This is a genomic window from Pigmentiphaga litoralis (genome assembly GCF_014651835.1).
In the GTDB taxonomy this organism is placed as follows: domain Bacteria; phylum Pseudomonadota; class Gammaproteobacteria; order Burkholderiales; family Burkholderiaceae_B; genus Pigmentiphaga; species Pigmentiphaga litoralis.
Genome location: NZ_BMXQ01000001.1, coordinates 461,373 through 576,445, shown reverse-complemented (window position 1 = coordinate 576,445; position 115,073 = coordinate 461,373). Strand labels below are relative to the sequence as shown.

The 115,073-nt window shown below is 63.4% G+C and carries 102 protein-coding genes and 1 pseudogene (2 of these 103 cut by a window edge); 35 read left to right on the top strand and 68 right to left on the bottom strand.

What is annotated here, in order from left to right:
* Positions 1-54 carry the final stretch of a LysR family transcriptional regulator gene (locus IE116_RS02405; protein WP_189609429.1) on the top strand. It extends 936 nt beyond the left edge of the window, so the window shows 54 of its 990 coding nt (coding positions 937-990); its start codon lies off the left edge, out of view; it ends in the stop codon at positions 52-54.
* Between the two features lie 43 nt (positions 55-97).
* Here IE116_RS02405 and IE116_RS02400 read toward each other — a convergent pair whose 3' ends face one another.
* Together IE116_RS02400 and IE116_RS02395 are read right to left on the bottom strand one after the other, a co-directional pair.
* Positions 98-1,351: a type II toxin-antitoxin system HipA family toxin gene (locus IE116_RS02400; protein WP_229827967.1), complete on the bottom strand. Its 1,254-nt coding sequence runs from the start codon at positions 1,349-1,351 to the stop codon at positions 98-100.
* A complete protein-coding gene (locus IE116_RS02395) occupies positions 1,338-1,658 on the bottom strand; it encodes a helix-turn-helix domain-containing protein (protein ID WP_189614763.1) in 321 nt (106 codons plus the stop codon). The genes IE116_RS02400 and IE116_RS02395 overlap by 14 nt, the downstream gene beginning before the upstream one ends.
* A 215-nt stretch (positions 1,659-1,873) precedes the next feature.
* Here IE116_RS02395 and IE116_RS02390 point away from each other — a divergent pair, with 215 nt between their 5' ends.
* Positions 1,874-2,287, top strand: a complete 414-nt coding sequence (locus IE116_RS02390; RefSeq protein ID WP_189609427.1) for a barstar family protein — start codon at positions 1,874-1,876, stop codon at positions 2,285-2,287.
* 152 nt (positions 2,288-2,439) lie between these two features.
* On the opposite strand, the gene IE116_RS02385 is transcribed toward IE116_RS02390, so the two are convergent.
* Complete coding sequence (locus tag IE116_RS02385) at positions 2,440-3,684, bottom strand: SGNH/GDSL hydrolase family protein (protein WP_189614400.1); 1,245 nt, start codon at positions 3,682-3,684, stop codon at positions 2,440-2,442.
* A 192-nt stretch (positions 3,685-3,876) separates the two neighbouring features.
* Here IE116_RS02385 and IE116_RS02380 point away from each other — a divergent pair, with 192 nt between their 5' ends.
* Positions 3,877-4,842 (top strand): LysR family transcriptional regulator, encoded by a 966-nt coding sequence (locus IE116_RS02380; protein WP_189609425.1) that lies wholly within the window; start codon positions 3,877-3,879, stop codon positions 4,840-4,842.
* Here IE116_RS02380 and IE116_RS02375 read toward each other — a convergent pair.
* Entirely contained in the window at positions 4,791-5,315 is a 525-nt protein-coding gene (locus IE116_RS02375; RefSeq protein ID WP_189609423.1) for a helix-turn-helix transcriptional regulator, read from the bottom strand. The genes IE116_RS02380 and IE116_RS02375 overlap by 52 nt on opposite strands.
* 4 nt (positions 5,316-5,319) lie before the next feature.
* The gene (locus tag IE116_RS25800) at positions 5,320-5,595 is read right to left on the bottom strand and encodes a hypothetical protein (RefSeq protein WP_229827966.1); all 276 of its coding nucleotides are present in this window, start codon (positions 5,593-5,595) and stop codon (positions 5,320-5,322) included.
* 242 nt (positions 5,596-5,837) lie between these two features.
* On the opposite strand from IE116_RS25800, the gene IE116_RS02370 reads away from it, so the two are divergent.
* Complete coding sequence (locus IE116_RS02370) at positions 5,838-6,506, top strand: ankyrin repeat domain-containing protein (protein ID WP_189614399.1); 669 nt, start codon at positions 5,838-5,840, stop codon at positions 6,504-6,506.
* Positions 6,507-6,524: 18 nt separating this feature from the next.
* Here the strand turns inward: IE116_RS02370 and IE116_RS02365 are convergent, their stop codons facing one another.
* Positions 6,525-7,445, bottom strand: a complete 921-nt coding sequence (locus IE116_RS02365; protein ID WP_189609421.1) for a LysR family transcriptional regulator — start codon at positions 7,443-7,445, stop codon at positions 6,525-6,527.
* Between the two features lie 174 nt (positions 7,446-7,619).
* Between IE116_RS02365 and IE116_RS02360 the strand changes: the two genes are divergently transcribed.
* The 3 genes from IE116_RS02360 (at position 7,620) to IE116_RS02350 (ending at position 10,901) form a co-directional block, all read left to right on the top strand.
* Positions 7,620-8,600, top strand: coding sequence for a Bug family tripartite tricarboxylate transporter substrate binding protein (locus IE116_RS02360; RefSeq protein ID WP_189609419.1), 981 nt, complete (start codon positions 7,620-7,622; stop codon positions 8,598-8,600).
* A 52-nt stretch (positions 8,601-8,652) separates the two neighbouring features.
* The gene (locus tag IE116_RS02355; protein ID WP_189609417.1) at positions 8,653-9,870 is read left to right on the top strand and encodes an FAD-dependent oxidoreductase; all 1,218 of its coding nucleotides are present in this window, start codon (positions 8,653-8,655) and stop codon (positions 9,868-9,870) included.
* 125 nt (positions 9,871-9,995) lie between these two features.
* Complete coding sequence (locus IE116_RS02350; RefSeq protein ID WP_189609416.1) at positions 9,996-10,901, top strand: LysR family transcriptional regulator; 906 nt, start codon at positions 9,996-9,998, stop codon at positions 10,899-10,901.
* A 15-nt stretch (positions 10,902-10,916) separates the two neighbouring features.
* Here IE116_RS02350 and IE116_RS02345 read toward each other — a convergent pair whose 3' ends face one another.
* The 4 genes from IE116_RS02345 to IE116_RS02330 form a co-directional block, all read right to left on the bottom strand.
* The gene (locus tag IE116_RS02345; protein WP_189609413.1) at positions 10,917-11,585 is read right to left on the bottom strand and encodes a glutathione S-transferase family protein; all 669 of its coding nucleotides are present in this window, start codon (positions 11,583-11,585) and stop codon (positions 10,917-10,919) included.
* A gap of 274 nt (positions 11,586-11,859) precedes the next feature.
* Complete coding sequence (locus IE116_RS02340) at positions 11,860-12,765, bottom strand: SDR family NAD(P)-dependent oxidoreductase (RefSeq protein WP_229827965.1); 906 nt, start codon at positions 12,763-12,765, stop codon at positions 11,860-11,862.
* A 156-nt stretch (positions 12,766-12,921) separates the two neighbouring features.
* Positions 12,922-13,956: an aldo/keto reductase gene (locus IE116_RS02335; RefSeq protein ID WP_189609411.1), complete on the bottom strand. Its 1,035-nt coding sequence runs from the start codon at positions 13,954-13,956 to the stop codon at positions 12,922-12,924.
* Positions 13,957-14,068: 112 nt separating this feature from the next.
* Positions 14,069-15,175 (bottom strand): Gfo/Idh/MocA family protein, encoded by a 1,107-nt coding sequence (locus IE116_RS02330; protein WP_189609409.1) that lies wholly within the window; start codon positions 15,173-15,175, stop codon positions 14,069-14,071.
* A 160-nt stretch (positions 15,176-15,335) separates the two neighbouring features.
* Here IE116_RS02330 and IE116_RS02325 point away from each other — a divergent pair, with 160 nt between their 5' ends.
* From IE116_RS02325 to IE116_RS02300, 6 genes are all read left to right on the top strand, one after another.
* Positions 15,336-16,421, top strand: coding sequence for a LysR family transcriptional regulator (locus IE116_RS02325; RefSeq protein ID WP_229827964.1), 1,086 nt, complete (start codon positions 15,336-15,338; stop codon positions 16,419-16,421).
* Entirely contained in the window at positions 16,349-16,606 is a 258-nt protein-coding gene (locus IE116_RS25795; RefSeq protein ID WP_308428252.1) for an NAD(P)H-dependent oxidoreductase, read from the top strand. The genes IE116_RS02325 and IE116_RS25795 overlap by 73 nt, the downstream gene beginning before the upstream one ends.
* 106 nt (positions 16,607-16,712) lie before the next feature.
* Positions 16,713-16,937: a hypothetical protein gene (locus IE116_RS25790; RefSeq protein WP_229827962.1), complete on the top strand. Its 225-nt coding sequence runs from the start codon at positions 16,713-16,715 to the stop codon at positions 16,935-16,937.
* A gap of 1,284 nt (positions 16,938-18,221) precedes the next feature.
* The gene (locus IE116_RS02310; RefSeq protein ID WP_189609407.1) at positions 18,222-18,767 is read left to right on the top strand and encodes a nucleoside/nucleotide kinase family protein; all 546 of its coding nucleotides are present in this window, start codon (positions 18,222-18,224) and stop codon (positions 18,765-18,767) included.
* Positions 18,767-20,455, top strand: coding sequence for an adenylosuccinate synthetase (locus tag IE116_RS02305; RefSeq protein WP_189609405.1), 1,689 nt, complete (start codon positions 18,767-18,769; stop codon positions 20,453-20,455). Before IE116_RS02310 ends, IE116_RS02305 begins: the two co-directional genes overlap by 1 nt.
* Complete coding sequence (locus IE116_RS02300; protein ID WP_189609403.1) at positions 20,445-21,095, top strand: DUF7002 family protein; 651 nt, start codon at positions 20,445-20,447, stop codon at positions 21,093-21,095. The genes IE116_RS02305 and IE116_RS02300 overlap by 11 nt, the downstream gene beginning before the upstream one ends.
* A 266-nt stretch (positions 21,096-21,361) precedes the next feature.
* Here the strand turns inward: IE116_RS02300 and guaA are convergent, their stop codons facing one another.
* The 3 genes from guaA to IE116_RS02285 are packed head-to-tail and all read right to left on the bottom strand — an operon-like array spanning position 21,362 to position 25,373.
* Positions 21,362-22,948 (bottom strand): glutamine-hydrolyzing GMP synthase, encoded by a 1,587-nt coding sequence (guaA, locus tag IE116_RS02295; RefSeq protein WP_189609401.1) that lies wholly within the window; start codon positions 22,946-22,948, stop codon positions 21,362-21,364.
* Positions 22,949-22,950: 2 nt separating this feature from the next.
* The gene (gene guaB / locus IE116_RS02290) at positions 22,951-24,411 is read right to left on the bottom strand and encodes an IMP dehydrogenase (RefSeq protein ID WP_179588004.1); all 1,461 of its coding nucleotides are present in this window, start codon (positions 24,409-24,411) and stop codon (positions 22,951-22,953) included.
* Positions 24,412-24,440: 29 nt separating this feature from the next.
* Positions 24,441-25,373, bottom strand: a complete 933-nt coding sequence (locus tag IE116_RS02285) for a LysR substrate-binding domain-containing protein (protein ID WP_189609399.1) — start codon at positions 25,371-25,373, stop codon at positions 24,441-24,443.
* Between the two features lie 156 nt (positions 25,374-25,529).
* Between IE116_RS02285 and IE116_RS02280 the strand changes: the two genes are divergently transcribed.
* A complete protein-coding gene (locus IE116_RS02280) occupies positions 25,530-26,138 on the top strand; it encodes an FMN-dependent NADH-azoreductase (RefSeq protein ID WP_189609397.1) in 609 nt (202 codons plus the stop codon).
* A gap of 99 nt (positions 26,139-26,237) precedes the next feature.
* Here IE116_RS02280 and IE116_RS02275 read toward each other — a convergent pair whose 3' ends face one another.
* The 3 genes from IE116_RS02275 to IE116_RS02265 form a co-directional block, all read right to left on the bottom strand.
* Positions 26,238-27,185: a Bug family tripartite tricarboxylate transporter substrate binding protein gene (locus IE116_RS02275; protein WP_229827961.1), complete on the bottom strand. Its 948-nt coding sequence runs from the start codon at positions 27,183-27,185 to the stop codon at positions 26,238-26,240.
* A gap of 65 nt (positions 27,186-27,250) precedes the next feature.
* Positions 27,251-28,612 (bottom strand): carboxylesterase family protein, encoded by a 1,362-nt coding sequence (locus IE116_RS02270; protein ID WP_229827960.1) that lies wholly within the window; start codon positions 28,610-28,612, stop codon positions 27,251-27,253.
* A gap of 76 nt (positions 28,613-28,688) precedes the next feature.
* Complete coding sequence (locus IE116_RS02265) at positions 28,689-29,612, bottom strand: LysR family transcriptional regulator (RefSeq protein ID WP_189609394.1); 924 nt, start codon at positions 29,610-29,612, stop codon at positions 28,689-28,691.
* Between the two features lie 509 nt (positions 29,613-30,121).
* Here IE116_RS02265 and glf point away from each other — a divergent pair.
* Together glf and IE116_RS02255 are read left to right on the top strand one after the other, a co-directional pair.
* The gene (glf, locus tag IE116_RS26105) at positions 30,122-32,566 is read left to right on the top strand and encodes a UDP-galactopyranose mutase (RefSeq protein ID WP_189609392.1); all 2,445 of its coding nucleotides are present in this window, start codon (positions 30,122-30,124) and stop codon (positions 32,564-32,566) included.
* Positions 32,563-33,729, top strand: coding sequence for a glycoside hydrolase family 1 protein (locus IE116_RS02255; RefSeq protein WP_229827959.1), 1,167 nt, complete (start codon positions 32,563-32,565; stop codon positions 33,727-33,729). Before glf ends, IE116_RS02255 begins: the two co-directional genes overlap by 4 nt.
* A 13-nt stretch (positions 33,730-33,742) precedes the next feature.
* Here IE116_RS02255 and IE116_RS02250 read toward each other — a convergent pair whose 3' ends face one another.
* Both IE116_RS02250 and IE116_RS02245 read right to left on the bottom strand, forming a co-directional pair.
* Entirely contained in the window at positions 33,743-34,132 is a 390-nt protein-coding gene (locus tag IE116_RS02250) for an RnfH family protein (protein ID WP_189609390.1), read from the bottom strand.
* Positions 34,122-34,556: a type II toxin-antitoxin system RatA family toxin gene (locus tag IE116_RS02245; protein ID WP_189609388.1), complete on the bottom strand. Its 435-nt coding sequence runs from the start codon at positions 34,554-34,556 to the stop codon at positions 34,122-34,124. Before IE116_RS02245 ends, IE116_RS02250 begins: the two co-directional genes overlap by 11 nt.
* Positions 34,557-34,612: 56 nt before the next feature.
* On the opposite strand from IE116_RS02245, the gene smpB reads away from it, so the two are divergent.
* Positions 34,613-35,071, top strand: coding sequence for an SsrA-binding protein SmpB (gene smpB / locus IE116_RS02240; RefSeq protein WP_189609386.1), 459 nt, complete (start codon positions 34,613-34,615; stop codon positions 35,069-35,071).
* Positions 35,072-35,230: 159 nt separating this feature from the next.
* Here the strand turns inward: smpB and IE116_RS02235 are convergent, their stop codons facing one another.
* The 3 genes from IE116_RS02235 to ppsA all read right to left on the bottom strand — a co-directional run bounded on the left by IE116_RS02235 (position 35,231) and on the right by ppsA (position 39,164).
* Entirely contained in the window at positions 35,231-36,169 is a 939-nt protein-coding gene (locus tag IE116_RS02235) for an SPFH domain-containing protein (RefSeq protein ID WP_179588014.1), read from the bottom strand.
* Positions 36,170-36,181: 12 nt separating this feature from the next.
* Positions 36,182-36,616 (bottom strand): NfeD family protein, encoded by a 435-nt coding sequence (locus tag IE116_RS02230; RefSeq protein WP_189609384.1) that lies wholly within the window; start codon positions 36,614-36,616, stop codon positions 36,182-36,184.
* A 187-nt stretch (positions 36,617-36,803) separates the two neighbouring features.
* Positions 36,804-39,164 (bottom strand): phosphoenolpyruvate synthase, encoded by a 2,361-nt coding sequence (gene ppsA / locus IE116_RS02225; RefSeq protein WP_189609382.1) that lies wholly within the window; start codon positions 39,162-39,164, stop codon positions 36,804-36,806.
* A gap of 287 nt (positions 39,165-39,451) precedes the next feature.
* On the opposite strand from ppsA, the gene ppsR reads away from it, so the two are divergent.
* Complete coding sequence (gene ppsR, locus IE116_RS02220) at positions 39,452-40,300, top strand: posphoenolpyruvate synthetase regulatory kinase/phosphorylase PpsR (RefSeq protein ID WP_189609381.1); 849 nt, start codon at positions 39,452-39,454, stop codon at positions 40,298-40,300.
* Here the strand turns inward: ppsR and IE116_RS02215 are convergent.
* The 16 genes and pseudogenes from IE116_RS02215 to rpsB form a co-directional block, all read right to left on the bottom strand.
* Positions 40,294-41,094, bottom strand: a complete 801-nt coding sequence (locus IE116_RS02215; RefSeq protein ID WP_189609379.1) for a TrmH family RNA methyltransferase — start codon at positions 41,092-41,094, stop codon at positions 40,294-40,296. The two genes, ppsR and IE116_RS02215, sit on opposite strands and share 7 nt — an antisense overlap.
* A gap of 437 nt (positions 41,095-41,531) precedes the next feature.
* Positions 41,532-42,110: pseudogene (gene rnhB / locus IE116_RS25775) on the bottom strand (ribonuclease HII); the annotation flags it as partial.
* Positions 42,111-42,177: 67 nt separating this feature from the next.
* On the bottom strand, positions 42,178-43,335 hold the full coding sequence (lpxB, locus tag IE116_RS02205; protein ID WP_229827958.1) for a lipid-A-disaccharide synthase: 1,158 nt from the start codon (positions 43,333-43,335) through the stop codon (positions 42,178-42,180).
* A gap of 11 nt (positions 43,336-43,346) precedes the next feature.
* A complete protein-coding gene (gene lpxA / locus IE116_RS02200; protein WP_189609375.1) occupies positions 43,347-44,141 on the bottom strand; it encodes an acyl-ACP--UDP-N-acetylglucosamine O-acyltransferase in 795 nt (264 codons plus the stop codon).
* Between the two features lie 12 nt (positions 44,142-44,153).
* Positions 44,154-44,600, bottom strand: coding sequence for a 3-hydroxyacyl-ACP dehydratase FabZ (gene fabZ / locus IE116_RS02195; RefSeq protein WP_179588021.1), 447 nt, complete (start codon positions 44,598-44,600; stop codon positions 44,154-44,156).
* Positions 44,601-44,650: 50 nt separating this feature from the next.
* Positions 44,651-45,835, bottom strand: a complete 1,185-nt coding sequence (lpxD, locus tag IE116_RS02190; RefSeq protein ID WP_189609373.1) for a UDP-3-O-(3-hydroxymyristoyl)glucosamine N-acyltransferase — start codon at positions 45,833-45,835, stop codon at positions 44,651-44,653.
* Positions 45,836-45,870: 35 nt separating this feature from the next.
* Complete coding sequence (locus IE116_RS02185) at positions 45,871-46,470, bottom strand: OmpH/Skp family outer membrane protein (protein WP_189609371.1); 600 nt, start codon at positions 46,468-46,470, stop codon at positions 45,871-45,873.
* 146 nt (positions 46,471-46,616) lie between these two features.
* On the bottom strand, positions 46,617-48,911 hold the full coding sequence (gene bamA / locus IE116_RS02180; RefSeq protein ID WP_373302927.1) for an outer membrane protein assembly factor BamA: 2,295 nt from the start codon (positions 48,909-48,911) through the stop codon (positions 46,617-46,619).
* A gap of 128 nt (positions 48,912-49,039) precedes the next feature.
* Positions 49,040-50,377 (bottom strand): RIP metalloprotease RseP, encoded by a 1,338-nt coding sequence (gene rseP / locus IE116_RS02175; protein WP_189609369.1) that lies wholly within the window; start codon positions 50,375-50,377, stop codon positions 49,040-49,042.
* Between the two features lie 32 nt (positions 50,378-50,409).
* Positions 50,410-51,627: a 1-deoxy-D-xylulose-5-phosphate reductoisomerase gene (gene ispC, locus IE116_RS02170; RefSeq protein ID WP_189609368.1), complete on the bottom strand. Its 1,218-nt coding sequence runs from the start codon at positions 51,625-51,627 to the stop codon at positions 50,410-50,412.
* Entirely contained in the window at positions 51,624-52,472 is an 849-nt protein-coding gene (locus IE116_RS02165) for a phosphatidate cytidylyltransferase (protein WP_189609366.1), read from the bottom strand. Before IE116_RS02165 ends, ispC begins: the two co-directional genes overlap by 4 nt.
* Positions 52,473-52,478: 6 nt before the next feature.
* The gene (gene uppS / locus IE116_RS02160) at positions 52,479-53,270 is read right to left on the bottom strand and encodes a polyprenyl diphosphate synthase (protein ID WP_189609364.1); all 792 of its coding nucleotides are present in this window, start codon (positions 53,268-53,270) and stop codon (positions 52,479-52,481) included.
* A gap of 32 nt (positions 53,271-53,302) precedes the next feature.
* On the bottom strand, positions 53,303-53,863 hold the full coding sequence (gene frr / locus IE116_RS02155; RefSeq protein ID WP_179588028.1) for a ribosome recycling factor: 561 nt from the start codon (positions 53,861-53,863) through the stop codon (positions 53,303-53,305).
* A 28-nt stretch (positions 53,864-53,891) separates the two neighbouring features.
* Positions 53,892-54,638, bottom strand: coding sequence for a UMP kinase (gene pyrH / locus IE116_RS02150; protein ID WP_189609362.1), 747 nt, complete (start codon positions 54,636-54,638; stop codon positions 53,892-53,894).
* Between the two features lie 122 nt (positions 54,639-54,760).
* The gene (gene tsf / locus IE116_RS02145) at positions 54,761-55,642 is read right to left on the bottom strand and encodes a translation elongation factor Ts (protein WP_189609361.1); all 882 of its coding nucleotides are present in this window, start codon (positions 55,640-55,642) and stop codon (positions 54,761-54,763) included.
* A 181-nt stretch (positions 55,643-55,823) separates the two neighbouring features.
* Positions 55,824-56,576, bottom strand: coding sequence for a 30S ribosomal protein S2 (gene rpsB / locus IE116_RS02140; protein ID WP_189609359.1), 753 nt, complete (start codon positions 56,574-56,576; stop codon positions 55,824-55,826).
* Between the two features lie 325 nt (positions 56,577-56,901).
* On the opposite strand from rpsB, the gene map reads away from it, so the two are divergent.
* The 4 genes from map to gstA all read left to right on the top strand — a co-directional run bounded on the left by map (position 56,902) and on the right by gstA (position 63,833).
* Positions 56,902-57,753 (top strand): type I methionyl aminopeptidase, encoded by an 852-nt coding sequence (map, locus tag IE116_RS02135; protein ID WP_189609357.1) that lies wholly within the window; start codon positions 56,902-56,904, stop codon positions 57,751-57,753.
* A 42-nt stretch (positions 57,754-57,795) separates the two neighbouring features.
* Complete coding sequence (locus IE116_RS02130) at positions 57,796-60,399, top strand: [protein-PII] uridylyltransferase (protein WP_189609355.1); 2,604 nt, start codon at positions 57,796-57,798, stop codon at positions 60,397-60,399.
* A 178-nt stretch (positions 60,400-60,577) separates the two neighbouring features.
* Entirely contained in the window at positions 60,578-63,106 is a 2,529-nt protein-coding gene (locus IE116_RS02125; RefSeq protein WP_229827957.1) for a glycogen/starch/alpha-glucan phosphorylase, read from the top strand.
* 118 nt (positions 63,107-63,224) lie between these two features.
* Entirely contained in the window at positions 63,225-63,833 is a 609-nt protein-coding gene (gene gstA, locus IE116_RS02120) for a glutathione transferase GstA (RefSeq protein ID WP_189609354.1), read from the top strand.
* 111 nt (positions 63,834-63,944) lie between these two features.
* Here the strand turns inward: gstA and IE116_RS02115 are convergent, their stop codons facing one another.
* From IE116_RS02115 to smc, 5 genes are all read right to left on the bottom strand, one after another.
* On the bottom strand, positions 63,945-64,202 hold the full coding sequence (locus IE116_RS02115; RefSeq protein ID WP_189609352.1) for a DUF2789 domain-containing protein: 258 nt from the start codon (positions 64,200-64,202) through the stop codon (positions 63,945-63,947).
* A 176-nt stretch (positions 64,203-64,378) separates the two neighbouring features.
* On the bottom strand, positions 64,379-65,125 hold the full coding sequence (locus IE116_RS02110) for an S-methyl-5'-thioinosine phosphorylase (protein ID WP_189609350.1): 747 nt from the start codon (positions 65,123-65,125) through the stop codon (positions 64,379-64,381).
* 12 nt (positions 65,126-65,137) lie between these two features.
* Positions 65,138-67,276 carry an NAD-dependent DNA ligase LigA gene (gene ligA / locus IE116_RS02105; RefSeq protein WP_189609348.1) on the bottom strand — a complete coding sequence of 713 codons (2,139 nt, stop codon included), beginning with the start codon at positions 67,274-67,276 and terminating at the stop codon, positions 65,138-65,140.
* Between the two features lie 17 nt (positions 67,277-67,293).
* Positions 67,294-68,382, bottom strand: coding sequence for a cell division protein ZipA C-terminal FtsZ-binding domain-containing protein (locus IE116_RS02100; RefSeq protein ID WP_189609346.1), 1,089 nt, complete (start codon positions 68,380-68,382; stop codon positions 67,294-67,296).
* 54 nt (positions 68,383-68,436) lie between these two features.
* Positions 68,437-71,964: a chromosome segregation protein SMC gene (gene smc, locus IE116_RS02095; protein WP_189609344.1), complete on the bottom strand. Its 3,528-nt coding sequence runs from the start codon at positions 71,962-71,964 to the stop codon at positions 68,437-68,439.
* A gap of 236 nt (positions 71,965-72,200) precedes the next feature.
* Between smc and queF the strand changes: the two genes are divergently transcribed.
* Positions 72,201-72,620 (top strand): preQ(1) synthase, encoded by a 420-nt coding sequence (gene queF, locus IE116_RS02090; RefSeq protein ID WP_179588040.1) that lies wholly within the window; start codon positions 72,201-72,203, stop codon positions 72,618-72,620.
* 184 nt (positions 72,621-72,804) lie between these two features.
* On the top strand, positions 72,805-74,130 hold the full coding sequence (lplT, locus tag IE116_RS02085; protein WP_189609340.1) for a lysophospholipid transporter LplT: 1,326 nt from the start codon (positions 72,805-72,807) through the stop codon (positions 74,128-74,130).
* Positions 74,131-74,211: 81 nt separating this feature from the next.
* Here the strand turns inward: lplT and IE116_RS02080 are convergent, their stop codons facing one another.
* From IE116_RS02080 to IE116_RS02070, 4 genes are all read right to left on the bottom strand, one after another.
* Positions 74,212-75,102 carry a uracil-DNA glycosylase gene (locus IE116_RS02080; RefSeq protein ID WP_189609338.1) on the bottom strand — a complete coding sequence of 297 codons (891 nt, stop codon included), beginning with the start codon at positions 75,100-75,102 and terminating at the stop codon, positions 74,212-74,214.
* Positions 75,099-75,578 (bottom strand): ribosomal protein S18-alanine N-acetyltransferase, encoded by a 480-nt coding sequence (gene rimI, locus IE116_RS26100; RefSeq protein ID WP_308428251.1) that lies wholly within the window; start codon positions 75,576-75,578, stop codon positions 75,099-75,101. The genes IE116_RS02080 and rimI overlap by 4 nt, the downstream gene beginning before the upstream one ends.
* 44 nt (positions 75,579-75,622) lie before the next feature.
* The gene (gene tsaB / locus IE116_RS26095) at positions 75,623-76,450 is read right to left on the bottom strand and encodes a tRNA (adenosine(37)-N6)-threonylcarbamoyltransferase complex dimerization subunit type 1 TsaB (RefSeq protein WP_308428199.1); all 828 of its coding nucleotides are present in this window, start codon (positions 76,448-76,450) and stop codon (positions 75,623-75,625) included.
* Between the two features lie 65 nt (positions 76,451-76,515).
* Positions 76,516-76,935: a hypothetical protein gene (locus IE116_RS02070; RefSeq protein ID WP_189609336.1), complete on the bottom strand. Its 420-nt coding sequence runs from the start codon at positions 76,933-76,935 to the stop codon at positions 76,516-76,518.
* 121 nt (positions 76,936-77,056) lie between these two features.
* Here IE116_RS02070 and ompR point away from each other — a divergent pair, with 121 nt between their 5' ends.
* The 4 genes from ompR to IE116_RS02050 all read left to right on the top strand — a co-directional run bounded on the left by ompR (position 77,057) and on the right by IE116_RS02050 (position 80,531).
* The gene (gene ompR, locus IE116_RS02065) at positions 77,057-77,785 is read left to right on the top strand and encodes an osmolarity response regulator transcription factor OmpR (protein WP_179588044.1); all 729 of its coding nucleotides are present in this window, start codon (positions 77,057-77,059) and stop codon (positions 77,783-77,785) included.
* Between the two features lie 16 nt (positions 77,786-77,801).
* Positions 77,802-79,163, top strand: coding sequence for a sensor histidine kinase family protein (locus IE116_RS02060; RefSeq protein WP_189609334.1), 1,362 nt, complete (start codon positions 77,802-77,804; stop codon positions 79,161-79,163).
* A 174-nt stretch (positions 79,164-79,337) separates the two neighbouring features.
* Positions 79,338-79,886, top strand: a complete 549-nt coding sequence (locus IE116_RS02055; protein ID WP_189609332.1) for a peroxiredoxin — start codon at positions 79,338-79,340, stop codon at positions 79,884-79,886.
* Positions 79,887-80,012: 126 nt separating this feature from the next.
* On the top strand, positions 80,013-80,531 hold the full coding sequence (locus tag IE116_RS02050) for a carboxymuconolactone decarboxylase family protein (RefSeq protein ID WP_189609330.1): 519 nt from the start codon (positions 80,013-80,015) through the stop codon (positions 80,529-80,531).
* A 58-nt stretch (positions 80,532-80,589) separates the two neighbouring features.
* Here IE116_RS02050 and ispF read toward each other — a convergent pair whose 3' ends face one another.
* Positions 80,590-81,138 carry a 2-C-methyl-D-erythritol 2,4-cyclodiphosphate synthase gene (gene ispF, locus IE116_RS02045; protein WP_189609328.1) on the bottom strand — a complete coding sequence of 183 codons (549 nt, stop codon included), beginning with the start codon at positions 81,136-81,138 and terminating at the stop codon, positions 80,590-80,592.
* Positions 81,125-81,913, bottom strand: a complete 789-nt coding sequence (locus IE116_RS02040) for an IspD/TarI family cytidylyltransferase (RefSeq protein WP_189609326.1) — start codon at positions 81,911-81,913, stop codon at positions 81,125-81,127. Before IE116_RS02040 ends, ispF begins: the two co-directional genes overlap by 14 nt.
* Before the next feature lie 72 nt (positions 81,914-81,985).
* Here IE116_RS02040 and mfd point away from each other — a divergent pair, with 72 nt between their 5' ends.
* Together mfd and serB are read left to right on the top strand one after the other, a co-directional pair.
* Positions 81,986-85,477 (top strand): transcription-repair coupling factor, encoded by a 3,492-nt coding sequence (mfd, locus tag IE116_RS02035; protein ID WP_189609325.1) that lies wholly within the window; start codon positions 81,986-81,988, stop codon positions 85,475-85,477.
* Positions 85,478-85,533: 56 nt separating this feature from the next.
* Positions 85,534-86,400, top strand: a complete 867-nt coding sequence (serB, locus tag IE116_RS02030; RefSeq protein ID WP_189609323.1) for a phosphoserine phosphatase SerB — start codon at positions 85,534-85,536, stop codon at positions 86,398-86,400.
* A gap of 9 nt (positions 86,401-86,409) precedes the next feature.
* On the opposite strand, the gene IE116_RS02025 is transcribed toward serB, so the two are convergent.
* From IE116_RS02025 to phaC, 7 genes are all read right to left on the bottom strand, one after another.
* Positions 86,410-87,144 (bottom strand): antibiotic biosynthesis monooxygenase, encoded by a 735-nt coding sequence (locus IE116_RS02025; protein WP_189609321.1) that lies wholly within the window; start codon positions 87,142-87,144, stop codon positions 86,410-86,412.
* A 3-nt stretch (positions 87,145-87,147) separates the two neighbouring features.
* Complete coding sequence (locus tag IE116_RS02020) at positions 87,148-88,116, bottom strand: Bug family tripartite tricarboxylate transporter substrate binding protein (protein WP_189609319.1); 969 nt, start codon at positions 88,114-88,116, stop codon at positions 87,148-87,150.
* A 317-nt stretch (positions 88,117-88,433) separates the two neighbouring features.
* Entirely contained in the window at positions 88,434-89,807 is a 1,374-nt protein-coding gene (rimO, locus tag IE116_RS02015) for a 30S ribosomal protein S12 methylthiotransferase RimO (protein WP_189614392.1), read from the bottom strand.
* 268 nt (positions 89,808-90,075) lie between these two features.
* Positions 90,076-91,050 carry a tRNA dihydrouridine synthase gene (locus IE116_RS02010; RefSeq protein ID WP_189609317.1) on the bottom strand — a complete coding sequence of 325 codons (975 nt, stop codon included), beginning with the start codon at positions 91,048-91,050 and terminating at the stop codon, positions 90,076-90,078.
* Between the two features lie 290 nt (positions 91,051-91,340).
* Positions 91,341-91,913, bottom strand: coding sequence for a polyhydroxyalkanoate synthesis repressor PhaR (gene phaR, locus IE116_RS02005; protein ID WP_179588057.1), 573 nt, complete (start codon positions 91,911-91,913; stop codon positions 91,341-91,343).
* A gap of 111 nt (positions 91,914-92,024) precedes the next feature.
* Positions 92,025-92,762, bottom strand: a complete 738-nt coding sequence (gene phbB / locus IE116_RS02000; protein ID WP_189609316.1) for an acetoacetyl-CoA reductase — start codon at positions 92,760-92,762, stop codon at positions 92,025-92,027.
* Positions 92,763-92,825: 63 nt separating this feature from the next.
* A complete protein-coding gene (gene phaC, locus IE116_RS01995) occupies positions 92,826-94,457 on the bottom strand; it encodes a class I poly(R)-hydroxyalkanoic acid synthase (protein ID WP_268249241.1) in 1,632 nt (543 codons plus the stop codon).
* A gap of 311 nt (positions 94,458-94,768) precedes the next feature.
* Between phaC and IE116_RS01990 the strand changes: the two genes are divergently transcribed.
* Positions 94,769-95,026, top strand: coding sequence for a hypothetical protein (locus IE116_RS01990; protein WP_189609313.1), 258 nt, complete (start codon positions 94,769-94,771; stop codon positions 95,024-95,026).
* Here IE116_RS01990 and pgeF read toward each other — a convergent pair.
* Together pgeF and IE116_RS01980 are read right to left on the bottom strand one after the other, a co-directional pair.
* A complete protein-coding gene (gene pgeF / locus IE116_RS01985; RefSeq protein WP_189609311.1) occupies positions 95,023-95,823 on the bottom strand; it encodes a peptidoglycan editing factor PgeF in 801 nt (266 codons plus the stop codon). The genes IE116_RS01990 and pgeF overlap by 4 nt on opposite strands.
* Before the next feature lie 64 nt (positions 95,824-95,887).
* Positions 95,888-96,940, bottom strand: coding sequence for an RluA family pseudouridine synthase (locus IE116_RS01980; RefSeq protein ID WP_189609308.1), 1,053 nt, complete (start codon positions 96,938-96,940; stop codon positions 95,888-95,890).
* A 140-nt stretch (positions 96,941-97,080) separates the two neighbouring features.
* Between IE116_RS01980 and IE116_RS01975 the strand changes: the two genes are divergently transcribed.
* On the top strand, positions 97,081-97,884 hold the full coding sequence (locus tag IE116_RS01975) for an outer membrane protein assembly factor BamD (protein ID WP_373303032.1): 804 nt from the start codon (positions 97,081-97,083) through the stop codon (positions 97,882-97,884).
* A gap of 135 nt (positions 97,885-98,019) precedes the next feature.
* On the opposite strand, the gene yoaA is transcribed toward IE116_RS01975, so the two are convergent.
* From yoaA to IE116_RS01960, 3 genes are read right to left on the bottom strand one after another with little or no spacing between them, the layout of a single operon-like run.
* A complete protein-coding gene (gene yoaA, locus IE116_RS01970) occupies positions 98,020-100,146 on the bottom strand; it encodes a DNA repair helicase YoaA (protein ID WP_189609306.1) in 2,127 nt (708 codons plus the stop codon).
* Complete coding sequence (locus IE116_RS01965) at positions 100,143-100,346, bottom strand: YdcH family protein (RefSeq protein WP_179588064.1); 204 nt, start codon at positions 100,344-100,346, stop codon at positions 100,143-100,145. The genes yoaA and IE116_RS01965 overlap by 4 nt, the downstream gene beginning before the upstream one ends.
* Entirely contained in the window at positions 100,343-101,350 is a 1,008-nt protein-coding gene (locus IE116_RS01960) for a hypothetical protein (protein WP_189609304.1), read from the bottom strand. Before IE116_RS01960 ends, IE116_RS01965 begins: the two co-directional genes overlap by 4 nt.
* A gap of 56 nt (positions 101,351-101,406) precedes the next feature.
* On the opposite strand from IE116_RS01960, the gene IE116_RS01955 reads away from it, so the two are divergent.
* The 3 genes from IE116_RS01955 (at position 101,407) to IE116_RS01945 (ending at position 105,707) form a co-directional block, all read left to right on the top strand.
* Positions 101,407-103,782, top strand: a complete 2,376-nt coding sequence (locus tag IE116_RS01955) for a Tex family protein (protein WP_189609303.1) — start codon at positions 101,407-101,409, stop codon at positions 103,780-103,782.
* A gap of 190 nt (positions 103,783-103,972) precedes the next feature.
* Entirely contained in the window at positions 103,973-104,974 is a 1,002-nt protein-coding gene (locus tag IE116_RS01950; RefSeq protein ID WP_229827956.1) for a Bug family tripartite tricarboxylate transporter substrate binding protein, read from the top strand.
* Positions 104,975-105,053: 79 nt separating this feature from the next.
* Positions 105,054-105,707: a flavin reductase family protein gene (locus tag IE116_RS01945; protein ID WP_189609301.1), complete on the top strand. Its 654-nt coding sequence runs from the start codon at positions 105,054-105,056 to the stop codon at positions 105,705-105,707.
* Between the two features lie 68 nt (positions 105,708-105,775).
* Here the strand turns inward: IE116_RS01945 and IE116_RS01940 are convergent, their stop codons facing one another.
* The 8 genes from IE116_RS01940 to IE116_RS01905 form a co-directional block, all read right to left on the bottom strand.
* On the bottom strand, positions 105,776-106,480 hold the full coding sequence (locus IE116_RS01940; protein WP_189609299.1) for a DUF3053 family protein: 705 nt from the start codon (positions 106,478-106,480) through the stop codon (positions 105,776-105,778).
* Between the two features lie 150 nt (positions 106,481-106,630).
* On the bottom strand, positions 106,631-107,722 hold the full coding sequence (gene zapE / locus IE116_RS01935; protein ID WP_189609298.1) for a cell division protein ZapE: 1,092 nt from the start codon (positions 107,720-107,722) through the stop codon (positions 106,631-106,633).
* Between the two features lie 234 nt (positions 107,723-107,956).
* Positions 107,957-108,976, bottom strand: coding sequence for an aromatic ring-hydroxylating dioxygenase subunit alpha (locus IE116_RS01930; protein ID WP_189609296.1), 1,020 nt, complete (start codon positions 108,974-108,976; stop codon positions 107,957-107,959).
* Between the two features lie 533 nt (positions 108,977-109,509).
* The gene (locus tag IE116_RS01925; protein ID WP_229827955.1) at positions 109,510-109,866 is read right to left on the bottom strand and encodes a copper-binding protein; all 357 of its coding nucleotides are present in this window, start codon (positions 109,864-109,866) and stop codon (positions 109,510-109,512) included.
* A gap of 169 nt (positions 109,867-110,035) precedes the next feature.
* The gene (locus tag IE116_RS01920; protein ID WP_308428198.1) at positions 110,036-110,647 is read right to left on the bottom strand and encodes a cupredoxin domain-containing protein; all 612 of its coding nucleotides are present in this window, start codon (positions 110,645-110,647) and stop codon (positions 110,036-110,038) included.
* Positions 110,607-112,010 carry a multicopper oxidase family protein gene (locus IE116_RS01915; RefSeq protein WP_189609295.1) on the bottom strand — a complete coding sequence of 468 codons (1,404 nt, stop codon included), beginning with the start codon at positions 112,008-112,010 and terminating at the stop codon, positions 110,607-110,609. The genes IE116_RS01920 and IE116_RS01915 overlap by 41 nt, the downstream gene beginning before the upstream one ends.
* A 54-nt stretch (positions 112,011-112,064) precedes the next feature.
* The gene (locus tag IE116_RS01910) at positions 112,065-113,468 is read right to left on the bottom strand and encodes a TolC family protein (RefSeq protein ID WP_229827954.1); all 1,404 of its coding nucleotides are present in this window, start codon (positions 113,466-113,468) and stop codon (positions 112,065-112,067) included.
* A gap of 1,263 nt (positions 113,469-114,731) precedes the next feature.
* Positions 114,732-115,073: the final stretch of a putative bifunctional diguanylate cyclase/phosphodiesterase gene (locus tag IE116_RS01905; protein WP_189609291.1), read on the bottom strand. The gene runs 1,842 nt beyond the window's last position; only the last 342 of its 2,184 coding nucleotides appear in the window; the start codon falls outside the window, past its right edge; it ends in the stop codon at positions 114,732-114,734.

Genomic DNA, 115,073 nt, shown 5'->3' with positions numbered 1-115,073 from the left:
GCGATCAGCGTGGCGCACAATATCGAGGGGACGACCTTTCCGGGCGGCATGTAAGTAGCGAAGCAGACTTCAAGAACCTGCCTGAAACGGACCCGGCCTATGGATATTTTGTGGTCCGTGCGGCCAGCTGCCTCATGCCATTGGCCAAACGATCACGCAGCAGCGTACTCAGTTCTGCGGGCAACTCTGCTTGCACGGTAGGGAAAGCTGATGCAATGGTATCGAGCAACGCGTCCAGATGAAGTTCAGCCTCGTTCTGGTCTTTGAATCCGAACAGCTCGGCATCTGCCAGTACAGCCTCGCGCGTGATATCGAAACGGCCGGCGGACACCTGCATGGCAAGCGCCTTCGGTTCCATTTCGGGATTGGGAACCACATCGAACGCAGGGGATAGACGCCAGCGTTTCTCCTGGATGTCATAGATCGCCGCGTGGTTCCGAGGATGATCATCGTCATTGCCGACGATTGCATTGAATACCATACGATCGAACAACTCGATCTGATCGCGTAGCGGCGCACCGATTCGTTGCAATATCTGCGCAAGCAGCGGATAGCTCCATCCCGCCCGCAGACCACCGGGATACTCAGCACTCAGCAACGACGCCGCGCTGATCGCCATCTTTCGTCTGTCCGCTTTCCTGTCGAAGCGAAGGACTCGGACCACGCTTGGCGCGCCTCCAACCTGGTGATGCACGGATTGGGCGAAGTTCAGACCCGACGCTGTTCCCCACTTCAGGGTGAAATGTTCCAGCCTTGGAATGTCGGCCACGTCGCTTTGCATGATCGGCTTGACCAGCCAGTAGTCTTCACCATCCCGCAACGTGCCCTTGGGGCGTGCGCCGCCCATACTCGGCGTCGACATCAGCATTTTTCGAAGGCGCGCATCCACGGGCGGCCGCCGTTCGGACATCGCCTGCAATTCTTCGACCAAGCCATCCAGCTGCTGAAGTTTGGGACTCCTGAGCGCGTCAATGGACGGCTTGCGAGCTGCCCCGGTGGCCAGCGCCCCCCAGCGGTCACCGTTTCGTGCAATCCTCAGGTAGTCGCTGTCGTGCGCGTTGTCGGGCAGCTGATATTCCCGCTGCAGCAGCTGGCGTCCCCATGTGTCCGGGCAGGTATCGCGCAGCACATCGTGCAGGCCGCGATACCGCTGGGCCAGATGTTCAATCCCGCCAATGAGCGGGAGGTTCACGGGGTCGACAGACCATGGCAGGCGGGCATCGATGTAGCTGGGCGCATACATGAACATGCCAGGCTCATCGTCGCGTTGACGAGCATATCTGCCGACCGTCACCCACTCGCCGGTATCAGGACGCTGCAGGTACACAAAGAGGGGCTTAGAAATAGTCATCAGCGGTCTGAGACCTGCGGGCGCGTGCTTGCGGATTTGCCGACCAATAGATCGGGTCCAACGAGGGAACCGCGGTGTCGAGTATGCCCAATATCCACAGCGCGGTGAGATAGGTTGCGGCGCCCGTTCCGGGATCGCCATGTTCCATGCGGCGCAAGGTGGCGTCAGAGATGCCCAGGCGGGCGCACAAGTCCGCGGCGGGGATATGTTGGGACACACGCTGCGCGCGGATGCACCGCCCCCAGATCTCGAGGCGCTGCGCAATCAGTGGGGGCACCGCGCTTACCGTCCGCAGTTTTTTCGGCATGGCATGTTGTTATAGAAGTTGTTTTAACTGTTATAAACCGAAATCTATGATTTTATCCCAAGCAGATAGCACGCATGAATTTTATCATAGATGGCGGTTTAACCAGATTAATACGTGTTCTATAGAGGGCCATGTGCTGCCTTGGGCAGGTAGCTGCCCCGGCGTCCAGCAAGTGGTCAGCATGCCACCAGTAGAAAGCACGCAGACGGAATGAAGTGACAACCCTTACGTTAATCATTGATGGCAGAAACATTCACGACATCACCTCGTTCTACGACGAGATCAATCGCGTCTTCATGGCGGGCGAATCTTGGACGTTGGGCGCAAGCCTGGATGCGCTGGATGACCTGTTTCATGGCGGATACGGTGCCGCGCGCGGGTGTGACGCGATCACGCTGATTTGGCTTCATTTGGAACGAAGCCGCGTTGCGTTAGGCGTCGAGGCCACGCGCGGGCACTATCGAAACAAGTTGGGCAAGCCTGGCTTCGATCAGGCGCGCGTGCAGGCGCAACTTGACGAACTGGATGCCGGTTCAGGCCCCACGTATTTCGACATCGTGATGGAGATCATTGCGGCGCATCCATCGATCAGCCTGAATAGCAGGCGGTTCCGGCATTCGTCAGGTTGAAGCGCGCACATCCCGAAGACGGCGGGCGACAGGCAAGCCTGTCATGCTGGTCGCCCTGACTCGGCCAGCGACTGCCAATCGGCAGCTGCGGTTGCCTGCGCTGGCGTGGTTCGCGACCACCTGCAGAGCCGTCAAGTTGCCTTTCCGGCTGGCTACTTTCCAGTCCCTGCATTGCCTGTCGAGATCACCCGCACGTGATCAGCGCCTGGTATGAGGGCATCCAGATCCACAGCGTCCGCCATCGCCCGATTGCCTTCATCGCCCGGATGAAGCCGGTCGCCGGAATCGAACTTTGCCGCCAGTCGTGCCGGATGCGAAGGATCACGAAGCGCCGCATCGAGATCAACCACCGCATCGAACGCGCCGCTGTGGCGTATCCAGGCATTCAGCACCTGCCGCAGCGTGTCCTTTTCAACGCTGTAGTAGTCGTCCAGCGGCGTGTTGGGCAAAGCACCTTCAAACGGGGTCAGCGTTGCGCCGATAACGCGAACGCCGCGCCCGTGTGCCTGTTCGATCAGTTGGCGAAAGCCCGCGGTCAGGTCGTCCAGCGACGGCCGTTTGGCATCGCGTGCGAAGGCTGTGCCGGGCCACGCGATATCGTTGATGCCAAGCAGCACGATCACGCTCTGCACGCCTGGCTGACTCAGCACATCGCGATCAAACCGCGCCAGGGCATTAACGCCCATGCCGTCCGATACCAGTCGGGCGCCGGAAATTCCGGCGTTGAGTACGGCGACACCCCGGGGCGCCAGCCTTGCGGCCAGAAAGTCCGGCCAGCGGCTGTCCTTGTCCAGGCTGGCGGTCGCGCCGTCGGTAATGGAGTCGCCCAGCACCGCCACGGCCCGTGCCAGGGTGTCGGTTTCGACCTGGATGCCTGAGAGCAACGGGCGCGCCGTCGTCGTTGCCTGTCCTGTCTTGCCAAGCACGGGTGCCCGCGTCTGGTCACCAGGAACCATCCAGCCAGTCTGGCGGCCATCCCAATGAAAACTCTGGACCGCCGTTGCGGTTGGCAGATGGAAACTGACGGCCACCTGGGATAACGCCGGAATGGGCAGCGCGACGGGGTCGCTGAGCGACGATGCGCCCGGCAAGATCACGGCCGCTTCCCGCCCGCCAAACATGACGGCACGAATGCTGTCAGCAGCCACAGCCCCTTCCCCGACTGGCAGCCCGAGGGTGGCCTTGCTAAGCACGATCGGCTTTGCGCCATAGGTGTTGGACAGCACGATGCGCACGCGTGCGCCGCCGACGCTTACTCGCGCGACCTGACGTACGGTCCGGTCGTTGATGACAGCAGGGATGTTGGTCGGGAACATGAACTCCGGTCCACATACCGGTTGAGGACTTGCCTGCCACGTAGCAACCCAGGCCGGCGCAGCGGACGCATTCGCCCCCATCACTGCAGCACTTGTTGCGAGCGCGGCGGCGAATGCGGCAGAGGTCCATGTTTGAAAGCCGAGGTGCACGTCACATCCTTGATGATGAATTCAAAGCCAATCGATGAAAGAATTATGAATTCACCGATCAAGCCGCACTAGCGGGTGAGGCGGAACATCATTTGTGCGTTGAACTCATGAAGGGAGGGCGACATGGCGCGTCTGGACATCAACCGCTCTGGCGAGATGGAAGTCTTTGTGCGCGCGATCGAGCTGGGCGGCTTTTCTGCTGCGGCTCGCGCCTGCGGCATGACGCCGTCGGCGGTCAGCAAGCTGGTCGCGCGTCTGGAGCAGCGCTTGGGCACCCGCCTTGTCAACCGGTCCACCCGGCAACTTCAACTGACGCCCGAAGGCTGCGTGTTCTATGAGCGCAGCGTACGTATCCTGGCCGACATGCACGAGGCGGAACGCTGCGCCAGCACCGATGCGACGCCCCGCGGAAAGCTGCGGGTGAACGCCAATGTTCCGTTCGGACACCACTTCCTGCTGCCGTTGCTACCTGCGTTCCTGACGCGCTATCCCGACATGACGCTGGATATCGTATTAACCGACGAAGTGGTCGACATTCTTGAAGCGCGCACCGACGTGGCCGTGCGTGCCGGCCCGCTGAAAAATTCCAACCTGCTGGCACGAAAGCTCGGCGCCACGCGGATGATCATCGTCGCCGCGCCGAGCTACCTGGAACAACGCGGCACGCCAGCCACCCCGGAAGCGCTCACGACCCACAACCGACTCGGCGCGAACTATGCACGCGTGCCTTCGGGCTGGCCTCTGGTGCATGACGGATCAAGGCGCGTCGTGCCCGTGTCAGGCAATGTCCAGGCAAGCGACGGCGAAGCCTTGCATCGACTGGCAGTCGCCGGACTCGGCCTGGCGCGCCTGGCCGCTTTCCAGGTACGCGACGATATCGCCGCCGGCCGGCTGGTGCCCGTGCTTGAAGATTGCAATCCGGGTGACGTGGAAGAAATCCATGCGGTGTATGTGGGCCAAGGCGGTCACGTGCCCTTGCGCGTGCGGGCGTTTCTGGACTTTCTGGTCGAGACGGTGAGGGTCGACGTCAACATTCGTCATGCAACGAGGGCCTTAAGAACTTTCGATGCTCCCTTCGGTACCCGCTGACCTTCCTTGATGACGTTGACATGCAAAGACGCCCGAGCGACGTCGAGCATGCCATCAGGTAAGTCGTACCCTCCCCTCGCCTGCAACCAGGTCAGCACGTCCGCCAAGTGCCAAAGAGCCGTGCTGCCCTCATGAACCGGTGCTGGGAAACTCGACGGGTAGGCCAGCATCAGCTTACGCATGTTCTGCCTCGACACGCCCACGATCTCGGCAACATCCGTCAGCCCGACCAGGTCTGGCGTAACTTCGATCAGCTTGGCCGAAGGCAGCGCGGATCGTACAGTCTCAAGCGCACTCAACACGGCAGTATTCGCATCGACTGCGTCGCGTGCAAATTCCAGCGCCAGGCGGCCAGGCTGACCAATCCCTATGAGCGCGTCATCGCATCCTGCCTCGCCCAGCCGTTCGACCAATTCGGCAAGATCGCCGTCGGCATCGGCAAGTTGATACCTCAAGGTAAAGACGTATTCCATGGCGCTAATCCTTACTGTCGTTGCCCGTGCCCTGCAACCAACGTTGCATCGAGCAGTTGTCCACGACGCGACGCAATGCGCGAGCGTGGTTGCCTGGGCTCTTAGGCGTGGACCAAACGGACGTTATGCAGAATTCGCCGCAGCGGCACGTCTCGTCGTTGTAGGGGCAATAGACACGCCCCCATGCATGGCTGCCGCCGAATTCGACGCGCCAGCCGTTCCGCTCAGCATGCCTGAGTGCTTCCTCGACCTCTTTTTTGGGGTGCGAAGGCCGTGCCATGTCGCGGTTCACCGGGTAGATTAATTGAAAGGTTGTCAGCTGACAACTAGAAGCGTCCCTGTCTTGACGAAGCCGCAGCACGTGAAGCCTACCCGCGATTAACTGCCCTCGGCTGCGCGTTCGTGCTTTTGCTTGGACGAAAAAGTCCTTAGGGGATGCGTGATTTACCATAGGGCAAATTAAAGGCTGGACCTTCGGCGGGCTGCCGCAACGCGCCACCGCCCCCTGTTAGGACGTTGCACATGTACAGACGAGTTTTTCTTGCTACCGCTTTGGGTCTTTTCAGCATGCAAGGCATTCACCTAGCACGGGCATCCACCGGCCCGCTAGCGTTACACGACGCTGCCAAGCGCAATGACACAGCCGGTATCGCCAGCTCACTGGCAGCGGGAACACCCATCGACCAACGCGACGACAACGGGCGAACCGCCCTTCTGGTGGCGACGCACGCCAACGCTGTCGACGCCGCCCGGGCACTCGTCCAGGCCGGTGCCGACGTGAACGCCAAAGACCGTATCCAGGACAGTCCCTATCTCTACGCCGGCGCGCGCGGCCATCTGGACATCCTGCGCCTGACCCTGGCGCACGGCGCCGATCTGAAAAGCACCAATCGTTATGGCGGCACGGCGTTGATTCCCGCGGCCGAACGCGGCCACGTCGAGACCGTCAGGACGTTGATCGATGCCGGCGTGGCGATCGACCATGTCAACAACCTTGGATGGACGGCGCTGCTTGAAGCAGTGATCCTGGGCAAAGGCGGGCCGAGTCATCAACAGATCGTCGGGCTACTGATCGATGCCGGCGCGAACGTCAACCTGGCCGACCGGGATGGGATCACTGCGCTTCAGCACGCACGGGCTGCTGGATATCGGGACATCGAGAAACGACTCGTCGCTGCAGGCGCGCGGTGACCGGCTGCCAGAGACGAGCTAGCTTCGACGATCAAACCGCGACGTCAGGTCGCATGCCGCAAGACTTTCGATCATGAACTGCGTGAACGCCCGGATCTTTGCGGGCTGCAGCAGCTTGCTCTGATAAGCCAGATTGATGGTCAGCATCGGCAGATCCCAATCTTCAAACAAGGCGACCAACCTGCCCTCGCGGATGTCGTTGTCGACGATGTACTGGGGCTGGATCAACACGCCCGCACCGTTGATGGCGGCAGTGCGTATCACCTGCCCGTCGTTGCTTTCGAAGGCACCTTCGACCGGCAAGCGCCGCTGTTCGGCTCCGCGCCGCAAGTGCAGTTCGGACGTGGTTGTCGCCAAGGTGTAGAGCAGCAAGCGATGACGCGCCAGGTCTTCCACCGACGACGGGGTGCCGCGCTCGGCCAGGTAGGACGGCGCGGCCGCGATGACAAGGCGGGTGTCCGCGAGACGCCTGACCGTGATGCCTGAGTCGGGCTCGAACTGTCTTGTGCGAATCGCGACATCGGTACCGGCTTCGATGAAGCTTTGGTACTTGTTCTCAACCAGCAGCTTGATCTTCACTTTGGGATAGCGCGTTGAGAACTCGGCAAGGCGTGGCGCAACGTGATTGACGGCGAACGACACGGACGTGGTCACGCGCAGCTCGCCCATGGGCTCCACCGATGCATCGCTGATCGCCGCATCGCCTTCTTCCAGCGCACTGACGGCGGCTTCGCAATAGCGCAGATAGGTCGTGCCCGCCTCGGTCAGCCACAGCCTGCGTGTGGTGCGCTCGATCAGGCGGACGCCCACTCGCCGCTCGAGGTCGTTCAGGTATCGGCTGGCCGCCGCATTGGATAGTCCCAGGTCATCGGCCGCTTTGCTGATGCTGCCCAAGCGCGCGATGCCCACGTACAGCCGCGTCTGCGTCCAACGATCCATGATTTCGATTCTGCCACTAGGTGGAAAAAAGATTCAACTTCTGGGGGCTTTTTCGGCTCATTCTGCCCGTCTAGACTGCAATCGTCAAAGAAACGAGACCTCTCGGTGGCTCAGGTGAACGCCACCGGGACCGGACAGCGACAGCTGCACCGACAACAATTCAAGGACCGCGTCATGAAAACTGCCGATCTTCGCTTCGCCGTGGCTGGCCTTATCGCACTCTGCGGCTTCGGCGCGGGCATTCCGTCCGCGGGTGCGGCCGCCTACCCCGAACGCCCTATCAAGATCATCGTGCCCTTCACGCCAGGCGGACCGGTCGACCTGGTCGCGCGCCGCATGGGCGATTCGCTGACCAAACAACTCGGTCAACCCGCCGTGGTCGAAAATCGCCCCGGTGCCAACGGCATCGTCGGTGCCACGGCCTGCAAGTCTGCCGCGCCCGACGGCTACACCGTCTGCATGTTCCTGAGCGACACCGTCGTCATCAACCCGTCGATCTACAAAACCATCAGCTACACCGCCAAACAATTCGCCCCCATCAGCGAAATCGTGAAGGTGGACTCGGCCGTTGTCGTGTCGGCCTTGCTGCCGGTCAATTCCTTGCAAGACCTGGTCGAGTACGAAAAGAAGCACAAGGGCAAACTGAACTGGGGCCACTTCGGGACAGGCAGCTCATCGCACCTGTACATGACGCAGGTCAACAAGGCGACCGGTACGCAGTTCGTTGACGTCCCCTATCAAGGCGGCAGTCCGACCGTCACTGCGCTGGTGTCGGGTCAGATCGATGTGTCGTTGTTGTCGTATGGGCTGGTCGCGCAATACATCGAGACCGGCAAGCTCAAGGCAATCGCCGTACTGGGCGACAAGCCGTCCCCCAACTTCAAGGGCGTCCCGCTGCTCAAGGACCAGGGCCTGACCTTCGCGCGCAGCGCCTGGGTCGGCGCATTTGCCCCCGCAGGCACGCCCGAGGCCATTACGCGCCGCCTTAACACCGCCATTCAGACCGCATTGGGCGATGAAGCAGTGCGCAAGACACTGCTCGTTCAAGGCCTGCTGCCGGTCGGTGGCAGCCCTGAAGCCCTGGCAAATGTAGTAAACGCCGAATCCAACGACTGGGCATCCATTGCCCAGGCCGCGCGCGTCAGCCTTGACTGACCGTTGCGGTCCGCCCGGAAATCCACAGCAACTATCTGAAGACCTGAAAGACATGAGCACATCCGAAGTCATCGTTGTGGGCTGCGGCCCGGTCGGCCTTATTACCGCATTGGGCCTGGGCCGCGCGGGCGTGCAAGTCACCCTGGTCGAAGCCGAGGCCGGCCCATCGAAAGCACCACGGGCGCTGGTGTATCACTGGGCGGTCATGAAAGGCATGAATGAGCTTGGCCTGTTGGGCACCGTGGTTTCAGCGGGTCTGGTCAAGCACGACTACAGCATGCGCGTGCATCGCACCGGAGAAACCGTGCGGTGGTCCATCCGTGAGCTGGAAGGTCTGGTCGAATACCCCTTCAACGTGCACCTGGGACAGGACGTGCTGACGCAGATCGTGCTTGAGCAGATACGGCGGTTGCCGAATGTGCAGATACGGTGGAACACACGGGTCGAACGCATCGTTCGCAATGACAACGATGTTGCTGTTGCTGTGTCCGGGCCTGACGGCGAAGAGATACTTGGCGCAGACTGGCTGGTCGCCGCAGACGGCGCACGCAGCCCGGTGCGCAATGCGCTGGGTCTGTCATTCGACGGCATGACGTGGCCAAAGGAAATGGTGGCGACGAATATTGAGGCGGATCTTGATGCGCTGGGTTTCGATAAGGCGACGTTCATGATCGATGAGACGTACGGCGCCATCATCGTAAAAATCGATACGGGAAAGAAGTGGCGCGTGACCTACTGCGAGCCGGCGGGGCTGGATCCGGCGGGGATCGTCGATCGAATGCCGGCGATGTTTGCGCAGATACTGCCTGGGCTGGACGGCAGGTATGAGTTGCTGCAGCACTCGCCCTATCGCATGCACCAGCGCGTGGCGGGGTCGTTTCGTGTGAATCGGGTGCTGCTTGCGGGGGATGCAGCGCACATTACGAATCCGGTTGGCGGCCTGGGGCTGACCGCTGGATTGTTTGATGCGTTCGTTCTGTACGAGGCGTTGGTCGCGGTCATCAGGAAGGACAAGCCGGAGAGCATGCTTGATGAATATGCCAGGGGGCGTAAGGCAAACTTCGAGACATACACGTCCCCGCGTGCGACCTTGAATAACCAGTTGCTGTTCTACACGGGACCGGAACGGCTTGAGCAAGAGATGGCGCAGGTTCGCCGCTTGGGCAGTGAACGGCAAGCGGTGCTTGATCGGACATTGTTTGTGGGAGCGTTGGAAACACCGTCGCTCGTTACCGGCAGACAACTCAACGAGGTCGTGAGTCACGCCTAGCAGGCGGCCGTAAGGGACCCAGCGAAGCGATAACACCTATTCGAAGAACGAATAAAGGACATCAAAGGGACACCCAAAGGCTATGCTCAGGCCTTCACCTTCATTGATGCCGGTGTCGACTCGCGATGGACCTCATAAGCACCATGCGTTCGTTCGTGCGCGTGTTCGAGACGCGCTCGTTCAGCGCAGCCGCCAAAGACTTGAGCCGGAGCCAGCCCTCCGTGTCGAAGGCCGTGGCGCAGCTTGAACAGGAACTGAATGTGCAGTTGTTCCTTCGCTCGACCCGGGGTCTCACCCCAACCGAAGCCGGGCAAAAGTTCTACGAGCATGCGATGCGCACGCTGGACGAGGCGGAGCTTGCCGTCCAAGCAGTCCAAGGCGCACACGCGCCTCTGACGGGCAAACTGCGTGTGAGCGGCACCATCACCTTCATGCGGCAACACGTCATCCCGAAGCTGCCGATCTTGATGGCGCAGCACCCAGGCCTCTGCCTTGACCTTCTCCTGGACGATGGAAACATCGGTCTGATTGAAGAAGGCGTTGAAGTCGCCCTGCGAATGGGAAAGCTGGCCAGCTCCAATCTGACGGCTCGCAAGATTGGCCAATGTCGCCGCATCGTTGTCGCGACCCCCGGCTACCTGCAGACAAACGGAACACCCAGCGACCCAACCGATCTCATCGAGCATGTTGCGATCGTCCTATCTCGTGGCGAGGGCGGCGATCAGATTACCTTTACCAAAGACGGCCTTTCGACCGAGGTGGTGCTTCGGCCCAGGCTGCGCATCAGTGCGTTGGAGGGGGTTCGAGCTGCGGTGCTGACCGGTCTCGGCGTGGCGGTAGCCAGCGAGTGGATCTTCAAGGACGAGCTTGAACGCGGCCAGGTCGTTGAAGTCCTGACCGACTGGAGCCTGCCAATCCTCGACCTGTGGTCCGTGCTGCCGGGCGGCGCGCGCTACCCGAGCCCCAAGGCACGGGCCTTCATCGCGTTCGTTGAGGAGCAACTTGCGGCAACGCCGTACGGCGTCCGCTAAAGGTGCTCGCCCGCGTCAGAACGTCATGCCAATGCTTTCCAGAAACGAATCCATTCGATGGTCCAGATCCCGCTTCGTCTCCGCCCATGCCGGGACCGTTTCCAACAGGCGTTGTTGCCACGCCCACAGGTTCGGGAATTCATCAAAGGGCGCTTTGGTCCGGTCAACCTGCGAAAACGGCGCCGCGATATCGATGTCCGCCAAGGTCAGACCATCGCCGACGATGAAATTTCGCTGTGCCAGGTGGCCATCAAGTACCGAAGCGGCTGCGCGAATGTTTTTCAGCAGGAGGTTGACGATTGCCGCGTCCTCGCCTTGCCCCCCTACGCGGCCGCCTACCCGCTCGTTGAACAACAGCGTTGCGTAGACCCGCCACTGCTCGCCCGACCAGAACATCCACTGCAAAACTTCGTAGCGTTCCTTAGCGCTCCTGCCTAGCAAAGGCGAGCTGGCCTTTTCTGCAAGGTATATGTTGATCGCGGACGCCTCCCAGACGATGGTGTCGCCGTCCTGCAGGACCGGTGTCAACCCATGAGGATTGAGCTTCAGGAAATCTGGCGTGTGGCTTTCCCCCTTGAAGAGATCGATATTCTTGTGCTGGATAGCGACGCCCATGATCTTGGCGGCGGCGCGGACGCGGCGAAAACTACCCGACCCCAGGTCGCCATAAATGTTGATGGTCATCGTGGCACCCGCAAGCGGTTGGGCGGGGTGGCGCTGCTGCGGGCGCCGGTGTAAACGGCTGGCTTGCCGGTAAGTCTGAACATGTGTGTACCTTTCGATGAGGACGGCGAGCAACTGCTCGGGATTCCAGACGAAAGATATGCCTTGGGTCTCTTCGACAGAAGAGCCCGCCAGGACATGACAATTATTCGAACAAGGAATAGCCCTGGGCGTGGTGCTGAAGTCAGACGCAGCCGCTGCACAAAGGAACAACACGCTCGTTGTGACCACAGGATCAGGCGTTGAATCCCGCGTCCACTGTGACAACGGAGCCGGTCATGAACTGCGCGGCAGGGCTTGCCAGGAATGTCACCGCAGCGGCGATGTCGCTGGGAGCGCCATAGCGGCCCAGTGCCGTCAGGCGCCGATTCGGTTCCGCCCACTCCCCATCAGCGGGATTCTGATCGGTGTCGATCGGGCCGGGCTGGATCAGGTTCACGGTGATGTTTCGGGGTCCCAGTTCACGGGCAAGTCCCCGGTTAAATGCAAGCAAGGCCGACTTGGACATCGAATACACCGTCAACCCTGGATAAGGCACACGCTCCCCCAGGCAAGAGCCGATGGTGATGATGCGACTGCCGCTGCGCAGGTGCGGAATCGCTGCCTGCGCGGCCAGTACGGCAGCACGGGCATTGACGTGCAGCACATCGTCGATGACGGCCAGTTCCATCTCGGCCAAGGGGCCGGAACGCGAAATGCCTACGTTATTGACCAGGATGTCCAGGCCGCCGAGTCCTTGCACCGCTTCCGCGACCGAGCGCCGCACGGCTGCAGGATCGCCGCTGTCGGCCTGGATCGCCAGGCCGCGCCTGCCCGTCTGCTCGATGCCCCGGACGACTGCGGCCGCCTTGTCCGTTGACCGCAGGTAGGTGATGGCGACGTCTGCGCCGCGCTCTGCGAGGGCCCGCGCGATGCCCGCGCCGATGCCACGCGAGGCGCCGGTGACCAGGGCGCGTTTTCCACGCAGGTCGTCGGCCTGCACGCCGCGCTCCCGGGATTGAGGCGACGATGCTGTTGCGGAGAAGGCCGGACCTGCCCATGCGGCGACGCCGGCCGTCACTGCGCCGAGCATGACGCTGCGCCTGGCGGCCTCGTGTTCGTTGTCGTGGTTGTCCTGGTTGTCGAGGTTGTCGCGATGCATCGTGCGCTCCAGAAGTGGTGGGCCTGATTGGCCGGGATGGATGATGAAATCGCTCTAGCGCGAGCAGCGGGTCGGGGGGAACACCGCGATCGCCGCGGTGTTGACGGCGGCAGTGACGGCCCTTCCTGGGAAGCCTTGCGTTGCCCTCGGTCTCTTCTAGCTCGGGACGTGGCTGGCACGGTCCAACAGCCAGCCGGGATATTCCACGGGCAGCCGGCTGACGGCGTGCAGCGCCGACATATCGGTGTCATCCAGGACGATCTCGGTCGCCACGACGTTTTCCTTCAACTGCTCGACCCGCCGGGCGCCGATAAGCACGGTCGACACGACGGACTGCTTGAGCAACCAGGCAATTGCAACCTGCGCCGGACGCCGCCCGTGCTTGTCTGCGACCGACCGCAGCACGCCGATCAGCGGTTCGCCGCGGATGCGATCGATAGGCGGAAAGTCCAGGTCGGTCTGCCTGCCGCGCTCGCCATTGCCCGTACCAGCGCCATTACAGCCGCCGGTGTATTTGCCGGTCAGATATCCGCCCGCGAGCGGGCTCCACACCATGAGGCCGACGCGTTCGGAGGCAAGCAGTGGGACGATCTCGCGTTCGATATCGCGCCCGACAAGGGTGTAGTACGCCTGGAGCGACGTGATCGGCGCAAGATTGCGTGCATGGGCAATGCCGATCGCTTTCATGATCTGCCAGGCAGCCCAGTTCGACATCCCGATGTAACGGACATCGCCCGCACGCACCAGGGTGTCGAAGGCTTCGAGTGACTCTTCGATCGGCGTAGCCGGGTCAAAGCCATGGAGCTGATACAGGTCAATATGGTCCACGCCCAGGCGCTTGATGCTGGCCCGGCACTCGGCCAGGATGTGCCGCCGCGATGCCCCCTGCCGGTTCGGACCGTGACCCATCGCACCGAAGACCTTGGTGGCGATGACGACGTCATCACGCGTCACGCCAAGGTTCTTCAGCGAGCGACCCAGTATTTCTTCGCTGCGCCCATCGGCGTAGATGTTGGCCGTATCAAAAAGGTTGATCCCCGCATCGAGCGCGGCGCTGATCAAGGCGTCCGCTTCGCCCTGCCCCAGCCTGCCGACCTGGCCCCAAAGTCCTTCAGTGCCACCAAACGTCATGGCGCCGAAGGACAACTCTGAAACGAACAGGCCGCTGTTTCCAAATTTGCGCAGTCGCATGGCGCATCTCCTCAGGTTTGCTTTCAAGTCGAGTCGTGCGCCCGGGCAGATGGACCGCCAGGGCCTCCAGCAAGTCGGCGCGGCGCCACGATGCGCTCGGCGCCGCGTTCGATCAATCCAGATGTCTCTGCCGCTCGCCGGTCAGAGCCGCTCGCTCCACCGCCGCAACGAGGCGACTGTTGTGGACGGCGTGCTCGAAGCCGGGCGTGGCGTAGGTGCCCGACACGATGTCGCGCGCCAACGAGGCATAGACCTCGCCAACGTTGATGGCGGCGCCGGCCCAGAACGCCGAAAAGTCGGACACCCCGACACCGGACGCCACCGGCACGTCGGGCGCGTCGAACGCGACGCTTGCCGACAGCGTCAGGTCACCCACCTGCACGCCGGCAAGATGGTTGCCGGTGATCTTCAGCCAGCCCTTGGAACCCCGGACCTCCAACGTAAAGTCCGCGTCTTCTGCGGGCACGTTGGCCAGCACCTGCACGGACACAGGCGCACCGCTGGCGGTCTTGGCAATGAGGTCCACGTGATCCGGAATGTCTCGCACCGACGTTGCGCCGGTATCGACAATGTCGATCTCAGGCCAGAGCAGCTCGGTGCGGGCGTCCACCTCGACAATGTTGCCGAGCACGGCCTCAATGACGTCAAGGACATGTCCTGTCGTGATCGTGAGGAAGCTCGCACCCGACGCCGCCTTGTTGAAATAGTCGTAGCTGCTTGGCGATTGCGGCCCATAACCGAAGGTCGTCGCATTCACGCGCGCCGACAACAGGCGACCGAGCTTTCCATCCGCCACCAGTTCCGCCGCGCGGCGGACAGCCGGGCTGTGGCGGCCTTGCAAGCCAATGGCGGTGTGCAACGACCCGACCGCGGCCGCCATCTGCTCGGTCTCGGCAACGGTCGCCCCCAGGGGGGACTCGCAATAGACGGCCTTGCCGGCCTGGAGCGCAGCAAGCACAAGGTCCTTGTGCGCGGGCACCTTCACGGCGATCGTGACAATGTCGATGGTCTCATCGCCGATCAGCGCATAGGGATCCGCATACCAGCGATCCGCGCCGAACGCCTCAGCTGCAGCCTTCGCGCTCGTTTCCCGGCGGGTCGCCACCGCGGCAAGAAGCAGCCCGAATTGCGACCGGATGGCGGGGACATGGGAGGCGCCCGCCCAGCTTGATTTCGTATCCGCGCCAATAATGCCCACGCGCAATTGCCTGACCGACATGCTCAATGCTCCAGATGGATGTAAGTCGAGAAGGAGTCGGACCGCGCCAACGCACGCACCGGCTGTTCCTCCAACGAAGCACCAATAGTGCGGTTGGAATTGCAAATCTGTAAGGTGGCAGTCCGAACATGACTGGTAAGCCACGGTTTACAATCCGGCCATGGATCCCTCTCTGCTCCCCTCACTCGCGTGGTTCGCCCACGTGGCACGCCATGGCAGCTTCACGCGCGCTGCCGACGAAATGGGGGTGTCGCGGGCAGCCCTGTCACAGAATCTCAAGTCCCTGGAACGTCAACTGGGCATGCGGCTGCTCTATCGCACCACCCGCCACATGTCCTTGACAGAGGCAGGCCAGAAGTTGTTCGACACGCTCAGGCCCGCGCTCGCCAACATCGACCATGCAGTCCAGACCCTGGGTGACACGCGCGATACGCCTTCGGGCATGGTCCGGATCAACACATCGCGTCTGGCAGCACGGGCCCTGATCGAACCGCATCTGGCCGAATTCCATGATCGTTACCCCAAGGTCACACTCGAGCTGATCATGGCGGACTCGCTGTCGAACATCATTGCGGACGGCGCCGATGCAGGCGTTCGCCTGGGGCAAGGCCTGGCAGAACACGTCGTCGCCGTCCCCATCAGCCCGCAACTTTCCATGGCCGTGGTGGCCTCGCCCGCCTATCTGAAAGCCAACGGGGTGCCCAAGGTCCCCGGCGATCTGGTCAAGCACCGCTGCATCAACTATCGGTTTTCAGGCACGGGCGCCCTTCACGACTGGGATTTCACGGAACCCGGCAGGCATGGTCGGCACTTCACCCAGGCCGTGACGGGCGGACTGACGACCAACGACGATCAGAGCATGACGCGGGCAGCGCTACAGGGGCTGGGGTTCATGCAGATCGTCGACCTCTCGGTCCAAGATCACCTGTCTGAAGGACGCCTGGTGCGAGTGCTTCGCGATTGGACGTATAAGCACGCGGCCTTCTACCTGTACACGCCCTCTCGCGAACACATGCCATCAAAGGTGCGTGCACTGATCGACTTTTTGATTGAGAAGCGCGAGGCGATTTCGCTTGGGTACATGCTGCGGCTGCGGCTGGAGGGACGAACCAGGACGGTAGGCGCGAGGCCGAGCGCCTGCTCTCGGCCGATCGCATCGTGCTGTAGTTCTCCATTCAGTGGTACTCCACGCCGCCGCTCCCGAAGGAATGGCAGGACGCCATACTCACGCGCATGTTCTACATAAACTATGAAGATGAGGCCCGTTTGCTCGAAGGCACGCCGTTGATCATTAAGACGACTGCGGGCAACTTGCTGGATTCTTATCGCGCTGGCGGGCGCAACATGTTTCCGATGAGTGAACTTGTCGCGCCGCTGCGCGACAGCGCATCGCTGCGGGCTGGGCTACGCCATGCCCTTCGGCGTGTATGAAGCGAACAAGCTGGAGCCCGTAGCACTTGAGATCGCCGCGACCGACTGCGCTGCCAGACTCGAGCATTGGATCGCGAGCACGTCCGCCCCCGACGCAGCGTGAACGATGGAAAAGATCTATGACACGTCCGTCGATACGGGCTTCAGCACGCCGCGCTGGTTCACGGTCTCGCCCAGAATCCTGGCCGGCGGCATCTTGAGCCAGTTCCTGAGCGGCGGACTCGCGCTGTTTCACGACCGCGACCTGTGGGGTCTACATGCGGCGCTTGGCGGCACGCTACCTCTTTCAGTAATTGCCCTTCTTGCCGGACGCTTGTCGTTTCCCGGCTAAGAGGCTTGAGCGGGTGGGCGAGCCGGACATCCCTCCTCTACTTCGCCCAGATCGCGCTGGCAGCCTCCGCGCTACCGCTGCCGCCGTCGCTTCACCTCTTCAACGGCGCCCTGCTTTTGACAACGTGCCTGGTCCTACTCCCCAAGGTCGATCGCCGGCGCGACCCTTCATGTCCTATGGAGACAGTCCTATAAGCCTTGACAACGAGGCACGCTTCGCCTGACGACCGGCCATACCACCGGCACAGTTGCAAAGCTCTACCCTGGCCATCGACAGTCGCTACGACGGCGATACGGCCGCTCGCCGCGACGGCGACGACGTTCCAACCCAGTATCCGACCCTAACTGCAGAGAGGCGTTGACCGCCGGCTGGCGGGTCGCCGCAGGTGGTGTACAGGGTTGTCCGCAACGTATTCGGTCTGTCATTCGATGGCTTGCGGTGACCCAAGAAGATGGCTGCAACCAACATCAAGGCTGAGCTGGATCCCATACGGTTGACGCTACCTTCATGACGGAGCAGACCTACGGCGCCATTATCGTGAAGACGTGCACCGGAAAGAGGTGGCGCGTGCCATACCGCGAGGCAACGGAATTGGATGCTGTACGGATCGGTGCTTGGTTGCTGGCGATGTTGCGAAGACACTGCCGGGCTAGACGGCAAGTATCCGATGTTGCAGGCTTCAGCATGTCGACTGCACCCGCGGGAGGAGTCGCTCAACTTAAACCGGCCGCTGCTTGCGGCGGATACCGCGCACATTACGATCCAACTAGCGCTCAGGCTGAAGGCTAGATTGTTCGATGCGTTTGTAATGTGTAAAGCGTTGGATGCGGCGATCAGAGGGAGACGCCTGAGCGCACTATTGACGACTACGCCAGAGCGCGGAAGGCAAATCCGAAACATACCCGTCGCCGCGTGCGACGTTGAATAACCAATAGCCGTCCCGCGCCGCCGGGACAGCTCCAGGAGGGCGTAGCTTAGGTCGCGGCTTAAGCAGCGATCGGCAATCGATGGCCACGCGGACGTCATTTTTAGGAGAGCTGAACAGGCCGCCATAGGTAAGTTAACGCAGCGAACAGTTCATGCATCCTCGGCCCCAGAACTTGCTCAACCTTCAGGTTGTGTACCCTGACCCGCATTGCAGCTAAGAGACCGTTCTGCGTTAAGTCTACAACCACTCCCAATCGAAGCGAAACTGGTTCGAGCCAATCAACAATAATAAACATAAGTGCCGAACGTTAATCTGCTAATCTCACAAAAAGGATTAATCCTTGTGGGAGGACTGGAATGCCGCTTCAGCGAATGTTGATACTTAGTGGCGCCATTGCATCAGGCAAGACGGCCGTGGCGCAAGTGCTGTCAACTGAGTTCGGCTTTTGCCGATTAAGCACCAGGAGCTATTTAATCGAGTTTGAGGGCGGAGCCGATATTCTTAAAGGGCGCACGAGCCTGCAGGATTTAGGTGACCGGCTAGACCACGAGACCGACTTCCGTTGGGTCGTTGACTGCGTGGCTGATCCTGCGGTTGATGCCAATCCGCAGATCGCGGGGTGGATGCTTGATGCTGCGCGAAAACCACAGCAGGTGCAGCACTTCCGGGAACGCTTTGGCAACGCGGTTCGACATGTACATCTTCGAGCGCGTGAAGATATTTTGCACGCTCGCTACAGCCTCCGTGCTGAAAGCTGCGAGACCAGCTACCGAAACGTCCAAGATCATCCGAACGAAATCGCTGCCAGAGGACTAGAGTTGCTAGCGGACGCCGTATTTGATACTAGCCGCCTGAATTCGAAGGCCATCGGTTTTAGTGTTTCTTCCCTCTGGGAGTCGTAATGTTCAGCCGTCCGATCGTCGTAATTAGTGGCAAAACCGGCTCAGGAAAATCTGACCTTGCAACTTTGCTTGAAAGCCAGTACAGCTTTAGAGTAATTAGGACAAAAGCCGTTCTAGCTGCCCGGTTGGGAAGGAACGCAAATCGCCAAGCATTGTATGAAAAGGGGCTTGAACTCGACAGGGCTACAGGCTACACCTGGCTAGTGGCTGAGGTCGTTGAACTTATTCGTAATATCCCAGCGCATGTTGGAGTAGTGGTCGATCACATCAGTGGTATAGAGCAACTGGAGATTTTTCGGACCACCTTCGGTTCAAGCATCACCCATGTGCACTTATGGGCAACTGACAAAACGCTCCGCGATCGCCTCAGCGGCGAGATGGGGCACATCGTCGACTCTCAGGAGTATGCAACCATCGACCATTTGCGCGACAGTAGCGTGGTCGACAAGCTGAAACATGACGCGGACGTCAGGATAAACACCGATCGATCTGATGCTAAAGATACCCTAGTACGCGTCGCGGCACGACTTCATTTGTTCACTCCTCCAGAAGTGCGTCTTGTTGACGTGATTATAGGCGGTCAATACGGGTCTGAAGGCAAGGGTAACGTGGTTGGCTACCTTGCCCGGGAATACGATGTGATGGTTCGGGTAGGGGGACCCAATGCTGGCCATACTGTGGCGAGCGCTGCAGGCAACTATACTTACCATCACCTTCCTTCGGGGTCACGAGATAACGACTCGCGAATCCTTCTAGGTCCGGGCATGACGATCTGGCTGGAGGGATTACTTCAAGAAATCAAAGATTGCGCTGTTCCGCCAGAGCGTCTATTCATCGACCCGCAGGCGATGATTATCGAACAGGCTGACCGTGATGCCGAGGCTGCGGTGGTCGCTAATATTGGGTCGACTGGATCAGGATCAGGCGCCGCCGCCGCCCGGAGGATCACTGATCGCGAACTCTCGGGCGTCCGCCTGGCGCGAGACGTGCCGGACTTGAGCCCGTACGTCGGGCAGGAAGGGAACTGGAGAGGGAGTACGTCCGACCGACTGGAAGAGGCCTACCGCTGCGGGCATTCGATTCTGCTCGAAGGTACACAAGGGAGCGGATTGAGCATTTTCCATGGCAAATATCCGCATGTAACGTCGCGCGACACGAACGTTGCCGGGTGCCTCGCTGAAGCCGGCATCAGCCCAAGTCGAGTACGAAAAATCCTGATGGTGATCAGACCAATGCCTATCCGTGTTGGTAATCCCGATGGCTCTATGCAGAAAACGTCGGGTCCGCTCAAGCACGAGACTACGTTCGACGCTATAGCCGAGCAGGCGGGACTCGACCCCGAATCATTGCACAAGGCTGAAAAGACCTCGACGACGAAGCGCAAGCGACGGGTCGGATGGTTTGAGTGGGACCAGTTCCGAAAAGCTTGCGCTTTAAATGCTCCAACCGACGTCGTCCTCGCTTTCGCTGACTATGTCCAAGGAGACAACAGTAAAGCTCGCCGCTTCGAGCAATTGGGAGCAGACACCATTCGCTTTGTCGAAGAAATCGAACGCGTCGCCCAAGCCCCAGTCTCCTTAATAAACACTCGTTTCCCGCGCGAACACAACGGGCAGGGAGACCTGCGAACGATCATCGATCGCCGCAATTGGACGGCGCTCCGCACCAAGGAACGTCATGGCTCCTGAACGGCTAGCGCGCTTGCATCCACATCTGTTTCACATGGCCGAGGCGGACACTTGGCAGTCGATCCGAACTCGCGGGCTACTCTCAACCTCAGCAGTTCTGACTAGATTCAATATTGTTGGAGCCGATCGATCGAACATCGAAGACCAGCATCGACCGGCCAAGATCAGGTTGGAAGGGATCGGCGAAGAACCAATAGTGATTCGTGATCAGATTCCAATGCCGCCGAAACGTCTGGCCGAAGCGCTCGGTGACGAAACATGCTCGGAAGCTTGGTACGCGCTAATAAACGCTAAAGTTTTTTTCTGGGCTGATGAATCACGACTTCACCGACTGCTCAACGCGAGGCAGTACCGACACCTCGAACATGATGTGTTAACTGTCGACACTGCTCGCTTAGTAGCACGTTACGGCGATGCAATTTGGCTTTGCCACATGAACTCCGGCAACACTTTTCCGTTTCCAACGCGGCGAGACAAGCATATATTCAAGCGCATCGGTGATTACCCGGTCAACAAAAGCGGAAATCCCGTTAAGCCTATCGTTGAAGTAACAGTGGACAATGCAGTTTTGGACATCAACGAGTTCGTCGTCAACGTGCGGCGCATGCGCGGACTGGACGTGCTCATGACGCTTCTTTGATATGAATATCAATTTTTTCTGCGTCGAAATACAGTACCGAAGTTGCTCTGTGATGTCGCGTCGGCAGGGGTTTGAGCAAAGGCTGCAGCGCACGTGCTGTCTCCTCACGCACAGAGGCGAACGAAAGATCACGACTGCGACATGACCGCTCATACCCGTTCTTTAGCTGCACTACAAGAACAATGGCTGCCGAACGCCGCCACTAACCTTCGAAAATTAGGCTATAGATCGCTTGTAAACAATTTTGTAGTTTGACAAGATGCACTCTACTCCCACTCAATCGTAGCCGGCGGTTTACTACTCACATCATAAGTAACCCGGTTAATCCCCCGGACCTCATTAATGATCCGCCCAGACACCTTCTTCAACAACGCATAAGGCAGTTCCGCCCAATCCGCCGTCATAAAGTCGGACGTCTGCACCGCGCGCAACGCCACTACATAATCATAAGTCCGCCCATCCCCCATGACCCCCACGCTCTTCACCGGCAAGAACACCGTGAAGGCCTGTGAAGTGAGGTCATACCAGGACGTGCCCTGATCATCCTTGAAGTTGCGCAGCTCTTCGATAAAGATCGCATCGGCCCGCCGCAGCAAGTCCGCATATTCCTTCTTCACCTCACCCAAAATCCGCACACCCAACCCAGGACCAGGGAACGGATGGCGATACACCATTCCAGGCGGCAAGCCTAACGCCACGCCCAGCTTGCGAACCTCATCCTTGAACAACTCACGCAGCGGTTCAAGCAGCTTCAAGTTCAACGTCTCAGGCAAACCACCCACATTATGGTGCGACTTGATCGTCTGCGCCTTGCCCTTCTTGCCGCCGGACTCAATCACATCCGGGTAGATCGTGCCTTGCGCCAGCCACCGCGCGTTCTTCAGCTTCCCAGCCTCACGCTGGAACACTTCCACAAATTCACGCCCGATGATCTTGCGTTTGGCTTCCGGATCGCTGACGCCTTCCAGCTTGCTCATGAACTCATTCGTCGCGTCGACGTGGATGATGTTCAGGCCCATGTTGTCGGCAAAGGTCTGCATGACCTGTTTGCCTTCGTCCAACCTAAGCAAACCATGATCCACAAACACGCAGGTCAGTTGCGGACCGATGGCTTTGTGGATCAGGGCGGCGGCAACCGATGAATCCACGCCGCCGGACAGACCCAAAATCACTTCGTCATCCCCTACTTGCTGGCGAATGGCTTCGACGGCTTCGGACACATAGTCGGGCATGTTCCAGTCATCACCGCACCCGCAGATGTCGTGCACGAAACGCTCGAGCATGACCTGGCCGCGAACGGTGTGGGTGACTTCGGGGTGGAACTGGACGGCGTAGTAGCCGCGCTCCACATCTGCCATGCCTGCGATGGGGCAGGATGGCGTGGAGGCCATGAGCTTGAAGCCCGGCGGGAGCGCGGTGACCTGGTCACCGTGGCTCATCCAGACTTTGAGCATGCCGTGGCCTTCGTTGTTCGTGAAGTCCTCGATGCCGGTGAACAGGGGCGTGTGGCCGTGGGCGCGGACTTCGGCGTAGCCGAATTCGCGATGGTCGGCAAAGGTGACCTTGCCGCCGAGCTGCATCGCCATGGTCTGCATGCCGTAGCAAATGCCCAGCACTGGCACGCCTGCATCGAACACGGCTTGCGGGGCGCGCATGGACGTTTCTTCGTAGGCGGAGGCATGGCTGCCGGAAAGGATCACGCCTTTCAGGCCGCGGGCCATTTCTTCGCGGATGAAGTCGTCGGACACGTCGTGCGGGTGGATTTCGCAGTACACCTGCGCTTCGCGCACGCGTCGTGCGATCAGCTGGGTGACCTGTGAGCCGAAGTCGAGGATCAGGATACGATCGTGCACGCTTATTCCATCCGGTAGTTGGGGGCTTCTTTGGTGATCGTCACGTCGTGGACGTGCGACTCACGAATACCCGCCGAGGTGATTTCGACAAACTCTGCCTTGGTGCGCATGTCGTCGATCGACGCGCAGCCGCAGTAGCCCATCGAGGCGCGAATGCCGCCAACCATCTGGAAGATGATGGCGAGCACGCTGCCCTTGTAAGGAACGCGACCTTCGATGCCTTCGGGCACGAGCTTGTCGGCGTTGTTGGCCGGGTCCTGGAAGTAGCGATCGGCGGAACCGTCGGTCATGGCGCCCAGGCTGCCCATGCCGCGATACGACTTGTACGAACGGCCCTGGTACAGCACGACTTCGCCGGGGGCTTCGTCCGTGCCGGCGAACATGCCGCCCATCATGACCGTGTAGGCGCCTGCTGCCAGGGCCTTGGAGATGTCGCCCGAATAGCGCACGCCACCGTCTGCGATCAGCGGCACGCCAGTGCCTTCAAGGGCTTCGGCCACGTTAGAGATCGCGGTGATCTGGGGCACGCCCACGCCGGCCACGATGCGGGTGGTGCAGATGGAGCCGGGGCCGATACCGACCTTGACGCCGTCGGCGCCGGCTTCGACCAGCGCCAGTGCCGCCGCGCCGGTGGCGACGTTGCCGCCGATCACTTCGACTTGCGGGTAGTGTTTCTTGACCCAGCGAACGCGTTCGATCACGTCGTGCGAGTGGCCGTGGGCGGTGTCGACGACCAGCACGTCCACGCCTGCAGCAACGAGTTTTTCAACGCGTTCTTCGGTGCCTGCACCGACGCCAACAGCGGCGCCGACGCGCAGCTTGCCGTGGGCGTCCTTACATGCGTTGGGGTGTTCGGTGGTCTTGATGATGTCCTTGACGGTCATCAGGCCGCGCAGTTCAAACGTCTCGTTGACGACCAGCACGCGTTCGAGGCGATGCTTGTGCATGAGGGCCTGCGCTTCTTCGGGCGTGGCGCCTTCCTTGACGGTGATCAGGCGTTCGCGCGGCGTCATGATGGTGCGCACGGGTTCGTCAAGGCGGTCTTCGAACCGCAGGTCGCGGTTGGTGACGATGCCGACGACCTGGCGGCCTTCAACGACCGGCAGGCCGGAGATGCCGTGCTGGCGCTGCAGCGCGATGACGTCGCGCACTTTCATGTGCGGCGCGATGGTGATCGGGTCGGAAACGACGCCCGATTCATAGCGCTTGACCAAGGCCACTTCCCGCGCTTGCTGGTCGGCGGTCAGGTTCTTGTGAATGATACCGATGCCGCCTTCCTGGGCCATCGCGATTGCCAAACGGGATTCCGTGACCGTGTCCATGGCGGCGGACAGGAGCGGAATGTTCAGCGAGATCTTGCGGGTGAGACGGGTGCGCAGACTTGCGTCACGTGGCAACACCGCAGAATAAGCGGGCACGAGCAGCACGTCGTCGAATGTGTAGGCTTTTTGTACGAGACGCATCTGGCAACCCCTGGACTGGAATAAACCTCCTATTGTAGTTCAGGACTTACCCTGATTGCGCGCTCCCACGGCACTTTGGGAAGTTCGGCCGCCAGAAAGTCGACAAAGGTCCGGACGGCGGGCAGGAGCCCCCTTCGGGACGTGAAGACGATGTGCAGCACAGTCTGGTCGGTGTACCACCCGGGCAACACGGAAACGAGACGGCCGGAAGCGACGGCCTCGGCGCTCAGGTTTTCCGGCAGCAGGGCCACGCCCAGCCCGGCGACCGCCGCGCCCAGCAGCAACGGAAAGTCGCTGCACCCCACGCGCGGCTCATGCTGCACGGTGTACGCAGCATCGTCCGGGCCAAAGAGCGGCCATTGGTCGTGTGGGGATACTTCTTCCATGCTGAGGGTCGGCACGCCGGCCAGGTCTTTCGGGTGATGGATGGGCGGATAGGACGCGACCAGGGCCGGCGCTGCCACAAGCCCGGCGCGGTTTTCGCCGACGACCTTGGTGACCAGGTTGGGATCGAGGTCGACACGGCGCCGGGCCCGCAAGGCCACGTCGATTCGTTCTTCAACGAGATCGACCCGCCGGTTTGAGGCGACAACTTGCACCCGCACGTTCCTGTACTGCAAAAGGAACTTGGGAAGGATGCAGCTCAGTTGCGGGGCAAGGCCAGGCGGACAGGCCAGCCGGACCAGGCCGTGAGGATCGCCGCGCATGCGCTGGGTGGCCTCTTCGGCGGCTTCGGCCTGGGCAATCATCTGCTGACAGTGGCCCTGAAATTCCTGGCCAATATCTGTGACGACCAGTCTGCGGGTGGAACGCTCCAGCAGGCGCACGCCCAGTTGCTGCTCCAGGCGCGCGATGCGGCGGCTAAGGTTGGACTTCGGGACGTTCAAGGCGCGCCCGGCTGCTGCAAAGCCGCCATGGCGGACGACGGCGGCAAAGTAATAGAGGTCGTTCAGATCGAGCATGGATATTCCAGGACGGTCGGCAGCAACACCTGGATTGTTCCATAAATAGAACGATGCGTTCGTTTTCTCCTGACTTATCGCCTGACCGTCCCACACCTATTATGAATGCCATGCGGGACGGATCCCGTCACCCACCTAATGAAAAGCGAGTCCACCATGAAGATCCTTCACATTGATTCCAGCATCCTGGGCGACGGTTCGGTCACCCGCCAACTGAGCGCCGAACTGGTTGCACAACTGCAAAGCGCCAACCCTTCGTCGGAAGTCGTGTATCGCGACGTCGCCGCGCAACCCCTGAGCCACCTGTCGGGCCCGGAGTTCATGGTCCGCGTGGGCGCCCCTGCCGAACTGACGCCTGCAATCCAGAGCGACATCGCGATCGCCACGACCGTGCTTGAAGAATTCCTGGCTGCCGATACCGTCGTGATCGGCTCGCCCATGTACAACTTCTCGGTGTCGAGCCAGCTCAAGTCGTGGATGGACCGTGTTGCCGTCGCCGGCAAGACCTTCCGCTACACCGCAACCGGCCCGGAAGGCCTGGCAGGCGGCAAGCGCGTGATCATCGCCGTGTCGCGCGGTGGTTTCTACGGCCCGGGCACCCCGGCTGAGTCGTTCGACTTCCAGGAACGCTACCTGACGGCGTTCTTCGGCTTCCTGGGCATCAACAACGTCGAGTTCATCCGCGCCGAAGGGATTGCGATGGGCGCCGATGCGCGTGCCAAGGCCATCACTGGTGCACAAGACGCGATCAAGCAGGCCGCGTAATAACCGGTGAACCGGCGCTATCCCGACGGATAGCCGCATGAAAAGAAAAAGGCGCGATGCAAACCCCTGCATCGCGCCTTTTTTCACCTGCGCCCTGCCCTACAGCTTGATCCCGAGTTCCTTGACCAACGGCCCCATGTCGCGCAGGTCGTTCTTGATCGTCTCTGCCAGTTCTGCCGGCGTGCTGCCCACGGGCGTCATGCCGTAGATCTGCATCTGCGCTTTCATTGCCGGATCCTTCAAGAGCTCAGCCACCGTCTTCTGGATGCGGTCGACGACATCCGCGGGCGTGCCAGCCGGCGCCATCAATGCGAACCAGGGTTGGGACGAATAGCCCTTCAAGCCGGACTCGTCCAGCGTGGGGGTGTCGGGCAATCCGGCAAACCGGGTCGGGCTGGTGATGGCAATGGCACGCAGCCGGCCAGCGTCGATCATGCCTTTGGCACTGGATGGCGCATCCAGCGCGATGTCGAGCTGCCCGCCAATCAGATCCCCCAGGGTCTTGCCCGATGACGGCGACGGCGCATAGACAGCCTTGACGCCAGCGGCACGCGCCGTCTGTTCCCAGACCAGATGGAAGGCCGTGCCGATCGAGAATGACCCGATCGTCAGGTCGCGTTGTTTGCTGGCGGCAACGAAGTCCTGCCAGGTCTTGATCGGGCTGTCTTTGGGCACGACAAAGATGAAGGGCGTGCGCGCCACCAGCGAAACCGGTTGCAGATCTTTCTGCACGTCAAAGGGGGGATTGTCGACGGCAAACGGCACGACCGTCAGCGATGATGCGACCACCATGCCAAGCGTGTAGCCATCGGGCGCCGACTTGACCAGTGCGTTGCCGAGGATGATGCCGGATGCGCCCGGGCGGTTTTCAACGACGACGGATTGATTCCAGGTCTGCGACAACCGCGTCGCCAGAACGCGCAGGAAGACATCCACCGGACCGCCCGCGGGGTTGGCCACCATGATGCGCACGGGACGGTCCGGATACGCGGCGACGGCGGGAAGCGAGGCGAACAGGACAGCAAGCAAAAGCAATTTCTTGAGCACGGCAATTCCTTGTGATCGACGATGGAAGACAGAAGACGAAGACTCGAGCGCGGGTCGGCCGCGCGTTACGTGAACGTCTGCAGCGCCGGCGCCTGCGCCCACCCGGGCGAGTCGCCACGAATGAAGCGCAGCCACGCCGGCAGCATCTGCGCGACCAGCCGATCGGCATCGGCCGCCGTCATGCCTTCCAGCATCGGTGCGCCCGCATAGGCATCGACGTTGCCGAACATGAAGGGCAATTCGATACAGTGGCACGCCCCAAAACGCTCGGACGGCCCGAACGCAAATTGGTAGCGCCACGCGTTGCGGCCTGCCGCGCGCGCGGCCTGGGCCCAGGCCGCGGCGGGCGCGGCAAAGATGCGGTCGCCATAGGCGCGGCTGTCGGCATCGCGTCCCAAGCCGGGAAACGCGGCCATTTCATCTTCGGTCGATCCGATCAGCAGGTCCACCTTGCCGGGCGCCGCCGCCAGATCGGCATCGATGGCTAAGGGCAGGACTGTGCCGTCGAGCACTGCGCAGAACAGGCTGCGGCCGGAGCCCTCTTGCGCCAGTGCGGCCATGACGCCGGAATCCCGTTGCGCGTCCAGCAAGGCCTGCACCGGCAGCGCGCGGGCCTCGTCCAGCGACGTCACACCCAAGGCCTTCAGGAACGCCAGCCCCAGGGTGTCGGCCTGCGCGCGGGTGCGATAGCCGCGGCCCATGGATCCGCTCTGGATGATGGCGCGGTGGAACCGGGGTTGGCGTGTCAGCAGGCTGGCAATGTTGGATCCACCCGCCGATTGCCCCATGACGGTGATGCGCGCCGGGTCGCCGCCGAACGCGGTAATGTGGTCGGCCACCCAATCAATGGCGGCTTCACAATCGAGCAGGCCGACGTTGGCAGGTTCACCCGGTACGCACAGCCAGCCCAGCGCGGCCAGCCGATAGTTGATATTGACAACGACCACGTCACCTTCTGATACCAGCCGGCTGCCGTCATACCAGTCGATCGCTCCGCCACCGCTTTGCCAGGCGCCGCCGTGCAGCCAGATCACCACCGGCCGGCGCGCCGTGTCAGGCGCCGGGGTCCAGATCGTCAGGTGCAGACAGTCTTCGGATTGGACGGCGTCGAAGTCGCCCATCGCGTCGGCAAGGCGCGACGGCAGTTGGGGGGCGACCGGGCCAGGACGGGTGGCGTCCACGTTGCCCTGCAGCGCGCGTGGCACGGGCGGCAAGAAGCGTCGCGCGCCGACAGGCGGCTCGGCATAGGGGATGGCGCTGAAGCGGCAGGCCGCGGCCTGCTTCACACCGCGCACCGTGGCGGTTCCGAAAGTTGCGATGACGCTGTCCTGCACCTTGAATTCCCCTTTGACGATAGTCAGCGCTGGCCAGGCCCACACGATGTCCCATGCGCGCTTCGCATGCCCATCCCGGTGTCCGACGTTCAAAGCGCGGTCATGCCTATCGTAAAGAACATCGTCACATCGTTGTCATGCCGGATTCAATCGGGGCAATGCGCCGCAGTCATGCCTGAGCCTGTTTGATGATGCCGGCCAGGATGCTGACGAACGCGCGCGTCTGCCGTGTGCTGGGCCGGTCGCGCCGCCACAGGGCCGCAAGGGGCGAGCGTTTCAGCTTGAGATCCAGGGGGAGGATATGCAGCAGGCCGCGACGCGCCTGCTCGTGCGCGACACTGCCGGGCAGCATCAACAGGTAAGGCCCGGCGGCCAGCATGTCGCGGCCAAATTCCAGTGACAGCGCACCCACGATATCCGGCGCCGGCACATTGGCGTCGCGCAAGCGGTCCATGACTTCGCCGCGGATGCGGCTCGACGGCAGCGCGGTGATCCAGGGGTAGACCGCACACGCATGCAAGGTTGGCGCGTTGTTGTCTGCCAGGGGATGTTGCAGCGCACAGGTCAGCACGACCGGATCGTTGATGAGCGGCACGATCCGGTAGGTATCGCGATTCAACGTCGCCGGTGTGCGGCTGATCAGGACGTCCAGTGCACCGGAATCGAGCACATCGACCAGGCGTTCATGCGTCCCGATCTCGACCGACACCTCCACCTTCGGGTGGGCCTGGCGAAACGCCGCCACGCCATCCGCCAGTGGCCATCCGCTGAACAGCGAGAAGCAGCCGATGGAGATGCTGCCGAGTTCACCGCGGGCAATGGCAGCCAGGTCGGTCTCGGCTTTGCGCAAGTCGCCCAGAAGCACGTTGGCATGGCGGCAGATCGCCACGCCGAGCGCAGTCGCTCGCATGCCCTTGGCCGAGCGTTCGAACAGCCGGCCGCCCACGGCCTCTTCAATCTCGGCCATGGCACGCGACAGTCCGGACTGCGTCATGTGAAGGTACCGGGCCGCCTTGGACAGGTTGCCGTGCTCAGCCACGAGCAGCACGATCTCCAGATGACGGATGCGCAGCTTGCCTTGGAAGGGTGTCATCACGGCGCCAGGGGGTCAGTGTGCACAAATTATAGGCGGCCGCCCTGTCCTGTTCAGTAAGTCAGAAATGACGCGGACAGGCGAAAAGGGGAATTGCTGCTCGACCATGTGTGTGCTGATTGCTGCGCTGCGAAGGCCAAAAATCGCCTGTATCTGGTTACCACGCCATAAAAACGAACGGTTTCAATCGAAACTGGGGCGCTTCAAAGCCGGCAACCGTTGAGCACCACGATTCGATCGCGTCCGACCTTTGCCGGGCGTCGTATGACAAAACGATGTCCGGGCGACCGGATCAGTCGCCCCGCAAGGCCTTACCGAAAACGCCAAAACCCTGAAGCTTGCGACATTTCACGGTCCGCGACCGTCTTTCAGGAACACCAATTGCGTGAACGGTGCGTCGGCATGCCTTCCACCTGTCCACGGGACCCTCTCCCTCGGTCGGACGCATGCCACGCGTCCCAATTCCTTTTCTCATAGAGGTCCCTATGAATCCGGCAGGCCTTGACGGTATGCAGTCCCGCGGCGACGGCGCACGCGCCACCAACATCATCCCTTTCGTGTCCGACGATGGGTGGCTGACACGTGAACGGCCTGCTCTGATCTGTTTTTCCCACCTTCGTTGGGACTTCGTGTACCAACGCCCGCAGCATCTGCTGTCGCGGTTCGCGAAGTCTCAGGCTGTCTTTTATTTCGAAGAACCGATCCCGACTGACGGTTCCGAAGCGTTCCTGGAACGCCGCATGACCAAGGACGGCGTGTGCGTCCTGGTGCCGCGCCTGCCGGCCGTGGGCGACCACGCGACTGCGGAAGCGCAGCAGCGCCGCCTGCTCGACGCCTTCATGGCCGAGCAGAACTTTGCGCAGTTCATGCTCTGGTACTACACACCGATGAGCCTGGCGTTCAGCTCGCATCTGCAGCCGTCGCTGCTGGTCTATGACTGCATGGACGAACTGTCGGCTTTCCGTGGCGCGCCCCCGCAACTGGTCGAGCGCGAACGTGAACTGATGTCCCGTGCCGACGTGGTCTTTACCGGCGGCTACAGCCTGTACGAAGCCAAGCGCCGCGTGCACGTCAATGCCCACGCCTTCCCGAGCAGCGTCGACGTCGGCCATTTCCGCGCCGCGCGCGCCGATCAGGACGAGCCGCAGGATCAGCGCAACATCGCGCATCCGCGCCTGGGTTTCTACGGCGTGCTGGATGAACGGTTCGACATCGACCTGGTGGGTCAACTCGCCAGCCAGCGGCCGGACTGGCAGATCGTGCTGGTGGGCCCGATCGTCAAGATCGACCCGGCCACCCTGCCCCGTGCCGCAAACATCCATTACCTGGGCTCGAAAAGCTACGAGCAACTGCCTGGCTACCTGGGCGGATGCGACGTCGCGCTGATGCCGTTTGCGATGAACGAATCGACGCGCTTCATCAGCCCGACCAAGACGCCCGAGTACCTGGCCGGCGGCAAGCCGGTCGTGTCGACCCCGATCATGGACGTGATGCGGACCTACGGTCATACGGACCTGGTGCATATCGCGTCCAATGCGAAGGAATTCGAGACCGAGATCGAAGCCGCCCTGAAAGACGCCAAGGACACTGGTACCGTCCGCGCCAAGGCCGATGCGATTCTTGGCGAGATGTCCTGGGACAAAACCTGGGAAGGCATGCGTGACGCCATCAACCGCGCGCAGCGCGCCCGGGCGCTTGACGCGTCCAAGGACTCTGCTGCGGCAGCCGTGACGCGGCTGGACCCCGGCAAGGCATCGCGTGCCGGCAAGGGTTCGTCTGCGCCGCGGTATGACTACCTGATCGTTGGCGCCGGCTTTGCGGGTGCCGTATTGGCCGAGCGTCTGGCGGCGGGCTCGAACAAGCGTGTGCTGGTCGTGGACAAGCGTCCCCACATCGCGGGCAACGCGTACGACCACTACAACGAAGATGGCCTGCTCGTACACAAGTACGGTCCGCACATCTTCCACACCAATTCGGAGAAGGTGGCCGACTACCTGTCACGCTTTACTCAATGGCGTCCGTATGAGCACCGTGTGCTCGCCCGCGTCGACGAGCAGCTGGTGCCAATGCCGATCAACTTGACCACCTTGTCGCGCCTGTATGGCCGCGAGTTCACGGCGGACGACGCGCAGGCCTTCCTGGCGGCACGTGCCGAAAAGGTTGCGGACATCAAGACGTCGGAAGACGTGGTGGTCTCGCAGATCGGCCGCGAGCTGTACGAAAAATTCTTCCAGGGATATACCCGCAAGCAGTGGGGCCTGGACCCGAGCGAGCTCGACAAGTCGGTGGCGGCACGGGTGCCGACGCGCACATCGACGGATGATCGCTACTTTACGGACAGCTTCCAGAACATGCCGCTGCATGGCTACACGCGGATGTTCGAGAACATGCTGAATCATCCGAACATCAGCGTGATGACCAGCACCGACTTCCAGGATCTGGAGGGCGAAGTGCAGTACGACAAGCTGATCTATACCGGCCCGATCGATGAGTTCTTCAAGCATCGGTTTGGCAAGCTGCCTTACCGGTCGCTGCGCTTTGAACACACCACGCTGCCCGTCGAGAATTTCCAATCGGTTGGCACCGTCAACTATCCGGCCGAAGCGACGCCGTACACCCGCATTACCGAGTACAAGCACCTGACCGGTCAGCAGCACGCCAAGACCAGCCTGACGTATGAATTCCCGATGGCCGAAGGCGATCCTTACTATCCGGTGCCGCGTCCCGAGAACCAGGAACTGTATCGCCGGTATCAGGCCCTGGCCGACGCCACGCCGAACGTGATCTTCGTGGGTCGCCTGGCGTGCTATCGCTACTACAACATGGACCAGGTGGTGGCGCAGGCGCTCAGCGCCTACCAGCACATTCAGCAGGAGGAAGCTGCCCGCAACGCCGCCCTGCAGGATGCGCCGGCTGCGGTGAACGACGACGAAGCCGTGTACGCACGCCCATGAGTGCGCTGTTTCGGAGTTTCATGCAGGGGGGCTTCGAATGTTCGACCCACCGGCGGCCCGATGGCGCGAGCCACGATCTGCTGGTGGATACCGGACATGCCCTGCACCCGGGTGCCGACTACACCGCGCTGGCGCGGTATCGCATCCGCACGGTGCGGGACGGCCTGCGTTGGCATCTGATCGAGACCGCTCCGGGGCAGTATGACTGGAGCAGTTTCCTGCCGATGCTGCGGGCGTCGCAAGACCATGGAATGCAGGTGATCTGGGACCTGTGCCACTATGGCTATCCGGCCGATGTGGATCCCTTCAGTCCCGCCTTTCCGGATCGTTTCGCCCGATTTGCCGCCGCGGCGGCGGCTATCGTGCGGGACGAGTCGGACGATGTGCCGTGGTATTGCCCGGTCAACGAGATTTCGTACTGGTCGTGGGCCGGCGGTGACATGGCGCACTTCGGCCCGATGGGGCTGGGCCGGGGCGCCGAACTCAAGCGCCAACTGGTGCGGGCAACCTGCGCCGGCATTGCGGCGATCCGGCAGGTGGACCCGCGTGCGCGCTTCATGCTGGCCGACCCGGTGATCAATGTCGCGCCGAATACGCCCGACGAATTCGACGCGGCCGAGCATGCGACCCAGGGCCAGTACGAGGCTTGGGACATGATCGCCGGTGCGCGCAGCCACGGTCTGGGTGGCCGCCGCGACAACCTGGATGTGATCGGGGTGAACTTCTATTCGCACAACCAATGGCGACTGGAAGGCCCGCGGATCGAACGCGGCGAGCCGGACTATCGGCCCTTTCGCGAGTTGCTGATGCAGGTGCACAACAGGTATCAGCGGCCCATCCTGATTGCCGAGACAGGTGCCGAAGGGGACTTGCGGGTGCCGTGGCTGCGTTATGTGTGCGACGAAGTCGCCGCGGCCCGCAGCATGGGCGCCGACATCCAGGGGATCTGCCTGTATCCCGTCACGGATTACCCCGGCTGGTTCGATGGACGGCACTGCCCGACCGGCATGATCGGCTATCCAGACGCGGAACAGGAACGCCCCGTGTATTTGCCGTTGGCAAGCGAGATGCTCGAGCAGCAGGCGCGCTTTACGCTGACCCCTGCGCGATATGACGTTGGCCAGCGCATCACCGGCAACGTGCAGGAGCCGATCCAGGCCTAGCTAGCCACTGGGGCTAGCCGCCGCGCTCCTGCCGCAGCCGCCGTGCACGATGATCCGCACGGCGGCGGCGCGAATCCTTGGGATCGAACCGCAACGCGCGATAGATCTCGATGCGGTCGTGCGGCTGCAGCAGCGTCGTCAGCGGCACCGCCTTGCCGTAGATGCCCACCCCAAGCACCGCCGGATCCACATTCGGATAGGCCCCGCGAAAGCCGCTGGCGTCGATCGCGGTGGCGACCGTCGATCCATCTGGCAGCTGCACATCGCGCTGCCAGATCGTGCTTACGTCCGCGAAACAGACCTGCACGGCGATCTGGCCAGGCGGCGCGTCGCGCAACACCCGGGGCGTTGCGGCCCCGCCGTCTGCCCCTCCCCCAGGCAAGTGCGGGCTGTCAGCCGCCATAGATCTCGTCGGCGCGCTTGGTAAAGGCGTCGATGAAGCTCGAGGCGATGCGGTTGAAGACCGGGCCGATGATTGCTTCGACCGTGCGGCTGGAGAAGGAATATTCCAGCGTGAAGATCACCTTGCAGGCGTCTTCGGCCAGCTTCTGGAACTCCCATTTGCCGTTCAGGTCCGAAAAAGGCCCGTCCACGAGCGCGAGTGAGATACTCCGTGGATAATCATGGGTATTGCGCGTCGTGAAGCGCTGGCGCAAGCCGGCGAACTGGATCACGACCGACGCGTCTTCACCCTGGTCGGTACGGTTGCGGACTTCGGAGCCACCACACCAGGGAAGGAATTTTTGATAGTCCTCTACCTTGGCGACCAGATCGAACATCTGCTCCGCACTGTAGGGGACCAACACCGAGCGTTGCACTTTATGCATGCGTGGGTCAACCAATATGGCAATTGCTAGAATTCACTATTTTACCGGCCTGACGAATGAGCATCATTGAGAACCGCAAGGCATTCCACGATTACTTCATCGACGAGCGTTTCGAGGCCGGTCTGGTGCTCGAAGGCTGGGAGGTCAAGTCCATCCGCGCTGGCCGCGTACAGCTCAAGGAAGGCTACGTGATCGTGCGCGATGGCGAGATGTACCTGCTGGGCATGCACGTCAGCCCGCTGGCCACCGCGTCCACCCACATCCACCCCGACGCGACCCGCACCCGCAAGCTGCTGCTGAAGGCCGACGAGATCAGCAAACTGATCGGCAAGGTCGAACAGCGCGGCTTTACGATGGTCCCGCTCAATCTGCATTACAAGGGCCCGTTGATCAAGCTGGAGTTCGGCCTGGCGCGCGGCAAGAAGCAGTTCGACAAGCGGGACACCGAACGTGAACGCGACTGGCTGCGTGAAAAGGCGCAGATCATGAAGCACGACACGCGCAGCAAAGATTGACGACCGCAGGATTGACGACCGCAAGATTGACGACAGCGCAATGACGGCGGGCTGATCACTGCGCAGTATGCGGGGCGCGCGTGACGATCACGCGACGCCCTCTGCAGTGACGCGGTCCGTGCACCGTCACGCCGCATGCCCTGCCCCGGCGCGGAGGACTTACCGCGCCTTGTCCAGCGTTGGCGTGCTGGCCTTGACCACGGTCATGGCCGATGCAATCAGGCCGCTGATGTCACCCAGGTTGGCAGGAACGATCAGCGTGTTGTTCTTTTGCGCCAGGTTGCTGAACGCATCGACATAACGCTCGGCCACCTTCAGGTTCACGGCTTCCATGCCGCCTGGCATGCGCACGGCCTCGCCCACCTGCGTAATGGCCTTGGCCGTGGCTTCGGCAATGGCCAGCACGGCAGCCGCCTCACCCTGCGCCTGGTTGATCTGGGCCTGCTTTTCACCTTCCGACCGGGCAATCGACGCTTCGCGCTCACCGGTGGCGATGTTGATCTGTTCCTGGCGACGGCCTTCGGATGCCGCGATCAGCGCCCGCTTTTCTCGTTCTGCCGTGATCTGGGCCTGCATGGCGCGCAGAATTTCGTTGGGCGGCGTCAGGTCCTTGATCTCGTAGCGCAGCACCTTCACGCCCCAGTTCAACGCGGCTTCGTCCAGCGCATTCACGATGCTGCTGTTGATCTGCTCGCGTTCCTCGAACGTCTTGTCCAGTTCCAGCTTGCCGATCACTGACCGCAGCGTAGTCTGCGACAGCTGCGTAATGGCGACGATGTAGTTGGACGACCCGTACGACGCGCGCATCGCGTCGGTCACCTGAAAGTACAGGATGCCGTCCACCTGCAGCTGCGTGTTGTCGCGCGTGATACATACCTGGCTCGGGACATCCAGCGGGATTTCCTTGAGCGAATGCTTGTAGGCCACCCGTTCGATGAACGGAATCACGAAGCCCGCGCCCGGCGACAGCACGCGGTCAAACTTGCCCAGGCGTTCAACAACCCAGGCATGTTGCTGGGGCACGATCGCGATCGCCTTGATGACGATCAGGATGGCCAGGAACAGCAGGACGAGCAGAACAATGGTGGATGGACTCATGGGGTCTCCTGATTAAGCAGCGGGTGACACGACCAGCGTGTTGCCGCGCGTGTGGGTGATGACATAACGTCCGGGTGCTGCGGTAGCGGCCGCGCCTGGGGCCAGTTCCGCTTCCCAGTGGGTGCCGCGGTACCAGACGCGCGCGGTGTGGGGCGTGGTCCAGACGTCGATCGTGACGGTCTGGCCGATGTCCATGTTGACGTCGGCATTGCCCGAGGCGTCGATCTCGCGTTTCTTGAGCACCCCCGTCTTGCGCAGCAACAGGGTGGCGACCAGCACTGCAATGGCGCACACCGCGATCTGCACGGGCACGGAAACGCCTACATACGCCAGGCCGCCAGCAACGGCGAAGCCGGCCGCGACGATCAGCAGGTAGAACGTGCCGGTCATGACTTCGCCGATCAGGGCCAGGGCCATCAGGCCGAACCAGATCCAGGCCAATTGCATGCGGTCTCCTTGTGGTCAGGCGGCAGGGGGAACCCAGGTTGCGCCGCGTTCTCCCCATTATGACCGATGAAGGATGACATCCTCTCCAGAAACGACAAAGGGAGCGCCGTGCACGCACGGAACTCCCTTCGTTTGATGCCTGCCCGGTGGCCAGAATGCGGTGACCGGGCAAGACTTCAGGCCAGCATCAAGCCAACTTCTTCCACGTATCCACGACGGTGTCGGGGTTGAGCGAGATGGACAGGATGCCCTGCTCTTTCAGCCACACGGCAAAGTCGGGATGGTCGGACGGGCCTTGACCGCAGATGCCCACGTACTTGCCTGCCTTCAGGCATGCCGAGATGGCGATCTTGAGCAGAGCCTGCACGGCCGGGTCGCGTTCGTCGAAGTCGGCGGCCAGCAGTTCCAGACCCGAATCGCGGTCCAGGCCCAGCGTCAGCTGCGTCAGGTCGTTCGAACCGATCGAGAAGCCATCGAAGTACTCGAGGAATTGCTCGGCCAGCACGGCGTTCGACGGGACTTCGCACATCATGATGACGCGCAGGCCGTTTTCGCCGCGCTTCAGGCCGTTGTCGGCCAGCAGACCGATGACTTTTTCGGCTTGCTTCAGGGTACGCACGAACGGGATCATGATCTCGACGTTGGTCAAGCCCATGTCTTCACGGACACGCTTGAGCGCTTCGCATTCCATGCGGAAGCACTCGGCGAATTCTTCCGAGATGTAGCGCGACGCGCCGCGGAAGCCCAGCATCGGGTTCTCTTCCTCGGGCTCGTAGCGCGAACCGCCGATCAGCTTGCGGTACTCGTTCGACTTGAAGTCGGACATGCGAACGATCACGGTCTTGGGGTGGAAGGCGGCGGCGATGGTCGCAATGCCTTCGGCCAGCTTGTCCACGAAGAACGCACGCGGGCTGGCGTAGCCGCGCGCCACCGATTCCACGGCCTTCTTCAGCTCGCCGTCGATATTCGGATAGTCGAGGATGGCTTTCGGGTGGATACCGATGTTGTTGTTGATGATGAACTCGAGGCGAGCCAGGCCCACGCCCGCATTCGGGATCTGCGCAAAGTCGAATGCCAGTTGCGGGTTGCCCACGTTCATCATGATCTTGATGTCGATCGGGGGCATGTCGCCGCGGCGCACTTCCTCGACTTCGGTCTCGATCAGGCCGTCATAGATGCGGCCTTCGTCGCCTTCGGCGCACGACACGGTCACCAGGGCGCCGTCTTTCAGGATATGCGTGGCGTCACCGCAGCCCACGACAGCCGGGATGCCCAGCTCGCGCGCGATGATGGCCGCGTGGCAGGTACGGCCGCCGCGGTTGGTCACGATCGCGGAAGCACGCTTCATGACCGGTTCCCAGTTCGGGTCGGTCATGTCGGTCACCAGCACGTCGCCGGGCTGGACTTTGTCCATGTCGGAAATGTCGGCCACCAGGCGCACCGGGCCCGAACCGATCTTCTGGCCGATTGCGCGGCCGGTAGCCAGCACGTTGCCCGACGCCTTCAGGCGGTAGCGCAACTGCACTTCGTTGCCCGACTGCTGCGACTTCACGGTTTCAGGGCGGGCTTGCAGGATGTAGATCTTGCCGTCCACGCCATCACGGCCCCACTCGATGTCCATCGGGCGGCCATAGTGCTTTTCGATGATCACGGCGTACTTCGACAGCTCGATGACGTCGTCGTCGGTCAGCGAGAAGCGGTTGCGCAGTTCCGGCGCGACGTCGACCGTGCGCACGGCGCGGCCTTCGGTACGGGCAGGATCGAATTCCATCTTGATCAGCTTGGAGCCGATGCGGCGGCTGACGATCGGATACTTGCCCGATTCCAGCGAACCCTTGAAGACGTAGAACTCGTCCGGGTTCACGGCGCCCTGCACCACGGTTTCGCCCAGGCCATACGACGATGTCACGAAGACGACGTCACGGAAGCCCGATTCGGTGTCCAGCGTGAAGACAACGCCGGCTGCGCCCGAATCCGAACGCACCATGCGCTGGATACCGGCCGACAGAGCGACTTCGGCGTGGGCATAGCCCTTGTGGACGCGATACGAGATGGCGCGGTCGTTGTACAGCGAGGCGAAGACGTGGCGGATCTTGTCCAGCACGTCATCGATGCCGACGACGTTCAGGTAGGTTTCCTGCTGACCGGCGAACGATGCGTCGGGCAGATCTTCTGCCGTGGCGGACGAACGGACGGCAAACGAGCCCTTGCCGTCAGCGTCGAGCTTGGCAAATTCGGTGCGGATGGCTTGTTCGAAGGCATCCGACAGCGGTGCTTCGATGATCCACTGACGGATCTCGGCGCCGGTGTCGGCAAGCGCACGCACGTCTTCCGGATTCAGGCTGGAAAGACGATCGCTGATGCGCTTGTCGAGGCCGGAATCCTTCAGGAAGGCGCGAAACGCGTCGGCAGTGGTGGCAAAGCCGCCAGGAACACGAACGCCGGCGTCGGTGAGCTGGCTGATCATTTCGCCGAGCGACGCGTTCTTTCCTCCAACTGAGTCAACATCCGTCATGCGGAGCTGCTCGAATGGCACTACATAAGACATGAAAGTCCCCTATTACAATGGCAAGAAAGCATGTTTGGCGAGCACACGACCTGGGCAGAACCGCGAGAAACCCGCGTTTGCCCTAGGCAATGTCGTGTGCTGGCCAAACCCGCCTGACAGCGCCGCGCTCTACACTACGCGGACGGGCCCTGATCGATGCCACGGGACGGATGGCTATGACCCCCGGGATTCTACCCCGTGCGCCGCGTGGTCTGCACTCCGCCTGTTAACGGTCAATTGTTACCTTTTTCTCACGTATTGCGGTCGTTTCGATCTGCGAGGTCATCATGTCTCTCCACCCTGCGTCAACGCAGCCCTACATCCGCACCGTGTATGTGGTGTCCGACGGCACGGGCATCACCGCCGAGACCTTCGCGCACTCTGTTCTTGCGCAATTCGAGGGGCTGCGCTTCAAGCACATCCGCCTGCCTTTCATCGATTCGGTCGACAAGGCGGCGGACGTGGCGGCGCGTATCGACCAGACCTTCGAAGCGGACGGCAAGCGCCCGATCGTGTTCAGTACCCTGGTCAATTCCGAGATCAACACGCGGGTGCGCCAGGCCAACGGCATGTTCCTCGAACTGTTCTCCACCTTCGTGGAGCCGATCGAAGCCGAGCTGGGCTTCAAGTCCAGCCATTCGATCGGCCGGTCGCACAACGTGGCCAATACCGAGCAATACCAGAATCGCATCGAAGCCATCAATTTCAGCCTGGCGCACGATGACGGGCAATACGCCAAAGGCATCGAGAATGCGGATGTCATTCTTGTGGGGGTGTCGCGCTGTGGCAAGACGCCAACCAGCCTGTACCTGGCCATGCAATACGGCATCAAGGCGGCCAATGTGCCGCTGATTCCCGACGACTTCGAGCGCGACAGCTTGCCGTCCAACATCCTGCCCTACAAAAGCAAGCTGTTCGGCCTGACGATCCAGCCAGAACGCCTGTCCGAAGTGCGGCATGAACGCCGTCCGGACAGCCGCTACGCGTCGCTGGAAAATTGCCGGTATGAAGTGTCGGAAGCCGAAAAGCTGATGCGGCGGGAAGGCATTCGCTGGTTGTCGACGACAACCAAGTCGATCGAAGAAATTTCGACGACGGTGCTGCAGAAGATCGGACTGGAAGGCCGGTTTTATTGATTCGCCAGTCGCTGGCGGCGCTGCTCGAACAGGCACACCGCCGCGGCGGCCGCCACATTCAGTGATTCGGCTGCGGCTTCTTGCGGGATGTGGACGCGCACCTGTGCCCCCTGTTGGAGCGCCAGGCGCACGCCCTGCCCCTCATGGCCAAACACCCAGGCGGCCTGCGGGGGCAAGGCGGGGCCGTACAGGCTTTGCGCATCGTCCAGGGTAGTGGCGACCAGGGGCACGTCCAGACGGGCCACCAGGGCCTCCAGATCGACCTGCTCGTGGATCGTCAGCGAGAAGTGCGCGCCCTGCCCTGACCGCAATACCTTGGGTGACCAGGCAAAGGCGGTTTCTTCCGACAAGAACGCGTGGCGCACCCCGGCGGCCGCGCATGACCGCAGGATCGACCCGACATTGCCAGGGTCCTGGATGCGATCCAGCCATACACACGATTGGGTAATGCGTTCCGGCAGCACCGGCGACGGCGTGTCGACCACGAACACCACGCCCTGCCCCGCTTGCACGGTCTCCAGGTCCTGCATCAGCTTGCCTTCCAGCCACACCTGGCGGTCGGCCGGCACCTGATCGTGCAGGGCCAGCATTTCCGGATGGCAGTCTTCAGGCCGGTCCAGGCGATGCGCATCGAACACCGCATGGCGCGGCGCGCCGATCACGGCCAGGTAGGTCTGGCACAGATGCAAGCCTTCCAGCACCGACAACCCTGCATGCTTGCGTGCCTGGGACGTGGAGGACAGCTTGCGCAGTTCCTTGAACAGCGGATTGTCGCGCGACGCGATACGTTTCATCAGGACGCGACCGCCTTCCGGGAACTGCGCGGCTTGGGTGGCTTGGGGGATTTGGCGGCGGGCGTCGCGTCGACAGAAGCGACCGCTGGATCCGGCACTGCGGGCCAGGCAGACGGCGCGGCGTCTTTGGCGGCGGAAGCTTTGCCGACCGAGGTTTTGCGAGATCGGCTGGTGGCGGCCGGTGCATCAGCCCAGGCCGAGACACCGCTATCAGCTTGTGCCGAGGCCAACTTGCCGGCATGGGCTTTCTTGTCGTTGGCCGTTACCGCACGCGCGGCCGCCTTGCCTGACGATGCCGTGCCCGCGGCGGCTTTCGACCCAACGACCTTCGCTGCCGCTTTCTTCACCCCCGTCTTTGCCACGCCTGCGCCGAAAGCGTCGTGTTCCACAGACGCCAATGTCGCCAGGTCCGGCATGGGCTTGCCTTCCAATGCCATCCGCACCGGCGCAAAGCTGCGGCGGTGAGCTGCGCACGGCCCATGCTTATACAGGCTTTCCACGTGGAAGGGCGTGCCGTAGCCCTTGTGGCGATCGAAGCCGTAATGCGGGTATTCGGCGTGCAAGCGCACCAGTTCTGCATCGCGCGCCGTCTTGGCCAGGATCGACGCGGCCGAGATGGCCGGAATGCTGGCATCGCCGCCGATCACGGTCTGCACGCGGCAATTGAGCCGGGGCGCCCGGTTACCGTCGATCTGTGCCAGATGCGGAATGATGGTCAGACCTTCGACCGCGCGGCGCATGGCCAGCATGGTCGCGTTCAGTATGTTGAGCGAGTCGATCTCTTCGACGGACGCGCTGGCGATGAACCAGGCCAGCGCCAGGCTGCGCACTTCGATCGCCAACGCATCGCGGTCCGCTTCTTTCAATATCTTGGAGTCGGCCAGTCCGCAGATCGGCCGATTGCGATCCAGCACCACGGCCGCGGCGTACACCGGGCCCGCCAGCGGGCCGCGCCCGGCCTCGTCGACACCGGCAATGGTCAGCGTCAGCAGCGTTGCTTCATCCAGCTCGCCGATGTGCCCCTGCTGTCCGGACACGCCACCCAGCAGGTCCCAGCCGAATTCGTTCTGCACCCAGCCGCGTTCAGTCTGCATGGTTCGCCAGCTCCAGGATGACCTTGGCCGCCAGCGCAGAGGTGTCGCGGACAAGTTCGTCGTGCAGTTCGGTAAAGCGGGTCTCGATCCGGCGCGCGTGGGCGTCGTCGGTCAATGCCGTCCACACCGCGTCTGCCAGCGCGCGCGGGGTGGCGGCGTCCTGCAGCAGTTCGGGCACGATGGCCTCGTTGCACAGGATGTTGGGCAGGCCCACCCACGGCAGATAGGCCTTGCGCCGCATGATCCACCACGACACCTTGGGCAAGGCGTACGAGATCACCATGGGCCGCTTGAACAACGCGGCTTCGAGCGTGGCGGTGCCGCTGGCGACCAGCACCGTATCGCAGGCGGCCAGCACGTCGTGCGATCCGCCGATCAGGCAATGCAGATGCCGCAGCCCGCCGACCGCGGCCGCGCAGGCTTCGAACTGCGCCTGCCGCTCGGCGTTCGCCATGGGCGCCCAAATGCGCAGCGACGGATCTTTCTGCTGCAGCAGCTTGGCCGCCTGCAAGAAACGCGGCGCCAAGTGACGCACTTCGCCGGCGCGGCTGCCGGGCATCAGCGCGAGCACACGGTGCTCGGGCGCGATGCGCAGCCGCCGCCGCGCGAGCGCGCGATCCGGCACGCGCGGGATCACGCCCGCCAGCGGATGCCCGACATAGGTCACGGGCACCCCGGCGTCCTGGTAGATCTTTTGTTCGAACGGAAACACGACCAGCATGTGCGAAACCGACTCGCGGATCGTGTGGATACGTTCCCCGCGCCATGCCCACAACGACGGGCCTATGAAATGCACCGTGGGGATGCCGCCGCGCTTGAGCGCGCCTTCCAATGCAAAATTGAAGTCGGGTGCATCGACGCCGACGAACACCGACGGGCGTTCCGCCAGCCAGCGCTCGCGCAGGGTGCGGCGGATGTTGAGCAGTTCGGGCAGGTGGCGAAGGACGTCGGCGTAACCATTGACGGCGAGCTTCTGCATGGGATACCAGGCATCGAAACCCTGCGCGAGCATTTTGGGCCCGCCGATCCCCTGCAGCGGTAGCGTCGGCGCCCGCTGCTTGAGCTCGCGCACCAGCATGGCCGCAAGCAGGTCTCCCGATGGCTCTCCCGCCACCATGCCGATGGAAGGATGTGCCGAACCCGACATCACAGACTCCGTCAGCGAACGATACCGCGGCTAGCGGTGTCGAGAAAATCGAGCAGGGTCTGCAAGGACGCCTGCATGTCGGGCGATTCCACCTGACGTGCACGCATGGCTTCCTTGGCTTCTTCAAGCGTCAGACCCTGGCGATACAAGGACTTGTACGTCGCGCGCAGCCCGGCGATCTGCTCGGGCGTGAAGCCGCGGCGCTTCAGTCCTTCCGAATTGATGCCGACCGGACGCGCCGGACTGCCGGCGCAGGTCACGAAAGGCGGCAGGTCTTGCAGCAGCGTGGTGTGCACGCCGGTCATGGCGTGCGCGCCGATCTTGACGAACTGGTGCACGCCCGTCATGCCGCCCAGGGTGACGTAGTCACCGATGTGCACATGGCCGGCCAGCTGCGTGCCGTTGGCGATCGTCGTGCGGTTGCCCAGGTGGCAATCGTGCGCCACGTGCACGTAGGCCATGATCCAGTTGTCGTCACCGATGGTGGTGATCCCGCCGTCCTGGATGGTGCCCAGGTTGATCGTGCAGCACTCGCGGATGGTGTTGCGGTCGCCGATCCGCAGTTCGGTCGGCTCGCCCGCGTACTTCTTGTCCTGCGGCGCGGCGCCGATCGATCCCGAAGGAAAGAACCGGTTGTCGCGGCCGATCGTGGTGTGCCCGTCGATGACGCAGTGGGGTCCCACTTCGGTGCCGGCGCCGATACGCACGTTCGGCCCGATGATGCTGAACGCACCGATGGTCACGCTGTCATCGAGTTGAGCGGCGGGATCGACGATGGCGCTGGGATGGATCCGGGTCGTTGTCATCTGGGTCCGAGGTCAGGAATCAATGGTGCGCACGGTGCACATGAGCTCGGCTTCGGCGGCCACCTGGCCGTCCACGAGCGCCTTGCCCTTGTATTTGACGATGCCGCGCGACACGCGTTCCACTTTCAGTTCCATGCGCAGCTGGTCGCCCGGCACCACCGGCCGCTTGAAGCGGGCCGCGTCGATGCCGACGAAGTAGTACACGGTTTTTTCGTCGGGCTTCTTGCCGGCGGCCGTGAACGACGTGATCGCCGCGGCCTGGGCCATGGCTTCCAGGATCAGCACGCCCGGCATGACCGGATGATGCGGGAAATGGCCGGTAAAAAACGGCTCGTTGAAGCTGACGTTCTTGATCGCGATGATCGACTCGCCAGGGACGCATTCCAGCACCCTGTCCACGAGTAGCATCGGGTACCGGTGAGGCAGATGCTCCAGGATACCCTTGATGTCCATTTCCATACGTATTCCAAATGTGTGTTCGGTCCGCGCGGCCGCCCCGCGCGTCCTGTCTAGGTGTCGGCAGCTTTCGCCGACAACTTCTCGAGGGCCTTCAGGCGTCGCTGCAAGCGTCCAAGATGGCGCATGGCTACCGCGTTCCGCTCCCACTCCGAGTGTTCGACCGCCGGCATGATACCGGTATAACGGCCGCCGGCGGCGAGATTGGAAAAGACGACGGTCGACGCGGTCAGGAATACATCGTCCCCGATGTCGATGTGGCCGCCTATCATCGCCGCGCCGCCAATGGCGACCCGTTGGCCGATGGTAGTGGATCCGGCAATGCCGGTACATGCCGCGATCGCCGTATGGTCGCCGATCCGCACGTTATGGGCGACCATGATCTGGTCGTCCAGCTTGACGCCGTTGCCGATGACCGTGTCGTCGAGCACGCCCCGGTCGATGGTCGTGTTCGCGCCGATCTCGACGTCGTCACCGATCATCACGCCACCGAAGTGTTCGATCTTGGAGTATGCGCCCTTGACCGTATGCGAGTCCGGCGCAAAGCCGAAACCATCGGCGCCAATGACTGCGCCGGAATGGATGAGCGCGCGCGCGCCGATGCGAATGCGATCGTAAAGGGTGACGCGGGGATGCAGCAGGCTGTGTTCGCCGATCGCGCAGTCCTTGCCGATGATGCAGCCGGCGCCAATACGGGCGCCCTGCCCGATGGTCACGCCCGCTTCGATCACGGCCAGGGGGCCGATGGTCACGCCATCGCCGATCACGGCGTCGGGCGAAATGACAGCGGACGGATGAATACCCGCGATGTCATTCGCACGCGAGCGTCGGGCGAACCACTGTCCGACGCGAGCATACAGCAGGTAGGGTTCGGTACAGACGACCAGCGCCCGCGGGCCATCAGTACGGCCGGACGCTGCCAGCGATGCCTTGTGCGCATCCGCCATGGCGGGCGACAGGATCACCGCACCGGCGTGCGTGCTGTCGAGCTGGGACTGGTACCGGGGATTGGAAAGAAAGGCGATTTCCGTGGGGCCTGCGGCGCCCAGGGTGCCAATGCCGGCCACCCTGAGGTCGGCCAGCGACGCGGAACGGGCCGAAGCACCCGCCGCGTCGGGGGTCGAAGCCGCCGCGCCCCCGGTCAGGTCTTCAAGGTGCCACGTCAACCCGGAGGTATCGGTGGCTTCCAGCAACTCGGCCAACGCAGGCGCGTCGGCGGGGGCGAGCAGAATAGGCATGCGCTAGACAACCAACTCGAAGCGGCCAGGGCCGCTTACTTGCCGCCGTTCAATGCGCTCAGCACCTTGTCGGTGATGTCCACCCGCGGGCTGACGACGACTGCTTCCTGAAGGATCAGGTCGTAGTTTTCCTGCTCGGCGATCTGCTTGATCACGCGATTGGCGCGTTCGAGCACTTGCGACAGCTCTTCATTGCGGCGCTGGTTCAGGTCTTCCTGGAACTCGCGGCGCTTGCGCTGGAAGTCCTTGTCGAGATCGCTCAGTTCGCGTTGGCGGCGGTTGCGGTCCGATTCCGACAACACGGCGCTGTCCTTGTCGAGCTGCTCGGACATCGTGCGCAGACGCGCGGCGATGTCTTGCAGGTCGGTGTCGCGCTTCTTGAAGTCGGCTTCCATCTTGGACAGCGCAGCCTTGGCAGGCGCGGCGTCGCGGAAGATCCGTTCAGTGTTCACGAAACCGATCTTGACCGGACCGGTGTTGGCCGAAGCGGCGGCACGCGGTGCCGACGCTTGTTGGGCATGAGCCGCGCCGGCGGCGGCGCCGGATAGCACCAACACTGCCAGCAGACGGCCCGCACCTTTGACAGCAGATGAGGCGGTCACACTGCTAGCAGACGTCGAAAACTTGCGGATCATTTAACTCTCGCTCGGAAATGAATTGGATATTTTGCCACTACTGGCCCATTCTCGCGCAAAGCGTGGCAGGCCAAAGTAAACGGTTGTACCAAAAACGCGCGACCGCAGGCAAATCGCACGGATTTGCCTGCCATGCCATGGCGTTATCAGAAGCCCGTCCCGATCTGGAACTGGAACATCTGCGTACGGTCCTGCGGCTTCGGGTTGATCGCCTTGCCGATGGAAATCTTCAGCGGGCCGATCGGGGACTGCCAGCTCAGACCCAGACCGGTCGAGTAACGCAGTTCACCCAGATTGATGTTCTGTTCGTCGGAATACACATTACCCGCGTCGATGAATGTGAACCAGCGCAGCGTCCGGTCCTGCTGCGTGCCAGGGAACGGCAGCTGCAATTCGGCGCTGGCAATCACGCGCTTCGCGCCACCCAGGCTGTCGCCGTAGCGCGGATCGCGCGCACCGAGCGAACCGCCCTCGTAGCCTCGAACCGAACCGATACCACCGCCATACAGGTTCTTCAGCAACGGGTACGGTTTACCGCCAAAGCCCTTGCCGTAGTCGACCTGGCCGTTCAAGGCCAGCGTGAAGTCACGCGTGATCGGCCAGAAGTACTGGTGTTGGTAGCTTGCCTTGTAATAGCGCAGGTCGCCGAACAGCGAGCTTTCAGCTGCGGCGCGCTGGTACGTGCCACGCGTCGGCGCCAGGGCGCTGTCGCGGCGGTCGTTGCTCCAGCCCACCGAGAAGATCACGGCATTGCTTCGTGGACCGAAGGCGCTGACGTAGTCCAGGTAGCGCTGCGGGCTGTTGTCGTACGTGGTGATGTCGTTGGCTTCGAACGTGGAGCCAAAGAACACACGCTGCGTTTCCGTGAACGGCACGCCGAACGTGATACCCGCGCCCATGGTCTGGATACGGTAGTCACCGCGGTTGATCGCCAGCGGACGCAGCGTGCGGTAGTACAGGCTGGTCGACCGGCTGATACCGTCTTGCGTGAAGTACGGGTTGGTCTGACTGATCGCGATCGTGCGGTAGGTCTTGCCGGTGTTCAGTTCGATCCCGGCGGTCGTGCCGCTACCGAAGATGTTGTCCTGGCTCACGCCCGCCGACAGCACCACCTTGTCGGTACTGGAGAAACCTGCACCCAGGTTGATCATGCCGGTAGGCTTTTCCTGCACCGTCACGTTCACGTCGACCTGGTCGGGCGTGCCCGGCACCGGCGGCGTTTCGATATTGATGTTCTGGAAATAGCCCAGGCGGTCGACGCGGTCGCGCGACAGCTGGATCTTGGTGGCGTCGTACCAGGCGCTTTCGAACTGGCGCATTTCGCGGCGGATCACGACGTCACGGGTGCGGGTATTGCCGCCGATATTCACGCGGCGTACGTACACGCGGCGGTTCGGATCCACGAAGAAAGTCAGGTCGGCGCGCTTGTTGTCGCGGTCCACCACCGGGTTGGCGTTCACGTTGCTGAAGGCATAACCCAGCTTGCCCAGATAATCGGTAATGGCCTTGCTCGACGCATTGACCTTTTCCGCCGAGAAGGTTTCTTCCGGTTTGACGGTAATCAGTTTGCGAAGGTCGTCGTCCAGGCCGAGCAGTTCACCCGACAGTTTGACGTCGCTGACCGTATATTTTTCGCCCTCGGTAATCGACAGGGTGATGAAAATATCCTTGCGATCCGGAGAAATGGTGACCTGCGGCGAATCGACGTTGAATTCCAGATAGCCGCGGTTCATGTAATACGAACGCAGGGCTTCGATATCGCCCTGCAGTTTCTGGCGCGAATACTGGTCGGCCTTGGTGTACCAGGTCAACCAGCCCGGCGTGGAGAGCTGCAGCATTTTCAGCAGCTCTTTTTCCGGAATCGCCTTGGCGCCGATGATCTTGATCCCGGCAATGTGGGCCACGTCGCCTTCGAACACGTCGAAGGTGATGCCAACACGATTGCGCTCGAGCGGCGTGATCGTCGGAACGATTTCCACCGAATACTTGCCGCGAGCCAGATACTGACGCTTCAGTTCCTGCTCCGCGCGTTCAAGCAGCGCGCGGTCGAAAATGCGGGCTTCGGCAAAGCCGACCTCGGCCAGCGACTTGCGCACGTTGACCGCTTCGAATTCGCGCATGCCATTGAAGTCGATCGAGGCGATGGCCGGACGTTCGTCCACCACGACGACCACGACGTCGTTTTCGACTTCGATCTTCACGTCACGGAAGAACCCGGTGCCGAACAGCGCCCGGATGGCCTGGGTTGCCTGGTCCTGCGAGAACGTGTCGCCGACCTTGACGGGCAGGTAGCCGAACACCGTCCCCGCCTCGGTCCGCTGGATACCTTCCACGCGGATGTCGCGGACGACAAAGGTATCGAAAGCGTTGGCGAGAGGGGCCACGGACATGGCCAGCAAAAAGGTAAGCAGACGCGGCAAGCGCCGGGCGCGGTGAGTCATTCGTAATCCCGGGTTTCTGATGGATAACAGATAGGAAATGCACATGGCGTAAGACGGCAGCCGGAACGTCGGAACAGACCGACGCCGCGCTGGGCACCGAGGGTGCTAAGGACTACGCTCATTCAATCCTATGTCAGTAGGCGCGAAAAATCGTTGAACAGGGCGACCGCCATGAGCACCATCAGGATGCTCAATCCGGCACGTTGCCCGATTTCCATCCAGCGCTCTGGAGGGGGGCTGCCCTTCACGATCTCGACGAGATAATACAGCAGGTGTCCACCGTCCAGCATGGGGATGGGCAACAGATTCAGTACGCCCAGGCTTACGCTGACCAGGGCAAGGAACGCAATATACGCTTCCAGGCCGATCCGCGCCGTCTGGCCGGCATAGTCGGCGATGGTAACCGGTCCGCTCAGGTTGCGTAAGGACACGTTGCCGGTGAGCATCTTGCCGAGCATGCGCAGCGAAAACCACGAGACTTCCGCCGTCTTCTGTGCGCCCATCACCAGGCTGTCGATCGGGCCGTAGCGCATGGTGATCAATTCGACATCGCCACCGATCTGCGCGCCGACGCGGCCCACGGGCACGGAGGCGCCGGCCGGCGTTTCGGCGCGCGGCATGACGTTGACCGTCATGGGCACGCCGTCGCGCACGATGGCGATCGGCAGCGTACGCCCTGGATATTGCTGGATGGTCTGAATGAATTCGGTCGCCGACGGATCACGCTTGTCGGCTACCCCCACCACGCGGTCACCTGCAAGCAGGCCGGCGTCAGCGGCAGCGCTGCCGTCGACCACGGCGCGGATGATCGGACGCGGGCTGGCCAGCGCGAGTCCTTCGCGGCCCAGCACGTCGCCTTCCATGTCATCGAGCGCGACACGACCGAAATCGAGCATGCGCACGGCCTCGGCGCCGCTGGCGGTCTTGACGGTGATCTCGGCGGCTTCCTTGTCGGTCAGGCGCTTGAGCAGCACCCAGCGCGCATCGCCCCACGACGCGACGAGCGAGCCGTCGATGGCCGTGATGCGATCGCCGGCCGAAATGCCCGCGGCCGCGGCGGCGGAATTGGCGGGCGGCGCGCCCAGGATCGGCGCCGGTTCCTTGATGCCGATCATGTTCAGCGATGCGTACAGCAGCGCCGCCAGCACCAGGTTGAAGATGGGCCCGGCCGCGACGATGGCGATGCGGTTGCTGACCGGCTTGGCGTTGAAGGCCTCATGGCGCTGCGAGGCAGGCACATCGCCTTCGCGCTCGTCCAGCATCTTGACGTAGCCGCCCAGCGGAATGGCCGACAGCGCCCATTCGGTGCCACGGCGATCGGTACGGCGGAACAGCACCTTGCCGAAGCCGACCGAAAAACGCAGGATGCGGACGCCGCAGGCGCGGGCGACCAGGTAGTGACCCATTTCGTGGATCACGACAAGAATGCCGAGGGCTAGCGCGAACGCCGCCAAGGTGAGCAGCATGGGAATTCCCGAAAGAGGTGGTACAGCGGGTGCTACGAATGGACAGGACGCAACCTGACAAGTTCGTCTTGCGTCCAGCGGCGCACATCGGCGTCGAAGGCCAGCAGACCCTCCAGCGTGGCGAAGTCGACGTTCGATGCCGCGGCGGCCCGCCCATTAAGCACCGTCTCGATCACGTTGGCAATGTCCGTATAGGCCAATTGGTCGCACAGGAAAGCGTCGACGGCGACCTCGTTCGCGGCGTTGAGCGCAATACAGGCGGCCTGGCCTGCCGCCAGCGCTTCGAACGCCAGGCGAAGGCAGGGAAACCGCGGCAGATCGGGCTCTTCGAAGTCTAACCGGCCAATGCGCGCCAGGTCGAGCGACCCGACGCCAGCGTTGATCCGGTCGGGAAATGCCAATCCATAGGCGATCGGTGTGCGCATGTCGGGATTCCCCAGCTGCGCCAATACCGAGCCGTCTTCGTATTCGACCATCGAGTGGATCATGCTCTGGGGGTGCACCAGCACCTTGATGCGTTCCGGCGGCATGGCGAACAGCCAGTGCGCCTCGATCACTTCCAGGCCCTTGTTCAGCATGGTGGCCGAATCCACCGAAATCTTGCGGCCCATCGACCAGTTCGGATGCGCACACGCCTGGGCCGGCGTAACGTCACGCAGTTCCTGCAGCGTGCGGCTGCGGAACGGCCCGCCCGATGCGGTCAGGATCAGCTTGCGGACCGACTTGGCGGGCGCGGTCGGCGCACCCGCCTGGCCATGGTGCGGCAGGCACTGGAAGATTGCATTATGTTCGCTGTCGATGGGGAGCAGTTCCGCCCCATTCTCGCGGATCGCGTCCATGAACAGGCCCCCGGCAACCACCAGGGCTTCCTTGTTGGCCAGCAGCACGCGTTTACCGGCGCGCGCGGCGGCCAGGGCCCCGGGCAGGCCCGCGGCGCCGACAATGGCGGCCATGACGGTATCGCTGCCCGGATCCGCGGCAATGGCGGCCAGCGCAGCGTCGCCGACATGCACATCGGGGGCCGGGCCCGCGTCTGCCCATGCCGTCAGGAAACGTTCACGCGCCGCCGCATCGGGTACGACGACCACGGCCGGACGAAAGGCCTTTGCCTGTTCCGCAAGCTTGTCCATCCGCTGATAGGCGGTCAGGGCGTGCACACGATACAGGTCAGGGTGGCGGGCAATGACGTCGAGAGTACTGACGCCGATCGACCCGGTCGCCCCCAGTACGGTAACGGAACGGCAGGTCATGAGAGCAGCAGGGCCAGCGGCAGGACCGGGATCAACGCGTCGATGCGGTCGAAGACGCCGCCGTGGCCAGGCAGCAGATTGCTGGAATCCTTGTACCCTGCCCTGCGCTTGAGCAGCGATTCGAACAGGTCGCCGGCGATCGACATGCAGGCCAACAGCAAGGCAATCACCATGGCGCCCGCCAGGGTCCAGCGTGCCGCCAGGGCCGCGCCGAAGGTGGACGGAAAGAAGGTGCAGACCACGACGAACACGATCACGCCAACAATGCCGCCCAGTGCGCCTTCAATGGTCTTCCCCGGGCTGATGTGGGGCGCAAGCTTGCGTTTGCCCAGCGACTTGCCGGTAAAGTAGGCCGCAATGTCAGCCACCCAGACGACGGCCAGCAAGGTCAGCAGGAACGTGACGCCGCGGGCATGCGCGGCCATCAGCGCGCCCCAGGCCGCGACCAGCGCAAACGGCGCAAACACCGTCAGCATCAGGTTGCGCGCGGGCGCCTTGGCGTCGGCGCGAAACAGCGACGGCACGATCACCAGCAGCCAGATCAGCGACAGGACGCTCCACAGCGTCAGCCAGCCCGTCGCGGGCGCCGTCCAGGCCACCGAGGCGGTTGCCTGCCAGCCGATCAGCACCACGCCCATGACGACAGCGGCAATGACTTCGGGGCCCAACCCCGTCTTGCCATTTGCCGCCTGCGGGCGGCCCAGCGTCAGGCGCCACCATTCCCACAGCGCCGCCGACACGAACAGAGCCATCAGGACCTGGAACGGCAGCGGACTGGGCACGGCCAGCGCCGCCGCAAGAATGATCAGGAGCACTACGGCGGTGATAACGCGTTGTCCGAGCATGCGACCTCAGTGATCGGCGGGCTGCCGCGCGGCGGCCTGCACTTCAGGTTGTTGGATCTGGGCGCTGGTTCGGCCAAAACGCCGTTCCCGTCCCTGATAGGACTGGCACGCCAGATCGAGCTGGGCGGCATCGAAGTCCGGCCAGAAGCAGTCGGTGAAATACAGCTCGGTATAAGCGAGCTGCCAGATCAGGAAGTTGGAGATGCGCTTTTCGCCGCCGGTCCGGATGAACAGGTCAGGCTCGGGCGCATAGGCCATCGCCAGGTAGGACGACAGCATGGATTCGTCGATCAGATCGGGCTTGGCGGCGAGTTCGGGCCGGTCGGCCAGCAGACGGCGCGTGGCCTGAAGGATGTCCCAGCGGCCGCCATAGTTCGCGGCGACCGACAGGGTCAGCACATCGTTATTGGCGGTGCGCGCTTCGACGTCGCGCACCAGTTCCTGCAGGCGCGGCTCGAAAGCGCTGATGTCACCCACCACGCGCAAGCGGATGCCATTGCGATGGAGCTTGGTGACTTCACGTTCGAGCGCGTGCATGAACAGGCGCATCAGCAACGAGACCTCGTCGGGGGGACGACGCCAGTTCTCGGAGCTGAAGGCAAACAGCGTGAGGTATTTGATACCCCGGTCGACGCAGGCCTCGACAATGGTCCTGACGGCGTCCACGCCCTTCTTGTGGCCCGCGAAACGGGGCAGGAAGCGGCGGGTTGCCCAGCGTCCGTTTCCGTCCATGATGATCGCAACGTGCCGCGGCACGTTGTCCGTCGCGGGGATGCCGAGGGTCGAACTCAGGACCATGACCGATAAACCTTAGAAATGAAATCGACCCCTCAAACCGTCATGATGTCGGTTTCTTTCTGCTGCACGAGCTTGTCGATGTCGGCGACATAACGGTCGGTCAGCTTCTGGATCTCGTCCTGTGCACGGCGCTCTTCGTCTTCGGAGATCGCCTTGTCCTTGACCAGCTTCTTCAGTTGCTCGTTCGCGTCACGACGCAGGTTGCGCACGGCAACCTTGGCATCTTCGCCCTCGCCCTTCGCAACCTTGGACAGCTCGCGGCGACGTTCTTCGGTCAGCGCAGGCGTCGGAACGCGGATCGTGTCGCCCATGCCTTGGGGATTCAGGCCGAGGTCGGAGTCGCGAATCGCTTTCTCGATGACCGGGCCCATCTTCTTTTCCCAGGGCTGGACGTTGATCGTGCGGGCGTCGAACAGGGACACGCTGGCCACCTGGCTCAGCGGAACCAGCGAGCCATAGTAATCGACCTGGACGTGGTCCAGGATGCCGGCGTGGGCGCGGCCCGTACGAATCTTTGCCAGATCGAGCTTCAGGTTCTCGACGGACTTGCCCATTTTCGTGTCGGCGTTTTTCTTGACGTCGGATGCACTCATGAGGGTCTCCTAATAGTGATGCGGTCGATCAGACGTGAACCAGCGTGCCTTCGTCATCGCCCAACAGGACGCGCTTCAGGGCACCGGGTTTGTTGATCGAAAATACCTTGATCGGCAGCTTCTGGTCGCGGCACAGCGCAAAGGCGGTGGCGTCCATGACTTCCAGGCGCTTGGTGATGGCCTCGTCGAACGTGATTCGGCTGTAGCGCGTCGCGTTCGGATCCTTCTTGGGATCCGCCGAGTAGATGCCATCGACCTTCGTGGCTTTCAATACGACTTCGGCACCGATCTCGGCGCCGCGCAGGGCGGCGGCCGTATCGGTGGTGAAGAAGGGGTTGCCGGTACCGGCAGCGAAGATGACGACCTTGCCTTCTTCGAGGTAACGCAGGGCTTTCGGGCGGATGTAGGGCTCGACGACCTGTTCGATGTTCAGCGCGGATTGCACACGCGCATCGACACCGCGACGCTTGAGCGCGTCCTGCAGGGCCAGCGAGTTCATGATGGTGGCCATCATGCCCATGTAGTCCGCCGTGGCGCGGTCCATGCCCTGGGCGCCGGGAGCGACGCCGCGAAAGATGTTCCCGCCGCCGATCACCAGTGCGAGTTCCACTCCCATGGCGCAGACTTCGACGATTTCTTCAACCATGCGATTGATGGTGGCGCGATTGATACCGAACGCGTCGTCACCCATCAGCGCTTCGCCGGAAAGCTTGAGCAGCACTCGTTTGTAGGTGCCTGGCTTGGAATTGCCCGATGCGTTGTTCTCTACCGTCATACCTGCTCCCAATGCGTGTCCGGTCAAACTGAATTCGTGTCACGGGACGCTGCCGTGGGGCGCGTCCCGTGGTGGTACCACCTTCCCCGCCCGCGGGGGTGAGCCCGCGGGTGCCAGGGAGATCAGCCCTTGGAGGCTGCGACCTGCGCGGCCACTTCGGCTGCGAAGTCGTTGGCTTTCTTTTCGATGCCTTCGCCGACCACGTACAGCACGAATTGCTGGATGCTCGAGCCCTTCGACTTCAGCACCTGCTCGACGGTCTGCTTGTCGTCCTTGACGAACGGCTGCGACAACAGCGTAACCTCTTTCAGGTACTTCTGGATCGAGCCCTCGACCATCTTGGTGACGATCTCGGCAGGCTTGCCCGATTCCGCAGCCTTGGCTTCGGCAACCGAACGCTCGCGCTGGATGTCGTCAGCCGACACGCCAGTGGTGTCCAGCGCCTTCGGCTTGGTCGCGGCGATGTGCATGGCCAGGTCCTTGCCCAGGGCTTCGTCGCCCGAGAACTCGACCAGCACGCCGATACGGCCACCGTGCACGTACTGGGCAACCTTGTTGTCGGTTGCAATGCGGGTAAAGCGGCGAACGGTGATGTTTTCACCGATCTTGCCGATCAGGCCGGTACGAACGGTGTCGACGGTGCTGTCGCGGAACGCCAGGGCGCCCAGGGCGTCGACGTCGGCCGGGTTGGACTTGGCGATCAGTTCAGCCACTTCCTTGGTGAACGCGACGAAGTCGTCGTTCTTGGCAACGAAGTCGGTTTCGCTGTTGACTTCGACCACGGCGGCCAGCTTGGCGTCGTCGGACACCCAGAGGCCGATCAGGCCTTCTGCGGTCACGCGGGCAGCGGCTTTCGATGCCTTGCTGCCCAGCTTGACGCGCAGGACTTCTTCCGCTTTGGCCAGATCGCCGTCAGCCTCGGTGAGTGCTTTCTTGCACTCCATCATTGGGGCGTCGGTTTTCTCGCGCAGTTCCTTGACCATTGCTGCAGTGATTGCGGCCATGATGACTCCTTACGGCATCCCGAGGGTAAACCCTCGGGATAAATGGGTTGGACTAAAAAGAAGGGGCGCGAGGCCCCTTGCAGACAAGAGGGGCTTCACGCCCCTTCCAGACGACTACCCGGGAATCGGCAGGATTCCACGAGGCAATGAAGCCGTGCGTCAGCTTGATACGTCAGCCGGATTACGCTTCCTGTTCGACTTCGACGAATTCGTCGTCGCTGTCTTCACCGGCGGCTTCCACGACGCCTTGCACAGCCTGTTCACGGCCTTCGATGATCGCGTCGGCGATACCGCGGGCGTACAGGGCGATGGCCTTCGACGAGTCGTCGTTGCCCGGGATGATGTGGGCCACGCCGTCAGGCGAGTGGTTGGTATCGACCACGGCGACGACCGGGATGTTCAGGGTCTTGGCTTCGGTGATCGTGATCTTGTGGTAGCCGACGTCGATGATGAAGATGGCGTCAGGCAGGCCGTTCATGTCCTTGATACCGCCGATGGACTTGTTCAGCTTGTCCATTTCGCGTTCGAACATCAGCGCTTCTTTCTTGGTCATGCGCTCGGTTGCGCCTTCGGCTTGAAGGGCTTCCATGTCTTTCAGGCGCTTGATCGAGGTCTTGACCGTCTTGAAGTTGGTCAGCATGCCGCCGAGCCAACGGCTGTCGACGAAAGGCATGCCGGCGCGCTGGGCTTCCTGGGCGATGATTTCGCGGGCAGCGCGCTTGGTGCTGACGAACAGCACGGTGCCGCGGCGAGCCGACAGCTGACGCACGTACTTGACGGCGTCGTTATACATGGCCAACGTCTTTTCGAGGTTGACGATGTGGATCTTGTTGCGGTGACCGAAGATGTACGGTGCCATCTTGGGGTTCCAGAAGCGGGTCTGGTGACCGAAGTGGACACCTGCTTCCAGCATTTCGCGCATTGTTACAGCCATGATTTACTCCGAGGGTTGGGTCTTGCGCCGCACGTGTATCGCCCGGATATGCAAAGGGGAAAGCTTGAGACCTTCCTTGCAACGGAACGACACCCTGGTTCGTGAAGCACGCGATTTACTGCTGTGGGTATTGCGCCAGGTACTGGTATTGCGCCAGGTACTGCGCTTGTGTATTGCCTTGTCTTCCACACGCCTGGCTCAGCCAGATCGCAGGAAGCCTATAATTCTACTATTTTCCGGGCCGTCTGCTCAAGTCGCAGATGGATGAGTTGGCACGCAGTGCGACGCCTGGACCGCAATCCATTACATTTTGGTACGAAAACCCATGTATATCCCGATCAAGGACGCCGACCAAATCGAGAAGATGCGCGCGGCATGCCGCGATGGCGCAGCGGTGCTCGACTATATCGCCCCCTTCGTCAAGCCCGGCGTGACGACCGGTGAGCTGGACCGCCTGTGTCATGACTTCATCGTGAATGAACTGGGGGACATCCCGGCGCCGCTCAACTACGCCCCGCCCGGCTACACGCCTTTTCCAAAGTCGATCTGCACGTCGGTCAACCACCAGATCTGCCACGGCATTCCGGGCGACAAGGTGCTCAAGAACGGCGACGTGCTCAATATTGACGTGACGGTCATCAAAGACGGGTGGCACGGCGACACGAGCCGCATGTTCTATGTGGGCGAACCGTCGATCCTGGCGCGCCGCCTGTCGGAAGTCACCTACGAATGCATGTGGCTGGGCATCGAGCAGGTCCGCGCGGGCGCCTTCCTGGGCGATATCGGCGCGGCGATCCAGGCGCATGCCGACAAGTTCGGCTATAGCGTGGTCCGCGAATTCTGTGGTCACGGCGTGGGCGCTTCGTTCCACGAAGATCCGCAGGTGCTGCATTACGGCAAGGCCGGCACGGGCGTGCAACTTGAAGCGGGCATGATCTTCACGGTGGAACCCATGATCAACGCCGGGCGCCGTGAAATCCGCGAAATGCCGGATGGCTGGACCATCGTGACGCGCGACCGCAGCCTGTCGGCGCAGTGGGAGCACACCGTCCTGGTGACCGAAACGGGATATGAAATCCTGACGGTGTCGCCCGGCATGCCCGCGCCGCCGGCGTTCGTGACGAACAAGGCGTCGACGCAGGCTGCAGCTGCGGCCACCACCCGGGCCGCCGCCTGAACACGGGCACGCCCTGCCCCCTTGCCCACGGATGCCGACTTCATGCCCCTAGCCGATCACCGCTCCCCTGCCTTGTCCGACGTGCAGGCGCTGCGCAACACGCTGCGCGCCGAACGCGAGCAGGCCATCGCCACGTTCCGCACCAATCTGCGGGCGGACGGGCTGCTGACCGATCTGCGGCGTATCGTGGATCGCACCCTGCTGGCCTTGATCGGCATGTATCCCCTGCCGGAAGGCGCGGCGCTGGCGGCCGTGGGCGGCTACGGGCGCGGTGAACTCTACCCGTATTCGGACGTCGACATCCTGATCCTGCTCAAGCAGGCGCCGACCGAAGAAGACGAGTCGCGCGTCAGCAATCTGGTGACGGCCCTGTGGGACCTGGGACTGGAGCCAGGGCACAGCGCCCGTACCATCGACGAATGCATCAGCGAGGCGGCCAAGGACATTACGGTCGAGACGGCCCTGCTCGAAGCGCGTTTCCTGGCAGGCAGCCGCCCGCTGATGCGCGCGTTCGACACGGCGACGCGGGGCTCGCTCGACAAACGTGCCTTTTTCAATGCCAAGCAGTTGGAGATGCAGCAGCGGCATACCAAGTACCACTTCACGCCGTACGCGCTGGAACCGAACTGCAAGGAGTCGCCCGGCGGCCTGCGCGACCTGCAGGTCATTCTGTGGATGGCGCGCGCGGCGGGCTTTGGCAAGAACTGGAACGAAGTGGCGCGCGCCGGTCTGCTGACGGCCGACGAGGCGCGCCACCTGCGCCGCGCCGAGCAGGCCTTCAAACGGCTGCGCATCGAGCTGCACCTGCTGACCAAACGCCGGGAAGACCGGGTGGTGTTCGACGTGCAGACGGCCCTTGCGGCGGTGTACGGCATTCCGACCACCGGGCCGCGCCGCGCCAGCGAAGTGCTGATGCAGCGTTATTACTGGGCCGCCAAGCTGGTGACGCAGCTCAATACCATCCTGGTGCAGAACATCGAGGACCGGCTGTTTCCGCGCCCCGGCGAAGAAGCGCTGAGCATCGACGATGACTTCTGCAATGTGCACGATCGCCTGTCCACGCACCGTGAAGACGCGTTCGAGCGCAATCCGACGCTGATCCTGCGTGCGTTCCTGATGATGCAGCAGCATCCCGAACTGAAGAGCATGTCGGCCTCGACGCTGCGGGCGCTGTGGCACGCTCGCCGGCTGATCGATGCGCAGTTCCGCAGCAATCCCGTCAACAAACACCTGTTCCTGACGATCCTGCAGCAACCGCGCGGCATCGTGCACGAGCTGCGGCGCATGAATGACCTGAGCATCCTGCCGCGTTTCGTGTTGCCCTTCCGGCGCATCGTGGGGCAGATGCAGCACGACCTGTTTCACGCCTACACGGTGGATCAGCACATCCTGATGGTGGTGCGCAATCTGCGGCGCTTTACCATGCCGGAACATGCACACGAATATCCGCTGTGCAGCCAGCTGATCGCCAACTTCGACCGCCATTGGCTGCTGTACCTGGCCGCCTTGTTCCATGACATTGCCAAGGGCCGGGGCGGTGACCACTCGGTGCTGGGCGCGGCCGAGATGCGGCGTTTTTCGCGCGACTACGGCATGGACAAGGCCGATGCGGAACTGGTCGAGTTCCTGGTCAAGCATCACCTGACCTTTTCGTCGGTGGCGCAGAAGCAGGACCTGTCCGACCCTGACGTGATTCGCCAGATGGCGGCCGTGGTGGGCGACAAGCGTCACCTGACTGCCTTGTACCTGCTGACGGTGGCCGATATTCGTGGCACCAGCCCCAAGGTATGGAACGCGTGGAAGGGCAAACTGCTGGAAGACCTGTACCTGATGACACGTCAGGCGCTGGGCGGCGATGCGCCCGACCCCACCGCCATCCTGGAAAACCGCAAGCAGGAAGCCGTGCGCATCTTGCGCCTGTACGGGCTGAGCGACGATGCGCAGGCGGCGTTCTGGAAGGAACTGGACGTGGCGTACTTCCTTCGCCATGAAGCGCCCGATATCGCGTGGCAGACGCGGCACCTGTACAAGCACGTGCGCACCTTGGTGCCCATCGTGCGGGCACGGGTGGCGCCCGTCGGCGAAGGCCTGCAGATCGTGGTCTACCTGAAAGACCGGCCCGATCTGTTCGCACGTATCGTCGGCTATTTCGATGAACGCAGGCTGAGCATTCAGGACGCGCGCATCCACACGACCCGTCATGGCTGGGCGCTGGACAGTTTCATCGTGTCGGCCGAAGGAACGCCAAGCGAGCAGCGCTCATTATTGAGTCTGGTCGAACATGAACTGAAGGAACTGCTGGAGACGACGTCGCCCCCGACCGCGCGCACGCCACTCAGTCCGTCGTCGGCCACGGGGTCGCGGCAGTCCCGCCAGTCGCGCATGTTCCCGATTACGCCGCAGGTCGAACTGCGGCCCGATGATCGCGGCCAGGCATGGATCCTGGGCGTGACGGCCGCCGACCGCAGCGGGCTTCTGCACGCCATGGCCCGCACGTTTGCGCGGCATGGCGTGAACCTGAAAACCGCAAAAGTCATGACGCTGGGCGAGCGCGTGGAAGATACGTTCCTGATCGAAGGTGCGTCGTTGAGCAATGCGCGCACGCAGATCCAGTTCGAACAGGAACTGCTCGAAGTGCTGGCGTAGTCGACTATAACTCCGTGCGGGACCTGCATTCAGGACCCGCATTCGGGACTCGATTCGAGACCCGAGCGCGGCGCCGGAATGCGGCCTTGTTGATGAGCGTTACAGACAGGGTGGGCCGTTTGGTGGTGTAGTTAAGCCTATCGGACGACTCCGCCATGCCTTCCTGGGAGAACCTGCCTTGCTCGAGCGCCGTATCAACCCCCCGCCTGTCATTTTCGAAGACGACCGCACGTCCGTCACGACGGAGGGCCTGAAACGGGCCTTCTACGATCACCTGTTCTACACCCAGGGCAAATTTCCGGAAATTGCCGGCCTGGGCGATTACTACCAGGCTCTGGCCCACGCCGTGCGCGATCGCACGCTGCAGCGCTGGATCAGCAGCGTGGCTGACCACACCGCCACCGCGCCAAAAACCGTTGCCTATCTGTCTGCCGAGTTCCTGATGGGACCGCACATGGGCAACAACCTGATCAACCTGGGCATCTATGACACCGTGAAGAAAGCGGTGCAGGAAATCGGGTTGGACCTGAACGAATTGCTGCGCCAGGAAGAAGAACCCGGCCTGGGCAATGGTGGCCTGGGCCGCCTCGCGGCGTGCTTCATCGACTCGCTTGCCACGGCCGAGATCCCGGCCTTTGGCTACGGCATCCGCTACGAATACGGCATCTTCTACCAGACCATCATGGATGGCTGGCAGGTCGAAAACACCGACAAGTGGCTGCGTCACGGCAACCCGTGGGAAATCCAGCGCGCCGAGTGGGCGGTCGAAGTCAAGCTGGGCGGCCATACCGAGCAGTACCAGGACGACCTGGGCCGCTTGCACGTGCGGTGGGCGCCTGAAAAGACCGTGGCCGGCGTGCCCTTCGACTCGCCCATCGTGGGCTACAAGGTCACGACCACCAACACGCTGCGCCTGTGGCGCGCGGAAGCGACCGAGGCCTTCGACTTTTCGCAGTTCAACCGCGGCGACTACCTGGGCGCGGTCAACAAGAAGGTGACGTCGGAAAACCTGACGAAGGCGCTCTACCCCAACGATGAAACCGTGCAGGGCAAGGAACTGCGGCTGGAGCAGCAATACTTTTTCGTGTCCTGCTCGTTGCAGGACATGGTGCGCATACACAAGGCGCGCGGCATGGAGCCGGACACGTTCGACCAGAAGTTTGCGATCCAGCTGAACGACACCCACCCCGCTATTGCCGTGGCCGAACTGATGCGGCTGCTGGTCGATGACCACCTGATGCCGTGGGACCAGGCGTGGGGCATCACGACCCGCACGTTCTCGTACACCAACCACACGCTGTTGCCGGAAGCGCTGGAGCGCTGGCCGCTCGATCTGTTCAAGCGCATCCTGCCGCGCCACCTGGAAATCATCTACGAAATCAACGCGCGCTTCCTCAACGACGTGCGCATCAAGTTCCTGGGCGACGATTCGCGTCTGGCGCGCCTGTCCTTGATCGACGAAAGCGGCGAGCGCTATGTGCGCATGGCCCACCTGGCGTGCGTCGGCAGCCACACCATCAACGGCGTGGCCGAACTGCATTCGGAATTGCTGAAGCAGGATGTGCTGAAAGACTTCTACGAGATGTGGCCCGAGAAGTTCACCAACGTGACCAACGGCGTGACACCGCGCCGCTGGATGGTGCTGAGCAATCCGCGCCTGACAAAGCTGGTCAGCGAAACCATAGGCGAAGGCTGGATTACCGACCTGCCGCAACTGTCGAAGCTGGAACCGCATGCCGAAGACAGCGCCTTCCGCGACAGCTGGCGCGCGATCAAACGGGCCAACAAGGTGGATCTGGCGGCGCTGATCCTGCGCCGCACAGGTGTCACCGTCAGCCCCGATTCCATGTTCGACGTGCTGGTCAAACGCATCCATGAATACAAACGCCAGCACCTGGCCGTGCTGCACATCATCACGCTGTACCACCGACTGAAGTCGGGCCGGTCTGCCTACACGCTGCCGCGCACCTTCATTTTTGGCGGCAAGGCGGCGCCGGGCTACACCATGGCCAAGCTGATGATCAAGCTGATCAACGCGGTGGGCGACGTGGTGAACAACGACCGCGACGTGCATGATCTGCTCAAGGTCGTGTTCCTGCCGAACTTCAATGTGACCTACGGCCAGTGCGTGTATCCGGGCGCTGACCTGTCGGAGCAGATCTCGCTGGCGGGCAAGGAAGCGTCAGGCACCGGCAACATGAAGTTCGCCATGAACGGCGCATTGACGATCGGCACGATGGACGGCGCGAACATCGAGATCCGCGACCAGGTCAAACCCGAGAATTTCTTTTTGTTCGGGCACACGGCGAGCGAAGTCCACGACATCAAGGCGAGCGGCTACCGGCCCCGCGACATTTATGAAGTGAACGCCGAATTGCGGGCGGTGATCGACCTGATCCAGACGGGCTTTTTCTCGCGTGGCGACACCGAGGTGTTCAAGCCTATCGTCGACAACCTGCTCGATCACGACCCCTACCTGCTGCTGGCCGATTACCAGTCCTACATCGATTGCCAGGACGTGGTCAGCGACACCTATCGCGATGGCGATACGTGGGCGCGCATGTCTATCCTGAACAGCGCGCGGTCGGGCAAGTTCTCGTCGGACCGCAGCATTGCCGAATACGCCAAGAACATCTGGAAGGTCGAAGCGGTGCCCATCACGCTCAAGCCCGAAAAAGAACTGTATATGCGCAACGGAATTAGATAGCCCCCCCTAGGCGCTGCGCGCCTCCCCCAGGGGCGACACTGGCGGACTGGCTGAGCCAGATCCGCTGTGTCCCATACCGGGAGTCCATCATCACACCACTTGAATAAAAGAGACGACTATGAAGCTTTACTACAGCCCGGGCGCATGCTCGCTCGCCCCGCACATCGCCCTTCGCGAAGCCGGCATCGACTTTTCGTGGGAAAAAGTCGACCTCAAGGAAAAGAAGACCGAGACGGGCGCCAACTTCCGTGACGTGAACCCCAAGGGCTATGTGCCGGCGCTGGAAGTCCAGCCGGGCAAGGTCATGACCGAAGTGGCCGTCGTGATGCAGTACCTCGCCGACGAAGCCGCGGACAAGAAACTGGCCCCGGCGGCGGGCAGCGCCGAGCGCTACGAATTCCTGACCTGGCTGAACTTTGTGGCGACGGAGATCCACAAGGGTTTTTCGCCGCTGTTCAAGCCGACCGTCCCTGACGAGGTCAAGGAAACCTTCAAGGGCTTCCTGGCGCTGCGCCTGGATTACGTGAACAGCGAACTGGGCAAGCGCGACTATCTGCTGGCCAGCGGCTTTTCGCTTGCCGACGTCTACCTGTTCGTGACGACCGGCTGGGCCGCCAAGACCGGGGTGGACCTGAACAAGTGGCCCGCGATCGTGGCCTTCCGTGAACGCGTGGCGCAGCGCCCGGCCGTGCAGGCCGCGCTGTCGGCGGAAGGTTTGAACGGGTAAGGGTCTGATTGCCAGCCGGCCTGGCTGGCGAAATGAAAAACGGGGCGGGTGTCCGGCGCAGCATTTGCGTCCGGGCACCCGCCCCGTTCTGTATTCTGAGCTGCCGGTGTCTTAGACGCCGGTTTCCTGCTTGATCCCGTCCTGCTTGAGCGCCTCGTTCAACTGGTCGACGATCAGCGCCCACGGCGCGTCGGCTTTCAGTTGTTCGTGCAGGAACTGGCGCTGGCTGTCGCTCCAGAACGGCGCGGCATAGATGTCGGTGCCGTTCGGCAGTTGGTGCGTCTTGATGAACTCGGCGATCGCGTCGTTTTCCGCATCGAGGCCCAGCTGCAAAAAGAGATTGGTCATTGAAATTTCTGAATCGTCCATCGTGACTCCCGGTAGGTGTGGCGGTACCTGTCGAGTGTAGAGGGACGTGCAGGGCAAATCGGACAGCGCTTGTAACGGCAGAGCCGTTTGCGCATGCCCTGTTACGCAATTGATGGGTTCGGCCTCAGCGGCGGCGCGGACGCCGATGCGGACGCCCATGCCGAGCCCGCTCTGACTCAGTCCTTCAGGTTGACCAGGCTGCCCAGGATCGCGTGGATGCCCTGCATGGTCTTTTCAACCGTGTTGCGGATCTCGTCGAGCGAGATGGTGCCCGTGCTCGCGCCCTTCCCTGCGGCGTCATTGGTCACCAGGCACAGCGCGCCATAATCCAGCTCCAGTTCGCGTGCCAGGGCGGCTTCGGGCATGCCGGTCATGCCGACCACGTCGCAGCCGTCGCGGGCCATGCGCCGGATCTCGGCGGCGGTTTCGAGCCGGGGGCCCTGGGTACAGCCGTAGGTGCCGCCGTCGCGCACCTCCATGCCGGCCGCTTCTGCTGCCGTCAGCAGATCCGCGCGCATGTCGGCGCCATAAGGCAGCGTCATGTCGGCATGCGCCACGGCCTGGTCGCCGCCTTCAAAGAAGGTGTGCAGGCGATCATGCGTGTAGTCGATGATCTGGTCGGGCACCACGATGCGGCCGGGCGTGTAGCCGTCGCCAATACCGCCCACGGTCGCCACCGACACGATGCGGCGCACGCCGATTTCATGCAGCGCCCACAGGTTGGCGCGGTAGTTGATGCGGTGCGGAGCCAGTGTGTGCCCGTAGCCGTGGCGAGCCAGAAAGACGATTTCTTCGCTGTCGCCGATGCGGCCGTAGGTCAATGCACCTGAAGGCTCGCCGTAGGGCGTGCGCACCACCTGGCGGCGCGTGACCGTCAGTCCGGTGAGTTGATAAAGGCCGGTGCCGCCAATGATTGCCTGCATGAGGATCCCTTCTTATTTCTGATGGCCCGCCAGCAAGGCGCGCAGGCCATCTTCGTCGATCACCGTGATGCCGAGATCCTGCGCCTTGACCAGCTTGCTGCCAGCGTCTTCGCCGGCAACGACGTAATGCGTTTTTTTCGATACCGACCCGGTCACCTTGCCGCCCGCGGCCATGATCATCTCGGCGGCCTCGTCGCGCGACAGTGTCGGCAGCGTGCCGGTCAGCACGAAGATCTTGTCCGCCAAGGTGCCCGCCATGCGGTCCACGACCGTCTCGGTGCCCGGCTCGACGCCATTGCGCCGCAAGGCATCGATCACCTCACGGTTGTGCTCTTCGGCAAAGAAGCGGGCCAGCGATTCGGCCACCACCGGGCCAACATCGTTGACCGCCAGAAAGTCGGCTTCGGAAGCCTTGATGACGGCGTCCAGCGTGCCGAAGTGGCGCGCCAGGTCCCGCGCCGTGGACTCGCCCACGTGACGAATGCCAAGCGCGAACAGGAAGCGGCCGAGCGGCGGACTGCGAGTGGCCGCAATGGCGTTGACCAGGTTGGTGGCCGACTTTTCCCCAAGGCGATCCATGCCTGACAGTTCTTCCACCGTCAGGGTGTACAGGTCGGCCAGCGTGTGCACGCGGCCACTTTCCACCAGTTGATCGACCAGTTTGTCGCCCAGGCCATCGATGTCGAGCGCGCGGCGGCTGGCCGCATGGGCCACCGCCTGCTTGCGCTGCGCGGCGCAGAAAAGCCCGCCCGTGCAACGCGAAATCGTCTCGCCTTCCAGTCGTTCGATGGCAGACCCGCACACAGGGCAGGATGCGGGCATCACGAACTGCAGCGCGGTGGATGGACGCTTTTCCAGGATCGGCATGACCACTTCGGGAATCACGTCGCCGGCACGGCGCACGACCACGGTGTCGCCGATGCGCACGTCCTTGCGGGCGATTTCGTCTTCGTTGTGCAGCGTCGCGTTGGTGACGGTCACGCCGCCCACAAACACCGGCTTCAGTCGTGCGACGGGCGTAATGGCGCCCGTGCGTCCCACCTGCACTTCGATGTCCTGCAGTTCCGTCGTGGCTTCTTCGGCAGGAAACTTGTGGGCGATGGCAAAACGCGGCGCGCGGGACACGAAGCCCAGCGTACGTTGCGCGGCCAGCGCATCGACTTTGTAGACCACGCCATCGATGTCGTACGGCAGGTTCGGCCGCTGGGTTTGCGCGGCGTGATAGAAGCGCAGCAGCCCTTCCGCGCCCTCGACCTGCGCCCGGTATTGCCCGACGGGCAGGCCCAGGTCCCGCAGCCAGTCGAGCATTGCCGTGTGGGTCTCGTGCGGCGGCGTGGCGGAGGTGGCCACGGCGGGGGTAGGTGCCCCTGCCACCGAACTGGCCTGGGCGCCCGATCCGGCCGGCGACTTGCCGACGATCTCGCCCCAGCCATAGGCAAAGAAGCGCAGCGGCCGCTTGGCCGTGATGCGCGAGTCGAGCTGCCGCAGGCTGCCGGCGGCCGCATTGCGCGGATTGATGAAGACCTTATCGCCGGCCGCGCGCTGCGCGTCGTTGATCTTGTCGAAGTCGGCGCGAAACAGCAGGACCTCACCGCGCACTTCCAGCACCGCCGGCGCCTTGCCGTGCGCGGTGCTGGCACGCAGCTTGGTCGGAATCGCGCGCACGGTGCGGATGTTGGCGGTCACGTCTTCGCCAGTCTGCCCGTCCCCCCGCGTGACGGCCTGGGCCAACACGCCGTCCTCGTAGCGCAGGCTGATCGCCAGGCCATCGAATTTCAGTTCACAGGCGTAGGTCACCGGCGTATCGCCGGCCTTGAGCGTGTCCCGCACCCGCTTGTCGAACGCCGCGATGTCGTCGTCTTCGAACGCGTTGTTCAAGGACAGCATCGGCACGGCATGTCGCACGTTGCCAAAGGCCGACAGCGGCGCGCCGCCGACCCGTTGCGTGGGCGACTCGGCGGTGACCAGCAAGGGAAACTCGGTTTCGAGCGCGACCAGTTCGCCGAACAGCTTGTCGTACTCGGCATCGGTGACGATCGGCGCATCCAGCACGTAGTAGCGGTGGTTGTGTTCGGCAAGCTCTTCGCGCAGCGCGGAGATACGCTCGGCGGCGATGTTCTCGCGATCCAGCTTTGACGTCAGGTCAGTCATGCACGTGCCAATCCGGCTTAGCCAAACACCCGCTGCGCGCGGGCAGATCCGGCCGTCAGGCCCGCATCGTCCAGCCGCACATACAAGGCCTGCAGTTGCTTGTCGATCGCCTGCTCGGCGCCATCGGCCAGCGGACGGCCATTGTCGTCCACGACATCGGCTTCAAGACGCGCGGCCAGCGTGCGCGCGGTGGCCGCCATGCGGGCAAAACCGTGTTCGTCGGCCGGCGCGCGCGGCACGTCCAGCAGCAGATTCAATTGGCCGATGGTGGCCGGACCGGCCGATCCCAGCGATACGCCATCGGTGCGGCCCAGGGTGAAACGGATGATGCCGTCATGATCGACCCACGGCAGACGGCCATCCTGGATACCCGAAAACCCGGCTTCGCGCGCCGCGGTCAGGATGTCGCTCGACGCCCAGCGGCGGCTGCGGGCGACCAGCGTGATGCCGACCTGGGCATCCAGCGCGGCACATGCTCCGTCCAGTTGGCCGGCGCGTGCCAGCACGGCCTGGGTATCGGTCGCTTCGACGGTGCCGTCGAAACGGTCGGCCAGCACCCGCGACCGCGACAGGGCTTCGGCCCATTCACCAGCCGTCAGGGCGCCGCTGCGATTGGCCAGCAGCACGGCAACCTGCACCGAGGCATAGCGCTCATTGGGGCGAATGGAACTGCGATGCACGCCGTCGGCCGTGTGGGCGAACACACGCAGCGGCTTCTGGCCGGCGTGGCGGATGCCCTGGGTGAACGCACTCAGTTCGTCGCCCGACACCGGCTCCATGAACACCACGTCGATGACGGTCTCGCAGGCTTCATCGGCTTCTTCCGTGTCGTGCGCCGGGATGTCGGCCAGGGCGCCTGACTCCATTGAGGTGACCGGCTCGACCGCTGCCGGGGCCATGCCCAGGCCCGGTTCGCGGCGCACCAGTTCGGGCGACGTGCCGGGAACCGGCGGATCGCTCGGCGTCAACAGCGGGTCTTTTCCGTTGTCGGGAAAGCGTGCCTGCATCTGCTTGCGCGCGCGGTGGTCCTGGAACCAGTTCAGGCCAAGCACGATGACGATCGCCAGCACGCCAAGGGCAATCAACCCGGATTGAAGATCATTCATGTTTTGCGGTTCCCGAAAAGGGGGCGGGGATGGGAGTGAAGGGGCATGGCGGCGTCAGGCCTCGACGGCAAGCTGCAGGGCGGACTCGAGGTCGACCGCGACAATGCGCGACACGCCCTGTTCCTGCATGGTGACGCCCACCAATTGATGCGCCATTTCCATGGCGATCTTGTTGTGCGAGATGAAAAGGAATTGCGTCTGCTTGCTCATGCTGCGCACGAGGTTGGCGTACCGCTCGGTGTTCGCGTCGTCCAGCGGCGCGTCGACCTCGTCCAGCAGACAGAACGGCGCCGGGTTCAACTTGAACAGCGCGAACACCAGCGCGGTGGCGGTCAGGGTCTTTTCGCCCCCTGACAGCAGATGAATGGTGCTATTGCGTTTGCCCGGCGGTTGCGCCATGACCTGCACGCCCGCATCCAGGATTTCGTCGCCGGTCATGACCAGCTTGGCCTCGCCGCCGCCGAACAGGGACGGGAACAGCTCGCCAAAGTTGCGGTTCACGATATCGAAGGTTTCCTGCAGCAGTTGCCGGGTTTCCTTGTCGATCTTGCGGATGGCGTCTTCCAGCGTGTCGATGGCCGACTGCAGATCGGCCTGCTGCGCGTCCAGGTATTGCTTGCGCTCGCGCGAGGCTTTCAATTCGTCCAGCGCCGCCAGGTTGACCGCGCCCAGCAGGCCGATTTCGCGGTTCAGGCGCTGCACTTCCGAATTGAGCCAGTTGGCGCGCTGCCATTCCTTGGGCAGTTCGTCCAGTTCGGCGCCCAAGGCCACCAGGTCGATTTCCTGGTTCGACAGCTGTTCGCCGTACTGTTCCTGCGCCAGGCGCGCAGCCTGTTCCTTCAATTGCAATTCGGTAATGCGGGCACGGCGCGGCTCGAGCGACCGTTCGATCGTCAGCCGTTCTTCGTCAAAGCCGCGCAGCCCCGCGCTCAGGCTGTCCAGTTCGATGCGGGCGCGCGCCAAAATGTCTTCGCGCTCGGCGCGGATCTCCAGGGCGTCTTGCAAGCCGGCCTTGGCGGCCTCGTCGTCCAGCACCCGGAGTTCGGCCTGCACCCGCTCGGCGTCGCCCAGCGCGCGCTGGCTTTGTTCGGATGCCAGCTGCATGGTCCGGCGCAACTCGTCGATCCGCGCTCGCAGGCCTCGCTCGGCAAAACCGGCTTCCTGCGCGGCCCGTTCCAGTTCGCGCAGGCGCTCGCGGCCGGCCTGGGCATTGGCCTCGCGCTGTTCCTGCGCCATTTGCGCGTCTTCAAATGCTGTCTGTTTGTCGCCCAGTTCGCCGTCCAGCGTCTCAAAGCGAAATTCGGCTTCTTCCTTGCGGATGCGGGCCTCTTCTTCCTGCGCGGCGATCTCGGCACGTTCTTCGTCGATACGGCTGGCGCGCTCTTCGGACTGCGCCGCTTGCTGCGACAGCTTGGAGTGTTCGAGCTGGATCGCGTGCAGGCGCTGCGTGACTTCGGCCAGGCGCTGGCGCGACGCCGGCATGGCCTGCGCGACCTGCTGATAGGCGGCCTCGGCCCGTGCAACCACCGATCGGGATTCATCGGCCAGCATCTGCTGCGCCTTGACCTGGCGCTGCAGATTCTCGATTTCCTGCTGGCGCGCCAGCATGCCGGACTGTTCGGAATCGGCGGCATGAAAGCGCACGCTGTTGGCGCTGATCAGATGCCCTTCCCGCACCACGAACAGCGCGCCGTCGGGCAACTGCTGGCGGGCGCCCAGGGCCTGCGCCGCGTCGGTGGCGGTGTACACGTTGCGCAACCAGTCGTTCATCAGGGTGCGCAGCTGCGGATCGGTAATCCGCAGCAACGAGGTCAGCGGCGTCAGCCCCGCTTCGTTCGCTGGGGCGGCGCCCGGCGACGGCATCTGGAAGAAGGCCAGTCGCGCGGGCGGCGCGTCGCTGAAGAACGCCCGCGCCCAATCCAGGTTGCTCACTTCCAGCGCCGCGAGCCGCTCGCGCAGCACCGCTTCCAGGGCGGCTTCCCAGCCCGGCTCGATATGCAGCTTCTGCCACAGCCGGCCCAGGCCCGCGAGTTCGTGCTTTTCCAGCCAGGGGTGCAAGGCGCCCTGCTTCTGCACGTCCTGCTGCAGGCGAGTCAGCGCCAGCAGCCGCGCTTCGGTCTGGCCGACCGCGGCCACTTCCTTTTGGGACGCTTCTTGTGCCTGGCGCCGCCCGGTATCGACCTGGGGCAACTGCGCTTCCAGCGCCGACAAGTCTTCCTGGGCCTCGCGCACCCGCTGCTCGGTATCGGCCAGGTCACCCGTCAATTGGGTCAGCCGCGCGGCGTCGGGCCGCTGCAGATTGCGGGCTTCCTGGTCCAGCCGTTCGCGGCGCTGAGCCAGCGCCTGCAGTTGCCGGTCGGCTTCGCGCTGCGCCTGCGCGGTCAGCGCCAGGTTCTGTTCGACCTGGGCGAGCTCGGCGCGCATGGCGGCCAGGCCGGCCATGGCTTCGCGCACCCGGGTTTCGACGTCGGGCAGCTTTTCCTGCCATTCTTCGGCGGAGATGCGGGCTTCTTCAGCGCGCGCTTCGCCGATGGCAAGGTCTTCTTCGGCACGGGCCAGGTCCTCGCCGCCGTGCTCGTATTGCTCGTTCCACTGGGCGATCTGCTGCTGCAATTGCGCCAGCTGCGCCTGCATGCGGTTGCGGGACTCGACCACGTACTTGATTTCGGCTTCCAGGCGGCTGACTTCGCCGTTGGCCTCATACAGGCTGCCCTGGGCCGCGTGCACGGCGTCGCTGGCGGCATAGTGCGCCTGGCGGCTGCCCTCCAGGTCGGCTTCGAGCTTGCGCAGGCCGGCCATGGCGCCTTCCAGTTCGGTCTGCGCCTTTTCGATCTCCAGCCCGAATTCCATGCGTTCGCGGTCGGCTTCACGCTTTTTCAGCAGCCACAGAAAGCGCTGCTTCTTTTCGCCCTCGGCCTGCATGGTCTGGTATTTCTGGGCGACTTCGGCCTGCGCTTCCAGTTTTTCGAGCTGCGTGGTCAGTTCGCGGACGATGTCTTCGACCCGCGTCATGTTTTCGCGCGTATCGGACAGGCGGTTTTCGGTCTCGCGGCGGCGTTCCTTGTAGCGCGAGACCCCAGCCGCCTCCTCCAGGAACACCCGCAGTTCTTCGGGGCGCGCCTCGATGATGCGCGAGATCATGCCCTGCCCGATGATCGCGTAACCCCGCGCGCCCAGCCCGGTGCCCAGGAAGATGTCATGGATGTCGCGCCGGCGAACCTGCTGGTTATTGACGAAATAGCTGCTGGTGCCGTCCCGGGTCAGCACGCGCTTGACAGCGATTTCGCCGTACTGGCTCCACTGCCCCGCCGCGCGGCCTTCGGAATTGTCGAACACCAGTTCCACCGACGAACGCGCCGACGGCTTGCGGTTGATGGAACCGTTGAAGATGACGTCCTGCATGGACTCACCGCGCAGTTCGGACGCCTTGGATTCGCCCAGCACCCAACGCACCGCGTCGATGATGTTCGACTTGCCGCAGCCGTTCGGACCCACGACCCCGACCAGCTGGCTGGGGACGAGAATCGACGTCGGATCGACAAAGGACTTGAATCCTGCGAGTTTGATCTGGGTGAGTCTCAACGGAACCGCGCTTCCTGAAGGGGGATGTAACTACGAACCACGGACTGAGGGCAGGAATGCGGCGCAACCTGCGGCGGACAGCGAGGCGGCAGACGGCGGTGCCGCGAAAACGCATACAGTACCCGGGCGCTCCGTATAATACCAAAGGGCCACACGCAGGGCCGCGACCCGCGCCCTGCCTGCTGCACCGTGCAGCCGCCCATCGTAACCATTCCGCCAGGTCCCCATTCCGCATCATGCCTTCGCAACCCTCCAAGACCCTCGATACCTTCCCCAATCCCAGCCAGAAGCGGGATTTCCAGATCCATATCGAGGTGCCCGAATTCACCTGCCTGTGCCCCTTGACCGGCCAGCCGGATTTCGCGGTGCTGATTATCGACTACATCCCCGACCAACTTTGTGTCGAACTGAAAAGCCTGAAGCTCTATACCTGGAGCTTTCGCAACGACGGCGCCTTCCATGAAGCCGTCACCAACCAGATCGTCGACGACATCGTCGGGGCCATCTCGCCGCGCTTCCTGCGCCTGACCGCCAAGTGGTACGTCCGCGGCGGCATCTTTACCAACGTCGTGGTCGAGCATCGCCAGCCCGGTTGGGAACCTCTCCCGGCCGTCAACCTCCAACAGTTCGATACGGGCAGCAACACGCGCGGTTGAGCTCGCGGCAAAACGCGCTGACATTCCCTTGCTGCCTCACACAACTCAAAAGGCAAATATCGGTGCACGCGTGCTATAAATCGTCCGCCATGGTGCCCTGTTGGTGCCATGACGGAGTGCCGTCTTGATGACCGCGCTCGTTTCTTCCCATCCAACGCAGGCGCCAGAGTCAGACCGACAACCGATGAGACGTGGCTTTTACTTGATCATGGCGGCGCAGTTCTTTTCGTCGCTCGCCGACAATGCCTTGTTCATCGCAGCGATTGCGCTGATCCAGCAACTGGATGGTCCGGCGTGGATGACGCCGATGATCAAGTGGTCGTTCGCCCTGTCATATGTGGTGCTGGCCGCCTTCGTGGGCGCGCTGGCCGACAGCTTTCCCAAAGGCCGCGTCATGTTCGCGACCAACACCATCAAGGTGTGCGGCTGTCTGCTGATGTTCATGTATGCGAACCTTGGCATGGCCGAGGGGCACCAGGTCTACGTGGTGGCGATGGCCTACGCGCTGGTCGGCATCGGCGCCGCGGCGTACTCGCCTGCCAAGTACGGCATCATCACCGAACTCCTTCCGCCCGAGCAGCTCGTCAAGGGCAACAGCTGGATCGAAGGCCTGACGGTGGTGTCGATCATCCTGGGCGTGGTGGTGGGCGGCGCGCTCATCAGCCCCAAAATTTCAACGTGGTTGCTGGGGATCGACCCGATCCCGTCGATCACGCTGGGCGTCGACACACCTGCCGAAGCGGCGATTCTAGTGATCGCGCTGGTGTACCTGGTGGCGGCGTTCTTCAACCTGCTCATTCCGGATACCGGCGTGGCGTATCCGCGCCAGCAGCGCAATCCGGTTCGTCTCGTGGTGGAATTCGGCTGTTTCGTGCGCACCCTGTGGCGCGACAAGCTGGGCCAGATCTCCCTTGCCGTCACGACGCTGTTTTGGGGCGCGGGCGCCACCTTGCAGCTGATCGTGATCGAATGGGGCCGTGTCCAGCTCGGGTTGCCGCTGAACAAGGCGTCCATCCTGATGGGGGTGGCGTCGTTCGGAACGGTGGCCGGCGCCATGCTGGCCGGGCGTATTGCGCTGCACAAAGCGCTGAGTGTGCTTCCCGTGGGCGTCGGCATGGGCCTGGTGGTCATGCTGATGCCGTTCGCGTACGAAAAATGGTTCGTCTATACCCTGCTGATCGTCATCGGCGGTCTGGGCGGCTTCTTTGTGGTGCCCATGAACGCGCTGCTGCAGCACCGCGGCCACGTGCTCCTGTCGGCAGGACATTCCATTGCCGTGCAGAATTTCAACGAGCAGTTGAACATTCTGCTGATGGTCGCGGTGTACTCGCTGATGCTGGCGCTGAAGCTGCCGATCAATACCATCATCGTGATCTTCGGTTCGCTGGTGGCGGGGATAATGGTACTGATCATGCTGTGGAACAAGCGCAACCACCAATTGCATCCGGACCTGGATCAGGTGATTGGCAGTCGGGCGCATGGCACGGCATTGCGCTGCGATCACGGCTAGGGGCCGGGTCGGGCAGGGTTCACACGCCCTGCTTGGGTCGCTCATGCAAAAACGGGATGCTCGTTCAAGCATCCCGTTTTTTTATTGTGCAGGCGTCTTTTCCAGTGACGCCGCCAGCCGCAGGTCCTGCCAGGCGCGGCCTTTTTCCTGCGGGCTGCGCAGCAGGTAGGCCGGATGGTAGCTCACCACGACGGGCACGAGCCTGCCTTCCACATCGATTTCATGCGGGCGGCCGCGCAGGCTGGAGATGGCGGCGGTGCTTCCCAACAAGGTCTGGGCGGCGAAACGTCCCAGCACCAAAATCAGTTCGGGCTGCACGGCGGCGATCTGCCGCATCAGGTAGGGACTGCAGGTGGCGACCTCTTCCGGCAGGGGATCACGATTGCCCGGCGGCCGGCACTTGATGACGTTGGCGATAAAGACGTCACGCTCGCGAGCATGACCGACCGACGCCAGCATGCCGTCGAGCAGCTTGCCGGACTTGCCGACAAAGGGCTTGCCCTGCTTGTCTTCCTGCTCGCCCGGGGCCTCGCCGATCACCATCCAGCGCGCGCGCCGCACGCCGCCGCCAAACACGGTCTGCGTGCGGGTCTTGCAGAGTCCGCAGGCCACACAGCCGCGGACTTCCTGCTGCAGCAAAGACCATGCTTCCACGGGCGACAGGCCGGGCTTCGGGGCCAAGGCCGGGACGACACGAATCACTTCCTGGGCGACTTCGGGCAGATTGGCTGTATGCCGGGCGACAAGCTCGGCTTGGGGTTCGAGCACTTCCACCGCTCCCGCAGCCTCGGCATTCAATTCCTTGCCTTCTTCGCGAAGTTCGGCAGCCGCAGGTACCGGTTCGGGTCGAGTGGGCTCCGGTGCAGCCCCCGGCATACTGCCCGCGGCCCACACGCGTTCGATGCCCAGCTCGCGCAGCCAGGCCTTGCGCACTGCGTTCATCGGCACGCTGCTCTGTCTTGGATCGCTCATAACGCCCCCCGCCCCGCCTGGCGCGCGGATCCGCTGACCTGATGCTCTCCGGCCAGGAAGGTCTTGCGCATGACGATCGCGTCTTCCCGCCCGCCCGGCGCCGGATAGTAATTGCGCCGCACACCGATACGTTCATACCGATGCCGCTCGTAGAATCCCTGGGCGACCGGGTTGGACGGCCGCACTTCGAGCAGCACCGTCCGCGCGCCCAGCGACACGGCCACTTTTTCCGTCCAGTCCAGCAGGAAACGCCCGACCCCCTTGCCTTGCGCATCCTTGGCGACGCTGATGTTCAACAGATGGCCTTCGTCCAGCACCATCATCAACACGCAATACCCAAGCATGGCGCCCGCATCGCGCACGACCCAGGCGCTGTAGCCCGAACTGATCGAATCGGCAAAGTTCTTCCGGGTCCAGGGAAAGGCGTACACCGAGTTCTCGATGCGCTCGACGTCGTCCAGATCAGCCGGCGTCATGGCCAGCGGCTTGGCAACGCTTAGCTGGGTCGCAGCCGTTGACGTCATGAACCCTCTCCGATCCGTGCCGCCGGCGCGACTTTGGGATTGCCGCCCGCGCCCAGCAGACGTTCAGCCGTGGTGAATGCGACCTTGTCCCGCACGTACAGCGGCATGGCGTGTTCCGGCGCGATGGCATCACCGCGCAGCCAGCCCCGCCACGCCAGCGTTGCCACGGCCGACGCCGTTGGTCGCATGGCGCCGGACACGCACTGGCCGGCGGGCACCCCGGCAAACGCGTCCGGATAGGCGGTGGCAGCGTCTCCGGCCAGCAGCCAGCCGGTCGGGCCGGCATCGCTGCCGAAGGTCGCCTGCAGCCATGGCTCCAGCCCTTCCAGCGCCATTAGCTGGGGCTCGAGTAGCACCCGCTGTTCCTGATCGGATGGCTGCGCGTAGGCGGCGACATACACCTCTTGCATCCGGGCATCCATCGCGACCACGATCGGCTGTCCACCCGACCCATCGACCTGCACCGCCACCGCGGCATGGGACACCACCGGCAGCACCTGACGATCGAGCGCAAATCCCAGTCCCTGGGCCACACCACAGGCCACGCGCAGTCCGGTGAACCCACCCGGCCCCTGGCCGAACGCAATGGCGTCGATGGCAGACCGGGCGATGCCCGCCTCGGCCAGCACTTCATCGATCATGGGCAAGAGGCGCGCCGAGTGTTCCTGCACGCCCTGGTGTTCACGGGAAAAGACGAACGGGCGGCCGGCATCGCCGCTGCCTGATGCAGGCATGGCAGGCGTGCCACCCGCATCCGGCGCACGCAACAAAGCGACACCACACCAGGCGGAAGACGTTTCTAGGGAAAGGATATGCAGCGACATAGGCTGCGATTGTAAGACGTCGGCGCGCTAAAAACGGCGCCGCATGACTTTACAGCTTCTTGTCGTTACCGCTTCTTGTCGCGGTACGGCTGATAGACTTCCTGGCTGGCGTTGCGGATTTCCTGGCGCAGCTGATTGCGCTCTTCCGACGACAGCTTGCGAGGCACCTGCTGGCGCTCGTCTTGCGTGACCGGGCCCGCCCAGCCGTCCATGCCCGCCGACACCACGCCTACCGGACCATCGGCCAGCACCGCGCTGCGGCTGTCCATCGAGCGCGACATGGCGCGGTCGATACGCCCTTCCATGTCGGCCTGCATGCCGTCTCGGGCCGCACCGGCGACTCGGGCCAACAGGCGCGCATCCCGCGTTTGGGCAATCACCACCCCTGCCGACGCAGCCGCCACCACCACCGCCAAGCCAGCGATGGCAAGCGGACCGCGAGTCCACCGTTTGCGCAGAGAAATGGGAAGGATGACTTTGTTCACGACTCCATGATACGACGGTGAAAACAGGGGCTCACGCACTCAGCCGTGACCAAGTCCCCATTTCTGTAACAACCAATGTCCCTTGCTGGATTGATACAACTGGCTCCGTTACATTTGCCGCATGTCTCTAGCCAACGCCCCCAAAAAAATCCTCGTCGTCGATGACGACGTGCGTCTGCGCGACCTGCTGCGCCGCTACCTTGCCGAGCAGGGCTTCTCTGTCTGGGTCGCGGAAAATGCCCAGACGATGAACAAACTCTGGCAACGTGAACGTTTCGACCTGCTGGTCCTGGACCTGATGCTGCCGGGCGAAGATGGCCTGTCCATCTGCCGCCGTCTGCGCGGCGCCCGCGACAGCACCCCCATTATCATGTTGACGGCCAAGGCCGAAGACGTGGACCGTATCGTCGGCCTCGAAATGGGCGCCGATGACTATCTGCCCAAGCCGTTCAACCCGCGCGAATTGCTGGCCCGGGTCAACGCCGTGCTGCGCCGCCGGGGTCCGGAAGAACATCCGGGCGCACCGAGCCAGGACAACGAATCCGTGTCCTTCGGCCCCTACGTGCTGAACCTGGCTACCCGTACCCTGACGCGCGACAACGAGCCGGTCGCCCTGACTACCGGCGAATTTTCGGTGCTGAAGGTGTTTGCCCGCCACCCCAAGATCCCGCTTTCGCGTGACAAGCTGATGGAACTGGCGCGTGGCCGCGAATACGAAGCGTTCGACCGCAGTCTGGACGTGCAGATCTCGCGTCTGCGCAAACTGATCGAACCCGATCCTGCCAAGCCCGTGTTCATCCAGACGGTGTGGGGCCTGGGCTACGTGTTCGTTCCCGATGGCGGCAGCTGACGGCACCTGAGGTTTCATGTCCGTTGCCCTGCGTGTGGCGTCTCGCTTAGGCCTGTTCAGCCGCACCTTTCTATTATTGACCGTTCTGATGACGGCCAGTCTGGCCGCGTGGCTCCAGGCTTTTCGAAGCATGGAAGTGGAGCCGCGCGCGCAGCAGGTCGCCCAGCAGATCGTCACCGTCGTCAACATCACCCGCGCCGCGCTGGTGCACTCGGCACCGCGAGAGCGACGCTATCTTCTCCTGGACCTCGCTACGAACGAGGGCATCCAGGTTTACCCCCGCGAATCCGGCGACAACACCGTCCCCATCCCCAATCGGCAGGTGTTGCAGCGCGTTGAAGAACAAGTGGTCGACCGCCTGGGCCCCGAAACCATCGTGGCGTGGGAAGTCAACCGCATTCCCGGCCTGTGGGTCAGCTTTTCCATTGACGACGATGCCTATTGGATGGTCGTCGAGCGCGACCGAGCCGAGCGCGTGCCTGGCGTGGAATGGCTGGGCTGGGGCGCGGCGGCGCTGCTGCTCTCGCTGTTGGGCGCCGCCGTCATCGTTGGCTTCGTCAACCGGCCGCTGTCCCGACTGTCGCGGGCGACGCAGGCCTTGTCGCGAGGCGAGACGCCCTCTCCTTTGCCTGAAAGCGGTCCGGAAGAGATCCGGCGAGTCAACACCAGCTTCAACCGCATGGTCGAAGAACTGGACCGCGCCGAGGCGGATCGGGCCTTGATGCTGGCCGGAATTTCCCATGACTTGCGCACGCCGTTGGCACGGCTGCGGCTCGAGATCGAAATGAGCGGCGCGTCCGAAGCATCGCGTAACGCGATCGACGAGGACGTCGAGCAGATCAATCGCACCATCGGGCAGTTCATGGAATATGCGCGCCCGGCGTCGTCCACCGATTCGACGCACAACGTGTCCGAACTGGTGTCCGACCTGATCGAGCGCGAACGCAGCCACACCGAAGCCTTGGGGGGTTCGCTCTCGGCCGAGGTGAAGCCCGACCTGTGGGCGCGTATTGCGGCACCGGACCTGCAGCGCGCCGTGGGCAACCTGATCGAAAACGCGCGACGGTATGGGCATGGTCCCGACGTGCCGCTGCGCATCGACGTCAGCGTCAAACCCCAGGGCGCCAATGTGGTGATCGAAGTCGCCGACCGCGGTCCGGGGATCAAGGCAGAAGACGTGCCGCGTCTGCTGCGTCCGTTCACCCGGGGGTCCGATGCGCGGACAGATGCCGGCGGCGCCGGGCTGGGATTGGCGATCGTTCGTCGCCTGCTGCAACGCGCCGGTGGTACGCTGACCTTGGTGCCACGGGATGGCGGTGGGTTGGTGGCGCGAATCGTGCTGGCGGCTTCGTCTGTCCGTTCACCGGATGGAAAGTAATGGCAGGACAAGAAAGTGCAGTATCCGGAGCGCGAACGGAATCTAACGATGTCTTAGGCAATTCCAATTAGACATCGATTTCCAATAGCGTAGTATTTATGAGTTCCTGGTGCAGACCCCGCACCGCAGTGCGCGGCGTCGTGTCACCTGGCTTTTACGAATCCAGGAGAGAACATGAAAACTGTCGGCGAAAAACTCGAAGCATTCAAGGTCAATGGCGTCAAGCCGGGCTTTAACGCTCACGAAGAAAACGGCGCTTCGGCGTTCGAGACGATTACGGAAAGCTCGTTCCCCGGTAAGTGGAAGATCATTTACTTCTACCCGAAAGACTTCACGTTTGTGTGCCCGACCGAAATCGTCGGCTTTGCCAAGCTGGCGAAAGACTTTGAAGACCGCGACGCCGTGCTGATGGGCGGATCGGTCGACAACGAATTCGTGAAGCTGGCATGGCGCCGTGAGCATCCGGACCTGTCCAAGCTGAATCACTACCAGTTTGGCGACGTACGCGGCGAGCTGGTGGACCAGTTGGGTATCCGCGACAAGACGGAAGGCGTGGCCTTGCGTGCCACGTTCATCGTTGACCCGGACAACACCATCCAGCACGTATCGGTGAACAACCTGAACGTCGGTCGCAACCCGGAAGAAATCCTGCGCTTGCTTGACGGTCTGCAAACCGACGAACTGTGCGCATGCGGTCGCGACGTCGGCGGCTCGACGCTGTAATGCCTCATGGCACGGGCGACGCCTGACCTGGTCATGCGCGCTGTCCGTGCCACGGCCGCCGCTGTGCTTGCCAACCAAGCCCGGAACTTCCGGGCTTTCATTGACGCAAATGAATAGGACATAACTATGGAATTCCTTGCATCAATCAAAGAAAACATCCCTGATTACGCCAAAGACATCCGCCTGAATTTGGATGCCGTGATCAGCCGATCGTCGCTGTCAGCCGAAGACGCCGTCGGCTCCGCCCTGGCCGCAGCGTACGCCGCCAAAAGCAAATTCCTGATCGACGCCTTCAAGAGCGGACTGTCCGATGTCGATGCGAACGCCGCGTTGACGGCGGCTGCGCTGATGGGCATGAACAACGTGTGGTACCCCTACCCCGAAATGACCGACGACGCGCAATTGAAGACGCTGCCGCCGCAACTGCGCATGAACGCGTACGCCTCGCACGGTGGGGTCGAAAAGAAGCGCTTTGAACTGTTTGCGCTGGTGGCGTCGATCATTGGCAAGTGCCACTTCTGCGTGAAGTCGCACTATGCGACGCTCAAGCAGGAAGGCCTGTCGTCGGAACAACTGCGCGACGCGGGCCGCATCGCCGCCGTGGTCAACGCAGCTGCGCTGGTGCTGGCGGCCGAAGGCAAGTAAGGAAACAGGTGTCGCACAGGCGGCGCAGCGCCCGGACGGTATCGCCAGGCGCTGCGCTTCAATCGCCTTTGTACAGGTCTTCGACCAGGAACGGATCGGGCTTGCGCGCCAGCATCGCCACCACCGTTGCCGCGATACCTTCCTTGCGGCCCAGATAGCCCAGCGACTCGTTTGTCTTGGCTTTGACGTTGACGCAGTTGACCGGAATGCGCAGGTCGTCGGCAATATTGCGCACCATGGCCGGCGCATGCGGACCGATCTTGGGCGCTTGCGCGTGCACGGTGGCATCGACGTTCACGACCTGCCAGCCGGCTTCGTCCACCCGTTGCAGGGCGGTGCGCAGCAGGACGCGGCTGTCCGCGCCGGCGTAGGCCGCATCGGTGTCGGGAAACAGCCGCCCAATGTCGCCCAAGGCTGCAGCGCCCAGCACGGCGTCGGTGATCGCGTGCAGCAGCACGTCGGCATCCGAATGCCCCAACAGACCGTGCGTGTACGGAATCGTCACACCGCCGATAATCAGCGGCCGATCAGGCACCAGAGCATGCACATCGAAGCCCTGGCCGATGCGAAACGGGAAATGGCTGGGGGTGGCGTCATGCGTTGTCATCGATCCATCTTTCCATCAGGTCAAAATCTTCGGGCCAGGTCAGCTTGAAATTCTTCAATGAGCCCGGAACTAAGCAGGGTGCGTGGCCAAGCGCTTCGATGGCACTGGCTTCATCGGTCACCGCGGTGCCGTCGCGGACCGCGGCGTCGAGTGCTGTGCGCAGCAGGCCGGCGGGAAACATCTGCGGGGTCTGCGCCTGCCACAGATAGTCGCGTTGCACGGTGGTGGCGACGCGGGGTGGCTGGGAGCGGTCCGGTTCTTGCGACTTGATCGTGTCGGCAACGCGCATCGCCACCAGGCCACCGGTGCTGCGGGCTGCGTTCGACGCGCTGTCTGTACCCGAATCCCGGTGCTGACGCAGACAGGTGTCGATCAGATCGGCCAGGATCGCAGCCGACAGGCCCGGACGCGCGGCATCATGCACGAGCGCCCAGGCATCATCGGGCAGGTTCAGCGCAGCCAGCGTATTGCGGACGGTGTCGGCCCGTGTGGCGCCGCCGCAAGGCAGGATCTCGACACGGTCCATGCCCTGCAAGGCACCGTGCGCCCAAGGGTCGCCTTCGGTGACTGCGACGACCACCCGGGTGATGCGGGCATCTTGCAGCAAGGCGTGCACCGCGCGGCGCAGCATGGGCTGGCCGGCCAGCAGCCGGTACTGTTTGGGCGTGACGGCTTTGGGCGTGACTGCCGGGTCGGGATCGGCTTGGCGCGGGGCAGCCCGCGCACCGACGCCGGCCGCAGGAACGATAGCGATTAACTCAGGGGGCTCGTGCATGCCTCCTATAATACGGAATTGCCGTGACGCTCGCGCTGCCCCCCGGCGCGGATCACTCAACCCTCGACACTGATGTCCGCTCCCACCTCCGCTATCAAGCCGTCCGCCTCCCCTTCCCGTCCCGTGACCGACGGCCTTCCGGCCCCGTCGGCCTTGACGCGTGCGCTGCTTGCGGCGCTCAAGACCGGAGAACGCTACGGCCAGCCCCGGCCGCCGGGCGCAGGCGATGCCTGGTTGCTCGCGGACCTGGCCCGGCAGGCCAGACGGCCCCTGGCCATCCTGACCGCCGACCCGCTCGATGCGCAGCGCCTGGCCGAAGAAATCCGCCAGTTCGCCCCTGAATTGCGGGTCAACCAGTTTCCGGATTGGGAAACGCTGCCCTACGATGCGTTTTCGCCGCATGAAGACCTGATCTCGGAACGCCTGAAGGCCCTGCATGGTTTGTCGAGCGGCACGGTGGACGTGCTGACGGTGCCGGTCACGACCGCCATGTATCGTCTGGCGCCGCCCTCGTTCCTGGCGGCCTATACGTTCTCGTTCAAGCAGGGCGACCGGCTGGATGAATCCGCGCTGCGCGCCCAACTGACGCTGGCCAACTATTCGCACGTGACGCAGGTGACCGCGCCGGGCGAGTTCTGTATCCGTGGCGGCTTGATCGACCTGTTTCCGATGGGATCGGCCCTGCCCTACCGGCTTGATCTGTTCGACGACACGATCGAATCGATTCGCAGCTTCGACATCGACACGCAGCGCAGCGTCTATCCGGTCAAGGAAGTGCAGATGCTGCCGGGCCGCGAATTTCCGATGGACGAGGCGGCCCGCAATGAATTCCGTGCACGCTTCCGCGAATTTTTTGAAGGCGACCCGTCGCGGGCCATGCCCTACAAGGACATCGGCAGCGGCATTGCCTTTCCAGGCGTCGAATACTACCTGCCGCTGTTCTTCGACGAAACGGCCACGCTGTTCGACTATCTGCCCAAGGACGCCATTACCGTCACGCTCGGCGATACCGAAGACGCGATCCGCCGCTTTGAATCCGATACGGCCAGCCGCTATGGTTTCCTGAAAAGCGACCGCGAGCGGCCCATTCTGGCGCCGGCACGCATTTTCCTGGATACCGAGGGCCTGTTCGGCCACTTGCGGCAGTTTCCGCGACTGGCGCTGACGGCCGATCGCAATCATCCGTCATTCATCACCCCGCCCGACGTGGCCGTGCAGCGCAAGGCCGACGATCCCGTCGCGCGCTTGCGGGCGCAAGTGTCGGTGGCCGATACCCATGTGCTGCTGTGCGCCGAATCAGCCGGGCGGCGCGAGACCATCGTGCAGATGCTGGCCGAGTTCGGCCTGCATCCCCAACCGGTCGAATCGGTGCAGGACTTCCTGGCGCGGCCCAGCGGCTTTTCGATCGGCATCGCGCCGCTGTCGTCCGGCTTCGGACTGGCGGACAGCAAGCTGCTGTTCCTGACCGAAAGCGACCTGTTCACCGGTCACACGGTGCGGCGCGGCAAGCGCAACCAGGAACGCGCCAGCAACGTCGAGTCCATGGTCCGCGACCTGTCCGAGCTGCGGGTGGGCGATCCGGTCGTCCATACGCAGCACGGCATCGGGCGCTATCAGGGCCTGATCGTCATGGACATCGGCGAAGGCGACATGGAGTTCCTGCACCTGGAGTACAACGGCGGCAGTACGCTGTATGTACCCGTGTCGCAGCTGCATGTCATTTCGCGATACAGCGGGTCGGACCCCGAAACGGCGCCCCTGCATCAACTGGGCTCGGGCCAGTGGGACAAGGCGCGCCGCAAGGCCGCATCGCAGGCCCGTGATGCCGCGGCCGAACTCCTCAACATCTATGCCCGCCGCGCCCTGCGCGAAGGCTTTGCGTTCAAGCTGCCGCTGTCCGACTACGAAGCCTTTGCCGAATCCTTCGGCTTCGAAGAAACCGTGGACCAGGCCCTGGCCATTCAGGCCGTGATCAAGGACATGACGTCGGGCAAGCCCATGGACCGCCTGGTGTGCGGCGACGTGGGTTTTGGCAAGACCGAGGTCGCGCTGCGTGCCGCCTTCCTGTCGGTGATGAACAGCAAGCAGGTGGCGATTCTTTGCCCCACCACACTGCTCGCCGAACAACATGCGCAGAACTTTGCCGACCGCTTTGCTGACTGGCCGGTGCGCGTTGCCGAGCTGTCCCGCTTCAAGTCGGCCAAGGAAATGGCGGTCTCGATCGACCTGATCAATGAAGGCAAGATCGACATCGTGATCGGCACGCACAAGCTGCTGTCCGACAAGGTGAAGTTCAAGAATCTGGGCCTGGTCATCATCGATGAGGAACACCGTTTTGGCGTGCGTCAGAAGGAAGCCTTGAAGGCCCTGCGCGCCGAGGTGGACGTGCTGACGCTGACGGCCACGCCAATTCCCCGCACGCTGGGGCTGTCTCTGGAAGGCATCCGCGACTTTTCCGTGATTGCCACGGCGCCGCAGAAGCGGCTGGCGATCAAGACCTTCGTGCGCCGGGAAGACAACAGCACCGTGCGCGAAGCCTTGCTGCGCGAGCTCAAGCGCGGCGGGCAGGTTTACTTCCTGCACAATGAAGTGGACACCATCCACAATCGGCGCGCCAAGCTCGAAGAACTGGTGCCGGAAGCGCGCATTGCGGTGGCCCATGGCCAGATGCCGGAACGCGAGCTGGAACAGGTCATGAAGGGCTTCTATCAGCAGAAGTTCAACGTGCTGCTGTGCACGACCATCATTGAAACCGGCATTGACGTGCCGAGCGCCAACACCATCGTCATTCACCGTGCGGATCGTTTCGGCCTGGCCCAGCTGCACCAGTTGCGCGGCCGCGTCGGGCGCTCGCATCACCAGGCCTATGCTTATCTGATGACGCCGGGCGAAGACGCCATCACCACCAATGCCAAGAAGCGTCTCGAAGCGATCCAGGCCATGGAAGAACTCGGTTCCGGTTTCTACCTGGCCATGCACGACCTGGAAATCCGCGGCGTGGGCGAAGTGCTGGGCGAGAACCAGTCCGGCAACATCCAGGAAGTCGGCTTCCAGATGTACAACGACATGCTGAACGAAGCCGTTCGTGCACTCAAGGATGGGCGCGAACCCGACCTGAACGCACCGCTGTCCGCCACGACCGAAATCAACCTGCACGTGCCTGCCCTGCTGCCCAATGACTACTGCGGCGACGTGCATGCGCGCCTGGCGGTCTACAAGCGGCTGGCCAACTGCGAGGATGCCGAAGCCGTCGACATCATCCAGGAAGAACTGATCGACCGATTCGGCAAGCTGCCCGAGCCGGCGCGCGCGCTGATCGACATCCATCGTTTGCGGTTGCAGGCCAAGGGTGTGGGCGTGATCAAGATCGACGCCAGCGAAGCTGCGGCCGTCATGCAGTTCGTGCCCAATCCGCCGATCGATCCGATGCGCATCATCACGCTGGTGCAAAAGAATAAACACATCAAGATCGCCGGACCGGACAAGCTGCGCATCGAGATCAAGGCGCCCGACCTGAAGTCACGGGTCGAGGCAGTTCGCACCACCCTGCGCTCGCTGGTCTGACACGGCACGCATCCGCGCGGCATGAATTCTTACCCTTCTACGTATTCCTTTCGACCATGACCCATCTCGTTGTCCAGGCGCCGGTGCTTGCCGATGCCGATCTTTCCCACCTCCAGACGCTGGTGCAGGCCAGGCGCGACATCGACCTCGCGCCGCATGCGCTGCGCATGACGGACGTGCGCGATGACGCCGGGACCCGCGCCGCGGTCAAGACCTACTGCACCGAGGCAGGCATCGACTGGGCGTTTGTCGAACCCGGCGCGCGCCTGGCGGATTGGAAAGTGCTGGCGATGGACATGGACTCGACGCTGATCTCGATCGAATGCATCGACGAAATCGCGGACATGGCCGGCCTGAAGGCGCAGGTGTCCGCCATTACCGAAGCCGCCATGCGCGGCGAGATCACCGACTTTAAGGACAGCCTGCGCCGGCGTGTCGCGCTGCTGCGCGGCCTGCCACTCGAAGCCTTGCAGCAGGTGTATATCGAACGCCTCAAGCTGAACCCGGGCGCTGAAAGGCTCGTGTCGACGGCACGCGAGATGGGCGTCAAGACGCTGCTGGTGTCCGGCGGGTTCACCTGGTTCACCGGCCGACTGAAAGAACGCCTGAACCTGGATGCGGCGCATGCGAACACCCTGTCGGTGGACGCCCAGGGCCGCCTCACGGGCGAAGTCGATGGCGACATCCTGGATGCCCAGGCCAAGGCGGACCACCTGGTGGCGTTCGCCAGGCAACACGGCGCCCTGCCGTCGCAGGCCATCGCCATGGGCGATGGGGCGAATGACCTGACCATGATGGGCGTGGCGGGCCTGAGCGTGGCCTATCACGCCAAGCCGGTGGTGCGGGATCAGGCCACCCGGTCGATCAATGTATGCGGCCTGGACAGCGTGCTGAACTGGTTCGAAGACACCGTCCAGCGCTGATCGGCAAGCCTATCGGTCCTCCCGCACGTAGGGCGTGCCGATGGCGTGGTAGAGGTTCTGCTGCACATCCTGGACATTCCCATCCAGGTCCTGCCGCTCCGGCCGGTGGAGCCACGCGGCCAGGGCGTCTTCATTGGACGGCGTTGCGGACGTGAACTCCAGCACCTCGACATAGCGCGCCTCGTCGTGCGTTTCCTGATAGATCCGATAGCGCCGGCAGCCCGTCATCTCGCGCGTGGCGGCCGCTTCCTGTTGCGCCTGTTCCATCGTCAGCCCGTGCGGACGCCGGGTGTGCCGCACCACCACCGTCGACCCGGTGTGATGCGCCGCGTCGGCATGACGCGCACCAGCGGGTGCAAGCGCCAGTTGCCGCAGATTCAAGCGGATGCGGTCCTTTCCGAAAAAACTCCAGATCCGGCCCGACCAGGGGCTGGGATGGGTCGTCACGTGCTGGAAGCCGGGACTGGCTTCGACGGACTCGTCCACGGTTTCATACAAGGCCAGGAACTTGGGGAAGGCTTCGTCGCTGTAGTAGCGGGTGCCACTGACAAACCCGTCCAGATCGACGATCTGCGGGATGTGCTCGCGTTCGTACCAGGCGTTGAATTCTTCCTCGCGTTCCGGGGCGACGTGCAGCCAGACGGCGATCATGCCGGTGGGCAGCGTGCCGGTAGGGCTGGACGCGGCGTTGGCGGTCTCACCGCTTGCCGCCGCCGCGGGCCGTGTCGAATCAATCGTTGACATCGTTCACTCCATTTTGATGTTGGCATCCGCAATCACGCGCTTCCAGAGCACGAGTTCGCTGGCGACCAGTTTGTCAAAGGCGGCCGGCGCGCCGGGCGACGGGTCTGCCCCAGCGGCCGCCAGCTGCGCGCGTACCTCGGGCCTGTCCAGCGCAAGGGTCAGTTCGCGGTTCAGGCGATCGACCACGGCAGGCGGTGTGCCCGCGGGTGCGATCAATCCGTACCAGGCCACCACTTCCGCGCCCGGCAGACCGGCCTGCGCCACGGTCGGCACGCCCGGCAAGGCGGCCGACGGCGCTGGTCCTGCGATCGCGATCGGACGGAGCTGGCCAGACTTGATGAAGCCAAGCACCGGCGGCACACCGCTGAACAGCATCTGCACTCGATGGGCCAGCATGTCGGTCACGGCGTCCTGGTTGCCTTTGTAGGGGACGTGCACGATATTGACCTTGGCAAGCGAACGGAACAACTCCCCGGCCAAGTGGTTGGTGCTGCCGATGCCTGACGAGGCGAAATTCAGTTGTCCGGGATGAGCCTTGGCATAGGCCACCAGTTCAGGCAAGGTCTTGACCGGAATCGCCGGGTCGACCAGCAGCACATTGGGACTGCTGGCGATCAAGCCGATCAGGGCCAGATCCTTCTGGGTGTCGAACGGCATCTTGTCGCCGTACAAGGCGGGGTTGACCGTCATGGGACCGGTCGTGCCGATGCCGATGGTGTAGCCGTCTTTCGCTGCCTTTGCGACCAGGTCGACGCCGATATTGCCACCCGCGCCGCCCCGATTTTCCACGACCACCGTCTGCTTCAATTGCTGCGACAACGGGATGGCAAGCGCGCGGGCCAGGATATCGACCGTGCTTCCCGCGGCAAACGGCGCGATCAGCCGGATCGGCCGCGCCGGGTAATCCTGCGCCGCGGCGGGCAAGGCGGTGGCGAATGCCAGCAGCCCTGCCGCCAGGATGGAAAGCTTCATGCCGTCTCCCGCCTTTTTGTCGTTGCGCCTTGCAACTAGTTGACACCAGCAACTATTGTGCGCCTGTCAGCGCGCCTTGCAACCAGGGTTCCCCCTGATGCGGGCACAACGCCAATGCGGCAGGCGGCCGACACCGCGCAGCACGGGATGCCGCTGCGGATCAGACAAGCATGGGGAACGTGGTCATGCGAACGATGCAGCCGATCACCGACGGCGCAGGCGCGCCGGTGATGCCGTGTCGTCATGCGGGGAGGCACGGCGCGCCGGACCGATGCCGGCGCGCCGCTTCAGGCGTCGTCAGGCGTCGTCAGGCGTCGTCAGGCGACGTCGCCCCACAGGTCGTGCGCGTCAGAACCAGCGATCTTGACGGACACGATCTCGCCAGCCTTGAAGCGCTTCCAGGGCTTGTCGGGCGTCGCGATGAACACGTTGCCATCGATGCCAGGGGCGTCGGCCATGGAACGCGCCACGCCGCCATCCTGGTTGACTTCGTCAACGATGCACTTGATCGTCTTGCCGACCCGACGGGCCAGGCGCTTGCGCGAGATCTCTTCCTGCACCTGCATGAACCGGCCCTGTCGCTCGGCGCGCACGTCGTCGGGCACCGGGTCCGGCAGGTCGTTGGCGGTGGCGCCGTCGACTGGCGAGTACGCAAAACAGCCGACCCGGTCCAGTTGCGCTTCCCGCAGGAAGTCGAGCATCTCTTCGAACTCGGCATCGGTCTCGCCCGGGAAGCCGGCGATGAAGGTGCTGCGGATCGTCAGGTCCGGACAGATGTCGCGCCAGGCGCGGATCCGGTCCAGATTGCGTTCTGACGAGGCCGGACGCTTCATCAGCTTCAGGATGCGCTGGCTCGAATGCTGGAACGGGATGTCCAGGTAAGGCAGGATCCGCCCGCCGTTGGCGTGCGTCTCGTTCATGAAGGGCAGCACTTCATCCACGCTGGGGTACGGGTAGACGTAATGCAGGCGCACCCACACGCCCAGCTGCGACAGCTCGCGTGTCAATTCGGTCATGCGCGTGCGCACGGGCTTGCCGTTGACAAAGCCGGTGCGGTATTTGACGTCGACGCCATAGGCGCTGGTGTCTTGCGAGATGACCAGGATTTCCTTGACCCCGGCCTTGACCAGGTTCTCGGCTTCCTTCATCACCTCGTTGATCGGCCGCGACACCAGGTCGCCGCGCATGGACGGGATGATGCAGAAGCTGCAGCGATGATTGCAGCCTTCGGAAATCTTCAGATACGCGTAGTGCTTGGGCGTCAGTCGCACGCCCTGCGGCGGCACCAGGTCCGCAAACGGGTCATGCGGGCGCGGCAGGTGCAGGTGCACCGCCGACATCACTTCGTGCGTCGCATGTGGTCCCGTCACGGCCAGCACCTTGGGGTGCACCTTGCGCACCACGTTCTCGCCGCCCTCTTCCTTGGCGCCCAGGCAACCCGTGACGATCACCTTGCCGTTGGCCTGCAGGGCCTCGCCGATGGCGTCCAGGCTTTCGCGGACGGCGTCGTCGATGAAGCCACAGGTGTTGACGATGACCAGGTCCGCGTCTTCATAGGTCTTGGACGTGTCATAGCCTTCCGACCGCAGCTGGGTCAGGATGCTTTCGGCGTCGGACCCGGCTTTCGGACAGCCCAGGCTGACAAAGCCGATCTTGGGCGACACCCCGCCTGGCAGCGCCGAAGGCGGCATGCCGCTGGCAGGCAGCCCTGTGGCCGGCAACTTGGAAGCGTCAGGCAGTGAAGCGAGGTTTTCTTGCAGTACGAGGGACATCTGGCGTGCCGACAGGGGTTGTCCTGGCGGCCGATAAGAGGGGAACCCGGCATTTTACAGCCACTTACCGGGTTGGCGCATTTTGACGGGTCGGGTGTGGCGCGGCGGCCCCACCATCCCGGGCCCATTGCCGGGCCAGCGCTGTTCGAAATCCGCCTATGCCAGCCGGCGCGGATGCCCTGCCAGGCTAGGCCAGCGCTGCAGCGCCATGCAATGTGCCCGCCTGCTCGATCCGGCTGCGGATCTCTTGTGCATCGTGAACACGGCGCAGCGATTCGTGCAGTTCGGCGGCCTGGGGCCAGGTCCGCTTCAGGTGCGTCAGCCACATCTTGACGCGGCCATGCTCGTGGCGTGATGCCACGCGAGTCTGCAGCTTGTTCAGGTATTCCAGCAGTTGCGCCAGCACGGCAGGCCATTCGGACGCGTGCGGCGTCGGATCCAGCTGCCCGCGGATCCGCATGGCCAGGAAGGGATCGGCGACGGCGCCCCGGCCGATCATGACGTCATCGCAGCCGCTGACTGCGCGGCAGCGCTTCCAGTCGTCCACCGTCCAGACGTCGCCATTGGCGGTCACCGGCACGTCGACGACGTCGGCGATGCGCGCGATCCACTCCCAGTGCGCAGGCGGCCGGTAGCCCTCGTCACGCGTGCGCGCATGGACTACCAACGACGCCGCGCCGCCTTCCGCCAGCGCCTGCGCGCAGTCCAGGGCCAGCGCCTTGTCGGTCACGCCCAGCCGCATCTTGGCCGTGACGGAAATACCGGCAGGCACGGCGGCCCGGACGCTGGACACGATGGCATGCAACTGCTCCGGATGGGCCAGCAGCATGGCTCCGCCGCCATGCCGGTTCACGACCTTGGCCGGACAGCCGAAATTCAGGTCGATGCCGTGGGGCGAGACGCGCGCCGCCTGCGCCGCATTCAGGCCCATCCATTCGGGATCGCTGCCCAGCAGCTGGATCACCATGGGGGTGCCGCAGGGGGTAAAGGCGCCGTGCAGGACCTCGGGCGTGTCCCGTTCGTACACACGCAGCGGCAGCAGCGTTCCCACCACGCGGACGAACTCCGACACGCACCCGTCCAGGCCGCCCTGGCGCGTCAGCATGTCGCGCATGACGTAATCGGCCAGCCCTTCCATAGGCGCCAGCACGAGGCGGCTCATGATGCCCCCTGTGCCGCGGCGCGTGGACACTGGCAGCCGCAACAAAGCGTTGCCCGGCAGCCAGAACGCAGCGGCGAGCAAGACAGGTCGAAAGGGGGAGTTTGGGAGACGCGCGACATGAAATACCGCAGCGTCGTGACGGCGGCCTTGAGGGATCAGCCCGCGAGTTTACCGGTTTTGCGGTGCGGCCAGCCGCCTGCCGCACGGGAACGCGTTGCCGCCTGCCGCACCCGGGCCCTTGGCAAGCCCCGCACCAGATCGGCCATGCATGGCCGGATCCTCAAACCCGACTACTTGCGATCCTTGCCATCCACCGGCGGCACCGTGAACGGAAAGGCCGTGAACATCGACTTGGTCTGGTTCTGCATCTGGTCCTGCATCTGCACGAACAGATTCTTGCTCTGGTCGATGTAGTTGCTCATCATGCTTTTGATCATCGGCGTCTGGACATTCATGAACTGCGCCCAGGCTTCGGGGCCGAACTGATTGCCGTACAGCCCCTTGGACTGCTCGCCGACCTTGTTCTGGATTTCCATGAACGCCTGGATGTTCTGTTCCAGGTACGAGCCCATGATGCCCTGCATCGCATGGCCGTAGAAGCGGATGATCTGCGACAGCATGGTCGCCGTGAACATCGGCGCGCCGGCCGTTTCTTCTTCAAGAATGATCTGCAGCAGGATGCTGCGGGTCAGGTCGTCGTTCGACTTGGCGTCGATCACCTGGAATTCGGCGTTCTCGAGCACCAGCTGCTTCACATCGGCCAGCGTGATGTAGGTACTGGTCTGCGTGTCGTACAGTCGGCGGTTCGGGTACTTCTTGATCATCCGCAACGCCTTGCCAGTCCCTGCTTGCTGGTTCGCCATCTTGTCCCCACGCTCGTGCTGTTATGAAGGCCGGTGCGGCGTGCTGCGCCGCACCGTCAATCCGGAGTGTAGTGCACCACCGATGCTCACCGGTGGTGCATGACCTGGGGCTTACCCCATGTGCAGGCCGCCATTCAGCGAGAAGTCCGCGCCGGTGGCAAAGCCGGCGTCTTCGGACGCGATCCACGTAATGATGGAACCAATCTCATCGGCCGTGCCCAGCCGCTTGACCGGAATCGTCTCGACGATCTTTTCCAGCACTTCTGGCCGGATCGCCCGCACCATGTCCGTCCCGATATAGCCCGGCGACACGGTATTGACCGTCACGCCCTTGGACGCGACTTCCTGCGCCAGCGCCATGGTGAAACCGTGGATGCCGGCCTTGGCCGTCGAGTAGTTGGTCTGCCCGAACTGGCCCTTCTGACCGTTCACCGAACTGATGTTGATGATGCGGCCGAACTTGCGTTCGACCATGTCTTCGATGACCTGCTTGGTCACGTTGAACAGGCTGTTCAGGTTGGTGTCCATGACGGCACGCCAGTCTTCCAGCGACATCTTGCGGAACAAGCCGTCACGCGTGATGCCCGCGTTGTTGACCAGCACGTCGACGGGGCCGACTTCCTGCTTGACCTTGGCAAAGGCTTCGCGTGTCGAGTCCCAGTCGGCCACGTTGCCAACTGACGCGTGGAAGGTGTAGCCCAGCGCGGCCTGTTCGTCGATCCATTGCTGGTAGTTCCGGCTGGGGCCGCACCCGGCCACCACGGTGAAGCCCGCTTTGGCAAGGCGCTGGCAGATCACCGTACCGATTCCGCCCATGCCGCCAGTGACATATGCCACTCTGTTTTCCATACGGTGCTCCTCTCGTTTGGCAAGGGGGTCATCCCCCTGCGCTTTTAGGTATGCGTCATCCAATCACATGGCGCGGGCCAGCACATAGCGGCCTGGCGCGGCTTCGATGACCGGATGCTGCTTGTTGCCCAACGCGGTTTTTGCCTTCACCTCCGCGCCGGAATGCGATTTGAGCCAGGCTGCCCAGTCGGGCCACCAGCTGCCGGCGACCGACCGGGCTGTATCCATCCAGATCTGCGGATCGGCGCCCGTGGCCGGAGCCATCCCGTTCGCAACGACATCGTTGACCCAGTAGTTGCGGCGATTCTTGACTGGCGAGTTGATGACGCCGGCGATGTGCCCCGATGCGCCAAGCACGAAACGTGTCGGCCCCTTGAGCAATCCGGTCGATGCAAAGGCCGAGGTCCACGGCACGATGTGATCGTCGCGCGAGCCGTACAGGTAGGTCGGCACCGACAGGGTCGTCAGATCGAGCGGCAGACCGCATACCGTCGTCTTGCCGGGGATCTTCAGGTTGTTTTCGAGATAGGTATTGCGCAGGTACCAGGCATAGAACGGGCCGGGAAGATTGGTGCCGTCGGCATTCCAGAACAACAGGTCGAAGGCGGTTGGCGCTTCGCCCTTCAGGTAGTTGTTGACGACGTTGTTCCAGACCAGATCGTTGGGCCGCAGGAATGCAAACGTGGTGCCCAGTTCGTGCGCGGCCAGCAGGCCGCCCTGCGCAAACTGGACTTCGCGCAGCTTGGCCTGCGCTTCGTTCACGAACACCTTGAGCACGCCCGTGTCGTGAAAGTCGAGCAGCGTGGTCAGCAGCGTCATGGATGCCGCGGGCGACTCGCCGCGCGCTTCCAGCACGGCAAGCGCGGTGGCCAGCAAGGTGCCGCCGACACAGAAGCCCAGCGTATTGACCTCTTTCTGGCCTGACACTTCTTGCGCGACCGTCAACGCCTGGATCACGCCATGGGCGATGTAGTCGTCCCACGTGGCCTGCTGGATGCCATCATGATCGGTGGTGAGCGGATTGCGCCACGACACCAGGAACACGCTGATGCCCTGCTCGAGCGCGTAGCGGACAAACGAGTTGCTGGCCTGCAGGTCAAGGATGTAGAACTTGTTGATGCACGGCGGCACGATCACAAGCGGGCGCGCATGGACGCGCGGGGTGAGCGGCGTGTACTGGATCAGCTGGAACAAGGCGTTCTCGAACACCACGGCGCCTTCGGTCGTGGCGATCGTCTTGCCGATCTCGAACGAGGTTTCGTCGGTATTCGAGATGCGTCCCTTCTGCAAGTCATTGAGCAGATTGACGATGCCCTGCTGCAGGCTTTCGCCCCCCGACGAAATGAACTTCTGCTGCGCATCGGGATTGAGCGCAAGGAAGTTCGACGGCGCCATGGCGTCGATCCATTGCATCATCGCAAAGCGGATCTGCTCGCGCGCCGTGTCGGGTACTTCGACGTTGTCGGCCATCTGCAGCAAAGTACGCGCGGACAGCAGATAGGCATGCGCCATGAAGGCATGCGCGGGGCTGTTGGCCCAGGCCTGGCCGGCAAAGCGGGAGTCGGACACTGGCGCCAGTTGGCCGCGCGTGGCTTCGCCACACAAGGCGGCCCACTGCTGCGAGAACTGGTTCTGGATCTCGAGCATTTTTTCCGGCGCGACAGCAACGCCTGCGGGCGGTGCAAAGCCGGGAATCCCTGCCGGGCTGGCGGCCGTAGGAGACGGCGCCTGGGCGGTGGACGACTGCGGGACAGAGGCCTGGGGGGTCAGGGCTTGCTGCCAGGCTTGAAGCCAAGCGAGGGGATTCTTGACATCTATCGGGGGCTGGCTCAAAACGTACACCTTCTTGTATCGATCGCGTCTACGACTGCATAGTGCATAGCGTACCGGAGCGTGTCAAATGGGAGTTGCCTCCACATCCTCAACGAGATGAGGGTATGTACGCAGTCGATGCGACTGGGCAAAACTCGCGTAGATTAGCGGGCCCTGCTCCGAGGTCTACCGTCATGTATTTTGCTGGCCTGGTCGCCATTGGCTGGATGTACGTCACGCTGATGATGGCCATTACGCAACCCACCGTCATCGCCGGGATTGCCACCTTCTTTTTCTACGGGCTGCTGCCCGTGTCGATCATCGTCTACGTGATGCTTGCGCCCGAGCGCGGCCGTCGCCGCAAGGCGCGCGAAGCAGCCGAGCAGGAGGCATTGATGGCGCGCAAGCGCACGGAAGAAGGCGAGTCGTCGGACCCACCGCCGCGGGGTTAATCCGTCGGGTTCAACCAGGCGACAGTGGCAAAGCGGCCCGTCTGGCCGTCGCGCCGATACGAGAAGAAGTGGTCGGCATCGGTGACCGTGCAGTACCCGCTCAACGTTACCTTCGGGACACCTGCCGCATGCAGCCGGCGGCGCGCCAACGCCGGCAAATCCGCCATCCATTTGTGCAGTGCAGAAGCCGGTCGGAAGCAGGTCGATGCGCCGGGGTCGGTTGCCACGAATGCGATGCGCACGTCGTCGCCTACTTCGAACGCGGTCGGGCCAATGGCCGGGCCGATCCAGGCGCGCAGTCGTGCGCCGCTGCCCTCGCGACGCATCGCCTTGACCGTGCTTTCCAGCACACCCGCTGCCAGACCGCGCCAGCCCGCATGCGCCATGGCAAGGGCGCTGCCATCTTCCGCCGCCAGCAGGACCGGCAGGCAATCCGCGGTCATGATAGCAAGGACCTTGCCCGGTGTGCGGGTGATGGCGGCGTCGCCACACGGCACGTCATACAAGGGCTCGGGCAGCCCATCCGCATCGACTACGTCCGTCCCGTGGACCTGCTGCAGCCACAGCGGCGTCGCGGGCAGCAGCGCGGCCAGACGCTGCCGGTTCTCGGCGACGCGCACCGGGTCGTCTCCCACGTGATCGCCCAGGTTCCAGGACGTGTAGGGCGCGTCGCTGACGCCGCCTTGCCGGGTCGTCACGAAGCTGCTGACGCCGGACCACGAGGGACCCGGCAAGGTCAGAGGCTGCCGCGGCGGTACTGCCGGGCGGGTGGATTCAGGATCAGGGCGGGAAGACATGGAGTGAATCCTGGTCGGGTTCATGTGTCGCGATGCTGCGCTGCAACAGGCACCGGCGCGACGGTTAAAGCCTTGGCAGTTCGGGCCGCATCGGGACCGGATCCCAATCGATGGCGTCCATGACCGCCTGCATGTCGCTGGCGATCGGCGAGCTGAACTGCACGAGCTTGCCGCTGACCGGATCATCGAATTGCAATTCTCGCGCGTGCAGCATCTGCCGCGCGGCCGGCACGACCACCTTGCCGCCGTACAGCGCATCAGCCAGCAGAGGCAGACCCAAGCTGGCCATATGCACACGGATCTGGTGCGTGCGGCCGGTCTCGAGTTTGCAGACCAGCTGCGACACCACCGTCTTTTCGCCCAGCAGGCCCTGCCGCGTTGCCTGGTAATGGGTAATGGCGGGCTTGGGCGCGATCGGCCGGTCCACGCTCATGCGCACCGGCACGCGGACATCGCGGCCGATGGGTTTGTCAACCGTGCCGCCCGCGGGCGCCGCGCCGACCGCCAGCGCCACATACCGCCGGCCCACCGTGCGGGCCTGCAGCTGACGCACCAGCGCCGTTTGTGCGGTATCGGTGCGCGCCACCACCATGAGTCCGGACGTATCCTTGTCCAGCCGGTGTACGATGCCCGCACGCGGCACAAGGGCGAGCTCGGGATAGCGGTGCAGCAAGCCGTTGAGCAGCGTGCCCTGCCAGTTGCCGGCGCCGGGGTGCACCACCAGCCCGACCGGTTTATCGACTACGATCCAGTCCGGGCTTTCGGCAATGACCGGGAAGTCGATGGGTTCGGGGCTGAAAGCCCGGGTTTCGGGCGCCGCTTCTTCCCAGACCGTCAGTTCGTCGCCGGGGCCGACCAGTTGCCGTACGGTCGCGGCCTTGCCGTTGACCAGCACGCCACCGCGCTCGATCCAGCCCTGCAGACGGCTGCGCGAGTGTTCGGGGATCAGCTGGGCCAGAACCTTGTCGAGACGACCGGCTCTGATCGAAGCCGGCACGTCGAGCTGCCGCGGTTCGGCTTCCTGGACTTCGGTCTGGGGGTCGGACTGAACATCAGGCTGGCCGTCGGCCCGGGGCTCGGGCGTGGCGCTGTCGGGTTGTGACAAAGAATGTGGCATCTGCGCGCGGCCTGGATCCCAGGCCGAATATAATCAGGAATAGTCAATCGGTGAGGAACACCTCCATGCAGTTGAACACAATCGCGGCAGACGCCGGCATGTCCGTCGGCGTGAACCGCAATGTCCCCACCTGGAAGCAGTTGGCCTCGCGTCTGGGGAGCATGCTCGCGTGCGTCCTGATGATCATGACGATCGCCGGGTGTTCCGGGCTGGGCAAGGAAGTCGACCCGACGGTCGGCTGGACGGCGGAAAGATTGTACAAGGAGGCCAAGGAAGAGATCAGCGTCGGCAACTGGACGCAGGCCAGCAAGCTGCTCGAAAAGCTCGAGTCGCGCTATCCGTTTGGTGTGTATGCGCAGCAAGCCCAGGTCGACATCGCCTATGTTTACTGGAAGGACGGCAACAACGCGCAAGCCCTTGCTGCCATCGACCGTTTCCAGCGCCTGCATCCGAACCACCCCAGCCTGGACTACATGCTGTACCTGAAGGGCTTGATCAACTTCTATCAGGAAAGCGCCCTGCTCTCGAGCCTGACCAAACAGGACCCGAGCGAGCGCGACCCGAAAGGCGCGCGTGAATCGTTCGATGCGTTCAAGGATCTGCTGACGCGGTTCCCGAACAGCAGCTATGCGCCCGACGCCCAGCTGCGCCTGAACTACCTGATCAACTCGATCGCGCTGAACGAAGTGCACGTTGCCCGCCTGTACTACCAGCGCGGTGCGTATGTGGCGGCGATCAATCGCGCGCAGACGGCGGTGCGCGACTTCCAGGGCGCCCCGGCGGTCGAAGAAGCGCTGTACATCATGGTCATGTCGTACGAAAAGATGGGCATGAAGGACCTGCGCGACGACTCGGCACGCGTGCTGGCCGCCAACTACCCGAACAGCCAGTTCGTCCGGAACGGCTTCGTGGAAAACCGCGGGCCGTGGTGGAAGATCTGGTAAGACCTGGAGCCTGAGGCCCGGCAACGGGCATCGACTCTGGCGCCAAAAGAAAAAACCGCATCGTGATGCGGTTTTTTTTCGTCTGCAGCAGACGTGCCAGGCAGATGCCGTGCGGGGCCGGCAGGCACGCGGCGGTCAGCCCACCGCCGCGGCGTCCTCGGGTGCATCGGCATCGTCTTTGCCAGACGTTGCCCGGCCCTTGCCCAGTGACCGCTCGTCAAAGAACGCCACGACATCATCCAGGCTGCGCGTTCGCGTGAACGGCGGCAGACCGCGCCACAGCCGCTTGCCATAAGGCTTTTCGACCAGCCGGCGATCGCCCACCATCAGCACGCCCCAATCGGACTCGGTACGGATGAGCCGGCCCGCGCCCTGCTTGAGCGCGATGGCCGCTTCGGGCAATTGATATTCAAAGAACGCATTGCCGCCGCGTTCCTTGCAGGCCTTGATGCGGGCATCGAGCACCGGATCGTCAGGCGGCGCAAAGGGCAACTTGTCGATGGCGACGAGGGTCAGCGCATCGCCCGGCACGTCGATGCCTTCCCAGAAGCTTGCACTGCCCACCAGCACCGCATGCTTGCTGACGCGGAAGCGTTCAAGCAATTCGCGCCGCGAGCGGTCGCCCTGCTTGAACAGAGGCCAGTCCCAGCCCCGGGCGCGAAATTCCTTGTCGAGCATCTCGGCCACCTTGTCGACGGCGCGCAGCGTGGTGCACAGTACCAGCGCCGAACCCTTGCTGGCCGCCAGAACAGGAATAAGCGCCTCGACAAACCCTTCGGTGTACCTGGGGTCCTGCGGCGCCGGAATGCCATGAGGCACGAACAGGCGCCCCTGCTGTGCATAGTCGAAAGGCGATTCCCAGAGGCCGGTGGTGACGTTGCGCAATCCCAATTGCCGGATGAAGTGCGAAAAGTCGCCGTGCACCGACAGCGTGGCCGAGGTCAGGATCCAGGCCTGGCCGCCGGGACGGTACTGCGAGAAGGCCTCGGCCACCGACAGGGGCGCCGTATGCAGGCGTATGTGGTTGTTGCTGGTTTCGATCCAGCGCACCCAGCCGTCGCCCTTGCGGGCCTCGGCTGCCTTGGCAGCCTCATCGACGGCGGGTTCTTCCCAGGCCGATGCAGGGCCATCGGACAGCTTGACCTGCCTGTCGTCCACCGGCGCGGCGGGCACCTGCCCTTCCCGCCACCGGCCCAGCAGGGAAATCAATTCCGGCCCGCGCTTGCCCGCCATGTCCAGGTCGGGGTGACGCACGCCCACGGCCATCAGGCACTGGCCGAGCGTATGCACCGCGTCGATCACTTCCTTCAAGGCGGCGTTGAACGCGTCGATCGAGGGCAGCGCATCGAACGTGCTGCGCTGTCCAGGCATCTTTTCGATGGCGGCGCACGACAGGCGCAGTTCACGGGTGGCCTGCTCGACGGCCGAGGCCATCATGGGCCAGTCGGCGCTTTCGCGGGCGTGCGACAGGCCCGCCACGGTGGCGTCCCGCGCAAAGTCCAGCAACTGGTGCGACGACACGGACTCGCCCAGAAAGCGCGTGGCGGCCGCCGGCAACTGGTGTGCCTCGTCGAACACGACCGTGTCCGCCGCGGGCAGCAGGTCGGTGATGCCTTCGTCTTTCAGGGCCAGATCGGCCAGGAACAGGGCATGGTTGACCACCACGATGTCGGCTTCGGCCGCGGCCTTGCGGGCCTGCATCACGAAGCATTCGCGATACGACGGGCATTCGGAGCCCAGGCAGTTGTCGCGCGTCGACGTGACCTTGTTCCAGATGTCGGCGTTTTCGGGAATGTCGGCCAGTTCGGCCTTGTCGCCAAAGCGGGTCTGCTTGGCGAACACTTCGATCTTGCGCAACTGCGCCACTTCGAAGCGGGACGCCAGCCGGCCGTCGTGCACCGTGCGTTCCAGGTGGTAATGGCACAGATAGTTGGAGCGGCCCTTGAGCAGCGCCGCCGTGACCGGCAAGGCGAGCGCCGTGCGCACGGCCGGCAGGTCGCGGGCGAACAGCTGGTCCTGCAACGTCTTGGTGCCAGTCGAGATCAGCACCTTGCCGCCGTGCACGAGCACCGGAACCAGATACGCAAAGGTTTTGCCCGTGCCTGTGCCGGCCTCGGCCACCAGGGTGCCCTGGTCGGCGATGGTCTGGGCGATGGTGTTGGCCAGCTCGGTCTGTTGCGTGCGGGGCCGGTAGCCCTTCAGCTTCTTTGCGAGCGGACCGTCGGCAGCGAACAGCGCGCTGACGTCGTGGGTTTCAGTCAAGCTGGAATGTCCGGTACGAGTTGCATCTGCAGGGCCACGATGTGGTCCTTGATGTGCAGCTTGCGTTTTTTCAGGCGCCGCAACAGGATCTCGTCGATCGACAGGTCGGCCGCCAGGCGGTCGATGGCGGCATCGAGGTCACGGTGTTCCGTCTGCAGCTCGATAATGCGGCTGGCGACGGCTTGAGCGTCAAGATTCATTGCTTGCCCTGGGTGGGAGGGGTCGCCGGCGTCGCGGCAGGAGCATTGAATTTTGCCGCATCGGCTTCGCGGGCGGCGCGGCGGCGTTCACGTTTGTCCTCGCTCTCTTTGCGTTCCTCGGCACGCTTATCGGCATAAGCCTTGGCTTCGGCCTGCTTCTTTTCGAACGCGGCGCGGTTTTCGGCCTGTTCCGAGGCGCTGAGCGAGGCGCCTGCCGGGGCGGTGCGGGCGGCGGAGCCGCTGGCCGGCGCCGCGGGCGCAGCAGGCGCGCGGGCAGGCGCCGTTGCCGTCGAGCCGCTTGCAGCAGGTGACGACGCGGCCGGAAACGACGTGCCCGGGCCGGGTGCTGCCAAGCCAGGCGACGGCGCTGCAGCGGCGCCGGTTCCTGCGCCTGCCCCTGCGCCTGCCTGCCCCCTGGACGGAGCCGCCGCGCCCCCGGCCGCTGGCCGCGCCGGCGGCTGGGCGCCCCGGACGGCATCCGCCTGCCGGGCGGCGGCAGCTTCGGCGTCGCGGGCGTCGCGGCGGGCGTTTTCGGCGGCCAGCGATTCGCGGTGGATGCGCGCCTTTTCCTGGCGCACGAACAACTCGGCCTGCTGCCGGGTCACATCGGCGCGCTCGGTGATGGTATTGCGCTGTTCGCGCGCCTTGTCGGCACAGCTGGTTGCAAAGAAAGTGCGCATGCACTCGCGCACGCGCGCCGTATGGGTGTCGACCGCCGCCGCACGTTCGGCCTTGGCTGCATCGGCAATTGCCTGCGCGGCTTCCACCGAGGGATAGGTGGGCGCAGGCGCAACCACCTTGGGCTCGACCGGCGGCGGGGCCATGACCGAATCCACCGCGGCGCAGCCCGGCAGCCCGACGATCACGGCCGCCGCCAGCAGCGCGGCGGCCCAGCCGCCCTGCCTGCCCGCGCGCGGGCGAGACGCGCCGGCCGGAAATGAGGCGTTGACCTGGACAGAAATGTCACACGGCGCGATGACAGAGCGGGAAGAGATTCGGGGCATAGGGATAGGTTGTGGCAAAATCCGCGGCTTCATTGTTGCAAGGTAGGACAGACTCGATGTCGATGGTCACCGACCGAGGCGGCGTGCTCGATGCGCAAGCCCAATCCCGCATTATCGCCCAGCTGACGGAAGAACTTGGCGCGCGCGCCACACAAATCAGCGCGGCGATCGAACTGATGGATAGCGGCGCGACCGTTCCCTTCATCGCCCGGTACCGTAAAGAGGTCACCGGCGGCCTGGACGATACCGTCCTGCGCAACCTGGAGGTCCGCCTTGAATACCTGCGCGACATGGAAACGCGCCGCGCGGCCATCCTGTCGTCCATCGATTCCCAGGGCAAGCTGACCCCCGAACTGCAACAGGCAATCTCGACGGCCGACACCAAGCAGCGCCTGGAAGACCTGTACGCGCCTTACAAGCCCAAACGCCGCACCCGGGCCCAGATCGCCCGTGAAGCCGGCCTGGAGCCGCTGGCAGACGCCCTGCTGGCCGATGCGTCGGCCGATCCGGCCACGCTGGCGGCAGGCTACGTGACCGCCGAGGTGGCCGACGTCAAGGCCGCGCTGGACGGCGCGCGCGACATCCTGACCGAACGGTTCGCCGAAGACGCCGACCTGCTCGAAAACCTGCGCACCTTCTTGTGGAACACCGGCCTGGTGTATTCCAAGGTGGCCGACGGCAAGGAGACCGAGGGTGCGAACTTTCGCGACTGGTTCGATTTCAACGAGCCGCTGCGTACCCTGCCCTCGCACCGCGTCCTGGCGCTGATGCGCGGCCGTCAGCAAAGCGTGCTTGAACTGCGCCTGGGTCTGGACCCCGAACTGGACGCGCAAGTTCCCCACCCCTGCGTCGCGCGCATCGCCGCCGTGCTGAAGTTGAAAGGCCTGTTCGGCCTGGATGCCAGCCCCCGCGACAAGTGGCTGAGCGAAGTCTGCCGCTGGACCTGGCGCGTCAAGCTGTTGCCGGGCTTCGAGACGGAATTGTTCTCGCGCCTGCGAGACGAAGCCGAAGCCGAGGCGATCCGCGTGTTCGCCATGAACCTCAAGGACCTGCTGCTGGCGGCGCCGGCCGGACCAAAATCGGTGCTGGGGCTCGATCCCGGCATTCGTACCGGCGTGAAAGTGGCGGCAATCGACCGGACCGGCAAGCTGATCGACACGGCCACGGTATACCCGCATGAGCCGCGCCGCGACTGGGAAGGCTCGCTGGAAACGCTGGCGCGCATTGTGCGCAAGCACCAGATCGAGTTGATTGCGATCGGCAACGGGACGGCATCGCGCGAAACCGAAAAGCTCGCCGCTGACCTGATGAAGCGGTACCCGGAATTCAAGCTGACCAAGATCGTGGTGTCGGAAGCCGGCGCGTCGGTCTACTCGGCATCCGAGCTGGCCGCGAATGAATTTCCGGATCTGGATGTCAGCATCCGCGGCGCGGTGTCCATCGCTCGCCGGCTGCAGGATCCGCTGGCCGAACTGGTCAAGATCGACCCGAAGTCAATCGGTGTGGGCCAATACCAGCACGACCTGAACCAGCGCGAACTGGCCAAGATGCTCGACAGCATCGTCGAAGACTGCGTGAACGCCGTTGGCGTGGACGTGAACACCGCGTCGGCGCCGTTGCTGGCGCGGGTGTCGGGCCTGAACGCCACCCTGGCCAAGAACATCGTGACGTGGCGCGACGCGAATGGCGCGTTTCGCTCGCGCGCCAAACTCAAGGACGTGCCGCGTTTTGGCGACAAGGCGTTCGAGCAGGCAGCGGGTTTCTTGCGGGTGGCCAACGGCGACAATCCCCTCGATTGCTCGTCGGTGCACCCGGAAGCCTACCCCGTGGTGGAACGCATCCTGGCGCGCATCCAGGGCGACATCCGGTCGGTGATCGGCAACAAGGATGCGCTCAAGGGCGTGTCTCCCACGCAATTCACCGATGAGCGCTTTGGCCTGCCCACGGTCAAGGACATCTTCAGCGAACTCGAAAAGCCAGGTCGCGACCCGCGGCCGGAGTTCAAGACGGCCACCTTCATGGACGGCGTCGAGACCCTGAAGGACCTGACGGTGGGCATGGTGCTGGAAGGCGTCGTGACCAACGTGGCCAACTTTGGTGCGTTCGTGGACATTGGCGTCCACCAGGATGGCCTGGTGCACATATCGGCCCTGGCGGAAAAGTTTGTGAAGGATCCGCGCGACGTCGTGCGCGTGGGCCAGACCGTCACGGTCAAGGTGCAGGAAGTCGACTTGCAGCGCCAGCGCGTGGCGTTGACCATGCGCCTGAACGACGACGCGCCGGTGGCGCGCCGTAGCGGCGACGATGCCGGTGCGGGCCGCTCGGGGGGCGGTGGCGGCGGCCGCGGCCGGGATCGCAATGCGGGGGGCGGTTCGGCGCCCGCACCGGCTGGCGGCGCGATGGCAGCGGCATTTGCCAAGCTGAAGCGCTGACCGGTTGCGTCCAACAGAAAAATGGCGGCACTTCGGTGCCGCCATTTCTTATCCGCGACATGTCCCGTTTCGCATATCGGAATTGCTGCGCAGCGCATTCACGGCAGGGGGTGGCAGCCTGTATTGTGACGTGACGCCGCCCTGGCCCAAACGAGCAAGGCGCGCGATCACGACAATAATGGAGACACGCATGGTCCACTTTCCTGCATCGCGGCACGGGCTCGCCCTCGCCCTTGCCTCCCTCTGTATGCTGCCCGCCACCCACGCCGTGGCGCAAGGCAACGCGGCGTCCGATGCCTACCCGAATCACGCCATCACGCTGGTCAATCCCTACGCCGCGGGCGGCCCGGCCGACATTCTGGCCCGTGCGCTTGCCCGGCAGCTCGAAACCCGCCTGAAGCAGACCATCGTCGTGGAGAACAAGCCCGGCGGCGGCGCCACCGTCGGCGGCAGCGTCGTTGCGCGTGCCAAACCCGACGGCTACACCCTGCTGCTGGGCACGTCCGCCACGCACGTCGTCACGCCGCTGATGGAAAAGATCGCATACGACGGCATTGCCGACTTCAGTTTTGTCAGCGTGGTCGCCAACCAGCCCATCATCATGGTGGCCAGCCCGGCCCTGCCCGCCAATACCTTGAAGGAAGTGATCGCCGCAGCCAAGGCATCGCCGGGCAAGCTGAACTTCGGGTCGGCCGGCGCGGGCGGCGCCACGCACCTTGCCGGGGAACTGCTCAAGCAACGGGCCGGGATCAACCTGACCCACATCCCCTACCCCGGCGCCGTCCCTGCGCTGAAAGACGTGATCGGCGGTCAGGTGCAACTGGCCATGCTGAATCTGTCGGCCACCCAGGCGTTCCTGAAAGAAGGCCGCATCAAGGCCATCGCCTACGCCGCGGCGCAGCGTTCGCCCTTGTTTCCTGACGTGCCGACCTTTGCCGAAGCCGGTGTGACGGGCGCCGAATCGTCGACCTGGTACACCCTGGCCGCGCCGAAGGGCACGCCGCCGGCTGTGATCGAGACGCTGAACAAGGCCGTCGCGGCGGTGAACGCCGACCCGGAATACCAGAAATTCATGGCGACACAGGGTGTGGAACTGATGACGAAGACGCCCCCAGAGACGCTGACCTTCGTGCAGCAGGACCTGAACACGATGAAGCCCCTGCTCAAATCCCTGAACCTGACGGCGCCCTGAGCCGCGCATGACGACTTTCAAGGGCCCATCGCGCCCGTCCGGCCTGCCCCCGGACGCTTCTGCCCCGGACACCTCTCCCTTGGACGATTTCATCCTGGTCGATGGCGAAGGCCTGGACACGGCGCAGGCCTACCGGCTGTTGATCGGGTGCACCGCGCCGCGGCCTATCGCATGGATCACCTCGCTGGGGCCGGACGGGCGCGTGAATGCTGCCCCATTCAGCTCCTACAACTACGTGGCGACCAGCCCGCCCATGCTTGCGATCAACATCGCCGCGCGCGAGGGCGAGGTCAAGGACACGGCGCGCAACATTCGAGAAACAGGCGAGTTCGTCGTCAATGTGGCGACCGAAAGCACGATGGAAACCATGCACGCCAGCGCCGCGAACTACCCGCCCGACGTCAGCGAATGCGAGGCCCTGGGCATTGCGCTGCTGCCCAGCCACCGCATCAAGGTGCCACGCATTGCCATGACGCCCGTGCAGATGGAGTGCAAGCTGGACCAGGTCATTGTGCTGGGTCGAGGCGTGAATACGCTGTTCATTGGCGAGGTCGTCGCCTTCCATCTGTCGCCGGAAATCTATGACGGCAGCCGGGTCGACAGCGTGAAAATGCGGCCGATCGCGCGCCTGGGCGGACCGTATTACGCAGGGTTGGGAGAGATTTTCCACCGGCCCATGCTGCAGCGACCGCCGGGGGGTGAAGGATGGGTCGGGGACGAGCCCAAGTCCTGAGGGCCGTTGCCGCGCTGGCGGCAGGCGATACTCGGCGGGTGCTGCTCGGCGGTGCTACCGGGCGAGTGCTACTCGCCGTGCACGACTTCCTGCATGGCGCGCTGCGCGGCGTTGACCTTCTCGCTGTCCGCGGTCAGCTGGTCCAGCAAGGCGCCCAGTTCTTTCTTGGTGGCAGGATCCGCCACGCGCAAGGTGGTGCCGTCCACGTCGATCAGATTGCGGTGCGTCTGCACGTAATCCGACACCTTGAGCGAACTGCCGAACATGTTGTCGATGGCGGGAAACACCGCGCGGTAAGCTTCGGCCGGCACGGTCACGAGCTTGGCGTACGCCGCGTCGAACACAGGCTTGACGTCTTCCGGATGCTTGAGCTTGGCATGCACTGCGTCGGCCTTGCGCTGTTCGGCATCCAGCGCCGCGCTCAGCTTGGCCATCTGCGCCTTGGCGTCCGCAATCTGCTTGCGTTGCTCAACGATCTCGCCCACCGTGCGCAGCGCCGTGATCTTGGCCAGCTCATTGTTCGGACGGGTGACGTTGGCGTTCATCCCGGCATGAAATTGCGTGATGATCGAATAATCATTGGCGTAGTGACCGAACTTGGCCTTTTCTTCCGGCGTCAGTTCGGGCACACGGGTGCCGGTCACGTCGAGTACGCGCGTCTGCAAAAAGGCGATGAACGCCTGCCGCTGCGAAGGCTCCTTGCCGCCACACGCGGCGACCACCAGCAAGACGATGACCGTGGTCAGTGCCGCTCGCACCCATACATGAAACAATGCCGTGTCTTCCTTTGTTCAAAACCTGCCCGAAGGGGCACAGACTACTAGCTATCCATGATTCAAGGATTGCGAAGTCTGTGCCATCCGGCAAATTCAGTAAGCACCCGTGGCAGGTCGGGCGCCAAACGGCTGACGGAAGCGGTCGGCTTACAGCACGACGGTGGCGCGGCGTTCAGACTCCAGGTACTCGCGCGACTGCATTTCAAGCAGGCGGGACACGGTGCGGTGAAACTCGTTGGCCAGCGCGCCTTCGGTGTACAGCCCTTCTGGCTCGCACGCTGCCGAGATGATCAGCTTGACCTTGTGGTCGTACAGCACGTCGATCAGCCAGGTAAACCGGCGCGCTTCGGATGACTGGCGCGGACCCATCTGCGGCACGCCCGACAGGATCACCGTGTGGAACTGGCTAGCCAGTTCCAGGTAATCGTTCTGTGACCGCGGTCCGCCACACAGGGTGGCAAAGTCGAACCACACCACCCCGCCCGCGCGCATTTTGGCGTGGACTTCGCGGTGTTCGATCCGCAGCACCGGCGTGTCCAGCGACGTTTCCGCGATGTCGGTAAAGGCCTTCTTCAAGGCAGCGTCGGCGGCAGCATCCAGCGGCGTGTGATACAGGTTGACCTGCTCGAGGATACGGCGGCGGTAATCGGTGCCCGAATCCACGTTCAGCACGTCCATCTTTTCCTGGATCAGCTTGATGGCCGGAAAGGTGCGGTCGCGGTGCAGGCCGTCGGGGTACAGGGTGCTGGGTTCGTAGTTCGACGTCATGACGAACGACGTGCCATTGGCGAACAGCCCGACCAGCAGGCGGTACAGGATCATGGCGTCGGCCACGTCCGATACATGGAACTCGTCGAAACAGATCAGGCGATAACGCCGCGAAATACGTTTGGCCACTTCGTCCAGCGGGTCGGACATGCCCTTCACGTCGTCGAGCTGGCGATGCACGCTGCGCATGAATTCATGAAAGTGCACGCGCGTCTTGCGTTTGACGGGGACCGTGGCATAGAAGGCGTCCATCAGGAAGCTCTTGCCGCGACCCACACCGCCCCACATATAGACGCCGCGTGGCACGCCCGGCCGGTTCAGCAAGCGCTTGATCGCGCTTGAACGCAACGCCTTGAAGCTGACCCATTCATCGTAATAGCGTTGCAGCCGATCAATCGCCTTGCGTTGAGCGGGATCTTCGGCAAAACCGCGCTCGGCCAGCGCGTGTTCATAATATTCGCGGACATTCATCAGTTGATTGTACCCCCTGGGCGCTGCGCGCCTCCCCCAGGGGCGGCACTGGCGGACTGGCAAAGCCAGATCCGCTGTGCCCAGCAGGGATGCGGCGGCTCCCTCAAACGTCAGCACCTCAGGCGCAACACCGCCTCGACTTGTTGCCACAGCCCACCTGGGGCACAGCGGATCTGGCTCCGCCAGTCCGCCAGTGCCGCCCCCTGGGGGGAGGCGCGCAGCGCCCAGGGGGGATCACCGCCTATAGACTTCTTCTTCGCCGTGGGCGTGCAGCAGGCCGAGGAGCATCTTGCGCATCAGCAGGCCGGGTTTGTCGGATTCCATGTGCTGTTCGACGCGGCGGCTGGTGTCGACGCAGGCGTCGTAGTCGGTCGCTTCCAGGATGTCGCGGTCTTCGTCGACGATGGCTTGGTCCCAGGCGATCAGTTCTTCGGTCGAGCAGTCCGCCTCGGTGTCGTTGCGGTACAGCCATTGCACCAGCACCATCGTGCCGTCATCGATGGGCGTAGCGCAGTTGTAGATGATGTGATGGCGGCCGGTCTGGGCGTAGATGCAGCCGAAGCGGCGCACCGACGGCATGTGCCATCGGTTGTACAGGTGGCGTTCCGTAAAAGGCTCGCTGCTGCCGGTCACCCGAAAGCCGTTGTCGGGATTGCGAATCGGCACGATGGTGTGCGCCTCGAAGCCCCATTCGGACTCCTTGATCTCGAATACCTGCGGCTTGGGCTGCTCGTAAATGCCGAAGTTGGCACGATGCACGTAGCTGAAGTGGGCAGCGTCAAAGGAATTTTCCATGAAGCGCAGCGGGCTGGATTTCCACTTTTCATAGAACTGGAAGATGCGGCGATAGGCCGGATCCGCGTCTTCCGGAAAGTCGGGAATCGGCTGCAACGGATCATCCAGCGCGACCCATACATAGCCGTATTTCGCCTGGCAGCGGAAGGATTTGACCTGGCAGCTTTTTGGAATGGGCTTGTCAGCCGCTTGCGGAATGCGCACACAGGCACCGGCGTCGTTGAAGGTCCAGCCGTGATAGCCGCACACGATCCTGCCTTCTTCAACAAAGCCTTTGGACAGCTTGGCGGTGCGGTGGCAGCACCGGTCTTCCAGGGCAACCGGCTCGCCTTCGCCGTTCTTCCACAAAACCAGAGGCTGGCCCAACAGGGTGAAAGGCTTGGGACCGTCATCGAGATCGGTCAGCGGGACCAGGGCATACCAGAAACGGCGCAATACGGGTTGTTGGGTCACGAGCATGGGGAATCCATCCAATTGAAAGCTGAGAGCTCAACGCTGATCAACGCATCGCGGCACGGATGTCGCCGGCACGCGAGCGCTCCCCGCCAGCGGCTGGATGGATGGATCGCGGGTGCAAGGAAATCGGGATCACGGTCTGACCGAAAGACATCTCGAAGCCCTGTTGCACACGATCGCTGTCGCATACAACCGCCATGGCGGCGCACGGCGCGCGTCGATCTGACCGACGAAGGCCGTGAGAGCAATGTCCCGTACAAGCCGATGCGGGGCGGCGCCCGTTGTGGCTCGTGCTAACTGCTTCTACTCTGGTGGGAAGCAAAGCAAACGATATGCCAGCGGGTGCTGGTACTGGGAATGGCCTTGGCTGGCTCGGCGCTGGTGGACGCGTTCAGTGAACGCCGCACCGGATCGGGGCCGGGCGGCACCAAACCCGTGCGCGCAAGGAGGGGCGGTTCGGTCGAGGCCAGCGGCAGTGCTGGCCCCCCGGTCACCGGTTCGCAGCTGACGGTCCGCTGTGATTCGGACGGCGGCGATCAGTTCGCGGACTGCAACTGCGTCACCACGACCTGGCCGTTGTCGTTCAAGGCCGTGAACCGCACCTTGTCGCCGACCTTGACGTTGTCGAGCGCCACGCCTTCCTGGACACGGAACACCATCGTCATGCCAGGCATGTCGAGGTTGCGAATTTCGCCATGACGCAGTGTCAGCTTGCGGTTGTCTGCGTCGATGCGACGCACTTCGCCTTCGACCCAGCTGGGCGCTTCGGCCGGCACGTGGTTCATGGCCAATTGTTCGGGCGACATGCGCGGTTGCTGGGCAAAGGTGGATACGGCCGCGGTGGCGAGCACGGCGCCGAGCAGGCATTGCACGAGACGTCGTTGTTCAAACATGATGATCTTCATCCTTCGAAAGCTAAGAGAAATAAACAGAGGTTCAGAAATAATCAGTACACGGCGGACCTGGTCAGAACACCGCGCAAATTTCAGTGGGCAGCGCTTCGTCACGCGAAAGATATGGGTGCCAAACGTCAGTGCACTGAACGTTGGATACTGCCCGGGCTCAATGCCGGTGCGCGGCCCCGGTCGGGCGCGCGGAGGACGCGCTTTGGTTGCTGGCATCGCCCGCCCCGCCCGCCACCGCGACGTGCCCGACCATGCCGGATTCGAAATGCCCGGGCTGAAGGCACGCGAAGTCTACCGTTCCCGTTTCGGTAAATTTCCACACAATCTCACCGATTTGTCCCGGCGCAACACTCACCATGGACGGATCTTCATGCTCCATGCCCGGAAAGCGCTTCATCTGCTCGTAATGGGCCTGCAATTCAGCCTGCGTGCCCAGCACCAGTTCGTGCTTGATCTGGCCGGAATTCTTGACCCGCAACCGCAGCGTCTCGCCCTTCCTGACGTCCAGCCGCGCCGGGTGGAAACGCATGGTGTCGGTCATCTCGACGTCAATGGTGCGCGACGCTTGTGCCGGAACACCCGGTTGGCCGATGGGCGATTCAGGATGACCGCCGCCATGTTGGCCAGCGGCCCAGGCCGGTGACACCGCGGTGCTGGTGAAGATCAACATCGCCAAGGCCAGCTTGGCGGCGGAATGTGGAAAGTTGGACATGAGATAGTTTCCTTGATCAATGACCCTGATGGCCTTGCGGTTTGCGGATTCGGACATCCACACCCGCGGCGCCGGCACCGGTGGGCGGCATGGCGGCCGGACGCGCACGCGCAGGCTCGGGCACGACACCGGTGTATTCATAGGCCACCGTTCCGAGTGGATGCTTGAACCAGCCGGGATCGCGGTAGTCGTTGCGCGGCTGATCCCGTCGTACCTTCAACACACTGAACATGCCGCCCATCTCCAGCGATCCGAAAGGCCCCGTGCCTGACATCATTGGCAAGGTGTTGTCGGGCAGCGGCATTTCCATCTCGGCCATGTCGGCCATGCCGCGTTCGCCCATGACCATGTAGTCCGGAATCAGCCCGGTGATCTGCCGCGCCACATCGCCATGGTCGACACCGATCATCGTGGGCACGTCATGCCCCATCGCGTTCATGGTGTGATGGCTCTTGTGGCAATGCAGCGCCCAGTCGCCCTCCTCATCCGCAACAAACTCCACCTGCCGCATCTGGCCCACTGCGACATCCACACTGACTTCCGGCCAGCGCCCCGCACGCGGCGTCGGCCCGCCATCGGTGCCTGTCACGACGAACTCATGGCCATGCACATGAATGGGGTGGTTGGTCATGGTCAGGTTGCCCACGCGAATGCGGACCTTGTCGTTCTGCCGCACGTTCAATGAATCGATGCCAGGAAACACGCGGCTGTTCCAGGTCCACAGATTGAAGTCCAGCATGGTCATGATCCTGGGCGTGTACGACCCGGGATCGATGTCGTAGGCATTGAGCAGGAACACGAAGTCGCGATCCACCTCGTCGATCAGCGGATGCGGCGCCTTGGGATGGGTGATCCAGGTGCCCATCATGCCCATCGCCATCTGCACCATTTCGTCGGCGTGCGGGTGGTACATGAAGGTGCCGGGCCGGCGTGCGACAAACTCATACACGAAGGTCTTGCCCGACGGAATGCTGGGCTGCGTGAGCCCGGACACGCCATCCATGCCGTTGGGCAGGCGCTGGCCATGCCAATGCACACTGGTGTGCTCGGGCAGCCGGTTCGTCACGAAGATACGCACGCGGTCACCCTCCACCACCTCGATCGTCGGACCCGGTGACTGGCCGTTATAGCCCCACAAGTGCGCCTTCATGCCCGGCGCCATTTCGCGCACCACGGGCTCGGCCACCAGATGGAATTCCTTCACGCCATCCTGCATGCGCCACGGCAAACTCCATCCGTTCAGCGTGACCACCGGGCGATAGGGCCTGCCCGTGTCCGGTACCAGAGGCGCGGCGGTGGCGGCGGACGTCTGCGAGACCAGTTCAGGCAGGCCAGCCAGTGCAACCCGGTTGACGCCGCCGGCCGCCACCGCGCCACCGGCCAGGCCGGCGGATTTCAGAAAAGCTCTGCGGGAGGTCATGATGCCGCCCTCCTGTGCGAAGGATTGATGGAAATCGAGGTCTGGCTTGTGCAATCAATGCGCCGCATCGCTGCCTCCTTGTGCGGCCAGCATGGCGCCGCCTGGCGTTCCTGCGACCCCGGCGGTCGGCGCCGTGTTGCCCGACAGCGGCACGCCGACGATCGCCGCCTGCAAGGCGGCATCGGCCAGCCAATAGTTGCGCTGCGCATCGATCGCGGCGATCACGCTGTTGACCTGCGCGCGGGTGTCCGCCAGCAGTTCAAACACGCTGATGAACATGCCGTTGTAGCGAAGCACGTTTTCTTCGGCGATCAGCTTGCGCAGCGGCACCACCTCGTCGTGATAGTGGCGCGAAATGTCATACGCCGTCCGGTAGGCGCCATAGGATTCGCGCAGCTGGCTGCCCGCTGCCCGCAAGGTGGCTTCGAGCTGATGTGTCAGCGCCAGTGTCTGCGCACCGATCGCATCACGGCGCAGGCTGCCATCGTCGAATAGAGGCAGTCGCACGCTCACCTCGTAGCCATTGCGATGGGTCGACCCGCCCTCGCCCCGGTCGAACATCGTGTCGTGGCGCACGCCCAGTTCGATGTCGGTCAGGCTCGTGATGCGCGTCAATCCTTGCGCCCGGGCCGCCGCTTCATACGACGCCTGCGCCAGCCGCACGTCCAGCCGCGCCGCGCTGGCCGTGCTGGCGGCACGCTCGGGCGACGTCGGCGTCTTGGGCAGATCCGGCAAACGCGCCGGCAATTGCAGCCGGGCGGCCTGCGCTTCGGTCAGCCCCAGCAACCGTTCCAGCTGCGCGCGCGTGGCCGTCGCAGTCTGCCTGGCGGACGCCCACTGCGTGGCCGCGTCCGCATAAAACGCCTGCTGACGCGCCCGTTCGAGACGGCTGAAATTGCCCGCCGCCTGCATGCGACGCCCTAGCTCGGCGCTCGCCTGCGCCGCATCGTTCACCTGCTTGGCGTAGGCCACCGATTGTTCGGCGGCCACTGCACGAACCCAGGCCTGCCGCACCTGCGTCACGTGCGCCACCACGTCACGCGTCAAACGAAGCGTGGCCTGCGCCGTCCGCCGCTGTGCAATGCCGTAGCGCTGCGGCAAGGTAATCAGATCCAGCAGACCAAAGGCCAGCAACCGGCCAAACTCCAGTTCGTCCACCGTGCGCATGCGCTCGAAGTCGAACACCGGATTCGGCAGCCGGCCGATCTGCGCGCCATTGGCCGCATCGGCCCACGCCTGGGCCAGCAAGGCCTGCAACTGCGGGCTGTTCTGCAGCGCCAGCTGCACTGCGGCGTTCTGGTCCAGGGGCTGGGCGAGCAGGCCTTGCGCCGCGGCTTCGCGGTCGCGCTGCTGGGCGGGCGTGCGCGCCAGTTGCAATTCCCCCAGGGTGAAGTCGGCAGCGTCGTCATTGCTGGTCCCGACGACCCGGTCAATGTCCACCGAAGCGCAGCCAGCCATGGCGAATGTCAGGGCAAGGACCAACGCTGTGCGTGGAAAACTTCGGGCCGGCGTGGGGGATCTTCGCAGCGCGGTCATGGGCGGGCCCCTGTTGCCGAGGGAGTCTGATCGGCATGCCCGGCATGCTGGAGATCTGCAGGATGGCGGACGCTATCGCTGCCATGAGCTGCCGCTGGGGCTGTGCCTCTACCACCGGGCGGCGTTACGGCTCCGCGATCGGCAGGCGCATGCGCCGCCTTGGCATGGGCCCGCCAGCCGCCGATATCGGCCGCGTCGCGGTTGGCCGCTGCCCAGCCGCCAACAGGCTGATCGGCAAAACTGCGGTAGTCGTCGAATGCCGATCGGTAGGCAGGCGCAGGCGCGGTCGCCGTTGCGGGTACACCTGCCGGTGCGGGTGCGGGTGCGGGTGCAGCGACCGCGGCGGGCGAAGCCGCGGCAGGCGAAGCCGTGGCAGGCAGCACTGCCTGAGCCGACGCAGAACTCGTCGCCCCGACGGCAAGCGCTATCGCCCACGCCTGGATGGATGAAATGATGGGATGAAACATGATGTCCTCACGGAACGTCGTGGGAACCCGCCGTCGTCAACAACGACAGGAACGAACGCAACGAACGCGGAATGACTCAGCCGGTGCCAGGGCGCGAAGCGCCGGCGACGATCAGGAGGAGTCGATCCGCTACGCGAGGAAAGCTTGGGGAGGGCGCTCGGGGAGCGCCAGGTCGGGCGATGCGGGTGCGACAAGAAGCGTGGGGATGACCCGCAACGAGACCGAAGGACTGGTAATGGGACTCATGCAAGTCGGCGCCGCCCCAGGACTGCACGGCGTGCAGCCCATGCAGCTGGCGCCATGAGCGGTGTGTGTGCCACCCTGGATCCCGTCGTCAGCGCCACCGTGTGTGCCGCCCTGGATGCCAGGGTGGTGCATGCCGTCGTGTTGCATGCCGTCGTGTTGCATACCGTCGTAATGCATGCCGTCGTGTTGCATGCCGTGGCGCTCAACTGCGCCGCGTTGCAGGCCATTGTGCGGCGACGGGTTGTGCACGTCCTCATGATGCGCAGACATGTCGCGCCGACCCGCGTCATGGGCCATCGACCGCGCCCCCGCACCTGCCAAGGCACCGGCCAAGACCGCGTCGCATGCCGTCATCCGCGCAGCGGCATACCCCTGCATCGGCAAGGTCAGCAGCAACGAAAGGGTGAGCAGGAGACGCCACAAGCACTTGGACATGATAGTGAAGAGTGTACCGTAAGCCCGTCGCAGACCGTCAGCTGGCAGCCACCTCCGACGTACCCGAGACCGGCTCCAGCCAGTCGGATGCCGGCGCAGGCCGATGGAAAAGGTAGCCCTGGCAAATGATGTCGGGAACACGGTCTCTCAGAAATTGCGCCTGTTCAAGCGTCTCGACGCCCTCCGCCACCACACGCAATCCATAGCTGTGCGCCACGCGCAAAATGCTTTCCAACAACGAAGCCCCCGCGGCATCCACCGGCGCATCCTGCACGAAATACCGATCGATCTTGATCTCGTGGATAGGCATGCGCTTCAAGTAAGAGAGCGACGAAAAACCCGTGCCGAAATCGTCGAGCGCAAATTCGATCCCGAACGC

What these genes read in the sequence shown, in the direction of transcription:
- IE116_RS02400 (WP_229827967.1), bottom strand. Translation starts at nt 1,351, where the DNA reads ATGACTATTTCTAAGCCCCTCTTTGTGTACCTGCAGCGTCCTGATACC.
- IE116_RS02395 (WP_189614763.1), bottom strand. Translation starts at nt 1,658, where the DNA reads ATGCCGAAAAAACTGCGGACGGTAAGCGCGGTGCCCCCACTGATTGCG.
- IE116_RS02385 (WP_189614400.1), bottom strand. Translation starts at nt 3,684, where the DNA reads ATGGGGGCGAATGCGTCCGCTGCGCCGGCCTGGGTTGCTACGTGGCAG.
- IE116_RS02380 (WP_189609425.1), top strand. Translation starts at nt 3,877, where the DNA reads ATGGCGCGTCTGGACATCAACCGCTCTGGCGAGATGGAAGTCTTTGTG.
- IE116_RS02375 (WP_189609423.1), bottom strand. Translation starts at nt 5,315, where the DNA reads ATGGAATACGTCTTTACCTTGAGGTATCAACTTGCCGATGCCGACGGC.
- IE116_RS25800 (WP_229827966.1), bottom strand. Translation starts at nt 5,595, where the DNA reads ATGGCACGGCCTTCGCACCCCAAAAAAGAGGTCGAGGAAGCACTCAGG.
- IE116_RS02370 (WP_189614399.1), top strand. Translation starts at nt 5,838, where the DNA reads ATGTACAGACGAGTTTTTCTTGCTACCGCTTTGGGTCTTTTCAGCATG.
- IE116_RS02365 (WP_189609421.1), bottom strand. Translation starts at nt 7,445, where the DNA reads ATGGATCGTTGGACGCAGACGCGGCTGTACGTGGGCATCGCGCGCTTG.
- IE116_RS02360 (WP_189609419.1), top strand. Translation starts at nt 7,620, where the DNA reads ATGAAAACTGCCGATCTTCGCTTCGCCGTGGCTGGCCTTATCGCACTC.
- IE116_RS02355 (WP_189609417.1), top strand. Translation starts at nt 8,653, where the DNA reads ATGAGCACATCCGAAGTCATCGTTGTGGGCTGCGGCCCGGTCGGCCTT.
- IE116_RS02350 (WP_189609416.1), top strand. Translation starts at nt 9,996, where the DNA reads ATGGACCTCATAAGCACCATGCGTTCGTTCGTGCGCGTGTTCGAGACG.
- IE116_RS02345 (WP_189609413.1), bottom strand. Translation starts at nt 11,585, where the DNA reads ATGACCATCAACATTTATGGCGACCTGGGGTCGGGTAGTTTTCGCCGC.
- IE116_RS02340 (WP_229827965.1), bottom strand. Translation starts at nt 12,765, where the DNA reads ATGCATCGCGACAACCTCGACAACCAGGACAACCACGACAACGAACAC.
- IE116_RS02335 (WP_189609411.1), bottom strand. Translation starts at nt 13,956, where the DNA reads ATGCGACTGCGCAAATTTGGAAACAGCGGCCTGTTCGTTTCAGAGTTG.
- IE116_RS02330 (WP_189609409.1), bottom strand. Translation starts at nt 15,175, where the DNA reads ATGTCGGTCAGGCAATTGCGCGTGGGCATTATTGGCGCGGATACGAAA.
- IE116_RS02325 (WP_229827964.1), top strand. Translation starts at nt 15,336, where the DNA reads ATGGATCCCTCTCTGCTCCCCTCACTCGCGTGGTTCGCCCACGTGGCA.
- IE116_RS25790 (WP_229827962.1), top strand. Translation starts at nt 16,713, where the DNA reads ATGGAAAAGATCTATGACACGTCCGTCGATACGGGCTTCAGCACGCCG.
- IE116_RS02310 (WP_189609407.1), top strand. Translation starts at nt 18,222, where the DNA reads ATGCCGCTTCAGCGAATGTTGATACTTAGTGGCGCCATTGCATCAGGC.
- IE116_RS02305 (WP_189609405.1), top strand. Translation starts at nt 18,767, where the DNA reads ATGTTCAGCCGTCCGATCGTCGTAATTAGTGGCAAAACCGGCTCAGGA.
- IE116_RS02300 (WP_189609403.1), top strand. Translation starts at nt 20,445, where the DNA reads ATGGCTCCTGAACGGCTAGCGCGCTTGCATCCACATCTGTTTCACATG.
- guaB (WP_179588004.1), bottom strand. Translation starts at nt 24,411, where the DNA reads ATGCGTCTCGTACAAAAAGCCTACACATTCGACGACGTGCTGCTCGTG.
- IE116_RS02285 (WP_189609399.1), bottom strand. Translation starts at nt 25,373, where the DNA reads ATGCTCGATCTGAACGACCTCTATTACTTTGCCGCCGTCGTCCGCCAT.
- IE116_RS02280 (WP_189609397.1), top strand. Translation starts at nt 25,530, where the DNA reads ATGAAGATCCTTCACATTGATTCCAGCATCCTGGGCGACGGTTCGGTC.
- IE116_RS02265 (WP_189609394.1), bottom strand. Translation starts at nt 29,612, where the DNA reads ATGACACCCTTCCAAGGCAAGCTGCGCATCCGTCATCTGGAGATCGTG.
- glf (WP_189609392.1), top strand. Translation starts at nt 30,122, where the DNA reads ATGCAGTCCCGCGGCGACGGCGCACGCGCCACCAACATCATCCCTTTC.
- IE116_RS02255 (WP_229827959.1), top strand. Translation starts at nt 32,563, where the DNA reads ATGAGTGCGCTGTTTCGGAGTTTCATGCAGGGGGGCTTCGAATGTTCG.
- IE116_RS02250 (WP_189609390.1), bottom strand. Translation starts at nt 34,132, where the DNA reads ATGGCGGCTGACAGCCCGCACTTGCCTGGGGGAGGGGCAGACGGCGGG.
- IE116_RS02245 (WP_189609388.1), bottom strand. Translation starts at nt 34,556, where the DNA reads ATGCATAAAGTGCAACGCTCGGTGTTGGTCCCCTACAGTGCGGAGCAG.
- smpB (WP_189609386.1), top strand. Translation starts at nt 34,613, where the DNA reads ATGAGCATCATTGAGAACCGCAAGGCATTCCACGATTACTTCATCGAC.
- IE116_RS02235 (WP_179588014.1), bottom strand. Translation starts at nt 36,169, where the DNA reads ATGAGTCCATCCACCATTGTTCTGCTCGTCCTGCTGTTCCTGGCCATC.
- IE116_RS02230 (WP_189609384.1), bottom strand. Translation starts at nt 36,616, where the DNA reads ATGCAATTGGCCTGGATCTGGTTCGGCCTGATGGCCCTGGCCCTGATC.
- ppsA (WP_189609382.1), bottom strand. Translation starts at nt 39,164, where the DNA reads ATGTCTTATGTAGTGCCATTCGAGCAGCTCCGCATGACGGATGTTGAC.
- ppsR (WP_189609381.1), top strand. Translation starts at nt 39,452, where the DNA reads ATGTCTCTCCACCCTGCGTCAACGCAGCCCTACATCCGCACCGTGTAT.
- IE116_RS02215 (WP_189609379.1), bottom strand. Translation starts at nt 41,094, where the DNA reads ATGAAACGTATCGCGTCGCGCGACAATCCGCTGTTCAAGGAACTGCGC.
- lpxB (WP_229827958.1), bottom strand. Translation starts at nt 43,335, where the DNA reads ATGTCGGGTTCGGCACATCCTTCCATCGGCATGGTGGCGGGAGAGCCA.
- lpxA (WP_189609375.1), bottom strand. Translation starts at nt 44,141, where the DNA reads ATGACAACGACCCGGATCCATCCCAGCGCCATCGTCGATCCCGCCGCT.
- fabZ (WP_179588021.1), bottom strand. Translation starts at nt 44,600, where the DNA reads ATGGAAATGGACATCAAGGGTATCCTGGAGCATCTGCCTCACCGGTAC.
- lpxD (WP_189609373.1), bottom strand. Translation starts at nt 45,835, where the DNA reads ATGCCTATTCTGCTCGCCCCCGCCGACGCGCCTGCGTTGGCCGAGTTG.
- IE116_RS02185 (WP_189609371.1), bottom strand. Translation starts at nt 46,470, where the DNA reads ATGATCCGCAAGTTTTCGACGTCTGCTAGCAGTGTGACCGCCTCATCT.
- bamA (WP_373302927.1), bottom strand. Translation starts at nt 48,911, where the DNA reads ATGACTCACCGCGCCCGGCGCTTGCCGCGTCTGCTTACCTTTTTGCTG.
- rseP (WP_189609369.1), bottom strand. Translation starts at nt 50,377, where the DNA reads ATGCTGCTCACCTTGGCGGCGTTCGCGCTAGCCCTCGGCATTCTTGTC.
- ispC (WP_189609368.1), bottom strand. Translation starts at nt 51,627, where the DNA reads ATGACCTGCCGTTCCGTTACCGTACTGGGGGCGACCGGGTCGATCGGC.
- IE116_RS02165 (WP_189609366.1), bottom strand. Translation starts at nt 52,472, where the DNA reads ATGCTCGGACAACGCGTTATCACCGCCGTAGTGCTCCTGATCATTCTT.
- uppS (WP_189609364.1), bottom strand. Translation starts at nt 53,270, where the DNA reads ATGGTCCTGAGTTCGACCCTCGGCATCCCCGCGACGGACAACGTGCCG.
- frr (WP_179588028.1), bottom strand. Translation starts at nt 53,863, where the DNA reads ATGAGTGCATCCGACGTCAAGAAAAACGCCGACACGAAAATGGGCAAG.
- pyrH (WP_189609362.1), bottom strand. Translation starts at nt 54,638, where the DNA reads ATGACGGTAGAGAACAACGCATCGGGCAATTCCAAGCCAGGCACCTAC.
- tsf (WP_189609361.1), bottom strand. Translation starts at nt 55,642, where the DNA reads ATGGCCGCAATCACTGCAGCAATGGTCAAGGAACTGCGCGAGAAAACC.
- rpsB (WP_189609359.1), bottom strand. Translation starts at nt 56,576, where the DNA reads ATGGCTGTAACAATGCGCGAAATGCTGGAAGCAGGTGTCCACTTCGGT.
- map (WP_189609357.1), top strand. Translation starts at nt 56,902, where the DNA reads ATGTATATCCCGATCAAGGACGCCGACCAAATCGAGAAGATGCGCGCG.
- IE116_RS02130 (WP_189609355.1), top strand. Translation starts at nt 57,796, where the DNA reads ATGCCCCTAGCCGATCACCGCTCCCCTGCCTTGTCCGACGTGCAGGCG.
- gstA (WP_189609354.1), top strand. Translation starts at nt 63,225, where the DNA reads ATGAAGCTTTACTACAGCCCGGGCGCATGCTCGCTCGCCCCGCACATC.
- IE116_RS02115 (WP_189609352.1), bottom strand. Translation starts at nt 64,202, where the DNA reads ATGGACGATTCAGAAATTTCAATGACCAATCTCTTTTTGCAGCTGGGC.
- IE116_RS02110 (WP_189609350.1), bottom strand. Translation starts at nt 65,125, where the DNA reads ATGCAGGCAATCATTGGCGGCACCGGCCTTTATCAACTCACCGGACTG.
- ligA (WP_189609348.1), bottom strand. Translation starts at nt 67,276, where the DNA reads ATGACTGACCTGACGTCAAAGCTGGATCGCGAGAACATCGCCGCCGAG.
- IE116_RS02100 (WP_189609346.1), bottom strand. Translation starts at nt 68,382, where the DNA reads ATGAATGATCTTCAATCCGGGTTGATTGCCCTTGGCGTGCTGGCGATC.
- queF (WP_179588040.1), top strand. Translation starts at nt 72,201, where the DNA reads ATGCCTTCGCAACCCTCCAAGACCCTCGATACCTTCCCCAATCCCAGC.
- lplT (WP_189609340.1), top strand. Translation starts at nt 72,805, where the DNA reads ATGAGACGTGGCTTTTACTTGATCATGGCGGCGCAGTTCTTTTCGTCG.
- IE116_RS02080 (WP_189609338.1), bottom strand. Translation starts at nt 75,102, where the DNA reads ATGAGCGATCCAAGACAGAGCAGCGTGCCGATGAACGCAGTGCGCAAG.
- rimI (WP_308428251.1), bottom strand. Translation starts at nt 75,578, where the DNA reads ATGACGCCGGCTGATCTGGACGACGTCGAGCGCATCGAGAACTCGGTG.
- tsaB (WP_308428199.1), bottom strand. Translation starts at nt 76,450, where the DNA reads ATGTCGCTGCATATCCTTTCCCTAGAAACGTCTTCCGCCTGGTGTGGT.
- ompR (WP_179588044.1), top strand. Translation starts at nt 77,057, where the DNA reads ATGTCTCTAGCCAACGCCCCCAAAAAAATCCTCGTCGTCGATGACGAC.
- IE116_RS02060 (WP_189609334.1), top strand. Translation starts at nt 77,802, where the DNA reads ATGTCCGTTGCCCTGCGTGTGGCGTCTCGCTTAGGCCTGTTCAGCCGC.
- IE116_RS02055 (WP_189609332.1), top strand. Translation starts at nt 79,338, where the DNA reads ATGAAAACTGTCGGCGAAAAACTCGAAGCATTCAAGGTCAATGGCGTC.
- IE116_RS02050 (WP_189609330.1), top strand. Translation starts at nt 80,013, where the DNA reads ATGGAATTCCTTGCATCAATCAAAGAAAACATCCCTGATTACGCCAAA.
- ispF (WP_189609328.1), bottom strand. Translation starts at nt 81,138, where the DNA reads ATGACAACGCATGACGCCACCCCCAGCCATTTCCCGTTTCGCATCGGC.
- IE116_RS02040 (WP_189609326.1), bottom strand. Translation starts at nt 81,913, where the DNA reads ATGCACGAGCCCCCTGAGTTAATCGCTATCGTTCCTGCGGCCGGCGTC.
- mfd (WP_189609325.1), top strand. Translation starts at nt 81,986, where the DNA reads ATGTCCGCTCCCACCTCCGCTATCAAGCCGTCCGCCTCCCCTTCCCGT.
- serB (WP_189609323.1), top strand. Translation starts at nt 85,534, where the DNA reads ATGACCCATCTCGTTGTCCAGGCGCCGGTGCTTGCCGATGCCGATCTT.
- IE116_RS02025 (WP_189609321.1), bottom strand. Translation starts at nt 87,144, where the DNA reads ATGTCAACGATTGATTCGACACGGCCCGCGGCGGCGGCAAGCGGTGAG.
- IE116_RS02020 (WP_189609319.1), bottom strand. Translation starts at nt 88,116, where the DNA reads ATGAAGCTTTCCATCCTGGCGGCAGGGCTGCTGGCATTCGCCACCGCC.
- rimO (WP_189614392.1), bottom strand. Translation starts at nt 89,807, where the DNA reads ATGCCGCCTTCGGCGCTGCCAGGCGGGGTGTCGCCCAAGATCGGCTTT.
- IE116_RS02010 (WP_189609317.1), bottom strand. Translation starts at nt 91,050, where the DNA reads ATGAGCCGCCTCGTGCTGGCGCCTATGGAAGGGCTGGCCGATTACGTC.
- phaR (WP_179588057.1), bottom strand. Translation starts at nt 91,913, where the DNA reads ATGGCGAACCAGCAAGCAGGGACTGGCAAGGCGTTGCGGATGATCAAG.
- phbB (WP_189609316.1), bottom strand. Translation starts at nt 92,762, where the DNA reads ATGGAAAACAGAGTGGCATATGTCACTGGCGGCATGGGCGGAATCGGT.
- IE116_RS01990 (WP_189609313.1), top strand. Translation starts at nt 94,769, where the DNA reads ATGTATTTTGCTGGCCTGGTCGCCATTGGCTGGATGTACGTCACGCTG.
- pgeF (WP_189609311.1), bottom strand. Translation starts at nt 95,823, where the DNA reads ATGTCTTCCCGCCCTGATCCTGAATCCACCCGCCCGGCAGTACCGCCG.
- IE116_RS01980 (WP_189609308.1), bottom strand. Translation starts at nt 96,940, where the DNA reads ATGCCACATTCTTTGTCACAACCCGACAGCGCCACGCCCGAGCCCCGG.
- IE116_RS01965 (WP_179588064.1), bottom strand. Translation starts at nt 100,346, where the DNA reads ATGAATCTTGACGCTCAAGCCGTCGCCAGCCGCATTATCGAGCTGCAG.
- IE116_RS01960 (WP_189609304.1), bottom strand. Translation starts at nt 101,350, where the DNA reads ATGCCCCGAATCTCTTCCCGCTCTGTCATCGCGCCGTGTGACATTTCT.
- IE116_RS01955 (WP_189609303.1), top strand. Translation starts at nt 101,407, where the DNA reads ATGTCGATGGTCACCGACCGAGGCGGCGTGCTCGATGCGCAAGCCCAA.
- IE116_RS01950 (WP_229827956.1), top strand. Translation starts at nt 103,973, where the DNA reads ATGGTCCACTTTCCTGCATCGCGGCACGGGCTCGCCCTCGCCCTTGCC.
- zapE (WP_189609298.1), bottom strand. Translation starts at nt 107,722, where the DNA reads ATGAATGTCCGCGAATATTATGAACACGCGCTGGCCGAGCGCGGTTTT.
- IE116_RS01930 (WP_189609296.1), bottom strand. Translation starts at nt 108,976, where the DNA reads ATGCTCGTGACCCAACAACCCGTATTGCGCCGTTTCTGGTATGCCCTG.
- IE116_RS01925 (WP_229827955.1), bottom strand. Translation starts at nt 109,866, where the DNA reads ATGTTTGAACAACGACGTCTCGTGCAATGCCTGCTCGGCGCCGTGCTC.
- IE116_RS01920 (WP_308428198.1), bottom strand. Translation starts at nt 110,647, where the DNA reads ATGTCCGAATCCGCAAACCGCAAGGCCATCAGGGTCATTGATCAAGGA.
- IE116_RS01915 (WP_189609295.1), bottom strand. Translation starts at nt 112,010, where the DNA reads ATGACCTCCCGCAGAGCTTTTCTGAAATCCGCCGGCCTGGCCGGTGGC.
- IE116_RS01910 (WP_229827954.1), bottom strand. Translation starts at nt 113,468, where the DNA reads ATGGCTGGCTGCGCTTCGGTGGACATTGACCGGGTCGTCGGGACCAGC.